The organism is Streptomyces sp. NPDC091387, assembly GCF_044756945.1.
Taxonomy (GTDB): Bacteria; Actinomycetota; Actinomycetes; order Streptomycetales; family Streptomycetaceae; genus Streptomyces.
The window spans coordinates 57,206-170,311 of record NZ_JBIVTZ010000005.1 but is presented as its reverse complement, the minus strand read 5'-3'; the positions used below and the strand labels follow the sequence as shown (position 1 = coordinate 170,311).

103 protein-coding genes, 7 tRNA genes and 2 pseudogenes (1 of these 112 running past the window's edge) are annotated in these 113,106 nt (G+C 71.1%); 81 read left to right on the top strand and 31 right to left on the bottom strand.

The genetic code is table 11. From position 1 onward, the window contains the following. Positions 1-130: 130 nt before the first annotated feature. On the bottom strand, positions 131-628 hold the full coding sequence (locus ACIQM0_RS12400; protein WP_123468564.1) for a peptidylprolyl isomerase: 498 nt from the start codon (positions 626-628) through the stop codon (positions 131-133). 123 nt (positions 629-751) lie between these two features. Further along, on the bottom strand, positions 752-1,555 hold the full coding sequence (locus tag ACIQM0_RS12395; RefSeq protein ID WP_401285924.1) for a LysR family substrate-binding domain-containing protein: 804 nt from the start codon (positions 1,553-1,555) through the stop codon (positions 752-754). A gap of 58 nt (positions 1,556-1,613) precedes the next feature. Between ACIQM0_RS12395 and ACIQM0_RS12390 the strand changes: the two genes are divergently transcribed. Beyond that, positions 1,614-2,018, top strand: coding sequence for a DUF5997 family protein (locus ACIQM0_RS12390; RefSeq protein ID WP_401285923.1), 405 nt, complete (start codon positions 1,614-1,616; stop codon positions 2,016-2,018). A gap of 146 nt (positions 2,019-2,164) precedes the next feature. Here the strand turns inward: ACIQM0_RS12390 and gap are convergent, their stop codons facing one another. Continuing rightward, the gene (gene gap / locus ACIQM0_RS12385) at positions 2,165-3,163 is read right to left on the bottom strand and encodes a type I glyceraldehyde-3-phosphate dehydrogenase (RefSeq protein WP_363031154.1); all 999 of its coding nucleotides are present in this window, start codon (positions 3,161-3,163) and stop codon (positions 2,165-2,167) included. A 102-nt stretch (positions 3,164-3,265) separates the two neighbouring features. Further along, complete coding sequence (locus ACIQM0_RS12380; RefSeq protein ID WP_401285922.1) at positions 3,266-4,222, bottom strand: GlxA family transcriptional regulator; 957 nt, start codon at positions 4,220-4,222, stop codon at positions 3,266-3,268. Between the two features lie 108 nt (positions 4,223-4,330). Between ACIQM0_RS12380 and ACIQM0_RS12375 the strand changes: the two genes are divergently transcribed. Next, positions 4,331-5,248, top strand: a complete 918-nt coding sequence (locus tag ACIQM0_RS12375; RefSeq protein ID WP_401285921.1) for a GNAT family N-acetyltransferase — start codon at positions 4,331-4,333, stop codon at positions 5,246-5,248. A gap of 172 nt (positions 5,249-5,420) precedes the next feature. Next, a complete protein-coding gene (locus ACIQM0_RS12370; protein WP_401285920.1) occupies positions 5,421-5,780 on the top strand; it encodes a hypothetical protein in 360 nt (119 codons plus the stop codon). Between the two features lie 85 nt (positions 5,781-5,865). Here ACIQM0_RS12370 and ACIQM0_RS12365 read toward each other — a convergent pair whose 3' ends face one another. Further along, a complete protein-coding gene (locus ACIQM0_RS12365) occupies positions 5,866-7,032 on the bottom strand; it encodes a HoxN/HupN/NixA family nickel/cobalt transporter (protein WP_401285919.1) in 1,167 nt (388 codons plus the stop codon). Between the two features lie 247 nt (positions 7,033-7,279). Between ACIQM0_RS12365 and argC the strand changes: the two genes are divergently transcribed. The 5 genes from argC to ACIQM0_RS12340 are packed head-to-tail and all read left to right on the top strand — an operon-like array spanning position 7,280 to position 12,107. Further along, a complete protein-coding gene (gene argC / locus ACIQM0_RS12360) occupies positions 7,280-8,308 on the top strand; it encodes an N-acetyl-gamma-glutamyl-phosphate reductase (RefSeq protein ID WP_401285918.1) in 1,029 nt (342 codons plus the stop codon). Continuing rightward, positions 8,305-9,459 (top strand): bifunctional glutamate N-acetyltransferase/amino-acid acetyltransferase ArgJ, encoded by a 1,155-nt coding sequence (gene argJ / locus ACIQM0_RS12355; RefSeq protein ID WP_401285917.1) that lies wholly within the window; start codon positions 8,305-8,307, stop codon positions 9,457-9,459. Before argC ends, argJ begins: the two co-directional genes overlap by 4 nt. Continuing rightward, positions 9,456-10,358: an acetylglutamate kinase gene (gene argB, locus ACIQM0_RS12350; protein ID WP_401285916.1), complete on the top strand. Its 903-nt coding sequence runs from the start codon at positions 9,456-9,458 to the stop codon at positions 10,356-10,358. Before argJ ends, argB begins: the two co-directional genes overlap by 4 nt. Next, a complete protein-coding gene (locus ACIQM0_RS12345; protein ID WP_401285915.1) occupies positions 10,355-11,545 on the top strand; it encodes an acetylornithine transaminase in 1,191 nt (396 codons plus the stop codon). The genes argB and ACIQM0_RS12345 overlap by 4 nt, the downstream gene beginning before the upstream one ends. 25 nt (positions 11,546-11,570) lie before the next feature. Continuing rightward, the gene (locus tag ACIQM0_RS12340; RefSeq protein ID WP_123468525.1) at positions 11,571-12,107 is read left to right on the top strand and encodes an arginine repressor; all 537 of its coding nucleotides are present in this window, start codon (positions 11,571-11,573) and stop codon (positions 12,105-12,107) included. Positions 12,108-12,110: 3 nt separating this feature from the next. Here ACIQM0_RS12340 and ACIQM0_RS12335 read toward each other — a convergent pair whose 3' ends face one another. The 3 genes from ACIQM0_RS12335 to ACIQM0_RS12325 all read right to left on the bottom strand — a co-directional run bounded on the left by ACIQM0_RS12335 (position 12,111) and on the right by ACIQM0_RS12325 (position 14,484). Next, positions 12,111-12,812 (bottom strand): L,D-transpeptidase, encoded by a 702-nt coding sequence (locus ACIQM0_RS12335; RefSeq protein WP_401285914.1) that lies wholly within the window; start codon positions 12,810-12,812, stop codon positions 12,111-12,113. 64 nt (positions 12,813-12,876) lie between these two features. Continuing rightward, positions 12,877-13,470: a pyridoxamine 5'-phosphate oxidase family protein gene (locus tag ACIQM0_RS12330; RefSeq protein ID WP_401285913.1), complete on the bottom strand. Its 594-nt coding sequence runs from the start codon at positions 13,468-13,470 to the stop codon at positions 12,877-12,879. Positions 13,471-13,590: 120 nt separating this feature from the next. Beyond that, positions 13,591-14,484 carry an NADP-dependent oxidoreductase gene (locus ACIQM0_RS12325; protein ID WP_401285912.1) on the bottom strand — a complete coding sequence of 298 codons (894 nt, stop codon included), beginning with the start codon at positions 14,482-14,484 and terminating at the stop codon, positions 13,591-13,593. A gap of 70 nt (positions 14,485-14,554) precedes the next feature. Here ACIQM0_RS12325 and ACIQM0_RS12320 point away from each other — a divergent pair, with 70 nt between their 5' ends. From ACIQM0_RS12320 to ACIQM0_RS12305, 4 genes are all read left to right on the top strand, one after another. Beyond that, positions 14,555-15,142, top strand: a complete 588-nt coding sequence (locus ACIQM0_RS12320; protein WP_401285911.1) for a TetR/AcrR family transcriptional regulator — start codon at positions 14,555-14,557, stop codon at positions 15,140-15,142. Between the two features lie 118 nt (positions 15,143-15,260). Next, positions 15,261-16,454: an argininosuccinate synthase gene (locus tag ACIQM0_RS12315; RefSeq protein ID WP_385032742.1), complete on the top strand. Its 1,194-nt coding sequence runs from the start codon at positions 15,261-15,263 to the stop codon at positions 16,452-16,454. A gap of 85 nt (positions 16,455-16,539) precedes the next feature. Further along, the gene (gene argH, locus ACIQM0_RS12310) at positions 16,540-17,985 is read left to right on the top strand and encodes an argininosuccinate lyase (RefSeq protein WP_401285910.1); all 1,446 of its coding nucleotides are present in this window, start codon (positions 16,540-16,542) and stop codon (positions 17,983-17,985) included. Positions 17,986-18,123: 138 nt separating this feature from the next. Continuing rightward, complete coding sequence (locus ACIQM0_RS12305; protein ID WP_401285909.1) at positions 18,124-19,095, top strand: aldo/keto reductase; 972 nt, start codon at positions 18,124-18,126, stop codon at positions 19,093-19,095. A 51-nt stretch (positions 19,096-19,146) separates the two neighbouring features. Here the strand turns inward: ACIQM0_RS12305 and helR are convergent, their stop codons facing one another. Then, positions 19,147-21,294 carry an RNA polymerase recycling motor ATPase HelR gene (helR, locus tag ACIQM0_RS12300; protein ID WP_401285908.1) on the bottom strand — a complete coding sequence of 716 codons (2,148 nt, stop codon included), beginning with the start codon at positions 21,292-21,294 and terminating at the stop codon, positions 19,147-19,149. Positions 21,295-22,129: 835 nt separating this feature from the next. On the opposite strand from helR, the gene ACIQM0_RS12295 reads away from it, so the two are divergent. After that, a complete protein-coding gene (locus ACIQM0_RS12295; RefSeq protein WP_363031171.1) occupies positions 22,130-22,681 on the top strand; it encodes a TetR/AcrR family transcriptional regulator in 552 nt (183 codons plus the stop codon). Then, entirely contained in the window at positions 22,678-24,222 is a 1,545-nt protein-coding gene (locus ACIQM0_RS12290; protein ID WP_401285907.1) for an MFS transporter, read from the top strand. The genes ACIQM0_RS12295 and ACIQM0_RS12290 overlap by 4 nt, the downstream gene beginning before the upstream one ends. Before the next feature lie 127 nt (positions 24,223-24,349). Here ACIQM0_RS12290 and ACIQM0_RS12285 read toward each other — a convergent pair whose 3' ends face one another. Beyond that, entirely contained in the window at positions 24,350-25,021 is a 672-nt protein-coding gene (locus ACIQM0_RS12285) for a lysophospholipid acyltransferase family protein (protein ID WP_363031173.1), read from the bottom strand. 232 nt (positions 25,022-25,253) lie between these two features. Here ACIQM0_RS12285 and ACIQM0_RS12280 point away from each other — a divergent pair, with 232 nt between their 5' ends. From ACIQM0_RS12280 to ACIQM0_RS12270, 3 genes are all read left to right on the top strand, one after another. Continuing rightward, positions 25,254-26,423 carry a glycerophosphodiester phosphodiesterase gene (locus tag ACIQM0_RS12280; protein WP_401285906.1) on the top strand — a complete coding sequence of 390 codons (1,170 nt, stop codon included), beginning with the start codon at positions 25,254-25,256 and terminating at the stop codon, positions 26,421-26,423. Between the two features lie 127 nt (positions 26,424-26,550). After that, on the top strand, positions 26,551-27,117 hold the full coding sequence (locus ACIQM0_RS12275) for a sigma-70 family RNA polymerase sigma factor (protein WP_401285905.1): 567 nt from the start codon (positions 26,551-26,553) through the stop codon (positions 27,115-27,117). A 37-nt stretch (positions 27,118-27,154) separates the two neighbouring features. Then, positions 27,155-27,658 (top strand): GNAT family N-acetyltransferase, encoded by a 504-nt coding sequence (locus ACIQM0_RS12270; RefSeq protein WP_401286124.1) that lies wholly within the window; start codon positions 27,155-27,157, stop codon positions 27,656-27,658. Positions 27,659-27,673: 15 nt separating this feature from the next. Here the strand turns inward: ACIQM0_RS12270 and ACIQM0_RS12265 are convergent, their stop codons facing one another. Together ACIQM0_RS12265 and ACIQM0_RS12260 are read right to left on the bottom strand one after the other, a co-directional pair. Further along, positions 27,674-28,111, bottom strand: coding sequence for a hypothetical protein (locus ACIQM0_RS12265; RefSeq protein WP_363031177.1), 438 nt, complete (start codon positions 28,109-28,111; stop codon positions 27,674-27,676). Positions 28,112-28,113: 2 nt separating this feature from the next. Then, positions 28,114-28,473: a hypothetical protein gene (locus ACIQM0_RS12260; protein ID WP_145762470.1), complete on the bottom strand. Its 360-nt coding sequence runs from the start codon at positions 28,471-28,473 to the stop codon at positions 28,114-28,116. Positions 28,474-29,092: 619 nt separating this feature from the next. Between ACIQM0_RS12260 and ACIQM0_RS12255 the strand changes: the two genes are divergently transcribed. The 8 genes from ACIQM0_RS12255 (at position 29,093) to ACIQM0_RS12220 (ending at position 40,011) form a co-directional block, all read left to right on the top strand. Further along, entirely contained in the window at positions 29,093-30,166 is a 1,074-nt protein-coding gene (locus ACIQM0_RS12255; RefSeq protein ID WP_401285904.1) for a methionine ABC transporter ATP-binding protein, read from the top strand. Beyond that, positions 30,163-30,834 carry a methionine ABC transporter permease gene (locus tag ACIQM0_RS12250; protein WP_385032772.1) on the top strand — a complete coding sequence of 224 codons (672 nt, stop codon included), beginning with the start codon at positions 30,163-30,165 and terminating at the stop codon, positions 30,832-30,834. Before ACIQM0_RS12255 ends, ACIQM0_RS12250 begins: the two co-directional genes overlap by 4 nt. Before the next feature lie 72 nt (positions 30,835-30,906). Then, the gene (locus tag ACIQM0_RS12245; protein ID WP_401285903.1) at positions 30,907-31,773 is read left to right on the top strand and encodes a MetQ/NlpA family ABC transporter substrate-binding protein; all 867 of its coding nucleotides are present in this window, start codon (positions 30,907-30,909) and stop codon (positions 31,771-31,773) included. Positions 31,774-31,874: 101 nt separating this feature from the next. Beyond that, positions 31,875-32,552: a GNAT family N-acetyltransferase gene (locus ACIQM0_RS12240; RefSeq protein ID WP_401285902.1), complete on the top strand. Its 678-nt coding sequence runs from the start codon at positions 31,875-31,877 to the stop codon at positions 32,550-32,552. 105 nt (positions 32,553-32,657) lie between these two features. Beyond that, on the top strand, positions 32,658-33,896 hold the full coding sequence (cbiE, locus tag ACIQM0_RS12235; protein ID WP_401285901.1) for a precorrin-6y C5,15-methyltransferase (decarboxylating) subunit CbiE: 1,239 nt from the start codon (positions 32,658-32,660) through the stop codon (positions 33,894-33,896). Between the two features lie 334 nt (positions 33,897-34,230). Next, on the top strand, positions 34,231-37,632 hold the full coding sequence (cobT, locus tag ACIQM0_RS12230; RefSeq protein WP_401285900.1) for a nicotinate-nucleotide--dimethylbenzimidazole phosphoribosyltransferase: 3,402 nt from the start codon (positions 34,231-34,233) through the stop codon (positions 37,630-37,632). A 242-nt stretch (positions 37,633-37,874) separates the two neighbouring features. Next, positions 37,875-39,128: a uroporphyrinogen-III C-methyltransferase gene (gene cobA / locus ACIQM0_RS12225; RefSeq protein ID WP_401285899.1), complete on the top strand. Its 1,254-nt coding sequence runs from the start codon at positions 37,875-37,877 to the stop codon at positions 39,126-39,128. A gap of 64 nt (positions 39,129-39,192) precedes the next feature. Continuing rightward, positions 39,193-40,011: a TrmH family RNA methyltransferase gene (locus ACIQM0_RS12220; protein ID WP_401285898.1), complete on the top strand. Its 819-nt coding sequence runs from the start codon at positions 39,193-39,195 to the stop codon at positions 40,009-40,011. A gap of 28 nt (positions 40,012-40,039) precedes the next feature. On the opposite strand, the gene ACIQM0_RS12215 is transcribed toward ACIQM0_RS12220, so the two are convergent. Further along, complete coding sequence (locus tag ACIQM0_RS12215; protein ID WP_401285897.1) at positions 40,040-41,335, bottom strand: protein kinase; 1,296 nt, start codon at positions 41,333-41,335, stop codon at positions 40,040-40,042. A 205-nt stretch (positions 41,336-41,540) separates the two neighbouring features. Between ACIQM0_RS12215 and ACIQM0_RS12210 the strand changes: the two genes are divergently transcribed. The 4 genes from ACIQM0_RS12210 (at position 41,541) to ACIQM0_RS12195 (ending at position 43,875) form a co-directional block, all read left to right on the top strand. Continuing rightward, positions 41,541-41,801 carry a hypothetical protein gene (locus tag ACIQM0_RS12210; protein ID WP_363074323.1) on the top strand — a complete coding sequence of 87 codons (261 nt, stop codon included), beginning with the start codon at positions 41,541-41,543 and terminating at the stop codon, positions 41,799-41,801. Positions 41,802-41,987: 186 nt separating this feature from the next. Continuing rightward, positions 41,988-42,197, top strand: coding sequence for a hypothetical protein (locus ACIQM0_RS12205; RefSeq protein WP_401285896.1), 210 nt, complete (start codon positions 41,988-41,990; stop codon positions 42,195-42,197). A 263-nt stretch (positions 42,198-42,460) separates the two neighbouring features. Beyond that, complete coding sequence (locus ACIQM0_RS12200; RefSeq protein ID WP_401285895.1) at positions 42,461-43,519, top strand: aminoglycoside phosphotransferase family protein; 1,059 nt, start codon at positions 42,461-42,463, stop codon at positions 43,517-43,519. Between the two features lie 68 nt (positions 43,520-43,587). Continuing rightward, positions 43,588-43,875, top strand: a complete 288-nt coding sequence (locus ACIQM0_RS12195; RefSeq protein ID WP_401285894.1) for a zf-TFIIB domain-containing protein — start codon at positions 43,588-43,590, stop codon at positions 43,873-43,875. A 108-nt stretch (positions 43,876-43,983) separates the two neighbouring features. Here ACIQM0_RS12195 and ACIQM0_RS12190 read toward each other — a convergent pair. The 5 genes from ACIQM0_RS12190 to ACIQM0_RS12170 all read right to left on the bottom strand — a co-directional run bounded on the left by ACIQM0_RS12190 (position 43,984) and on the right by ACIQM0_RS12170 (position 44,427). After that, positions 43,984-44,055: transfer RNA gene (locus tag ACIQM0_RS12190), tRNA-Val, on the bottom strand. A 23-nt stretch (positions 44,056-44,078) separates the two neighbouring features. Further along, a tRNA-Val gene (locus tag ACIQM0_RS12185) sits at positions 44,079-44,150 on the bottom strand. Between the two features lie 19 nt (positions 44,151-44,169). Beyond that, positions 44,170-44,241, bottom strand: a tRNA-Val gene (locus ACIQM0_RS12180). A 1-nt stretch (position 44,242) separates the two neighbouring features. Beyond that, positions 44,243-44,316: transfer RNA gene (locus ACIQM0_RS12175), tRNA-Cys, on the bottom strand. Between the two features lie 38 nt (positions 44,317-44,354). After that, positions 44,355-44,427 (bottom strand) — tRNA-Gly (locus ACIQM0_RS12170). 163 nt (positions 44,428-44,590) lie between these two features. On the opposite strand from ACIQM0_RS12170, the gene ACIQM0_RS12165 reads away from it, so the two are divergent. The 3 genes from ACIQM0_RS12165 to ACIQM0_RS12155 all read left to right on the top strand — a co-directional run bounded on the left by ACIQM0_RS12165 (position 44,591) and on the right by ACIQM0_RS12155 (position 47,380). Beyond that, the gene (locus ACIQM0_RS12165) at positions 44,591-45,628 is read left to right on the top strand and encodes a chorismate-binding protein (RefSeq protein WP_401286123.1); all 1,038 of its coding nucleotides are present in this window, start codon (positions 44,591-44,593) and stop codon (positions 45,626-45,628) included. Then, positions 45,625-46,446, top strand: coding sequence for an aminotransferase class IV (locus ACIQM0_RS12160; RefSeq protein WP_401285893.1), 822 nt, complete (start codon positions 45,625-45,627; stop codon positions 46,444-46,446). The genes ACIQM0_RS12165 and ACIQM0_RS12160 overlap by 4 nt, the downstream gene beginning before the upstream one ends. 97 nt (positions 46,447-46,543) lie before the next feature. Beyond that, positions 46,544-47,380, top strand: a complete 837-nt coding sequence (locus ACIQM0_RS12155; RefSeq protein WP_401285892.1) for a GNAT family N-acetyltransferase — start codon at positions 46,544-46,546, stop codon at positions 47,378-47,380. A gap of 21 nt (positions 47,381-47,401) precedes the next feature. Here ACIQM0_RS12155 and ACIQM0_RS12150 read toward each other — a convergent pair whose 3' ends face one another. Further along, positions 47,402-47,917, bottom strand: coding sequence for a DsbA family protein (locus tag ACIQM0_RS12150; RefSeq protein WP_401285891.1), 516 nt, complete (start codon positions 47,915-47,917; stop codon positions 47,402-47,404). A 202-nt stretch (positions 47,918-48,119) separates the two neighbouring features. Between ACIQM0_RS12150 and ACIQM0_RS12145 the strand changes: the two genes are divergently transcribed. The 3 genes from ACIQM0_RS12145 to ACIQM0_RS12135 all read left to right on the top strand — a co-directional run bounded on the left by ACIQM0_RS12145 (position 48,120) and on the right by ACIQM0_RS12135 (position 50,845). Beyond that, positions 48,120-48,581: a hypothetical protein gene (locus tag ACIQM0_RS12145; RefSeq protein ID WP_401285890.1), complete on the top strand. Its 462-nt coding sequence runs from the start codon at positions 48,120-48,122 to the stop codon at positions 48,579-48,581. 199 nt (positions 48,582-48,780) lie between these two features. Continuing rightward, entirely contained in the window at positions 48,781-49,797 is a 1,017-nt protein-coding gene (locus ACIQM0_RS12140; RefSeq protein WP_363027666.1) for a LacI family DNA-binding transcriptional regulator, read from the top strand. Between the two features lie 76 nt (positions 49,798-49,873). Beyond that, complete coding sequence (locus ACIQM0_RS12135) at positions 49,874-50,845, top strand: acetylxylan esterase (protein ID WP_401285889.1); 972 nt, start codon at positions 49,874-49,876, stop codon at positions 50,843-50,845. A gap of 318 nt (positions 50,846-51,163) precedes the next feature. On the opposite strand, the pseudogene ACIQM0_RS12130 reads toward ACIQM0_RS12135, so the two are convergent. Next, a pseudogene (locus ACIQM0_RS12130) lies at positions 51,164-51,736 on the bottom strand (CGNR zinc finger domain-containing protein); the annotation flags it as partial. Between the two features lie 312 nt (positions 51,737-52,048). After that, positions 52,049-52,462 carry an SsgA family sporulation/cell division regulator gene (locus tag ACIQM0_RS12125; RefSeq protein WP_003959770.1) on the bottom strand — a complete coding sequence of 138 codons (414 nt, stop codon included), beginning with the start codon at positions 52,460-52,462 and terminating at the stop codon, positions 52,049-52,051. Positions 52,463-52,652: 190 nt separating this feature from the next. Here ACIQM0_RS12125 and ACIQM0_RS12120 point away from each other — a divergent pair, with 190 nt between their 5' ends. The 3 genes and pseudogenes from ACIQM0_RS12120 to ACIQM0_RS12110 form a co-directional block, all read left to right on the top strand. Continuing rightward, on the top strand, positions 52,653-53,144 hold the full coding sequence (locus ACIQM0_RS12120) for a TIGR02611 family protein (protein ID WP_401285888.1): 492 nt from the start codon (positions 52,653-52,655) through the stop codon (positions 53,142-53,144). Between the two features lie 55 nt (positions 53,145-53,199). Further along, a tRNA-Val gene (locus ACIQM0_RS12115) sits at positions 53,200-53,271 on the top strand. A 70-nt stretch (positions 53,272-53,341) separates the two neighbouring features. Beyond that, positions 53,342-53,866 (top strand): annotated as a pseudogene (locus ACIQM0_RS12110) (Tat pathway signal sequence domain protein); the annotation flags it as partial. A gap of 59 nt (positions 53,867-53,925) precedes the next feature. Here ACIQM0_RS12110 and ACIQM0_RS12105 read toward each other — a convergent pair. Then, a complete protein-coding gene (locus ACIQM0_RS12105) occupies positions 53,926-56,433 on the bottom strand; it encodes an SCO7613 C-terminal domain-containing membrane protein (RefSeq protein ID WP_401285887.1) in 2,508 nt (835 codons plus the stop codon). Between the two features lie 83 nt (positions 56,434-56,516). Between ACIQM0_RS12105 and ACIQM0_RS12100 the strand changes: the two genes are divergently transcribed. Beyond that, a complete protein-coding gene (locus tag ACIQM0_RS12100) occupies positions 56,517-56,963 on the top strand; it encodes an SRPBCC family protein (RefSeq protein ID WP_401285886.1) in 447 nt (148 codons plus the stop codon). Positions 56,964-57,002: 39 nt separating this feature from the next. Continuing rightward, positions 57,003-57,074 (top strand) — tRNA-Val (locus ACIQM0_RS12095). A gap of 97 nt (positions 57,075-57,171) precedes the next feature. On the opposite strand, the gene ACIQM0_RS12090 is transcribed toward ACIQM0_RS12095, so the two are convergent. Continuing rightward, complete coding sequence (locus tag ACIQM0_RS12090; RefSeq protein ID WP_401285885.1) at positions 57,172-57,897, bottom strand: 3'-5' exonuclease; 726 nt, start codon at positions 57,895-57,897, stop codon at positions 57,172-57,174. A gap of 338 nt (positions 57,898-58,235) precedes the next feature. On the opposite strand from ACIQM0_RS12090, the gene thrS reads away from it, so the two are divergent. After that, positions 58,236-60,212: a threonine--tRNA ligase gene (gene thrS, locus ACIQM0_RS12085; protein ID WP_401285884.1), complete on the top strand. Its 1,977-nt coding sequence runs from the start codon at positions 58,236-58,238 to the stop codon at positions 60,210-60,212. Positions 60,213-60,239: 27 nt separating this feature from the next. Here thrS and ACIQM0_RS12080 read toward each other — a convergent pair whose 3' ends face one another. Beyond that, positions 60,240-60,917 carry a potassium channel family protein gene (locus ACIQM0_RS12080; protein WP_401285883.1) on the bottom strand — a complete coding sequence of 226 codons (678 nt, stop codon included), beginning with the start codon at positions 60,915-60,917 and terminating at the stop codon, positions 60,240-60,242. A gap of 66 nt (positions 60,918-60,983) precedes the next feature. Between ACIQM0_RS12080 and ACIQM0_RS12075 the strand changes: the two genes are divergently transcribed. Then, the gene (locus ACIQM0_RS12075) at positions 60,984-61,541 is read left to right on the top strand and encodes an HIT domain-containing protein (RefSeq protein WP_145762438.1); all 558 of its coding nucleotides are present in this window, start codon (positions 60,984-60,986) and stop codon (positions 61,539-61,541) included. 127 nt (positions 61,542-61,668) lie between these two features. Here ACIQM0_RS12075 and ACIQM0_RS12070 read toward each other — a convergent pair whose 3' ends face one another. Both ACIQM0_RS12070 and ACIQM0_RS12065 read right to left on the bottom strand, forming a co-directional pair. Beyond that, positions 61,669-63,339 carry a hypothetical protein gene (locus ACIQM0_RS12070; protein ID WP_401285882.1) on the bottom strand — a complete coding sequence of 557 codons (1,671 nt, stop codon included), beginning with the start codon at positions 63,337-63,339 and terminating at the stop codon, positions 61,669-61,671. Positions 63,340-63,487: 148 nt separating this feature from the next. Next, positions 63,488-65,713: an elongation factor G-like protein EF-G2 gene (locus tag ACIQM0_RS12065; RefSeq protein WP_401285881.1), complete on the bottom strand. Its 2,226-nt coding sequence runs from the start codon at positions 65,711-65,713 to the stop codon at positions 63,488-63,490. A gap of 302 nt (positions 65,714-66,015) precedes the next feature. Between ACIQM0_RS12065 and pgsA the strand changes: the two genes are divergently transcribed. The 15 genes from pgsA (at position 66,016) to ACIQM0_RS11990 (ending at position 81,357) form a co-directional block, all read left to right on the top strand. Continuing rightward, entirely contained in the window at positions 66,016-66,696 is a 681-nt protein-coding gene (gene pgsA, locus ACIQM0_RS12060) for a phosphatidylinositol phosphate synthase (RefSeq protein ID WP_401285880.1), read from the top strand. Then, positions 66,693-67,628 (top strand): phosphatidylinositol mannoside acyltransferase, encoded by a 936-nt coding sequence (locus ACIQM0_RS12055; RefSeq protein WP_363027689.1) that lies wholly within the window; start codon positions 66,693-66,695, stop codon positions 67,626-67,628. The genes pgsA and ACIQM0_RS12055 overlap by 4 nt, the downstream gene beginning before the upstream one ends. Further along, positions 67,625-68,785 (top strand): glycosyltransferase family 4 protein, encoded by a 1,161-nt coding sequence (locus tag ACIQM0_RS12050; RefSeq protein ID WP_363027691.1) that lies wholly within the window; start codon positions 67,625-67,627, stop codon positions 68,783-68,785. Before ACIQM0_RS12055 ends, ACIQM0_RS12050 begins: the two co-directional genes overlap by 4 nt. Before the next feature lie 120 nt (positions 68,786-68,905). After that, on the top strand, positions 68,906-69,451 hold the full coding sequence (locus ACIQM0_RS12045) for a hypothetical protein (protein WP_401285879.1): 546 nt from the start codon (positions 68,906-68,908) through the stop codon (positions 69,449-69,451). Between the two features lie 173 nt (positions 69,452-69,624). Further along, positions 69,625-70,545, top strand: coding sequence for a pyridoxal 5'-phosphate synthase lyase subunit PdxS (gene pdxS / locus ACIQM0_RS12040; RefSeq protein ID WP_401285878.1), 921 nt, complete (start codon positions 69,625-69,627; stop codon positions 70,543-70,545). A gap of 6 nt (positions 70,546-70,551) precedes the next feature. Further along, the gene (gene pdxT / locus ACIQM0_RS12035; RefSeq protein WP_385032418.1) at positions 70,552-71,145 is read left to right on the top strand and encodes a pyridoxal 5'-phosphate synthase glutaminase subunit PdxT; all 594 of its coding nucleotides are present in this window, start codon (positions 70,552-70,554) and stop codon (positions 71,143-71,145) included. A gap of 61 nt (positions 71,146-71,206) precedes the next feature. After that, positions 71,207-71,959 (top strand): YebC/PmpR family DNA-binding transcriptional regulator, encoded by a 753-nt coding sequence (locus ACIQM0_RS12030; protein ID WP_363027697.1) that lies wholly within the window; start codon positions 71,207-71,209, stop codon positions 71,957-71,959. Positions 71,960-72,086: 127 nt separating this feature from the next. After that, on the top strand, positions 72,087-72,659 hold the full coding sequence (gene ruvC / locus ACIQM0_RS12025) for a crossover junction endodeoxyribonuclease RuvC (RefSeq protein WP_401285877.1): 573 nt from the start codon (positions 72,087-72,089) through the stop codon (positions 72,657-72,659). Further along, on the top strand, positions 72,656-73,282 hold the full coding sequence (gene ruvA / locus ACIQM0_RS12020; RefSeq protein WP_401285876.1) for a Holliday junction branch migration protein RuvA: 627 nt from the start codon (positions 72,656-72,658) through the stop codon (positions 73,280-73,282). Before ruvC ends, ruvA begins: the two co-directional genes overlap by 4 nt. A gap of 83 nt (positions 73,283-73,365) precedes the next feature. After that, a complete protein-coding gene (gene ruvB, locus ACIQM0_RS12015) occupies positions 73,366-74,439 on the top strand; it encodes a Holliday junction branch migration DNA helicase RuvB (protein WP_385032428.1) in 1,074 nt (357 codons plus the stop codon). Between the two features lie 164 nt (positions 74,440-74,603). Next, positions 74,604-75,095, top strand: coding sequence for a preprotein translocase subunit YajC (gene yajC / locus ACIQM0_RS12010; RefSeq protein WP_401285875.1), 492 nt, complete (start codon positions 74,604-74,606; stop codon positions 75,093-75,095). A gap of 146 nt (positions 75,096-75,241) precedes the next feature. Continuing rightward, the gene (secD, locus tag ACIQM0_RS12005) at positions 75,242-76,966 is read left to right on the top strand and encodes a protein translocase subunit SecD (RefSeq protein ID WP_401285874.1); all 1,725 of its coding nucleotides are present in this window, start codon (positions 75,242-75,244) and stop codon (positions 76,964-76,966) included. 1 nt (position 76,967) lies between these two features. After that, the gene (gene secF, locus ACIQM0_RS12000; protein ID WP_401285873.1) at positions 76,968-78,071 is read left to right on the top strand and encodes a protein translocase subunit SecF; all 1,104 of its coding nucleotides are present in this window, start codon (positions 76,968-76,970) and stop codon (positions 78,069-78,071) included. After that, the gene (locus tag ACIQM0_RS11995) at positions 78,068-78,622 is read left to right on the top strand and encodes an adenine phosphoribosyltransferase (RefSeq protein WP_401285872.1); all 555 of its coding nucleotides are present in this window, start codon (positions 78,068-78,070) and stop codon (positions 78,620-78,622) included. Before secF ends, ACIQM0_RS11995 begins: the two co-directional genes overlap by 4 nt. 170 nt (positions 78,623-78,792) lie before the next feature. Further along, on the top strand, positions 78,793-81,357 hold the full coding sequence (locus ACIQM0_RS11990; protein ID WP_401285871.1) for a RelA/SpoT family protein: 2,565 nt from the start codon (positions 78,793-78,795) through the stop codon (positions 81,355-81,357). A gap of 121 nt (positions 81,358-81,478) precedes the next feature. Here ACIQM0_RS11990 and ACIQM0_RS11985 read toward each other — a convergent pair whose 3' ends face one another. After that, positions 81,479-82,708 (bottom strand): DUF349 domain-containing protein, encoded by a 1,230-nt coding sequence (locus ACIQM0_RS11985; protein WP_401285870.1) that lies wholly within the window; start codon positions 82,706-82,708, stop codon positions 81,479-81,481. Between the two features lie 198 nt (positions 82,709-82,906). Then, complete coding sequence (locus ACIQM0_RS11980; protein WP_401285869.1) at positions 82,907-83,704, bottom strand: peptidylprolyl isomerase; 798 nt, start codon at positions 83,702-83,704, stop codon at positions 82,907-82,909. A 148-nt stretch (positions 83,705-83,852) separates the two neighbouring features. On the opposite strand from ACIQM0_RS11980, the gene ACIQM0_RS11975 reads away from it, so the two are divergent. The 4 genes from ACIQM0_RS11975 (at position 83,853) to ACIQM0_RS11960 (ending at position 88,235) form a co-directional block, all read left to right on the top strand. Continuing rightward, a complete protein-coding gene (locus ACIQM0_RS11975; protein ID WP_401285868.1) occupies positions 83,853-84,539 on the top strand; it encodes an MBL fold metallo-hydrolase in 687 nt (228 codons plus the stop codon). 13 nt (positions 84,540-84,552) lie between these two features. After that, positions 84,553-85,815: a histidine--tRNA ligase gene (gene hisS, locus ACIQM0_RS11970; RefSeq protein ID WP_363027718.1), complete on the top strand. Its 1,263-nt coding sequence runs from the start codon at positions 84,553-84,555 to the stop codon at positions 85,813-85,815. A 327-nt stretch (positions 85,816-86,142) separates the two neighbouring features. After that, on the top strand, positions 86,143-86,778 hold the full coding sequence (locus ACIQM0_RS11965) for a vitamin K epoxide reductase family protein (protein ID WP_401285867.1): 636 nt from the start codon (positions 86,143-86,145) through the stop codon (positions 86,776-86,778). Positions 86,779-86,852: 74 nt separating this feature from the next. Beyond that, complete coding sequence (locus tag ACIQM0_RS11960) at positions 86,853-88,235, top strand: replication-associated recombination protein A (RefSeq protein WP_401285866.1); 1,383 nt, start codon at positions 86,853-86,855, stop codon at positions 88,233-88,235. Positions 88,236-88,259: 24 nt separating this feature from the next. Here ACIQM0_RS11960 and ACIQM0_RS11955 read toward each other — a convergent pair whose 3' ends face one another. Continuing rightward, positions 88,260-88,961 (bottom strand): DUF2470 domain-containing protein, encoded by a 702-nt coding sequence (locus ACIQM0_RS11955; protein WP_401285865.1) that lies wholly within the window; start codon positions 88,959-88,961, stop codon positions 88,260-88,262. Positions 88,962-89,149: 188 nt separating this feature from the next. Between ACIQM0_RS11955 and rpsD the strand changes: the two genes are divergently transcribed. Beyond that, positions 89,150-89,764, top strand: coding sequence for a 30S ribosomal protein S4 (rpsD, locus tag ACIQM0_RS11950; protein WP_073737536.1), 615 nt, complete (start codon positions 89,150-89,152; stop codon positions 89,762-89,764). 18 nt (positions 89,765-89,782) lie between these two features. Here the strand turns inward: rpsD and ACIQM0_RS11945 are convergent, their stop codons facing one another. Further along, on the bottom strand, positions 89,783-92,023 hold the full coding sequence (locus tag ACIQM0_RS11945) for an ATP-binding protein (RefSeq protein ID WP_401285864.1): 2,241 nt from the start codon (positions 92,021-92,023) through the stop codon (positions 89,783-89,785). Between the two features lie 215 nt (positions 92,024-92,238). Between ACIQM0_RS11945 and ACIQM0_RS11940 the strand changes: the two genes are divergently transcribed. The 13 genes from ACIQM0_RS11940 (at position 92,239) to nusB (ending at position 105,658) form a co-directional block, all read left to right on the top strand. Next, positions 92,239-92,679, top strand: a complete 441-nt coding sequence (locus ACIQM0_RS11940; protein WP_385032496.1) for a DUF948 domain-containing protein — start codon at positions 92,239-92,241, stop codon at positions 92,677-92,679. A 7-nt stretch (positions 92,680-92,686) separates the two neighbouring features. Beyond that, complete coding sequence (locus ACIQM0_RS11935; RefSeq protein ID WP_363027728.1) at positions 92,687-93,040, top strand: DUF6167 family protein; 354 nt, start codon at positions 92,687-92,689, stop codon at positions 93,038-93,040. After that, positions 93,040-95,718, top strand: coding sequence for an alanine--tRNA ligase (gene alaS / locus ACIQM0_RS11930; RefSeq protein ID WP_401285863.1), 2,679 nt, complete (start codon positions 93,040-93,042; stop codon positions 95,716-95,718). Before ACIQM0_RS11935 ends, alaS begins: the two co-directional genes overlap by 1 nt. 8 nt (positions 95,719-95,726) lie before the next feature. After that, positions 95,727-96,200 (top strand): Holliday junction resolvase RuvX, encoded by a 474-nt coding sequence (gene ruvX / locus ACIQM0_RS11925; protein WP_401285862.1) that lies wholly within the window; start codon positions 95,727-95,729, stop codon positions 96,198-96,200. Positions 96,201-96,295: 95 nt separating this feature from the next. After that, a complete protein-coding gene (mltG, locus tag ACIQM0_RS11920; RefSeq protein WP_401285861.1) occupies positions 96,296-98,170 on the top strand; it encodes an endolytic transglycosylase MltG in 1,875 nt (624 codons plus the stop codon). Then, the gene (locus tag ACIQM0_RS11915) at positions 98,167-98,982 is read left to right on the top strand and encodes a shikimate dehydrogenase (protein ID WP_401285860.1); all 816 of its coding nucleotides are present in this window, start codon (positions 98,167-98,169) and stop codon (positions 98,980-98,982) included. Before mltG ends, ACIQM0_RS11915 begins: the two co-directional genes overlap by 4 nt. 144 nt (positions 98,983-99,126) lie before the next feature. Further along, complete coding sequence (gene aroC / locus ACIQM0_RS11910; RefSeq protein ID WP_385353914.1) at positions 99,127-100,311, top strand: chorismate synthase; 1,185 nt, start codon at positions 99,127-99,129, stop codon at positions 100,309-100,311. Further along, on the top strand, positions 100,308-101,942 hold the full coding sequence (gene aroB, locus ACIQM0_RS11905) for a 3-dehydroquinate synthase (RefSeq protein WP_401285859.1): 1,635 nt from the start codon (positions 100,308-100,310) through the stop codon (positions 101,940-101,942). Before aroC ends, aroB begins: the two co-directional genes overlap by 4 nt. Then, positions 101,939-102,379, top strand: a complete 441-nt coding sequence (gene aroQ, locus ACIQM0_RS11900; protein ID WP_401285858.1) for a type II 3-dehydroquinate dehydratase — start codon at positions 101,939-101,941, stop codon at positions 102,377-102,379. Before aroB ends, aroQ begins: the two co-directional genes overlap by 4 nt. 139 nt (positions 102,380-102,518) lie before the next feature. Further along, positions 102,519-103,427 carry a Pro-rich N-terminal domain-containing protein gene (locus ACIQM0_RS11895; protein ID WP_401285857.1) on the top strand — a complete coding sequence of 303 codons (909 nt, stop codon included), beginning with the start codon at positions 102,519-102,521 and terminating at the stop codon, positions 103,425-103,427. Between the two features lie 73 nt (positions 103,428-103,500). Beyond that, positions 103,501-104,607 carry an aminopeptidase P family protein gene (locus tag ACIQM0_RS11890; RefSeq protein ID WP_401285856.1) on the top strand — a complete coding sequence of 369 codons (1,107 nt, stop codon included), beginning with the start codon at positions 103,501-103,503 and terminating at the stop codon, positions 104,605-104,607. A 50-nt stretch (positions 104,608-104,657) separates the two neighbouring features. Further along, entirely contained in the window at positions 104,658-105,224 is a 567-nt protein-coding gene (efp, locus tag ACIQM0_RS11885) for an elongation factor P (RefSeq protein ID WP_024490947.1), read from the top strand. Between the two features lie 2 nt (positions 105,225-105,226). After that, positions 105,227-105,658 carry a transcription antitermination factor NusB gene (gene nusB, locus ACIQM0_RS11880; RefSeq protein WP_207315353.1) on the top strand — a complete coding sequence of 144 codons (432 nt, stop codon included), beginning with the start codon at positions 105,227-105,229 and terminating at the stop codon, positions 105,656-105,658. A gap of 167 nt (positions 105,659-105,825) precedes the next feature. Here nusB and bldD read toward each other — a convergent pair whose 3' ends face one another. Then, positions 105,826-106,326 carry a transcriptional regulator BldD gene (gene bldD / locus ACIQM0_RS11875; protein WP_014157378.1) on the bottom strand — a complete coding sequence of 167 codons (501 nt, stop codon included), beginning with the start codon at positions 106,324-106,326 and terminating at the stop codon, positions 105,826-105,828. A gap of 221 nt (positions 106,327-106,547) precedes the next feature. Here bldD and pyrR point away from each other — a divergent pair, with 221 nt between their 5' ends. From pyrR to carB, 6 genes are all read left to right on the top strand, one after another. Then, positions 106,548-107,132 (top strand): bifunctional pyr operon transcriptional regulator/uracil phosphoribosyltransferase PyrR, encoded by a 585-nt coding sequence (pyrR, locus tag ACIQM0_RS11870; RefSeq protein WP_401285855.1) that lies wholly within the window; start codon positions 106,548-106,550, stop codon positions 107,130-107,132. A gap of 86 nt (positions 107,133-107,218) precedes the next feature. Continuing rightward, the gene (locus ACIQM0_RS11865; protein ID WP_363027748.1) at positions 107,219-108,214 is read left to right on the top strand and encodes an aspartate carbamoyltransferase catalytic subunit; all 996 of its coding nucleotides are present in this window, start codon (positions 107,219-107,221) and stop codon (positions 108,212-108,214) included. 2 nt (positions 108,215-108,216) lie between these two features. Continuing rightward, a complete protein-coding gene (locus ACIQM0_RS11860; RefSeq protein ID WP_401285854.1) occupies positions 108,217-109,503 on the top strand; it encodes a dihydroorotase in 1,287 nt (428 codons plus the stop codon). Then, positions 109,500-110,087, top strand: a complete 588-nt coding sequence (locus tag ACIQM0_RS11855; protein WP_401285853.1) for a hypothetical protein — start codon at positions 109,500-109,502, stop codon at positions 110,085-110,087. The genes ACIQM0_RS11860 and ACIQM0_RS11855 overlap by 4 nt, the downstream gene beginning before the upstream one ends. Further along, positions 110,084-111,226 carry a glutamine-hydrolyzing carbamoyl-phosphate synthase small subunit gene (carA, locus tag ACIQM0_RS11850; RefSeq protein WP_401285852.1) on the top strand — a complete coding sequence of 381 codons (1,143 nt, stop codon included), beginning with the start codon at positions 110,084-110,086 and terminating at the stop codon, positions 111,224-111,226. Before ACIQM0_RS11855 ends, carA begins: the two co-directional genes overlap by 4 nt. Next, positions 111,219-113,106: the 5' portion of a carbamoyl-phosphate synthase large subunit gene (gene carB / locus ACIQM0_RS11845; RefSeq protein ID WP_401285851.1), read on the top strand. Its footprint extends 1,421 nt past the window's final position; the window shows 1,888 of its 3,309 coding nt (coding positions 1-1,888); its start codon is at positions 111,219-111,221; its stop codon lies beyond the right edge, outside the window. Before carA ends, carB begins: the two co-directional genes overlap by 8 nt.

Genomic DNA, 113,106 nt, shown 5'->3' with positions numbered 1-113,106 from the left:
GTTGACAGTGCACTGGAGTGCGGACGGCGGCGGCGGTGCCGGCCGTGGAAGCCCGGAAACGACGAACGCGCCGGCCGACGGTGTTCGTCGGCCGGCGCGTCCGGTCAGCTGTTCAGCCAGCGGGTCGGGATCAGAGCACCCCGGAGTCGGCGATGGTGACCTTCGCCTTGGTCCGGCCGCTCTGCGAGCCGAGGCCCTCGATCTTGGTGACCAGGTCCAGGCTCTCCTGGTCGGCGACCTCGCCGAACACCACGTGCTTGCCGTCCAGCCACGAGGTCACGATGGTCGTGATGAAGAACTGCGAACCGTTGGAGTTCGGGCCGCTGTTCGCCATGGAGAGCAGTCCGGGCTTGGTGTGCGCCAGCTTGAAGTTCTCGTCGTCGAACTTCGCGCCGTAGATGCTCTTGCCGCCGGTGCCGTCACCACGGGTGAAGTCACCGCCCTGGAGCATGAACTCGGGGATGACCCGGTGGAAGGACGAACCCTTGTAGCCGAAGCCGTGCTCGCCGGTCGCCAGCTGGCGGAAGTTCTCCGCCGTCTTGGGAACGACGTCGTCGTACAGATTGAAGACGATCCGCCCTGCGGGCTCGTCATTGATGGTGATGTCGAAGTAAACCTTGCTCGTCATACAACCATCCTGACATCCGGCCGCGCGGCCCCGACGGGCGGGCGCGACGAAGCGCCGCTCACGGGTGACGGGCCCGGCGCATGTGGTCGACACACGGTGCACGCCACCGCGGCCGTCGCACCGCTACGGCCGCCGGCGGGGCTTTCCGCGCTTGGCGCCCGCGGCGCCCTTCGTGCCGCCCCGGGCGCCCTTCGCCCCCTTCGCCCCTCCGGAACCGCTCCGGGCGCCCTTCCCCGCCGCCGCACCGGCCGCGGGCTTGCGCCGGGCGCCGCCGGTCTCCGGGGCTTTGCGCTTCGGCTGCGCGGCCGGCGGCGTACCGCGGCCCCGGGTGCTGTTCACCGTCCGCCCCCGGACGATCCCGATGAAGTCCTCCACCAGATCGGTCGTCCGGTCCTCCGGCCACGACAACGCGATGCGCGACTCGGGTGCGCCCAAGAGCGGCCGGTACGTCAGGTCCTTGCGGTGGTGCAGGCGGGCGAGCGACTGCGGGACGGCGAGGACGCCCACCCCGGCCGCCACCAGCTCGATGGCGTCCGCCGTCGTGGCGGGGCGCTCGATCGCGGGCAGGCCCGGCAGGCTGTCCCAGCCGAGGGTGTCGTCCAGCGGATGCAGCACGATCTCGTCGGCCAGATCCTCGACGGAGACCTCGTCGACCGCCGCCACCACGTGGTCCTTGGAGATCACGACCACGGTCGCCTCGGTGTAGAGGGGGATCGCGCTGAGATCCGTACGGTCGACCGGCAGCCGCACGAAACCCGCGTCTGCGCCGCCGCCGAGCAGCAGGTCGGACGCCTCGGCGGCGGGCACCGAGACCAGGGAGAGGGGGACGTCGGGCAGGCGTTCGTTCCAGATCCGCACCCACTTGGTGGGCGTCACCCCAGGGACGTACGCGAGCCGGAACGAAGGGGTTGCTTCCGAGCCTGTCACCCCGCCAGGTTACCGGTCGTGGTCAGCGGCGTCGCACACGCTCGATACTCTTGACTCCATGACGTCGCACCAGACCACCCAGACAATGAAGCCCGCGACCGCGGCGAAGAAATTGGGTGTGTACCTCGAAGCCACCCCCACCGAGTTCCAGGAGGGTGTCGTCTCGCGCACCGAGCTGGCGGCTCTCCAGTCCGATCCGCCCGAGTGGCTGCAGGAACTGCGACTCAACGGCCCGCACCCCCGGCCGGTGGTCGCCGCCAAGCTCGGCGTCTCCATCTCCGGCCTCGCGCGCGGTGGTGTCGCGGACGCCCTCACCACGGAGCAGATCGACGCGCTGAAGCAGGAGGACCCCGAGTGGCTGCGCAAGGAGCGCGCCACCCAGGCCGAGGTCCGCAAGGAGACGGTGCGCATCAAGGAGCGGAACGCGGAACGCGCCGGCCAGTCGCAGGAGCCCCGTTCCTGACATCGGCCACTGAAACCGCCGTGTGGGTGGTCCTCCTTCCGTTCCACCGGAAAGGGGGGCCACCCACACGGCGTTGCGGCGGCCGGGGGAGCGGCACGCCGCCGGCGGGCGTCGGCGGGGGCAGTGGAGACCGCCCCCGCGACCGCTCAGCGCGTGGCGAGGAGCGTCAGCGTGTCGATCACGCGGTTCGAGAAGCCCCACTCGTTGTCGTACCAGGCGGACACCTTGATGTGGCGCCCGTCGACCCGGGTGAGAGCCGAGTCGAAGATCGACGAGGCGGGGTTGCCCGTGATGTCGGACGACACCAGGGCGTCGTCCGAGTACTCGAGCACCCCGGCCAGCGGCCCCTGCGCCGCTGCCAGGTAGGCCGCCAGCACCTCGTCGCGGGTCACATCGCGGGACACGGTGGTGTTGAGCTCGACGATCGAGCCCACCGGAACCGGCACGCGGATGGAGTCGCCCGACAGCTTGCCGTCGAGGTTCGGCAGCACAAGGCCGATCGCCTTGGCGGCGCCGGTCGTCGTCGGCACGATGTTGACCCCGGCGGCGCGGGCGCGGCGGGGGTCGCGGTGCGGGCCGTCCTGGAGGTTCTGCTCCTGGGTGTAGGCGTGCACCGTCGTCATGAAGGCGTGCTCGATGCCGGCGAGCTCGTCGAGCACCGCGGCCAGCGGCGCGAGCGCGTTGGTCGTGCACGAGGCGTTCGAGACGACCGTGTGCAGGGCCGGGTCGTACGCGTCATTGTTGACCCCGTACGCGAGCGTCACGTCCGCGCCGTCCGACGGTGCGGCGACGAGCACCCTCTTCGCACCCGCGTCGAGGTGGGCGCGGGCGGCCTTGGCGGACGTGAAGCGGCCGGTCGCCTCCAGCGCGATGTCGACGCCGAGCTCGGCCCACGGCAGCTGTCCCGGTTCCCGCTCGGCGAGCACCTTGATGCGGCGGCCGTCGACGACGAGGGTGTCCCCGTCCACACTCACCGGGCGCCCGAGCCGCCCGGCCGTGGTGTCGAACGCGAGCAGCCGCGCGAGAGCGGCGGGCTCCGAGAGGTCGTTGACGGCGACGACCTCGAGGTCGCTGTCGCGTTCGAGCAGCGCGCGCAGCACGTTGCGTCCGATGCGGCCGAATCCGTTGATGGCGATGCGAGTCATGTGAGAGTCCCTTCTCCTCGTCCTCAGCATCGCGCTCGCCGGACCCGCCAGACAGCGGCGTGATCGCCATGGTCCGTAAGGATCCCGCCACCCGGCCGCGGGCTATTCGCCCCGGGCGAAGGTGCGCCGGTACTCGCTCGGTGTGGTGCCGAGGATGCGCTGGAAGTGCAGCCGCAGATTCGCGCCGGTGCCGAGGCCGACATCGGCGGCGATCTGCTCGACGCCCCGCTCCGAACGCTCCAGCAGCTCCCGGGCCACGTCGACCCGGGCGCGCATGACCCACTGCATCGGGGTGTACCCCGTGTCCTCGGCGAAGCGCCGCGAGAACGTGCGGGGCGACACCGCCGCGTGCCGCGCGAGCGCCCCGAGGGTGAGGGGTTCGCCGAGCCGGTGCAGCGCCCACTCGCGGGTGGCGGCGAACCGTTCGCCGAGCGGTTCCGGCACGCTGCGCGGCACGTACTGCGCCTGGCCGCCGCTGCGGTAGGGCGCGGCGACCAGGCGCCGGGCCGCGTAGTTCGACGCGGCCACCCCGAGGTCGCCGCGCAGCACGTGCAGGCACAGGTCGATGCCCGACGCGGCGCCCGCCGACGTCAGCACGCCGCCCTCGTCGACGAACAGGACGTTCTCGTCGACCCGGACCAGCGGGTACTTCGCCGCGAGTGCCCTCGTGTAGTGCCAGTGGGTCGTGGCGCGGCGGCCGTCGAGGAGACCCGTGGCGGCGAGGGCGAAGGCCCCGGTCGAGATGGCGGCGAGGCGCGCGCCCCGGTCGTGGGCGGCGATCAGCGCGTCGAGGACGGGCTGCGGCGGAACGTCACGGTCGGGGAGCCGGTAGCCGGGCACGAAGACGATGTCGGCCCATGCGAGCGCGTCGAGCCCGTGGGTGACGGAGTACGAGAGCCCGTCCCCGCCGGCCACGAGGCCGGGTGCCGCGCCGCACACCCGCACCTCGTACGGCATGCTCGCGCGGGTCGTGAAGACCTGTGCGGGAATGCCGACATCGAGCGGCTTCGCGCCGTCGAGCACGAGGACCGCGACGTGACGCAGGCGGGCGGCTGGCATGGAAAACGAGGGTACGCGGAGGCCAGACTCCCCCGGAGCCCGACCCGCGACGGCCCGGCCCGAAGAAACTCCCGCTCAGGTTCATGACAACGTGGCTAGTGTGATCGGGTGACAGAATTCAACATCCTTGGTGACAGCGCTGAATGGCAGCAGGACTACGAGCAGCGGCTGTTCGCCGCGTACACGGCGGCCGGGCTCGGTGCGGCCGCGACGGAGCGCGTGCTCGGCGATATGCGCGCCGGCATCGGTGACTGGACGGTCGCCGCGATCACCGAGGCGGACGGGACCCCGGTGGGCCATGTCGCCGTGGTCGTGGCCGAGGGCGACGACCCGCCCGCGGGCCGTATCTGCGACCTCCGGGTCGACGCACGCCACGCCGGCCGGGGACACGAGGAGGCCGCCAGGGACTGGGCCGAGCGCTGGTGCGCGGAGCGCGGCGCACGCAGGCTGGACATACGGCTCATGGAGCCGGCGGGCGAGTTGTTCGACGCTTACGGCGTCCGCGGTCAGCTGAGGGCGCGGCACGTCGGCTCCTCGCCGGAACCGGTCGAAGGAGTCACCGCACGGCCGATGACGCAGGCCGAGTACCCCGGGTGGCTCGACTCCGAGAAGCGCGCCTACGCCGGTGACATCGTGCGGGCGGGAGCCAAGAGCCCCGAGGGCGCCGCACGCAAGGCCGACGACGACTTCGCGAAGCTGATTCCCGAGGGCCTTGCGACGCCCGAGACCACGCTCCTTGTGCTTGAGGCGGAGGGCGAGCCGATCGGCACCGGCTGGTTGAAGCACGGGCACCTCCCGGGGGCCACCTACGGATACTCGCTGCACATCGACGAGCGGCACCGCGGCAAGGGGTACGGCCGGGCCGCGATGACGGCCGGTGAACAGGCGACGTCGGCAGCCGGTGACTCGGTGCTGATGTTCACCGTGTGGGGCGGCAACGAGGTGGCGATGAACCTGTACACGAGCGTCGGCTACCGGATCGTCGAGGAGTACCGCTCGCTCGACCTGCCCCGCGCCGCGGTATGACGAGTGGCGGAAGCACGCTGACGGCCCTGCATCTCTTCCTGGGCTGGGCGGCGATGACGGTCACGGTGCCGACGCTCGGTTTCGGACTGCCGGCGTCGGCCCGGCGCAGTCGAAGCAGCGCCGGCACGACGCGGAGGTCGCGCGCTACCGGGAGCACGCGGAACTGCTGTACTTGGGCGCCGCGCCGGACGGCATGGAGGTGACCCGCGCCGAGGCCGGACCCGCCTGCTTCAGTGTCGACTACCGTTCCGTCCGGCGGGACGAGTCGGCGTACGTGGACCTCAACGTGCGCTCGGCGCTCTCTCCGGCACCGCGATGCCCCGAGCCCGCGCAGAAGGATGTCTCCTGCACGGTGGACGCGCACGGCGGGTTACGTATGGTCCGCACCTTCCCCGGTGGCCGCGCCGTCACTCTCTCCCGCCACCTCGGGGACGCGGAGGCCGAGGTCACCAGCCAGACCCTCGCGAACCCGGGCTGCGGCGTCTCCTGGACACGCTGCACCCGCTGTCGGACGCCGAGCTGGCGGAGCTGATGCGGGAAGAGAAGATCGGCCAAAGACGCTGAGACAGGCTCGCCCCGGCCCCGGCTCCTTGCGGTGCGAGGGGCCGGACCTCCCGCTATCGCGGCCCCGGCCCCCCGGGCGGGGGCGGGGAGGGCGGGGAGGGCGGGCCGCTCAGGTGCGCGCTCCATTTCTCCTCGATGCGGCCGAACTTCCACACGGCCAGCGCGGCGATCCAGGTGACGACGAACAGGCCGACGATCAGGTAGCCGAGGATGTTGAGGTCGAGGCCGGTGATCCAGTCCCAGAACGGTCCGTGGAGGCCGGCCTTCTCGCCGACCAGGCCGAGGAGTTCGACGGTGCCGATGATCAGGGCGACGGCGACGGACAGACCGGTGATGGTGAGGTTGTAGTAGACCTTGCGGACCGGCTTGGAGAACGCCCAGCCGTAGGCGAAGTTCATGAAGGTGCCGTCGATGGTGTCCAGCAGGGACATGCCTGCCGCGAACAGCACGGGCAGACAGAGGATGGCGTACCAGGGCAGCCCCGAGGCGGCGCCGGTGCCGGCCAGGACCAGCAGGGCGATCTCGGTGGCGGTGTCGAAGCCGAGGCCGAACAGCAGGCCCAGCGGATACATCTGCCACGGCTTGGTGAGGGACTTCATCAGCCGCCCCAGCAGCCGGTTCATCAGCCCTCGGTTGTTCAGCTGCTCCTCGAGCGCGGCTTCGTCGAAGTGTCCTCGCCGCATTTCGCGGAAGACCTTCCAGATCCCGGTGAGGATCACGAGGTTGATGATCGCGATGAGGTAGAGGAAGGTCCCGGAGACGGTGGTCCCGATCCAGCCGGTGGCGGTGTGGAGGGTGGAGTTGTCGTTCTTCACGGGCCCGGCGAGGGCCTTGACACCCAGCGACAGCAGGACCGCCAGCGCGAAGACGATGCTGGAGTGGCCCAGGGAGAACCAGAAGCCGACCGACAGCGGCCGCCGGCCCTCGTGCATCAGCTTGCGGGTGGTGTTGTCGATGGCCGCGATGTGGTCGGCGTCGAAGGCGTGCCGCATGCCCAGGGTGTACGCGGTGACCCCGATACCGATGCCGAAGGTCTTCTCCCCGAGGGTGTAGTGCTCGGGCGTGACGATCGAGACCAGGGTGAACCAGCCGATCACATGCAGGGCCGCGATGAAGGCCGCCATCCCCGCCATCCGCCGCCACTCGGCCCGGGTCATGGAACCGGCCAGACGGCGCAGGCGGGAACGGGGGGCGACCGGTGGGGCGGGAGAGGCTGCCATGGGGGTCTTCCTTCGCTTCGCCTTCGACACCTGTCGCGTATGGGTTGCTCCTGCAACCTATGTGCAACAGGGGTATTTGCGTGGGAGCGGGGCGGCGGAAGGCCGGGTGTGACCGCGGGTGGAGGTGGAGCGTCACTTCATGGCGTCCGAGATCCCGGACTCCGTCGGGATCACGCCACATCCATCCATTTCTTTGCATAAAAGTGCGATGTTGCGTATAGTCATGCCATCGACGAGGAGGATTTCGATGGTGGTACGTGCAGCGGTGGCAGGGGCGAGCGGATACGCCGGCGGGGAACTGCTCCGTCTTCTGCTGGTCCACCCGGAGGTCGAGATCGGCGCCCTCACCGCGAACTCCAACGCGGGACAGCCGCTCGGGGCGTTGCAGCCGCATCTGCGGCCGCTCGCCGGGCGGGTGCTTCAGCCGACCACGCCCGAGGTGCTCGCCGGGCACGACGTGGTGTTCCTCGCGCTGCCGCACGGGCAGTCCGCCGCCGTGGCGGAGCAGCTCGGTGACGACGTGCTCGTGGTGGACATGGGAGCCGACTTCCGGCTCAAGGACGCCGCGGACTGGGAGAAGTTCTACGCCTCGCCGCATGCGGGAACCTGGCCGTACGGTCTGCCCGAGCTGCCCGGCGGCCGCGCCGGGCTGGCGGGGAGCAAGCGTATCGCGGTGCCCGGCTGCTACCCCACCGCCGTGTCGCTCGCACTCTTCCCGGCGTACGCGGCCCAGCTCGCCGAGCCCGAGGCCGTGATCGTCGCCGCCTCGGGGACCTCCGGCGCGGGCAAGGCCGCCAAGCCGCACCTGCTCGGCTCCGAGGTGATGGGCAACATGTCGCCGTACGGCGTCGGCGGTGTCCACCGGCACACACCCGAGATGATCCAGAACCTCAGCGCCGCGGCCGGTGAGCCGGTGACCGTCTCCTTCACGCCGACCCTCGCGCCGATGCCCCGCGGCATCCTCGCCACGTGCAGCGCGAAGGCGAAGCCGGGCGTGAGTGCCGAGGTGCTCCGTACCGCGTACGAGAAGGCCTTCGCGGACGAGCCGTTCGTCGATCTGCTGCCCGAGGGGCAGTGGCCCGCGACCGCCGCCGTGTACGGCTCCAACGCCGTCCAGATCCAGGTCGCGTACGACGAGGCGGCCGGCCGGATCGTCGTCATCAGCGCCATCGACAACCTCGCCAAGGGCACCGCGGGCGGCGCCCTGCAGAGCATGAACATCGCCCTCGGACTTCCCGAGGACACAGGTCTTTCCACGATCGGAGTCGCACCGTGAGCGTCACGGCAGCACAGGGATTCTCGGCGGCGGGCATCGCCGCCGGAATCAAGGACAGCGGTAACCCGGACCTGGCCCTCGTGGTCAACAACGGTCCGCGTCGCGCCGCCGCGGGCGTCTTCACCTCCAACCGTGTCAAGGCCGCCCCCGTCCGCTGGTCGGAGCAGGTCCTCAAGGGCGGCGAGGTGACCGCCGTCGTCCTCAACTCCGGTGGCGCCAACGCCTGTACGGGACCGCAGGGCTTCCAGGACACCCACGCCACCGCCGAGAAGGCCGCCGAGGTCCTCAAGGGCCACAGCGCCGGTGAGATCGCCGTCGCCTCGACCGGGCTCATCGGCCTCCTGCTCCCGATGGACAAGCTGCTGCCGGGCATCGAGAAGGCCGCGGCCGTCCTGAGCGAGCACGGCGGCGAGAAGGCCGCCATCGCCATCAAGACCACCGACACCGTGCACAAGACAGCCGTCGCCGGCGGTACGGGCTGGACCGTCGGCGGGATGGCGAAGGGCGCGGGCATGCTGGCGCCCGGCCTCGCCACCATGCTCGTCGTGCTCACCACCGACGCCGACGTGGACACCGCCGGGCTCGACACCGCGCTGCGCGACGCGACCCGCACCACCTTCGACCGGATCGACTCCGACGGCTGCATGTCCACCAACGACACCGTGCTGCTGCTGGCCTCGGGGGCCAGCGGAATCACCCCGGAGCAGGGGGAGTTCGCCGAGGCCGTACGGGCTGTCTGCGACGACCTGGCCCGGCAGCTGATCGGTGACGCGGAAGGCGCGTCCAAGGACATCCGGATCGAGGTCGTCAACGCCGCGACCGAGGCCGACGCCGTCGAGGTGGGCCGCTCCATCGCCCGTAACAACCTCCTCAAGTGCGCCATCCACGGCGAGGACCCCAACTGGGGCCGGGTGCTCTCCGCCATCGGCACGACCAAGGCGGCCTTCGAGCCCGACGAGCTGAACGTCGCCATCAACGACGTCTGGGTCTGCAAGAACGGCGGGGTGGGCGAGGACCGCGACCTCGTCGACATGCGCTACCGGGAGGTCAGGATCACCGCCGACCTCGCCGCGGGCACCGAGTCGGCCGTCATCTGGGCCAACGACCTCACCGCGGACTACGTCCACGAGAACAGCGCGTACAGCTCATGAGCACCGCGCGGAAGCACACCGCACTCCCGAAGGCGCAGATCCTCATCGAGGCGCTGCCCTGGCTGACCCGGCACAACGGCAAGACCGTCGTCATCAAGTTCGGCGGCAACGCCATGATCGACGAGGGGCTGAAGGCGGCCTTCGCGCAGGACGTCGTCTTCCTGCGGCACGCCGGCCTCAAGCCCGTCGTCGTGCACGGCGGCGGCCCGCAGATCAGCGCCCAGCTCGACAAGCAGGGACTGGTCAGCGAGTTCAAGGCCGGGCTCCGCGTCACCACGCCCGAGGCGATGGACGTCGTACGGATGGTGCTCGCCGGACAGGTCCAGCGCGAACTGGTGGGCCTGCTCAACCAGCACGGGCCGCTCGCCGTCGGCATGACCGGCGAGGACGCCCACACCATCACCGCCACCCAGCACCGGCCCGTCATCGACGGCGAGGCCGTCGACATCGGCCGGGTCGGCGAGATCACCGCGATCGACACCGGGGCCATCCAGGCGTTGCTGGACGACGGCCGCATCCCGGTCATCTCCTCCATCGCCCGCTCCGCCGACGACAACCACGTCTACAACGTCAACGCCGACACCGCGGCCGCCGCGCTCGCCGCCGCGCTGGACGCCGAGACGCTGATGGTCCTCACCGACGTCGAGGGCCTCTACGAGGACTGGCCCAACAGCGACGACGTGATCAGCCGCCTCACCGCCACCGAGCTGGAGCGGCTCCTGCCGGAGCTCTCCAGCGGAATGGTGCCCAAGATGCAGGGCTGTCTGCACGCCGTGCGCAACGGCGTCGAGACCGCCAGGGTCATCGACGGACGGGTCCAGCACTCGATCCTGCTGGAGATCTTCACCGACGAGGGAATCGGCACGATGGTCGTGCCCGACGCACAGGGGGAAGCATGACCAACGCCGAGCTCTCGCAGCGCTGGAAGACCGCGCTGATGGACAACTACGGCACCCCGAAGCTGTCCCTCGTCAGCGGCTCCGGCGCCTACGTCCGGGACGCCGACGGCACCCGGTACCTCGACTTCGTCGGCGGTATCGCGGTGAACGCGCTGGGCCACGCCCACCCCGCGATCGTCGAGGCGGTCTCCACCCAGATCGCCTCCCTCGGCCACGTCTCCAACCTCTTCGTCGCCGAACCGCCCGTCGCGCTCGCCGAACGGCTGCTCCAGCTCTTCGGCCGCACCGGCAAGGTCTTCTTCTCCAACTCGGGCGCCGAGGCGGTCGAGGCCGCGTTCAAGATCGGCCGGCTGACCGGGCGCGGCCACATGGTCGCCACCGACGGCGGTTTCCACGGCCGCACCATGGGCGCTCTCGCGCTCACCGGCCAGCCGAAGAAGCGCGAGCCCTTCACCCCGCTGCCCGGCGACGTCACCCATGTCCCGTACGGGGACGTCGAGGCGCTGCGGGCCGCGGTGACCACCGACACCGCGCTGCTCGTCATCGAGCCGATCCAGGGCGAGAACGGTGTGGTCGTCCCGCCCAAGGGCTATCTGGAGGCCGCCCGGGAGATCACCCGGGCCACCGGCACCCTGCTCGTGCTCGACGAGGTGCAGACCGGGATCGGCCGGTGCGGCACCTGGTTCGAGCACCAGGCCCACCAAGGCGTCGAGCCCGACCTCGTCACCCTCGCCAAGGGGCTCGGCGGCGGACTGCCGATCGGCGCCACGGTGGCGTTCGGAGCGGCCGCGGACCTGCTGGAGCCCGGCCAGCACGGCACGACGTTCGGCGGCAACCCGGTCGCCTGCGCCGCCGGCCTCGCGGTCCTGGACACCCTGGCCGCCGGCGGCGTGCTCGACAACGTGAAGCGGCTCGGCGAACGGATCAGGGAGGGCGTCGAGGGGCTCGGACACCCCCTGGTCTCCCATGTCCGGGGCTCCGGCCTGCTGCTGGGTATCGTGCTCACCGAGCCCCTCGCACCCCAGGTGCAGCAGGCGGCTCAGGGAGCCGGACTCCTGGTGAACGCACCCGCACCCGATGTCGTACGGCTGATGCCGCCCCTGATCATCGGTGACGCGGAGGTGGACACGTTCCTCCAGGCGCTTCCCGGCATACTCGACGCGGCATACGGACGATCCGGAGAATGACCTTCCGGAGAATGAGGCGACGACGATGACCGAGGCGCAGGAATCCGAGCACGGCGGGCCGTCCGTGCCGCAGACCCGTACGGCGCGCCACCGCCGGATCGTGGACATCCTGAACCGGCTGCCGGTGCGCTCGCAGAGCCAGCTGGCCAAGCTCCTCGCGGACGACGGGCTGAGCGTCACCCAGGCGACGCTCTCCCGGGATCTCGACGAACTGGGTGCGGTGAAGATCCGTAACACCGGCGGCGAGCTGATCTACGCGGTGCCGAGCGAGGGCGGTTTCCGTACCCCGCACGCACCGCTCGGCGGCTCCGCGAAGGAGGAGAGGATGCGGCGCCTCTCCGCCGAACTGCTCATCTCGGCGGAGGCCTCTGCCAACCTCGTGGTGCTGCGGACGCCTCCGGGCGCCGCCCAGTTCCTCGCCTCGTCCATCGACCAGGCGGAACTGCACGACATCCTCGGCACCATCGCCGGTGACGACACGCTGATGCTGATCAGCCGCGACCCGGCGGGCGGTCAGGCGCTCGCCGACCATCTGCTGCGGCTCGCACAGAACGACCGCTGACGGTCAGTAGCGTGTGATCGCGGTCGGGCCCGAGCGGGTCCCGATCGCGATGTGCGGACGGCGGGCCGGATCGGCCCAGGCCAGGATCCGGTCCATCGCGGCCGCCGGTACGGAGACACAACCGGCGGTCGCACCACGCCCGTTGACGTGCAGAAAGATCCCGGCGCCCCGCCCGCGCACCGGACGGTGGTAGTTGAACCCCACGACGAGCGCACGGGCGTACTGCGCCGGATACGTGATCAGCTGCTCGGCCTCCGAGGCCCGGCAGTCGGCCGGCCGTGGCTCCACCCACCGGTTGTACGCCCGCGCCGCGTTGTCCTGACACCACCACGAACCGTTGTGGACCCGGCGGTAGGAGGAGCGGGTGCCGGGCGGGGCCGCCGCCACCCCGAAGGCGTACGGCAGGTCGTACAGACCGGTGGGCGTGGTGTCGGTGCCCTGCTTGCGCGAGGCACCCTCGGTCAGCCCGTTCGCCCCGAACCGGGCGGGCGCGGACCCTGCCGCCACCCAGCGGCCGGAGCGCAGGCTCCACCAGGTGACCGTGCCCGTGGTCGCCCCCGCGGCGGAGGCCTCGGCCGTGATCAGCTGGGAGCCGCCGCCCGTGTCGGCCAGCCGCTGCGGCAGCGGCGGGTCCGCCGGGGGCCGGGCCCCGGTCAGGGCGGCGAGGGCGAGCAGTACCGAACACGTCACCAGACATCTGCGCATGTCCCGGACCGTAGACCGGCCCGTGCCCGGCCACCCGCGCACCTGCTCCGTACGGCCCAACCGCTCACCGCGCGGGCGGCAGGGCGGGCAGCGGGAGGGGCAGCCCCGGCAGCCCGTCGATGCTGGTGGCGATGTGCTCCTTCTTCTCGAAGTAGGCGCTGAGCGAGGCGTCGTCGTCCCGTGCGAAGCGCTTGGCGTGCAGCGGCCGGTCCTCGTCGTACGACATGAAGGGGACCGCGTATCCGCAGGAGTCCCGGATCAGTTCGGCCTCCACCACGATGATCGCCCGGAGTCCGTGCCGGGTGTGGTCCACCCCGTCGAACCGTTCGAGCAGCCCGGCGAAGCGGGGATCGTCGCGGAACACCGGCTCCCCTCGGCCGTGCACCCGCACGATGGTGGGCGGGCCCTGGAAGGCGCACCACATCAGGGTGATCCGGCCGTTCTCGCGAAGGTGCGCCACCGTCTCCGCATTGCTCCCGGCGAAGTCCAGATACGCCATCCGCAGCTCGTCGAGCAGCACGAAGGAACCGCTGACGCCCTTGGGGGAGAGGTTGACCGTGCCGTCGCCGTCCAGCGGTGCGGTCGCCGTGAAAAAGACGTGCTGTTCCTCGATGAAGGTCCGCAGCCGCCCGTCGATGCGTTCGTATGTCTTTCCCATGGGGGCGATTATCCGCTCCGCCTCCCTCGGCAACAGGGGTTTCCAGCCCGTGGGACAGGCGCGGCAGGCCGGGCGGCGGTACGCACGTTCACCACCGCCCGGAAAGCCCCGGGAACCGGCTCAGACGACGATGATCCGGCGCCCGCGCGCGTGACCGGCCCGGCTGTCGATGTGCGCCGCCGCGGCCTCGGTGAGCGGGTACGCCTTCTCGACGGGGATGTGCAGCTCTCCCCGCGCGATGAGGCCGACGGCCTCGGCGAGCGCATCGGGCACGCTCCCGGCCACGCCGGAGAACCGGACGCCGGACTCCGCCGCCGAGAGATCGGCGATGGAGATCACCTTCCCCGGGTCCCCGGTCAGCGCGACCAGCTCGCGGATCACCCCCGAGCCGGCCAGGTCGAGGGCCGCGTCGACCGGGCCGAGCCGCCGCACCCGCTCGACCCAGCCCTCGCCGTACGTCGTGGCGACGGCACCCAGGCCGCGCAGGTAGTCCTGGTTGGCGGCCCCGGCCGTGCCGATCACCCTGATGCCGCGGGCGCGGGCGATCTGCAGCACCGCCGATCCGACTCCTCCGGACGCGCCGCTGGCCAGCAGCGTCTGTCCGGGCCGCACACCGACCTCCCGGATGACGCGCAGCGCGGTCTCCACCACGGAGGGGTACCCGGCCGCCTCGCCGAACGTCAGCCCCTCGGGCATCAGCGCCCAGGCAGACAGCACGGCGAACTCGGCATAGGTGCTCGAACCCTCGCCGAACACGCGGTCGCCGGCCTCGACCCCTTCGACGCCCGCACCGACCTCGTCCACCACCCCGGAGGCGTCCAGCCCGACTCCGGCGGGCAGCTCGACCGGATGGGCCCCCAGGATCTGGCCCTCACGGATTCTCCAGTCGACGGGATTCACGCCCGCCGCCCGCACGGCGATGCGTATCCGGCCGGGGCCCGCGTGGGGCTCCTCGGCATCTATGAGGTGCAGGACCTCCGGGCCGCCGAACTCGGCGAAGCTCACTTTTCTCATGCGGCCGACCGTAGCACTAACCGTTAGTGTTTCAGAACAGTTATTGTTTTGTACCTGATAGTGTCAGGCCATGACCGTGCAGTCCGGACGCCGTGAGCGCAAGAAGGCCGCGACCCGCCAGAAGATCGCAGACACCGCGATGCGGCTCTTCCTGGAGCGGGGGTACGACGCGGTGGGTATCCGCGACGTGGCCGCCGAGGCCGATGTGGCCGTCACCACGCTCTTCTCCCACTTCGCCTCCAAAGAGGCCCTGGTGTTCGAGCGGGACGACGACTTCGAGCAACGCCTCACCGGAGCGGTCACCGACCGTGCGCCGCACGAGCCGCTCATCCCCGCGCTGCGCCGCGAGATCCTGGTCCTGGTCCGGCACTGCCGGGCGAACGGCGCCGCCCCGGTCTGGCGCATGGTCGTCGGATCGGCCGCCCTGCGGGAGTACGAGGAGTCGATGAGGCTGCGCCACGCCGAGTCGCTGGCGGCCGCCCTCGCCGCGGACCCCGGTCTGTCGCTGACCGCGACGGCCTGCCGGGCCATCGCGAGGTTCGTGGTCGACACCTATTCGCTGGCCCGCGAGGAAGCCGATCCGGACGCCGCGGTGGACGAGATCTTCCGGATGATCGAGGCGGCCTGGGAGGTCGCCCGCTCCTCCCCGCGTGCTTGAGGGGCTTCCCGGACGCGGGGATGGGGCTTCCGCGCCCGCCCTCACCTGCATCTTTGACAAACTATACGGAGGAACGCATAGTTATACCTGTCAGTGATTGCACCGTGAGGAGAAACCCGTGACCGAGCGCGTCGTACTCGCCTACTCGGGCGGCCTTGACACCTCCGTCGCCATCGGCTGGATCGCCGAGGAGACCGGCGCAGAGGTCATCGCCGTCGCGGTGGACGTCGGCCAGGGCGGCGAGGACCTGGACGTCATCCGGAAGCGCGCGCTCGCCTGCGGCGCGGTCGAGGCCGAGGTCGCCGACGCGAAGGACGAGTTCGCCGAGGAGTACTGCCTCCCGGCGATCAAGGCCAACGCCCTCTACATGGACCGCTATCCGCTGGTCTCGGCGCTCTCCCGGCCGGCCATCGTCAAGCACCTGGTGGCCGCCGCCGACAAGCACGGCGCGAGCGTCGTCGCCCATGGCTGCACCGGCAAGGGCAACGACCAGGTCCGCTTCGAGGCCGGTATCTCCGCGCTCGGCCCCGACCTGAAGTGCATCGCCCCGGTCCGCGACTACGCGATGACCCGGGACAGGGCGATCGCCTTCTGCGAGGAGAAGAACCTCCCGATCGCGACCACCAAGAAGTCCCCGTACTCCATCGACCAGAACGTCTTCGGGCGCGCGGTCGAGACGGGCTTCCTGGAGGACATCTGGAACGCGCCGATCGAGGACATCTACGAGTACACCGCCGACCCCGCCACCCCGCGCGAGGCCGACGAGGTCGTCATCTCCTTCAAGGAGGGGGTGCCGGTCGCCCTCGACGGCAGGCCCGTCACCGTGCTCCAGGCCATCCAGCAGCTCAACGAGCGGGCCGGCGGCCAGGGCATCGGCCGGATCGACATCGTCGAGGACCGGCTCGTGGGCATCAAGTCCCGTGAGGTGTACGAGGCACCGGGCGCGATCGCACTGATCACCGCCCACCAGGAGCTGGAGAACGTCACCGTCGAGCGCGAACTCGCCCGCTACAAGCGGCAGGTCGAGCAGCGCTGGGGCGAGATGGTCTACGACGGCCTGTGGTTCTCCCCGCTCAAGCGCGCCTTGGACGGCTTCATCAACGAGGCCAACCAGCACGTCACCGGCGACATCCGGATGACCCTGCACGCCGGCCGCGCCGTCGTCACCGGCCGCCGGTCCAGCGAGTCGCTGTACGACTTCAACCTCGCCACGTACGACTCCGGCGACACCTTCGACCAGTCCAAGGCACAGGGCTTCATCGAGATCTTCGGCCTCTCGTCGAAGATCGCCGCCAAGCGTGACCTGGCCTGACCCCTCCCCGTTACGTCACCGCCTCCCGGCCCTCCGTGCGGGGAGGCGGTCGCACATCCAACCCCCTTCTCCCGAGGAGCACGCAGTGAGCAACGGCAACGGCAACGGCAACGGCAACAGCGACGTACGCCTCTGGGGCGCCCGTTTCGCCGACGGTCCGGCCGAGGCGCTGGCCAAGCTGTCCGCGTCCGTCCACTTCGACTGGCGCCTGGCGCCGTACGACATCGCCGGCTCCCGCGCCCACGCGCGCGTCCTCAACAAGGCGGGCCTGCTCACCGAGGACGAGCTGAAGCGGATGGCCGCCGGCCTCGACCAGCTGGAGGCGGACGTCGCGGACGGCTCGTTCACCGGCACCGTCGCCGACGAGGACGTCCACACCGCCCTGGAGCGCGGTCTGCTGGAGCGGCTCGGCCCCGACCTCGGCGGCAAGCTGCGGGCCGGTCGCTCCCGCAACGACCAGATCGCCACACTCTTCCGGATGTACCTGCGCGACCACGCCCGGATCATCGGCGGCCTCGTCGCCGAGCTGCAGGACGCCCTGGTCGGCCTCGCGGAGGCCCACCCGGACGTGGCCATGCCCGGCCGTACGCACCTCCAGCACGCCCAGCCCGTGCTCTTCGCCCACCACATCCTGGCCCATGTGCAGTCCCTGTCCCGGGACGCCGAGCGGCTGCGCCAGTGGGACGAGCGGACCGCCGTCTCGCCGTACGGCTCGGGCGCTCTGGCCGGCTCCTCGCTCGGCCTCGACCCGGAGGCGGTCGCGGCCGACCTGGGCTTCGAGCGCGGTTCGGTGGCCAACTCCATCGACGGCACGGCCTCGCGGGACTTCGTCGCGGAGTTCGCGTTCATCACCGCGATGATCGGCGTCAACCTCTCCCGGATCGCCGAGGAGATCATCATCTGGAACACGAAGGAGTTCTCCTTCGTCACCCTCCACGACGCCTTCTCCACCGGCTCCTCGATCATGCCGCAGAAGAAGAACCCCGACATCGCCGAACTGGCGCGGGGCAAGTCGGGGCGGCTCATCGGCAACCTCACCGGGCTGATGGCCACGCTGAAGGCCCTGCCGCTCGCGTACAACCGCGACCTCCAGGAGGACAAGGAGCCGGTCTTCGACTCCTGTGACCAGCTCGAAGTCCTGCTGCCCGCCTTCACCGGCATGATGGCCACGCTCACCGTCAACCATGAGCGCATGCAGGAGCTGGCCCCGGCCGGCTTCTCGCTCGCCACCGACATCGCGGAGTGGCTGGTCAAGCAGGGCGTGCCCTTCCGCGTCGCCCACGAGGTCGCCGGCAGTTGCGTCAAGGAGTGCGAGCTGCACGGCATCGAGCTCGACGAGCTGACCGACGAGCAGTTCGCGAAGATCTCCGAGCACCTCACCCCCGAGGTCCGCACGGTCCTCGACGTGGCCGGCGCACTGGCCTCCCGCAACGCCCGCGGCGGCACGGCCCCCTCCGCGGTCGCCGTCCAGCTCGCCGAGGTCAAGGCGGACCTCGCGACGCAGCACGCCTGGGCGACGGCGCGCGGGTAGCAGGCCGGCATCGCGGGCTACGTTGGGTCATGGGGCCTGTCCGGATCAGGTCCGGGCAGGTGCACCCCACGACCTGCGCGGCGGACCGGGGCCGGACGGACCCCGGCCGCGTTCCCCACCGACCACGAGGAGCCCGCGATGCCCTTCGCCCGACTGGCCAGCACCACCACCCCGACCGCCCACATCGGGCTCGGCCTGGCAGCGGTCGGCAGGCCCGGCTACATCAATCTCCACCGTGACCGCGACCTGCCCGACGAGCGCACCGCCGACGCGCTGCGCTCCCGTACGCACGAACTGCTCGACGCCGCCTACGCACAGGGCGTCCGCTACTTCGACGCGGCCCGCTCCTACGGCCGCTCCGAGGAGTTCCTCGCCGACTGGCTGAAGGCCCGGCCCGAGGTGCGTGACGTCGTCATCGGGAGCAAGTGGGGCTACACGTACACCGCCGACTGGAGCGTCGACGCCGAGGCGCACGAGGTCAAGGACCACAGCCTCGCCGCCTACGAGCGCCAGCGCGCCGAGACCGCCGCGCTGCTCGGCGACCGGCTCGACCTCTACCAGATCCACTCCGTCACCCCGGACAGCCCGGCCCTGACGGACAAGGAGCTGCACGCCCGCCTCGCCGAGCTCGCCGCCGAAGGGGTCAGCGTCGGCCTCTCCACCAGCGGGCCCGCGCAGGCCGACGCGATCCGGGCGGCCCTCGCCGTCACGGTCGACGGCGAGCCGCTCTTCCGTACCGTCCAGGCCACCTACAACGCGCTGGAGACCTCGGCCGGACCGGCACTGGCCGACGCCCACGCCGCCGGACTCACCGTGATCGTCAAGGAGGCCATGGCCAACGGCCGGCTGGCGGGCACGGAGGGCCCCGCCGCGGTGCGGGAGATCGCCACCGAGGAGGGGCTCGGCAGCGACGCGGTGGCCCTGGCGCTGGTGCTGCACCAGCCGTGGGCCGGGGTCGTGCTCTCCGGCGCCGCGACCGTCGGCCAGCTCGCCGGCAACCTCCACGCGGCCGTCCTCGGCCTCGACGAGGAGCGGCGCGCGCGGCTGGACGCACTGGTGGAGGAGCCGGAGGCGTACTGGAGGCACCGCGCGTCGCTGCCCTGGAGCTGAGCCGCCGTCCGCCCCCGGCCCCGGCCGGGAGCGGACGTACGGTTCGCTCCCTCAGGGGCTGGTGAGCATGACGAGCTGCTGGGTCGCCCGGGTCATCGCGACATAGCGGTCGACCGCTCCTTCGATGCCCTCGCCGAACGTCTCCGGGTCGATGAGGACGACCAGGTCGAACTCGAGCCCCTTGGTCAGCTCCGGGGCCAGCGACCGGACGCGCGGCGTCGACCGGAACGTGGGATCGCCGACGACGCAGGCGATCCCGTCGGTGTGTGCGGCGAGCCAGGTGTCGAGCACCGAGCCCAGGTCCGCGACCGATCCGTGCACGACGGGGAGCCCGCTGCTGCGGACGGAGGCCGGGACGTTGGCGTCCGGCAGCACGGCCCGGATGACCGGCTCGGCCTCCGCCATGATCTCCTCGGGCGTCCGGTAGTTGATGCTGAGGGAGGCCAGGTTGATCCGGTCGAGCCCGATCCGCCTCAGCCGTTCCTGCCACGACTCGGTGAACCCGTGCCGGGCCTGGGCGCGGTCCCCGACGATGGTGAAGCTTCCCGACGGGCACCGGATCAGCAGCATCTGCCACTCCGCGTCGGTCAGTTCCTGAGCCTCGTCCACGACGATGTGCGCGAACGGGCCGGCGAGCAGGTCCGGTTCGGTGCCGGGCGCCCCGCTGTCGTCGACCAGGGCCTCCTGGAGGTCCTTCCCGTGCAGCATCGTCACCGCACCCTCGCCGTCGTCGTCGGCCTGCAACAGGGTGTCGATGACCTTGTCCATGTGCTCGCGGTCCGCGGCGAGCGCGGCCTGGTGCCGACGGCTGCGCCGGGACGCCTCCGGGTCGCCCAGCCGCTGGCGTGCCGCGTCCAGGTACGGCAGGTCGGACACCGTCCACGCCTGGGGGTCCTCCCGCTGGAGCCGCGACACCTCGTCGGGGGTGAGCCAGGGGGCGCATCTGCGCAGGTAGGCGGGGACCGACCAGAGGTCCCCGACGACGTCGGCCGCCTCGAGCAGCGGCCACGCGCGGTCGAAGGTCGTGAGCAGCTCCCGGTTCTTCAGCAGCGACTTGCGGAGCACCTCGTCGGAGACGTCGCCCTCGTGCTTGTCGACCAGGATCGTGAGCAGCTCCTCGCGGACCTGGTCGCGCGCCTCGTTGTGCGGAGTGCCGGGTTCCGCCGCCTCGAACGCCACGGCCCAGTCGCCGGCGGTCAGCTGGATGTCGGACCAGTGGGTCGTGACCGTCATCCCCTTGGCGGGCGGCTCCTCGTAGAACCTGGCGGCCGCGTCGACCGCCGCCACCAGATTCCTGGAGGACTTCAGGCGGGCCACCTCCGGGTCGGCCTCCGCTCCTGCCGCGGCCCCCTCGGCCACGAGGTCCCGCAGGGTGCAGGTCTGCACGCCCTCCTCCCCGAGGCTGGGCAGGACGTCGGCGACGTAGCCCAGGTAGGGCTGGTGCGGGCCGACGAACAGCACACCGCCCCGGCGGTGACCGAGACGGGGGTCGGAGTAGAGGAGGTAGGCGGAACGGTGCAGGGCGACGACGGTCTTGCCCGTACCCGGGCCCCCGTCGACGACGAGTGCGCCGCGGGACCCCGCGCGGATGATGGCGTCCTGGTCGGCCTGGATGGTGCCCAGTACGTCCCGCATCCGGGCCGACCGGTTACTGCCCAGGCTGGCGATGAAGGCGGACTGGTCGTCGAGCGCGGCGTGCCCGGCGAACCCCTCCGCGGTGAACACCTCGTCCCAGTAGTCGCTGATCCGGCCGCGCGTCCAGCGGTACCTGCGGCGGCTCGCCAGCCCCATCGGGTTGGCGTGGGTGGCTCCGAAGAACGGCTCGGCCGCGGGGGAGCGCCAGTCGATGAGCAGCCGGCGGCCCGAGCTGTCGGTGAGCCCGAGCCGTCCGATGTACAGGGGCTCGGGGTCGTCCGCCGCGACCATGTGCCCGAGGCAGAGGTCCAGACCGAAGCGGCGCAGCGCGCGCAGCCGGGCGGTCAGCCGGTGGATCTCCACGTCCCGGTCCATTGCCTGCCGGCCCGCACCGCCGGGCGTCCTGCGCTCGGCGGCCAGCCGCTCGGTCAGCTCGGCGATCGACTCGTCGAGGCATTGTGCGATGGCGGCGAAGTGCTGCTCGTCGCCGGCGATCAGCGCCGGGTCGGCCTTGGGGGAGAGGCGGTCGGGAAGGTCGAACGCGCTGGTGGTCAGGGGATTCACGTCATCAGCTCCGATCTGGGGCCGCTTGCAGTCGATGCGCGCAGCAGGGCGCCTGGACCGGCGCGGCGTACGTGGTGGCCGTGACGGGGCGGAGCTCCGTCCGGGTGTGGACGCCGTGGCTGGGTGCCGGTTCAGTCCGCCAGGGTTTACGGGTTCTCGGGTACCTGGTCCTGGCTCGGTGGTTCCGGGCGGTTCACCGGAACCCGGGCCGGGCGCGCGGCGGCCTCCAGGACCGCCGTCCGAGCAGGCCGGTGGCCGACGCGGCCGCGCGCCGGGGCAGCCGCGGCGGCGGCGCGTTCAGCCGTACCTCCGTGCCGACGGCCCGCAACCGCCCCGCGGGTCCCGGCAGCGGTTCGACGTCCCCGCGCGACCCACCGGCCGACAACAGCACACGCACTTCGTGACTCACCCATCTCCGCAAAATTCTGGCCTCGGCCGATGATTCTGCGCCATCACCCGGGTCTTGCCGCAAGCCCCCCCATGCGCTATAAGTTAAAAGTGGCAAGGAGTGGGTTCGTGCTCACGACCCTCCGGCCGGAGCCCGGCACACCTGGGGCCGACCGCCACGATACGGCCCCGCCGACGGCTCTCCTCCCGCCCGGCGTGACAGCCGGGCCATCGGAACCCGTTCACTTACCGCGCCGGCGGAATCCGCGTTCCCGCCGGGACGCTCCTTCCCCTGAGCCGCTGCTCACCGAAGTGCGGTACATCCACAACCACGTGAACGGCCGCCCCATTCCGGCTGCCCCACTTACGGCGGTATCCCTACCGGGCGGAGATCCCTTCGGCCGACCCGCATGAGACAGTCATGTCTCATGCGGGCTAATCTCGTCTCATGACTCTCGATCGTGAGCAGGTACTGCGCAGCGCCGCCGCCCTGCTGACCCGTAAATCGACCGCCACCATGGACGAGGTCGCCAAGGCCGCGGGTATCGGCCGCGCCACCCTGCACCGGCACTTCGCCGGGCGGGACGCCCTGGTCAGGGCGCTGGAGAACCTGGGAATCCAGGAGTTCGAAGCGGCGCTCGATGCCGCGGAGCTCGACCGGGGCACCTCGCAGGAGGCGCTGCGCCGCTTCGTCGCGGCCCTTGAGCCGAGCGCCGGGCTCCTGTCCTTCCTCGTGTCCGAGAACCAGCTCTTCGAGGGCGACGAGCTGAACGAGGGCTGGGACCGGCTGGACGCCCGGGTCTCGGCCTTCTTCCGGCGCGGCCAGGAGCGCGGCGAATTCCGGATCGACCTGACCCCCGCCTGGCTGACCGAGGCCCTCTACGGGCTCATCGGCACCTGCGCCTGGGCCGTTCAGGCGGGCCGGGTGGCCGCACAGGACTTCCAGTACATGATCGTCGAGTTGCTGCTCGGCGGCGCACGCCGGAGCGTGGAGCAATGAGCAGTATGGAACAGCACCCGGGAGCCCCGACCGAGCTGCGCCGCCCCGGGCGGTGGATCGCGCTGTCCGTGCTCGTGCTCGCGGTGCTGCTGGTGGCCGTCGACGCGACCGTGCTCGGTCTCGCCACCCCCTTCCTCACCGAGGACCTCAAGCCGTCCGGCACCCAGCTGCTCTGGATCGGTGACGTCTACTCCTTCGTCATCGCCGGTCTCCTGGTCTCCATGGGCAGCCTCGGTGACCGCATCGGCCGAAAGAAGCTGCTGCTCTGCGGAGCCACCGCCTTCGGCGCGGTCTCGGTGCTCAACGCCTACGCGTCGACGCCGGAGATGATGATCCTGGCGCGGGCCCTGCTCGGCGTCGCCGGCGCCACTCTGATGCCGTCCACCCTCGCCCTGATCCGCAACCTCTTCCACGACGCACGCGAGCGCAGCCTCGCCGTCGGCATCTGGGGGGCGATGGCCTCGGCCGGTGCGGCGGTCGGCCCCGTCGTCGGCGGTTTCCTCCTGGAGCACTTCTGGTGGGGCTCGGTCTTCCTGATCAACCTGCCGGTCATGGCCGTGCTCGTCGTCGTCGGGATCAAGATGATCCCCGAGTCGAAGAACCCCGCGCCCGGACCGTGGGACGTGGTCAGCGTGCTGCTCTCGCTCGTCGGCATGATCGGCGTCGTGTACGCCATCAAGGAGCTGGCGGCGCACGGCGGGAGCTGGCCGGTCGCGCTCGCGGGCATCGGGGGAGCGGCCGCGCTCGTCTGGTTCGTACGCCGGCAGTTCCGGCTCCCCGCGCCCCTGCTGGACATGCGGCTCTTCCACCACCGGGGCTTCTCCGGCGCCGTGCTCGCCGATCTGCTGACCATCCTCGGCCTGTCCGGCCTGGTCTTCTTCCTCTCCCAGTTCCTGCAACTGGTCCAGGGGCGCGGACCGCTGGAGGCCGGTCTCGCCGAACTGCCGGCAGCGGTCGGCGCGGTCACCGCGGGCCTGCTGGCCGGCGTCACCGCCCGCCGCTTCTCGGTGCGGTCCGTGGTGTCGGGGGGCCTCGCGGCGATCGGCCTGTCGCTGGCCGCGGTCGCCGCGATCCACAAGGACACCGCGTATCCGCTGATCGGCGCCCTCCTCCTGATCGTGGGCGTGGGCGCGGGCTTCGCCTTCACGGTGACCTCCGACGTGATCCTCTCCAGCGTCCCGAAGGAGCACGCGGGCTCCGCGTCCGCGGTCTCCGAGACGGCGTACGAGCTCGGCGCCGCTCTCGGCATCGCCCTGCTCGGCTCCATCGTCACCGGCGTCTACCAGGACTTCGCCACTCCGGCGGGGGTACCGGCACCCACCTCGTCGGCCGCCCACGAATCGCTGGGCGGCGCCGTCGAAGCGGCCAAGACACTCACGGAACAACAGGGGACCGCACTGGTCCACGCCGCCCAGGACGCGTTCGTCGACGGCCTGCGGCTCGCGTCGGTCTTCGGCGCCGCCGTCCTCCTGACGACGGCGGTCGCGGCGTGGTTCCTGCTGCGCGGCCAGAAGCTGGAGGAAGGCATCGTGCACGACTAGGTCAGGCGTGAGGAGCCCGTCCGTCCCGTGCGGTCCGGACGGGTGGAACGGATGTGCGGAAGGGCCCGTACCCCCAACCGGGGTACGGGCCCTTCCGTATGTCCCTGACGCGGTGCTCCGCGTCGGCTCAGGCGGCCTTGGCCTTCGTGGCGTACATGTCGACGTACTCCTGGCCGGACAGCCGCATCACCTCGGCCATCACGGAGTCCGTCACCGCCCGCAGCACGTAGCGGTCGCGGTCCATGCCCTCGTAACGCGAGAACTCCATCGGCTCACCGAAGCGGACCGTGACCTTGCCCGGCCGCGGGACACCGGAGCCTCCCGGCTGGAGCTTGTCCGTACCGATCATCGCGAACGGCACGACCGGCGCACCCGTCATCAGCGTCAGCCGTGCGATGCCCGTACGGCCCCGGTAGAGGCGGCCGTCGGGGGAGCGGGTCCCCTCCGGGTAGATCGCGAAGGCCTTGCCCTCCTCCAGCACCCGGCGGCCCGTCATCAGCGCCGCGACACCGCCGCGGCCGCCGTCCCGGTCCACCGGGACCATGCCGACGCCCGTGAAGAACCAGGCCATCAGGCGGCCCTTGAAGCCCTTGCCCGTGACGTACTCGTCCTTGCCGATGAAGCACACCGGCCGGTCGCAGCAGATCGGCATGATCATCGAGTCGATGAACGTGAGGTGGTTTCCCGCGAGGATCACCGGCCCGGATCCCGGAATGTTCTCGATGCCCTCCACCCGCGGCCGGAACATCAGGCGCAGGATCGGTCCGAGCACTGCCTTGATGAGTGCGAGTCGGGACAACGGTTCCTCCGGTGTAGCGGCCGGGCCGGCCGAGCGACGAATTGAGCGGTACATGCAGGTGAGGACGATACTCGCGGGAACTCCCTGATCGCACATCGGGTTCACGCAGCGGATACGCAGTGTTGACGTGTGTTTGCGCCATGTTGGCCCGGGTGCCGCCGTCCGGACCGCCGAGCTGCCTACGCTCGGGCCTCGCTCGACAGGTGCCGGACATCATATGCGAGGAGCATTCATGACAGAGCGTGCGCAGGCCACCCCCGGACGACGGACCGTCATGGGCGCGGGGGCCGCCGTACTCGGTACCGCGGCCATCGGCCTGACCGGTACGGCACGGGCCGCCGGGAACACCGCGGAACGGTCCGGCCACGGCGGCCCCGGACACCGCCTCGACCTCCCGGTGCCGACCGTCATCGGACACCGGGGCACCAGCGGATACCGCCCCGAGCACACCCTCGGCTCGTACCAGCTGGCCCTCGACATGGGCGCGCACATCATCGAGCAGGACCTGGTGCCGACCAGCGACGGCCACCTCGTCTGCCGTCACGAGAACGACATCACCGCCACCACCGATGTCTCCGCCCACCCCGAGTTCGCGAGCCGCAGGACCACCAAGACGGTCGACGGCATCCCGATCACCGGCTGGTTCACCGAGGACTTCACCCTCGCCGAACTGAAGACGCTGCGCGCCAAGGAGCGCATCCCGGGCAACCGCCAGAAGAACACGCTCTACGACGGCCGCTGGGAGATCCCCACCTTCGAGGAGGTCCTGCGCTGGGCCGACCGCGAGGGCCGCAGGCGCGGCAAGCAGGTCTGGCTGTACGTCGAGACCAAGCACCCCACCTACTTCCGCGGCCTCGGCCTCGGCCTCGAGGAACGGCTCGTCAAGCTGCTGCGCCGCTACGACCGCCACCGCGCCCAGTCGCCGCTGATCCTCCAGTCCTTCGAACCCAGCAGCATCCAGCGGCTGTCGAAGCTCGTCGCCACTCCGCGCGTCGTCCTGCTCTCGGGCACCGGGACCCAGCCCTGGGACTTCACGGCGACCGGCGACCCGCGCACCACCGACGACCTGGTGAAGCCCGCCGGTCTGAAGTGGTTGGCGTCCTTCGCCCAGGGCATCGGCCCCACCCTGGACCTGATCATCCCCAAGGACGGCTCGGGCAAGCTCGCCGAACCCACCACCCTGGTACGCGACGCGCACGCCCAGGGGCTGATCCTGCACCCCTACACGATGCGCAACGAGAACACCTTCCTGCCCGCCGACTTCCGGCGCGGCAGCGACCCCAACGCCTACGGGGACGCGTTCGGGGCCTTCGCCGCGTACTTCGCGACGGGCATCGACGGGATCTTCTCCGACAACCCGGACACGGCGCTGCTCGCGGCGGCGGACTTCACGGGCAAGTAGCGTGCCCGCCCCGGCCGGTGGCCGCCGGACCGCACGGGTCCGTCAGCACCCGGCCGGGAGTGCCCCGGTCGGGTGGTGCTCGTCCGGTTCGGCAACCGGCCGGCGGAGAAGCGCGTCGGGTGGGTGCATGACGCTTCCCGATCTTCATGCGGCGCCGTCCCTCCCGGCCCCCGCAACCGTCGTCCGGACCCTGTATCCGCTGGTCAGCGCCGAGGCCGGAGCCGAGGCAGCGGCCTCGGCGACCGGCGCCGCCGTCGACCCCGCCGATCTCGAACAGACCGTCTGGCTGCGCCTGCTGGAGCGGCTGCCCGAGCAGGGGCCGCCGGCGGACGCCGCGCGCTGGGTGCGGGACACCGTGCGCGGAGAGGCCCGCCGGGCCCGCCGCACCGCCCGGCACGAACGGCCCTACCGTGACGAGACCGCCCCCGATCCGGCCGGCTGCCCCGAGCGGGCGTTCGCCGGCGCCGACGAACGCCGGGTGCTGCGCGCGGCGGTGGACCGGCTCCCCGCCCGCTGCGCACGCCTGCTGAGGGCGATGCTCGCCCCGAGCGATCCCACCTACCGGGAAATCGCAGGGGAGTTGGGTATGTCACAGGGGAGTTTGGGTCCGATCCGTTCCCGATGCCTGGGATGTCTGCGCAGAATGCTGGCGGCGGAGGTTGTAGCTCCTGAACTGCGGGGAAAGGAGCGGTAGACAACCGGCGGATCAGATGAGCGGGAGGCGTGCGCGGATGGGCATGAGCGTGATCATCTCGGCGGCGGGCACACAGGACGCCGAACAGATCTTGAAACTCCAGTACCTCTGTTTTCAGAGCGAGGCGGAGCTGTACGGGAACTACCGGATCGACCCGCTCGTCCAGACCCTCGACTCGTTGCGCGCCGAAATCGCCACGAACCTGGTGTTCGTGGCGCGGCTCGGTGAGGAAGTCGTCGGTTCGGTACGGGGATCGGCGGATCAGGACGGCGTCGGGGAGATAGGGCGGCTCTGCGTCCACCCCCGGCTCCAGGGTCACGGCCTCGGCGCCCGACTGCTGCGGGCGGCGGAGTCCGGACTCGCCGGCCAGCGGTCGGCCACCCGGTTCCGGCTGCACACCGGACACCTCAGCGAGAGCAATCTGCGGCTCTACCGCCGGGCCGGTTACGCCCCCGTGGGCAATGCCACCGGCCGGGACGGCGTCCGGATGATCCTGCTGGAGAAGGAGGCCTCGGCCGCCGCGTACGTGACCAGCGCCTGACCCTTCGACCAGCGCCTAGGCGGCCTTCGCGCGGCGCAGCCAGATCATCCCGGTGACCGGCAGGATCACCGGGATGAACAGGTAGCCCGTCCCGAAGTCCGACCAGACGGTGGCGTCCGCGAACGCCGACGGGTCGGCCAGGGTCCACGTGCCCACGATCAGTACCCCGGCGAGCTCGGCGGCGCAGCACACCAGCGCCATCCGGCGCGCCTTCTCCCCGCCGCGCACCAGCGAATAGGTGATGAAGCCGTAGACGAGCGCGGCGACGGCCGACAGCACGTAGGCGAGCGGCGCCTTCCCGAAGTCCAGGATCATCTGGACGATCGAACGGGACGCCGCCGCCACGGTGAACACGCCGTAGAACCAGACCAGTACCCGGCCCGGACCGGTGCCGAGGTCGAAGGGCTGCTTCTCGCCGGTGGCTGCCGCGGGGGTGCGATCGGTGTCGGTCACGGTCAGTTTCCCCAGATGTCGTAGAGCCGTACTTCGAGAACGGCCAGCACGACCGCGCCCGCCGCCACCGTCACCGAACCCCACCGGGTCCGCTCGCTCAGCGACAGGAAACCCGCCGCCGGAACGGCCAGGAACGCCCCGATCAGATATGCGATGAAGATGGTCATGCCCTGCTCCGGCCGCTCGCCGCGGGCCATCTGCACGATCCCCACCACCAGCTGGGCCAGCGCGAGCACCGAGACCACGGCCATCCCGATGAAGTGCCAGTCCTTGGTCGGCTGGTCCCGGTAGGCGGCGAATCCGCACCAGGCGGCGAGGGCGAGGGCGGCCACGCCGACCGCGATCGTCAGGGCGTCAAGCATGAGCCGAGGGTATTACGGGCCGGGGGACCCGCCGCGTGCACCCCCGCACCCGGGCGCCGACGGGGCCGGTGAACACGGAGCCGCACACCTGAAATCGGAGCCGCGCGCCGCTGCCCTGCCGCACGAGGACCGTGGCCTTGGCCACAGAACCGGACCGGCCCGGACCGGTGATCCCTAGTGCAGCCGAGCGCCCGCATCCCCTGTCGATGCAGGTCACAGCGTTGCGGCCGGAAAACGCGACGGCCGGCGGGGCGGTACCGGAACGCCATCCACGCTCGTCCGCTATACGGACAACCAGTTCGGGCGGAACGTTACGTCTGTTTTACTTGGGACATGACCACGACGAGCAGCCGCATCCTTGCGACCGAGGCGATCACGACGCCCGGTGCTCGTTGTATGTGTCGAATGCGCGCCTTCTGAGGGCCCCCGCCTGAGCCTCGCGCCCCAAAGCGAGGCCGAGTCCGTCCGTGCACGCTGCCCCGCGGTCACCACCGCGCCGGGCCGTGCCGGTACCCCGCTCGAAAACGTCCGATCGAACGTCCGAACAGTCCCACCGGACGAATGCCCCGTGCCCGGCGGACACCGCGCCGCGCACTCGACAGTGACGGAACCCCCCCCTGTGATCACCACTACGGGCCTCACGAAGGTCTACCAGTCGCGCGACCGTGAGGTCACCGCTCTGGACGGCGTCGACCTGCACGTCCGCGAGGGCGAGGTGTACGGCGTCATCGGACAGAGCGGCGCCGGAAAATCATCCCTGATCCGCTGCGTCAACCTGCTGGAGCGCCCCACCTCGGGCACCGTGACCGTGGCCGGCCAGGACCTCACGGCCCTCGCGGGCCGCGGCCGCCGGGCCGGCAAGGAGCTGCGCGAGGCGCGCAGCCGCATCGGTATGGTCTTCCAGCACTTCAACCTGCTGGCCTCCCGCACCGTGCAGGACAACGTCGAACTCCCGCTGGAGATTCTCGGCGTCGCCGGCCGCGAACGGTCCCGCAAGGCCCTCGAACTCCTCGACCTCGTCGGCCTCGCCGACAAGGCCAAGGCGTACCCCGGCCAGCTCTCCGGCGGCCAGAAGCAGCGCGTCGGCATCGCCCGCGCGCTGGCCGGCGACCCCAAGGTGCTGCTCTCCGACGAGGCGACCTCGGCGCTGGACCCCGAAACCACCCGCTCCATCCTCCAGCTGCTGCGCGACCTCAACCAGCAGCTCGGCCTCACCGTCCTGCTCATCACGCACGAGATGGACGTCGTCAAGACGGTCTGCGACTCCGCCGCGCTGATGCGCAGGGGCCGCGTCGTCGAGTCCGGCACCGTCGGCGAACTGCTCGCCACCCCCGGCTCCGAACTCGCCCACGAACTGTTCCCGGTCGGCGGCAGCGCCTCCGGACCCGACCGCACGGTCGTCGACGTCACCTTCCACGGCGAGGCCGCCGCCCGTCCGGTGATCTCGCAGCTCTCCCGCACGTACAACATCGACATCTCGATCCTGGGCGCGGCGATGGACACCGTCGGCGGCCGGCAGATCGGCCGGATGCGCATCGAGCTGCCCGGCCGGTTCGAGGAGAACGTCGTACCCATCGGCTTCCTGCGCGAGCAGGGCCTGCAGGCCGAACTCGTCGAAGACGCCGACAGCACCGACGCCGCTGCCGCCCCCACTGTCATCCCCGCACCGCTCACCAAGGAGGTGGCGAAGTGACCTGGTCCGAAATGCAGCCGCTGCTGACGCAGGGCACCGTCGACACCCTCTACATGGTGCTGTGGTCGGCGGCCGTCACCGTCCTGGTCGGACTGCCGCTCGGTGTTCTGCTCGTCCTCACCGACAAGGGCGGACTGCTGCAGAACACCCCGGTGAACAAGGTCATCGGCGTGATCGTGAACATCGGCCGCTCGCTGCCGTTCATCATCCTGCTGATCGCCCTGATCCCCTTCACCACCTGGGTCGTCGGCACCTTCATCGGCCCGACCGCGATGATCGTCCCGCTTGCCGTCGGCGCCATTCCGTTCTTCGCCCGGCTCGTCGAGACGGCGGTCCGCGAGGTCGACCACGGGCTCGTCGAGGCCGTCCAGTCCATGGGCGGGTCCATCCCGACGATCGTCCGCAAGGTCCTGCTGCCGCAGGCGCTGCCGTCCCTCGTCTCCGGTGTCACCACCACCGTCATCGTGCTCATCGGCTACTCCGCGATGGCCGGCGCGGTCGGCGGCGAAGGGCTCGGCTCCAAGGCCGTCACCTACGGATTCCAGCGCTTCGACAACCAGTTCATGCTCATCACCGTCGTGCTGCTGGTCGTCATCGTCACCGTGATCCAGCTGATCGGCGACGGAGCCGTACGCCTGCTGGCCCGCCGGGGCCGCAGCACCTCCTGAGACTTCTCCTCCCCGCAGCCCGCACTCCTTGTCCGGGCGTACCACCATCACCATCCGAAAGAGGCACTCTTCGTGCGCAAGAACATCAAGATCACCGCAGCTGCCGCCGCCACCGCCGCCCTCGCCTTCGGCCTCACCGCCTGCGGCACGGACTCCGACCCGGCGTCCAAGAGCGAGACCGGCGCCAAGGCCGACACCTCCAAGGCCCTCGTCGTCGCCGCGTCACCGACGCCGCACGCCGACATCCTGGACTTCGTCAAGAAGAACCTGGCGGACAAGGCGGGCCTCAAGCTGGAGGTCAAGGAGTTCACGGACTACGTCCTGCCGAACACCGCGACCGAGACCGGCCAGGTCGACGCCAACTTCTTCCAGCACCAGCCCTACCTCGACGACTTCAACAAGAAGAACAACACCCACCTGGTCTCCGTCGGCACCGTGCACCTGGAGCCCCTCGGCCTCTACTCCAAGAAGGTCAAGGACCTGGGCGACATCAAGTCGGGCCAGACCATCGCCGTACCGAACGACACCACCAACGAGGGCCGCGCGCTCCAGCTGCTCGCGGGCAACGGCCTGATCACCCTCAAGGACGGCGTCGGCACCAGCGCCAAGCTGAGCGACATCACCGACAAGAAGGGCCTCAAGTTCAAGGAGCTGGAGGCCGCGACCGTCCCCCGCGCCCTGAACGACGTCGACGCCGCCGTGATCAACGGCAACTACGCCATCGAGGCCAAGCTCGAGCCCGCCAAGGACGCCCTGGCGCTCGAAGAGGCCGACGGCAACCCGTACGCCAACATCGTCGCCGTGAAGAAGGGCAACGAGAAGGACGCCCGCGTCCAGAAGCTCGTGAAGCTCCTCCACTCCGACGAGGTCAAGAAGTTCATCGAGGACAGCTACCAGGGCTCGGTCATCCCGGCCTTCGGTTCCGCAGCCAAGTCCTGACCCCCGCACGGCACTTGCCCGAGGAGCCCCGCACACCCCGCCCGGGTGCGCGGGGCTCCGTCGTGCGGACCCGCCCATGCACAAGGGCCGCCCGATGCTGCATGCTGTGCCTTTACACGGTCTTCGGCATGGAGCTGCGCATGACTTCCACCTTTCCGGACATCTCCATCAGCACGGATCGGTTGGTGCTGCGCCCCTTCGACATGGCGGACGTTCCCGCGTACATCGAGATGATGAACGACGAGCTCGTCACCGCCTGGACCGAGGCACCCCACCCCTACACCCAGGTCGACGCCGAGCGCTGGGTCCGCAGGATCGCCCCCGCGCAGCGGACCAAGGGTGACGGCATCGTCTTCGCCGTCACCGAGTTCCTCACCCAGCGCCTCGTTGGCTCGGTCCGGCTGCACCACACCGACTGGCGGACCCTGGCCACCGAGGTCGCCTACATCACCGCCCCCTGGGCACGCGGCGAGGGATACGCCACCGAGTCCGTGCTGGCGCTCGCCCAGTGGCTCTTCCGCGACCAGGGCTTCGAGCGGATAGAGCTGCGCACCGCCGCCGACAACACCGCCTCCCAGCAGGTCGCGCAGAAGCTCGGCTGCATCAGTGAGGGCATCCTGCGCAACGCCCGCATAGCCCGCTCACAGACCGAGGACGGAGGATGGGCCGACATCAGAACCGATCTGATCGTCTGGGGCCTGCTCCCCGAGGACCTGGAGGGAGTCGCCGAGCAGCTCGCCGACGCCGGTGGATACGGTACGTACAACGACTGGAACTGACCCCTCCCCGGCCCGGCGCCGCACCGGCACGGACCGGTGGACCCCGCCGTGACCGCCCCGGGGCGACCGGCCCCGCCTGCTACAACTCCTGGAGACTGACAACAGATGGCCGACCGGGTCACAGTGATCGGCTGGGACGGCTCACCACTTAACCGAGCGGCCACCGCCGCGCTCTCCGCCGCCACGCTCGTCGCCGGAGCCGCCCACCACCTCGCACTGCCCGAAGTGCCGCGCAGCGCGGAACGGATCCGGCTCGGCTCGATCGACCTGGCCGCCCGGCGGATCGCCGGCCACCGCGGCAGCGCCGTGGTCCTCGCCGACGGCGACCCGGGATTCTTCGGAGCCGTCCGCAGCCTGCGCGCCCCCGAACACGGCCTCGAAGTCGAAGTGGTGCCCGCCGTCTCCGCCGTCGCCACCGCCTTCGCCCGCGCCGGTATGCCGTGGGAGGACGCCCAGACCGTCGTCGCCCACCCCCGCACCCTGCGCCGCGCGGTGAACGTCTGCCGCGCCCACCACAAGGTCGCCGTCCTCACCTCGCCCGGCGCCGGACCGGCCGAACTCGCCCTGCTGCTCGAAGGCGTCCACCGCACGTTCGTCATCTGCGAGGAACTCGGCACCACGCGCGAACAGGTCACCGTCGTCACCTCGGACAAGGCCGCCGACCACGTCTGGCGCGACCCCAACGTCGTCATCGTCATCGGCGGTGGCCCCGAGCGGCGGGCCGACGGAGCGTGGATCGCGGGCCGCCACCCCGCCTACCCCCAGGGCGTACGGGGCTGGGCGCTGCCCGCCGGCGCCTACCGGGGCGACGGCCCGGCCCCCGCGGGGGAGAGCGGCGAGGGCGAGTCCCCTGGGCTGCGCGCCGCCCAGCTCGCCCACCTCGGGCCCCGGACCGGCGACCTGGTCTGGGACATCGGCTCCGGCAGTGGGGCCCTGGCCGTGGAGGCCGCCCGGTTCGGCGCGGCGGTCCTGGCCGTGGACAGCGACCGGGACGCCTGCGCACGCACCGCTGCGGCGGCACGGGCCTTCGGGGTCCAGCTCCAGGTGGTCGAGGGGCGCGCCCCGCACGTGCTGGAGCGGCTGCCCGAGCCCGATGTCGTGCGGATCGGGGGCGGCGGGGTCCCCGTCGTCACCGCCGTCGCCGACCGCAGGCCGGAGCGGATCGTGACCCATGCCTCCACCCGGGACGAGGCCGAGGCGCTGGGGGCAGCCCTCGCCGAGAACGGATACACGGTCGCCTGCTCGCTCCTGCAGTCCGTCGAACTCGACACGTCCGCATGGTCGGAGCGCGAACGCTCGGTCGTCTTCCTGCTGTCCGCACTCCGGTCGGACCTCGCCCCCTGACCCTGTCGGCACACGGCGGGAGGTAGGCTGGCCGATCGTTGCACCGCGCCCGGATCATTGTCGCTTCGTTGGTCAATGTCCGGAAAAGGGGACCGTTTTGGCCCTCGTTTGTGGTACGGCAGAACCTGGGGACGCGCAACGTGGCGCAGTCCACAGCGAGCCGTGGCGAAATGAGCTGCCGCGGCGGCGAACGACCGCGAGAATGCAGTATGTCCGCGACCGTTTCGTGCCGCGCGGCGCGCCCGCTCGTTCCACTGGACGAGCGCCTGTGTGCCGTGTTCGGGCGTCCCGGGCGAAGGGCCGAAGGAGCACTGACGATGGGCGAGGGGTACGCATGAGTGACACCGGCCAGATCCCGGGCGAGGGACTGCCGGAGAACGCAGGCATGGTGGAGCAGCCGGGCGTCCCCGCCCCGGATGCCTACACCTTCCTCGATCCCTCCGAGCACGCGTCCGAGGACGACGACCTCCTGCTGATGCCGAGCCCCCAGGGCGCCTGGAGCGAGCCGCAGGCCGTCCCGGCACCCGGCCAGTTCCCGGACGCCGCGGCCGCGCAGGCCCCCGTGCCGGAGCAGGGCGGGTACCAGCCCCGGCCCGCCGCGCAGCACGAGTCCCGGCTGCCGGGCGACACCCCGGCACAGAACCAGGGCCCGCTCCAGACGCAGGGCCCGGTGCAGCTCCAGGAGCAGCAGATCCAGGTTCCGGCGTACGCCATGCAGGCTCCGTCCGAGCCGCTTCCGCAGACCGGCCAGGGGACCCATGAGTCCGGTGGCCGCGACTCCGGCGCCGTCGACCTCAGTGGCGTACGCATCCCCTCGCCCGTCCCCGCGCCGGCGCAGGCCCAGGTGCCGGTGGCCCAGGCCCAGGCGCCCGTGCGCCGGCCGCTGCACCGCGGCCCGGCCTCGCCCGAGTCGGGACCGGCCTACGGCGGCACGTCGGGCGGCGGCGTGGTCCGTTCGCTCGCCGACCGGGGCCCGGCGGGCGTGCGGCAGGCCCAGGCGCCCGCTCCGGCGCCCGCGCCCGCACGGCACGCGGGACCGGTCACCGCCGAACCCGAGTACTTCGAGATGACGACCGAGGAATCGGCCGCGCTGCCGGGCCCGCAGCTCGGCGAGATCCCGCCGCAGGGCGTGAACCAGTGGGCGGCCCAGGCACCGCAGCAGGCCGCCGCACCGGTCGCGGTGGAACCGGAACCGGCGACGGTGGAAGCGCCGCCAGCAGAAACGGTCGTCCCGGAGCCGGCCGCCGCCGAGCCCGTGCCGGCGGTGCAGCCCGTCGAGCCCGCGCCGGTCGCGGCCGAGGAGCCCGCCCCCGAACCGGTACCGGCCGAGGCCCCGGCGGAGACGGCACCGGCACCGGTCGAGGCTGTTGCCGACGTGGCGCCCGCTGAAGCGGCGCCGGCCGAGGCGGCATCCGTCGAAGCGGCTCCCGCCGACGTGGCACCGGCCGACGTGGCTCAGGTCGACGCACCGCCGGTGGAGCCCGTGCCGGACGGCGCCTCGCTGGGCGGGTTCGTGCCGCTGGAGGATGCGACGCCCACCGCACCGCACCCGGCCCCGACGCCCGTCGTCGAGCAGCCGGTGGAGCCCGTGGCGGTCGTGGAGCCCGCGCCCGAGGTCCGGGCGATCGTCATGGAGCCCGTGGCGGTCGAGGTGGCGGAGGCGGCGGAAGCGGCGGAGATCACCGAGACGGCCGTTCCCGTTCCCGAGCCCGCGGCCGAGCTGGAGAAGGCGCCCGAGCCGGAGCGTGAAACCGGACCCGAGGTCATCGAGACCCCGGACCTGACGGCCGGCACCGAACCCGCTCCGGCACCGATGCCGGAGGCCGAGCAGGCCACCGAACCGGCTGAACCGGTCGAACCCGCTGAACCGGTCGTACCGCAGAACGCCTCGGAGCCCGTGAGCGACGCGTCGGCTGCGGACGCACCCGAAGCGGCCGAAGCTCCCGAAGCCGCCGTCGTTCCGGAGCCCATGGCGGCGGAGGCCGAAGAGGTGCTCGTCACCTCGCCGCCCGCCCCCGGCTACGACTACGCCGAGCGCGAGGCCGTACTGCGCGTCATGCGGGAACGCCGCGACATCCGCAACGGTTTCCGCAGCGACCCGATCCCGCACGAGGTCCTGCTGCGCGTCCTGGAAGCGGCGCACACCGCGCCCAGTGTCGGGCACTCGCAGCCCTGGGACTTCGTCGTCATCCGTTCCGCGGAGACCCGCCGTTCCATGCACGAACTGGCTCAGCGCCAGCGTGACGCGTATGCCAAGTCGCTCCCCAAGGCGCGGGCGAAGCAGTTCAAGGAACTGAAGATCGAGGCGATCCTCGACACCCCGGTCAACATCGTCGTCACCGCCGATCCCACCCGCGGCGGCCGCCACACCCTCGGCCGGCACACCCAGCCGCAGATGGCCCCGTACTCCTCGGCGCTCGCCGTCGAGAACCTGTGGCTCGCCGCCCGTGCAGAGGGGCTCGGCGTCGGCTGGGTCAGCTTCTTCGACGAGCGCGAGATGGTCCGGTCCCTCGGACTGCCCGAGCACCTCGAAGTCGTCGCGTACCTCTGTGTCGGATACGTGGACGAGTTCCCGGAGGAGCCCGAGCTGATGCAGGCGGGCTGGTCCAAGCGCCGCCCGCTGTCGTGGGTCGTCCACGAGGAGACGTACGGCCGCCGCGCCCTGCCCGGCGAGGAGCCGCACGACCTGTTGCAGGAGACCATCTCCAACATCCGGCCCCTGGACGCCAAGGCGCTCGGCGAGGCCTGGGAGCGCCAGAAGCGGATGACCAAGCCCGCCGGCGCGCTCGGCATGCTGGAGATCATCTCGGCGCAGCTGTCCGGGCTCTCCCGGATCTGCCCGCCGCCGATCCCGGAGCCCGCGGCCGTCGCGATCTTCGCGGGCGACCACGGGGTGCACGCCCAGGGCGTCACGGCCTGGCCGCAGGAGGTGACCGCCCAGATGGTCGCCAACTTCCTCGGCGGCGGCGCGGTCTGCAACGCCTTCGCGGCCCAGGTCGGCGCCGAGGTGTGCGTGGTCGACGTCGGGGTGGCCTCTGAGCTGCCCGCGACGCCCGGCCTGCTGCCCCGCAAGGTGCGCGCAGGAACGGCCGACTTCACGACCGGCCCCGCGCTCACCCGTGAGGAGGTCCTCGCGGCGATCGAGGTCGGTATCGAGACCGCCCGCGATCTGGTCGCGGCGGGCAACAAGGGCCTGCTCACCGGTGAGATGGGCATCGCCAACACCACGGCGTCGGCCGCTCTGATCTGTGTGTACACCGGGATGGACGCGGCAGAGGTGACCGGTCGCGGTACCGGCATCAACGACGAGATGCACGCCCGCAAGGTCGACGTGGTCCGCCGTGCGCTCGACCTGCACCAGCCGGACCCGGCCGATCCGATCGGCGTACTCGCTGCTGTCGGCGGCCTGGAGCACGCCGCGATGGCGGGGTTCCTCCTCGGCGGGGCCTCGCTCCGTACGCCGGTCATCCTCGACGGCGTCAGCGCGGGCGCCGCGGCCCTGGTGGCCCGCGCCATCGCGCCGGAAGCCCTGGCGGCCTGCATCGCGGGCCACCGCAGCGCCGAGCCCGGCCACGTAGCCGCGCTCAACAAGCTGGGCCTGCGCCCGCTGGTCGATCTGGACCTCCGTCTGGGTGAGGGCACCGGCGCACTGCTGGCGCTGCCGATCGTGCAGAGCGCGGCCCGCGCGATGCACGAGGTGGCGACGTTCGACTCGGCGGGTGTCACGGAGAAGTAGCCGCGCGGCAGCGGGGGTGGGGGGGGGCGGGGGGGCGGGCGGGCCGGGGCACTGCCCCCGGACCCCCGCTGTTCAACCGCCGGAGGGGCTCGAAGCCGGCGTTCGAGACGCGGGTTCAGGGGCGCGGACCCGTGGCCCGACCCACCCCGTATCGTGAACCCAGCCCCACAACCCCGCACGTCGCAGCCGCTCCGTCGCCGCAGCGGCCCGCACCCCGCACCGCACGAGGAGCCCGCACAGCCATGGCCGAGCACGCCGTTCACCCCGCGTACCCCGTCGGACTGCGCCTGAGCGGACGCCGCGTCGTCGTCGTCGGTGGCGGCCAGGTCGCGCAGCGCCGCCTCCCCGCCCTCATCGCCGCCGGGGCGGACATCACCCTCGTGTCACCGTCCGCCACCCCCTCCGTCGAGGCGATGGCGGATGCGGGCGAGATCCGCTGGGAGCGCCGGGTGTACGCCGACGGGGACCTGACGGACACCTGGTACACGCTCATCGCGTCCGACGACACCACGGCCAACGACGCCGCCTCCGCCGAGGCCGAGCGCACCCGCACCTGGTGCGTCCGCAGCGACGACGCGGATGCCGCCACCGCCTGGACCCCCGCCACCGGCCGCAGCGAGGGCGTCACCGTCGCCGTGCTCACCACGGACGGGCAGGGCCGCGACCCGCGCCACTCCGCCGCCGTCCGCGACGCCATAGTCGAGGGCCTGCGCGACGGCACCCTCGCCGCACCCCACCACCGCACCCGGACCCCCGGCGTCTCCCTGGTCGGCGGCGGCCCCGGCGACCCCGACCTGATCACCGTCCGAGGCCGCCGCCTCCTCGCCGAGGCCGACGTCGTCATCGCCGACCGGCTCGGCCCGCGTGACCTGCTCGACGAACTCCCCCCGCACGTCGAGGTGATCGACGCAGCCAAGATCCCGTACGGCCGCTTCATGGCGCAGGAGGCGATCAACAACGCGCTGATCGAGCACGCCAGGGCCGGCAAGGCCGTCGTCCGGCTCAAGGGCGGCGACCCGTTCGTCTTCGGGCGCGGCATGGAAGAGGCCCAGGCGCTCGCCGCCGAGGGCATCGCGTGCACCGTCGTCCCCGGCATCTCCAGCTCGATCTCGGTGCCGGGCGCGGCCGGCATCCCGGTGACCCACCGCGGGGTCGCCCACGAGTTCACCGTGGTCAGCGGCCATGTCGCCCCCGACGACGCGCGTTCGCTCGTCGACTGGGCGGCCGTCGCCCAGCTCCGTGGCACCCTGGTCCTCCTGATGGCCGTCGACAAGATCGGCGCCATCGCCGGTGCGCTCATCGCCCACGGCAAGTCCCCCGAGACCCCGGTCGCACTGGTCCAGGAAGGGACCACGGCCGCCCAGCGCCGCGTCGACGCGACGCTCGCGACCGTCGGCGAGCGGGCCGTGGCCGAGCAGGTGCGCCCGCCGGCCGTCATCGTCATCGGCGACGTCGTCGCGGTCGGCCCCGACGCCGCGGCACCCCCCGCCGAGTAACCATCGGTAACGGAACTTTCTCCAGACCGTTGGCACCACACACCGGACAAGGCAGTATCAACCTGTGGCTGATCTCATCACCGTCGACGACCCCGACGACCCCCGCCTGAGCGACTACACCGGCCTGACCGACGTCGAGCTGCGGCGCAGGCGCGAGCCCGCCGAGGGCCTCTTCATCGCCGAGGGCGAGAAGGTGATCAGACGCGCCAGACAAGCCGGGTACGAGATGCGGTCCATGCTGCTGTCGGCGAAGTGGGTCGATCTGATGCGCGACGTCATCGACGAGGTCCCGGCCCCCGTGTACGCGGTCAGCCCGGAGCTCGCCGAGCGTGTCACCGGCTACCACGTGCACCGCGGCGCGCTCGCCTCGATGCAGCGCAAACCGCTGCCGGCCGCCGACGAACTGCTGCGCACCACCCGCCGCGTGGTCGTCATGGAGGCCGTCAACGACCACACCAACATCGGTGCGATCTTCCGCAGCGCCGCCGCCCTCGGCATGGACGCCGTCCTGCTCTCCCCGGACTGCGCCGACCCGCTGTACCGGCGCTCCGTCAAGGTCTCGATGGGCGCGGTCTTCTCCGTCCCCTACGCCCGGCTCGACACCTGGCCCAAGGCGCTGGAGACCGTGCGGGAGGCGGGCTTCAAGCTGCTGGCCCTGACACCCGACGAGAAGGCCAGCAGTATCGAGGAGGCGGCGCCGCACCGGATGGACCAAGTGGCCCTGATGCTCGGGGCCGAGGGCGACGGACTGTCCACCCAGGCCCTCGTCGCCGCCGACGAGTGGGTACGCATCCCGATGGCCCACGGCGTCGACTCGCTGAACGTGGGTGCGGCGGCCGCGGTCGCCTTCTACGCGGTCGCCACGGGCCGCCCGGAGAACTGAGCCGTTTTCCGGAGGTCCCGGCGGAGGGCTACTGCCCGCCCCGGACCTGCCCCTGACCCGCGGTCTGGCCGGGGCCCGCGCCCAGGCCGCGCGCCGGCCCCTGGCAGCCCTGGGCCGCCGCGATGCCCAGCGCCACCAGCAGCGTCACCACGACGAAGACGACGAGCCGCTGCCGCAGCAGCCGCGGGTTGGCGGGACGCCGTCCCGTCGAGGTGGTCCGGGTCCCGGGCCGGGTGCCCGGCCTGCCGTTCGTCCCCTTCGCGCCCTGCGGCCGCCTGCCGGAACCCGTCGTGCCGCGCGGCTGCCGGTCCGGTCGCGAACCCCCGGTCCGGGGCGAGGCGGGACGCGGCGGCGCGGTCTGCCGGTTCTGCGGGCGCGACACCGGGGCGGGCCCGGCCGCGCGGCGGGTCTGCTGCTCGGTGTAGGGGCCGTCGAGACGGCCCGTCGGCCGGTCGGCCTCCTGCGCGGAGCGCTGCGCCGGCGGCCGGCTCTCGTGCAGCCCCTGCGCCTCCCGCGCCGCGATCTCCTTGAGCCGCATGGAGAGTTGAAGGGTGCTCGGCCGCTCCTCCGGGTCCTTCGCCAGACAGGCGCTCAGCAATGGAGCGAGCGCGTCGTGCACGTCGTACAACTGCGGTTCCTCGTGCACCACGCGGTAGAGCATCACCTCGGAACTGCCGTGCCCGAAAGGTGAGTCGGCCATCGCCGCGTACGCCAGCGTGGCGCCGAGCGAGAAGACGTCCGTCGCGGGCGTCACCGCCGCACCCCGCACCTGCTCGGGCGCGAGGAACCCCGGCGAACCCACCGCCGTACCGACGTGCGTGAGGGTGGACGCCCCGGTCGCCCAGGCGATCCCGAAGTCGATGATGCGCGGGCCCTTGGGGGAGAGGAGGATGTTCGACGGCTTCAGGTCACGGTGGACGACACCCGCCTCGTGCACCGCCACCAGGCCCTCCGAGAGCGCCGCCCCGATCGAGGCCACCTCGGCGGCCGACAGCGGACCCTCCTCGGCCACCTTGTCGTGCAGCGAGGGCCCCGGAACGTACTGCGTGGCGAACCACGGGCGCTCCGCCTCCAGATCGGCGGCCACCAGCCGGGCCGTGCAGCCGCCGCGGATCCGCCGGGCGGCGGACACCTCGCGGGCGAACCGCGAGCGGAACTCCTGGTCCTCCGCCAGATCCGGGCGGATCACCTTGAGCGCCACCCGCTGGCCGCGTCGGTCCGAACCGAGGTACACGACACCCATGCCGCCCGCCCCGAGCCGCCGGTGCAGCCTGAACGAACCGACGACACGCGGGTCCTCGCGCCGGAGCCGCATCATCGCCATGTCTGCCCATCCCCGCTGCCTGGTCCGCCTGACGAGGCACAGCTTACGTACCCGCCGCCCGGGGTGCTCAGAGGCCGCGCCCTCGCCGGTGAATCGATTGTCAGTGGCGAGTGGGAAACTTGAGAAGTGGTCAGGGAGCCGCGGATCCAGGCTCCCGGGGCCGTGCGAGATCTCAAAGGTCCGTCGCAGAAGGGGGATTGGATCAGTGAAGGGCGATCGAGTCGAGATAGTCGTGGACGCCGGGGACACGACCCGTACGTACGAAGTGGTGGCCTCCAGGGCAGGCCGCCGGGTCGAGACAGCGGTCCGCCGAGGGGTGGTCGAAGTGAGTGAAGTCACCCGGAGCGGCTCAGTGGTGCGCACCGCCCGCTTCATGGCGACCAGGGTGCTCGCCCTGGTCGAACAACCAGTACCCAGGGAGGACGCCTCCGAGCGTCCCCTCGGGGATGACCCCAAGGTCCGGTAGGCCCGTCTCCACCCAGGGGAGTACGCCGACTACCCACGGCTCATCCTCCGGGAGGCCCGGCATTCGGTACGCGGGCATGACGCCGCCCGTCCGCCGAATCCCTAATGTTGAAGTCATGCGGCGGGCGTCGCACTCGTCCCCCGAGGCCACACGCCCGCCGCTCCACATCAGGTCAGGAGAGGAACCATGGCGGACACGGCAGTGCGGCCCATGAGCCGCACGCAGGGACGCAAGGCCTTCGCCTCGTTCGGCAGCCGTCCGTCGTCCGGCAAGCGCCACCCGTTGGTGGCGACAGCCATGGTTCTTCCTCTGGCGGCCCTGCTCGCAGTCGTCTTCGGCGGCTGGGAAGCGGTGGTCACACAGGCGTCGTCCGTGGGCGTGATGCTGGGGCGCTGAGCGGCGCCCCGGGTCCGGAAGAGCGGTTCGGACCGGGACATCCGGCCAACAACCCCGTGGGGACGGGGGTGCGGCGGACGGCAGCGTTTGTCCGGTCAGCTGGGGAGCTGACCGGACATCGCGCTGTCCGGGGCCTTTGCGGCCCGCCGCGGCCGGGAGTGGATCAGCGACCGCGGGGCCACCGGCTGCGGCTGCCCCGCGTACGCTCCTCGGCGGACCCGGCGCCGGCCGGGACCGCCGATCCTGCGCCACCGGGGGAGACCGTGACCACCGCAGTCGTACGTGCGCTGGGCGCGCTCGCCCACAGAGCGGCCCACGCCCCGGCCCCGGCCGGCTGCGGCTGCCCGCCGCCGGCCGTGCTCGCGGACCGGGCGGACGGCACGGTGGTCCGCAGCGGCCCCGTCGTCGCCAAGGCCCACGCTCCCGGCACGGACATCGCCGCCCTGGCCGTACGCGTGTGGCTGGCGGCCCGCCCCGGCCTGACGGACGTCCTGCTCGCACCCCTGCCCGTGGAGCCCCCGACGGCCCGGGTGGAGGCCGCCGCGCCCCACGTCGCCCCGTCGCCGTACCTCACCGCGCTCCACGGCCGCCCGGTCACCCTGTGGCCCCACGGGGAGCCCGTGGACCCGGGTGACCCGGACGCGGCACCGTGGGAGGAGGCCGCCGTGCTCCTGGCGCGCCTCCACAGCACCGAGCTCCCGATTCTCGCGCCCGCGCACGAGCGGCCTTCCGCGTCCCCGGCCGGGTGGTCGCGCGGGCTCCCGGTGATGCGGGGCCCCGCGAAGGCCGCTCTGGCCGTGGACCGGATGCGCGCGGCACGCCCGGGGCATCCGTCCCTCGCGCCCGTGCTCGCGGCCTGGCAGCGGCTGCCCGCCTGGGCCCGCGACGAGGCCCCCGCCCCCGCGCACCGCTCGCGCTTCCTCTGCCACGGCGATCTCCACCTGGGCCAGCTCGTCCAGTACCCCGCCCCGCGCGGCCGCTGGCTGCTGATAGACGTCGACGACGCGGGCGTCGGCGACGCCACCTGGGATCTGGCCCGGCCAGCGGCCTGGTACGCGGCCGGACTGCTCCCGCCCGACGTCTGGTTCCGCTTCGTGGGCGCCTACCGGGCGGCCGGCGGCCCCGCGCTGTCCGCCGAGGGCGACCCCTGGCCCGAGTTGGACGTCGCCGCCCGCGCCCTGACCGTACAGACCGCGGCACTGGCCCTCGCCAAGTCCGCGGCGGAGGCGAGGGATCCGGATGAGGTGGAACAGATGATGATCGAGTCCTGTGCCCGAATTGCCGCTCTCCCAACCGAGTTGGCCGCCGAGCACGCGTCGTAGGGTGAACCGACCGTCGGCGGGCACGCATTCCGGCGACGGCTAACCGACGGCGAGGAGTGAGCCCGAACATGCAGTGTCCCAAGTGCCACGCACAGATGCACACGTACAACCGCAACGGCATTCAGATCGAGCAGTGCAGCGGCTGCCGGGGGATATTCCTGGACTACGGCGAGCTGGAGTCCCTGACCCGCATGGAAGCGCAGTGGACGCAGCAGGCTCCGCCCCCGCCGCAGGCTCCGCAGGCCTACCCGGCCGCCCCCGCGCCCGCCTGGGGCGCCCCGCAGCAGCAGCACCACGGCGGTCACCACGGCCACTACCGGCAGAAGGGCTTCGGCCGGATGCTCTTCTCGTCCTGAGCCGGTTCGCCCCGTGCCGCGGTCCGGACCACTGCCGTCCGGACCGCGGCACGGGGCGCGCGGCAACGACGAAGCCCCGGTCGTCGAGACGACCGGGGCTTCGGACTGTGCGCGATACTGGGATTGAACCAGTGACCTCTTCCGTGTCAGGGAAGCGCTCTCCCGCTGAGCTAATCGCGCAGGGTGACCCTGCGTGTACTGCGTGCGCGATACTGGGATTGAACCAGTGACCTCTTCCGTGTCAGGGAAGCGCTCTCCCGCTGAGCTAATCGCGCGGGGGTCCTTGCGGACCGGTGGACGATACTGGGATTGAACCAGTGACCCCTTCCGTGTCAGGGAAGTGCTCTCCCGCTGAGCTAATCGTCCTTGGAGGTGGAGACGGGATTTGAACCCGTGTAGACGGCTTTGCAGGCCGTTGCCTCGCCTCTCGGCCACTCCACCAGGGATGGGGGTTCGGGAAGGATCCCCCACCTTCTGCGAGCGGACGACCAGGTTCGAACTGGCGACCTCAACCTTGGCAAGGTTGCGCTCTACCAACTGAGCTACGTCCGCTTGTCGGTTCCGGTTCACTTGCGCGTCCCGGCGACGTGATGAACTCTAGCGGATTCCGGGGCCAGTACAAAAACGCGTTTGTGCAGCGTGCTGAGGTGCACCCGCCCCGGCGCAGGTCACCGAGGGCCGTCCTAGACTCACCGACGTGCACGACCTTGCCCCAATGGCCCGCTTCGGCGGCCTCGTCGCCTCCGATCTGCAGGATGTGACCAGCGATCCCGCGGCTCTCGAGTCGTCCGGCTTCTGGGCCGTGTCCGCCGATTTCGAGGGCCGGCTCGTCTGTGCCCGCTTCGCCACCGTACGTACCGCCGCCGTGCCCGCCCCGGTGCGGGGTGCCTGGCGCGGGCCGGCCGCCGGTGACTGGAGTTCGTCCCTGGACCGCGCCGCCTACCTCGCCGGCGTCCGCCGCATCCGTGCATACATCGCGGCGGGCGAGGTCTACCAGGCCAACCTCTGCCGGGTGATGACGGCCCGGCTGCCCGACCCCGCCGCGGCGGACGTGGACGCCCTCACCTCGCTGCTGGCGCGCGGCAACCCCGCCCCGTACGCGGGAACGATCCGGCTGCCCGCGCACGGCGTGGAGATCGCGACCGCGTCCCCCGAACTGTTCCTCCGCAGGGACGGCCGCACGGTCGAGTCCGGGCCGATCAAGGGCACCGGCCGCACCGAGGGCGATCTGCTGGAGAAGGACCACGCGGAGAACGTGATGATCGTCGATCTGGTCCGCAACGACCTCGGACGGGTCTGCGCCACCGGCTCGGTCGGCGTTCCCGAACTCTGCGCGGTCGAGAAGCACCCGGGCCTCGTCCACCTCGTCTCCACGGTGCGCGGCCTGCTGGCCGAGGGGACCGGCTGGCCGGAGCTCCTCGCCGCCGCCTTCCCGCCCGGCTCGGTCACCGGCGCCCCGAAATCCAGTGCGCTGAGGATCATCGGGGAACTGGAGACCGCCCCGCGCGGCCCGTACTGCGGCGGCATCGGCTGGGTGGACGCCGACCGCGCCACCGCCTCGCTCGCCGTGGGCATCCGCACCTTCTGGACCGACCGCACCGGGGCCGCCCCGGTCCTGCGCTTCGGCACCGGCGCCGGCATCACCTGGGGCTCGGATCCGGAACGCGAATGGGACGAGACCGAACTCAAGGCGTCCAGGCTGCTCGCGGTAGCGTCGGGCGCATACGAAGCAACGGGAAGGACCGCACCATGAAGATCTGGGTCAACGGCGAACTGCGGGCCGCCGATGACGCCCGGGTGTCCGTGCTCGACCACGGACTCACCGTGGGCGACGGCATCTTCGAGACGGTCAGGACCACCGACGGCAGGCCCTTCGCGCTCACCCGGCACCTCGACCGGCTGGCCCGCTCCGCCCGGGGGCTCGGTCTGCCGGCGCCCGACCAGGACGAGGTGCGCCGGGCCTGCGCCGCCGTCATCGAGGCCAACCCGGTCGCCCTGGGCCGGCTGCGGATCACCTACACCGGGGGGATCTCGCCCCTCGGGTCCGACCGCGGCACCGCCGGCCCCGGTCTGGTCGTCGCCCTCGGGGAGGTGAAGCGGCGCCCGGACACCACGGCGGTCATCACCGTCCCCTGGACGCGCAACGAACGCGGCGCGCTCGCCGGGCTCAAGACCACCTCGTACGCGGAGAACGTCGTCGCGCTCGCCCGCGCCCACGAGCGGGGTGCCACAGAGGCGCTGTTCGCCAACACCGTCGGACAGCTCTGCGAGGGCACCGGGTCCAATGTCTTCGTCGTCCTCGACGGGCAGCTGCACACCCCGCCGGTCGCCTCCGGCTGCCTGGCCGGGATCACCCGCGCGCTGGCGGTGGAGTGGACCGGCGCGCAGGAGACGGAGCTGCCGTTCGACGTCCTGGAACGGGCCGAGGAGATCTTCCTGACCTCCACCCTCCGCGACATCCAGTCCGTCCACCGGGTCGACGGCAGGGAACTGCCCGGTGGCCCCGGACCGGTGACCACCAAGGCCATGAGCATCTTCGCCGAGCGGGCCGGCGACGACCTGGACCCGTAGACGCTGCCGGTGTATTCACGGCGGCCCGGCCGTGAAATACGCGGAACGTCCGTAAAAGCGGATGACGCCGGCGCGTGCGGGGGATACAAATCCCCTGATGACCACGACACTCCGGCCTTCCGGGCCGATACAGCAGGGCGCCGACGGCGCACAGGACCGCGCGTACGACGTGTGCGACAACGGGCGCCCCGTCGGCGCCGTCGAGATCGCCGTCGAGGCGGGGTCGGCCGGAGAGGCGGGCGTGCTGCGGTCCCTGCGGATCGACGAACCCGTCCGCAGGCGCGGCCGGGGGACCATCGCCGCCCTGGCGGCCGAAGAGGTGCTGCGCGGCTGGGGCTGCACCCAGGTGCGCACGGAGGTCGCCGCCGCCGACACCGCGGCGCGGCGGCTCACCTCCGCACTCGGCTACACCGAGCGCAGCAGGAACATGATCAAATCGCTGCCGCCGGTCCCCCCGGCACTGCCGGACGGAGTGACCGCACGCCCGATGACACCCGGGGAATACGCGCGGTGGGAGGACGGGGCCGTCGCCGCGTACGCCGAGAGCCTGATCACCCGGGGCACCTCCAAGGAGACCGCCCTCCAGCTCGCCCGCACCTCCCACTCCCGGCACCTCCCGGACGGCCTGGCCACCGAGGGCGCCCATCTGCACTTCCTGGTCCACGAGGGCGAGACCGCCGGGTACGTCTGGGTGTCCCGCTTCGAGATGCACCCCGGCCTGCTCGTCGGCTACGTGTTCGACGTCGAGGTGCACGAGGAGTTCCGGGGCCGGGGACACGGGCGGGCGCTGATGCTCCAGGCGGAGCGGATCGCCCTGGAGGCGGGCGACGAGCGGCTGGGCCTGCACGTGGTCACGGCCAACACACCCGCCCTCCGGCTGTACGAGTCACTGGGCTACGAGCCGACCCGGTACAACCTGACCAAGCAGCTGTAGGCGCTCCGCCGGCCCGGGGTCTCAGCCCTGTCCGGCGAGCAGCCGGTCGGCGATCTCCTCGATCCGCTCGCGCAGCCCCTCCTGGCTCTTGCCGCCGTCCAGCCGCTCTCCGCCGATCACATACGTCGGGGTGCCGGTGACCCCGATCGCCTTGCCCTCGGCCTGGTCGGCGTCGACGATCAGCATGTGCCGGCCGTCGATCAGGGCGGTGTCGAACTCCTCGGCGTCCAGGCCGAGTTCCTCCGCCACCTCGATCAGCAGCGGTTCGCCGGTGCGGCCGAGGTCGGCGGTGCGGGCGAGTACCGCCTCGATGTACGGCCAGTCCTTGCCCTGCGCGGCGGCCTCCTCGACGGCCTGCGCGGCGGCGTAGGCGTGCTTGTGCTTCTCCAGCGGGAAGTGCCGCAGCCGCACCTCGATCCGGTCGCCGTACCGCGCCCGCAGGGCGTGCACATCGGTGAGGGCGTGGTGGCAGTCGGGGCACTGGAGCTCGCACCAGAGGTCGAGGACGACCGGCGCTGCGGGGGTGGAATCACTCATGGGACCAGTCTCCCAGGGCGCGCGGGGGAGCCCCGACCGGCACCGGGACCGGCCCGGCACGTACGGCCCGGATGCCCGCCCGCACGGCACCTGCGGAGGACCCCGGCCCTGATATGTCCCTGATGTGGGCTCCCGGCGTGGCCCCGAGCACGTCCGGAGGTGCAGGATGGAAGGGACGTTTCCCCTGCGCCTGGAGGCACCGATGCTTGCCGAGACCATTTGTTCCGCGGCGTCCGCGGCGGGCCTGGGCATCGCCGCCGTCACCGCGTACCGGAAGCGCTTCCTCGCGGCGACCCGGATCGCGGCCTACTCCCTGGTCCCGATCGGCCTGGTGCTGACCGGCGTCGTCCAGTGGGTCACGGACATCGCGTTCAAGCCGAGCGTCTGGCTGGGCTTCGGCCTGCTGGGAGTGGCCTGGCTGCTGTTCATCACGACCCGCGCGGTCGAACGGCGCGGCGGCGGCACCCGCAAGGAACGCAAGGCGGCCGCCCGTGCCGCGCGGGACGGCGCGGTGGAACCCGCCGCCTCTGCCCCCTCGCTCGGAGCCGGCGTCCCGGCAGTCCGGCCGCAGCAGCGGGAGCAGCCCAAGAAGCAGGCCGCCGCGAGTGGATCGGGCGACGACTTCAGCGACATCGAGGCCATCCTGAAGAAGCACGGCATCTGAAGCACGCGATGGGGCGGGCGCCCGGACGTCGGAACGCGGGAACCCCACCGGTATGAATCGATTCACGCATGATCCTTGACGGTGTTCGGGGATGGGGCTAGCGTCCCGAACGGGTTGAATCAATTCACTCACGCCCGTCCGTACGATGGGGTGACGCCGCTGGACCAGTGCGGCCGAGGGCACCAGTGGGGCAGGACAAGTGGCGCGTGTGGCAGGGATCAAGGATGTGGCCCGGCAGGCCGGGGTCTCCGTGGGCACGGTCTCCAATGTGATCAACCGGCCGGAGGCCGTACTCCCCGAGACGCGTGCGCGGGTGCTGGCGGCCATCGAGGACCTCGGCTACGTCCGCAGCGAATCAGCGCGCCAGCTCAGGGCGGGACGCAGCCGGATCATGGCCCTCCTCGTCCTGGACATGGGCAATCCCTTCTTCGTCGACGTGGCCCGCGGGGCCGAGCGCGCCGCCCGGCAGGCGGGGCTCGGCGTGATGGTCTGCAACAGCGGCCAGAGCCCCGCCGAAGAGGCCGAGTACCTCGGCCTCTTCGCGGAGCAGCGGGTGTGCGGCGTCCTGGTCACCCCCGCCGACGCGACGGGCCGCAACCTCGAATCCTTCAGCCGCCACCGCATTCCCTACGTCCTGGTGGACCGGGTCGCGTCCGGCACCGGGACCTGCGCGGTCTCCGTCGACGACGTGCGGGGCGGCGCCCTGGCCGTCGGACACCTGATCTCGGCCGGGCACCGCTCGGTGGCCTACGTCAGCGGCCCGGGTGACCTGCACCAGATCAGGGACCGCCGCACGGGTGCGCTGTCCGCGCTGGCCGAGGCGGGGCTGGAGCCCGAGGCACTCGTCGAGATCCCCTCCGACCGGCTGGACGTGGCGGCGGGACGCGACGCGGGAGCCCGGCTGCTCGGCCTGGTGCCCCGCCCCACGGCCGTGTTCTGCGCGAACGACCTGCTCGCCCTCGGCGTGCTGCAGGCCCTGTACGCGGCCGGGGTGCGGGTGCCGCAGGACATCGCCATCGTCGGATACGACGACATCGAATTCGCCGCCGCCGCCGCCGTGCCGCTCACCTCGGTCCGCCAGCCGGCGGTCGTGATGGGCCGGATGGCCGCCGAACTCCTGCTGGAGGAGGCGGACGACGACGGCCATCACGAGCACCGCAGCGTGGTGCTCCAGCCGGAACTCGTCGTGCGCGCATCGAGCTCCACCCCCCGCTGAGGCCACCGCCCGGCCCCTCGTTCCTCCCTGCCGTTCCCCCTGCGGTTCCCTTCCGCCTGCCCGAAACGGAGACGCCGTGCCCCTGTTCGACATGCCCCTGGACCAACTCCGCTCCTACCGGCCCGAGTCCGGTGAGCCGGACGACTTCGACGCCTTCTGGCGGCGCACCCTCGAAGAGGCGTCCGCGCACCCGCTGGACGCCGAGTTCACGGTGCACGACGCCGCGTTGAGCAACGTCGTCGCCCATGACGTGTCGTTCGCCGGCTGGGGCGGGCACCGCATACGGGCCTGGCTGAACGTGCCCGCCGGCGCCGAGGGGCCGCTGCCCACGGTCGTCCACTACCTGGGATACGGCGGCGGGCGCGGACTGCCGCACGACCACCTGGTGTGGCCCGCCGCCGGCTGGGCCACCCTGCTCGTGGACACCCGGGGCCAGGGCGCCGTCAACAACAACTCGCCGGGTTCCACCCCTGATCCGCACGGCGGCGGCAATCCGCAGTCGCCCGGCTTCATGACCCGCGGCATCCTCGACCCCGACGCGTACTACTACCGACGGGTGTTCACCGACGCGGTGCGCGCCGTCGAGGCCGCCCGTACCCACCCGGCCGTCGACCCCGACCGGATCGTCGTCCACGGCGGCAGCCAGGGCGGCGGCATCGCGCAGGCGGTGGCGGGCCTCAGCCCCCACGTCAGGGCCGCGCTCATCGACGTACCGTTCCTGACGCATTTCCGGCGCGCCGTGGAGATCACCGACCGGGATCCCTACCAGGAGATCGTCCGCTTCCTGTCCGCCCAGAACGGCGTCTCCGAGCAGGTGTTCCGGACCCTCTCGTACTTCGACGGCATCAGCTTCGCCCTCCGGGCGACGGTGCCCGCGCTCTACTCGGTGGCCCTGATGGACACCATCTGCCCGCCGTCCACCGTCTTCGCCGCCTACAACCACTGGGCAGGCCCCAAGGAGATCGAGGTCTACCCCTGGAACAACCACGAGGGCGGCGGTTCGGCCCACCGCGGGGTACAGCTGCGTATGCTGCGCGACCTGGACTGACCGGCGACGCGGCGGGGGAGCGGGGGAATTCCCGAATACGTGACGGAAGGTCGGACACCGGAGCGATTGCGGGCACCACGTAGGGGTTGAACTCCCGTGACAAAAGGGCATGTTGATCACCAACGGGGACCGGACTGGGTCATGATCGTCCGGAGATGGTGGACACCTCCCGGGGCGATGCCCCCGCACCCCCCGCCGAAGAGCCGCGTGGCTGCCTCTTCGCGCTTTCCCAGCCCCCTCTGATGATCTTCCTCACGGTGATCGGCGGCTTGCTGCTGATGGCCGCGTTGCATGATCTTTTCGTGCTGTGAGCGGCTCGCCGGCCGCTTCCCTGCGGCGCGCCCGGTACGCGGCGACGTGCAAGCGGTTACCGCAGGTGCGGCTGGAGCAGTAGCGGCGGGAGCGGTTGCGGGAGAGGTCGACGAAGGCGTGCCGGCAGTCCGGCGCCTCGCAGCGCCGCAGCCGCTCCGTCTCGCCCGCCACGATGATGAACGCGAGGGCCATCCCGCAGTCGGCCGCCAGGTGGTCGGCGATCGAGGCGTCGGGCGCGAAGTAGTGCACGTGCCAGTCGTAGCCGTCGTGGTTGCTGAGCTGCGGCGTGGTGCCCGCGGCGGCCACCAGGGAGTTGACGAGCGAGGCGGCGACCTGTGCGTCGGAGGCCGCGAAGACGGCCGCGAACCTGGCCCGTACGTCGTGCACGGCCCGCAGGTCCTTCTCGTCGAGCTCGTTCACCCCGCTCAGACGATGGCGCCCGGCGAACGCGTAGAGCGCGGGGATACCGGCGAGCCCGTCGGCCCGCGCCCCGTCCTCCGGCTGTGCGCTCTCGGGCGCGGTGTTCACCAGATCGACCACCGTGTCGAGGGCGATCCGGGTGTCGTGTGGGATCAGCACGCTTTCGCTCCCTGGCCTCCGGCGGGCGGGGCGCCCACCGATGCGGGCTGACTCTACTGGCTCGGCCTCCGCTTCCAGAGGCCCGAGAAGGCCTCTGGCGTCCCTGGGGGGCGCTTACCGACCCCGCCCGGCCGGCGGGGCCGTGGAGGCCGGGAGGGGCGTCCACGGCCGGGACGCGGGAGCCGGCGCACACGGACCGGCGCCGTCACCACGGTGGATTCCGTGGTGACGGCGCCGGTTTCTGCCGTATGAGGTTGTCCGCGCGACGCCGTCTCCCCGAGTCGGACGGCGTCGTGCAGTTCTCGGCCTGGCTCAGCTTTCCGCCAGGATGTGTGAGAGCTCCGTATCGAGATCGAAGTGACGATGCTCGGTACCCGGCGGAACCGCGGCGTCGGTCCTCTTCAGGAACGACTCCAGGGCCCGTGCCGGGGCCTCGAGCAGGGCTTCGCCCTCCGGGGAGCTCAGTGCGATACAGACGACGCCCTGGCCGTGACTACGGGATGGCCAGACGCGGACGTCTCCGGTGCCGGTGGGCCTGTGCAGCCCCTCGGCAAGGAGGTCGCGGGCGAAAACCCACTCGACCGTCTCCTCCGCTCCGGTGTGGAAGGTGGCGTGCACGGCATACGGATCGGCCGTGTCATACCGCAGGCCCGCGGGTACAGGCAGTGAGGACTCGCTCGACACAACGAGGCGCAGGTGCAGCTCGCAGCTGACCGTGGTGTTCATAAGCGCCAGGGCCTTTCGCTCAGTGTGCGCTCGGGGATTCGCACGTCGGCGAAATCGACATGCCACCTACGGTGGCGTTGTAAACCCCTCTGACCGTTTTGTGATCCTTCGGCTAGCTCGTACAGCGGTGTGTAACTTTGGGTCATGCGGCCATTCCAGTGACGAAAGCCGTTCCGGTAGGTTGACCCCCATGAATGCGGAGAGTGACGAGCGGGACGGAGCCGCCGCCTCGGCGGATCGGGAGCCCGCGACGGGGGACGTGGCGGGCGGCGGGACGGGGGACGTCACGCCGGATGTGACGAAAGAGGGCCCGGAGCTCGGCTCCAGGGCGCCCGGGTTCATCAAGGCCTCCAGGGCGCTGCACCTGAGCTGGCAGGTCGGCGTGTTCCTGGTCGGGCTCGCCGTGGTGGTGGCGGGCATCATCATGCTGCCGCTGCCCGGCCCCGGGTGGCTGGTGATCTTCGGCGGCATGGCGATCTGGGCGACCGAGTTCGTCTGGGCGCAGCTGGTGCTGCGCTGGACGCGGCGGAAGGTCACCGAAGCCGCCAAGCGGGCCCTGGATCCCAAGGTCCGGCGGCGCAACATCGCGCTCACCGTGATCGGCCTCGTGATCATCGCGGTGCTCGTGGGGATCTATGTGTGGAAGTTCGGAATCGTCATGCCGTGGAAGATCCACGAGTGACCCGGAGCCGGTCGGGGGGCGCCGCTGACATGGGGTAATGTTTGGCGTGCGCCCGGGGCGATTAGCTCAGTGGGAGAGCGCTTCGTTCACACCGAAGAGGTCACTGGTTCGAACCCAGTATCGCCCACCCCGGACCGACGGCCCGGAAGCTTCTTGAAGCTTCCGGGCCGTCGGCGTTCCCGCGTGCGCTGTGAGAACTGCCGCGCGACCTCTGGGTCCGGTACGCCCACCTGCGCTACGGATTCGTCCAGGGCAGCGGCCGCTACGGCCTGGACACCGGGAAGTTCGCCGTCGCCGCCGAACCCGTCGTCAGCGTCTCCCGCCTGTCCGGCGTCTTCGGTCTCGGTGAACTGTGCGCCGAACTCATCGGCCTGGTCGACCTGCCGGAGTTCAAGGAGGCGTACCTCGACTACTGCCGCTGCTTCAACGCCACCAAGGTGGAACAGAAAGCCCGCTACGGCTCCGACTTCGGCTCCCTGCTCCTCTTCCGGCCCACTCCCGGATGTACGCGTACGCCGCCGTGCAGACGGGCGGAGAGAAGCTCGCCACCCGGGCCTGGGACACGTTCCGCAACAGCGACGGGACACCGGGAGTCCGCCCCCTGGAAGGCCGAGAAGGTGAGCGGCCCGGTCACCACCGTCCCGGGCAGCGAGGCCAACCGGGTCTGCACCAACGACACCCCGCTGTACGGACTCGCCGCCATCGAGAACCTCGCGCTCATCGGCGGCCACCTGCCGGCCCGAGGCCTCCGTGGGCACCCCGGGCCGGCCACACGGTCACGTCACCGCATGCGGCCCAGGGCGTCCCTCAGCCGCCGGGCGTCGCGCAGCCGCTTCTCGTACGTCGCCCCGACCGCCAGCAGCAGCGCCCCGGCCAGCGCCGGAGCCACCCAGCGCGGCATCGCGCCCACCACCTGGACGACATACGGCGCGAGCTCGTGCAACGCGTCCAGCGCCAGCACCGCACCGCCCAGCACCAGAAGGGCCTGCAGCCGCCACCGCGCCCCCAGCAGCGTGATCAGCAGCGCCGCCGCACCGAGCAGCAGCGGCCGCAGCCAGTGCGGATCGGCCCAGGCGGCGAGGAGCGACGGCAGCAGCGTCGCCGCCAGAGCCGCCCCGTACGCCGTCCACGACGACGCGGCGGGATCACGGCGCCGGCGCAGCACGCCGATCACCAGCGCCGCCACGGTCACCGGCAGGGTGTACGCCTCCGGGGACGACACCCCGGACGCCGAGAGCCGGACCCAGGACGCCGTCACGAACAGCGCCGTCGCCAGATATCCGGCCACCGGCCGACGCTCCGGACGCAACGCCGTGCCGGCCGCCAGCACCGCGCACAGGGCCAGCACCAGCGCCAGGAACGGCAGGTCGCCCACTGCCATGCCCACGGCGGGCAGCGCCGCCGCGGCGCCGGTCAGCTCGACCGGCAGCGCCACCGCGTGCGCCTTCAGCCGGGCGCCCAGCAGCACGGTCACCGCCGGCACCGCCAGGAGCAGCGGGGCCGCCCGATGCGCGGCCAGCCCCAGCGAGGCACCGCACGCACCGGCCAGTACGACGGCGCAGAGCACCGCCGCGCACGCCGCCACCGCCTGCACGGCCGCCGGCACCCGGTCCGGCCGCGACGCCGGGACCACGGGAACCTCCAGCGCGACCGCGGCCGCCACGAGCGCCACCAGCAACGTCCCGAACACCGCGTACGTGGCCGCCTCCGTGCTCAGTGACAGCAGCGTCACGTCCACCGCACCCACGGCTCCGCACACCGACGCCGTCAGCGCCACCCCCGTCGTCCCCCGCCGCAGTCCGACCACCGCCACCGCGAACACGGCGGCGGCCAGTACCAGTTGCACCGAGACGGCCACCGCGTACGAGGCGTCCAGAGCGGCCGGCAGGACCGCCAGTCCCGCCCAGCCGAGCACCGGAGCCGTCACCCCGACAGCACCCCGCGCCGAGGGACCGGGGGAGAGCGCCGGCCCGGCCCAGCGCAGCACGCCCTCCCACGACCTGTACGCCAACCCGAGCACCGCGGCCACCACGAGCAGTACGACGGGGGCCGACGCCATCTCCGTCCACGGCAGTCCCGCCGCACCCGTCGCGCCCCGGGCACCGCCGTGCGGCGCGCCCGACCACACCCGGCCGAGCTGCACCACCGGACCCGTCAGCGACACCACGACCGGCGGCAGCGAGAACAGCACCGACCCCGCCGCCACCACGCCCGAAGCCCACACCAGCCCCTGCCCGGCCGGACGCCCCAGCGGCGCCCGTACACCGGCCAGCAGCGCCGCGCCGCACAGCAGGTACACCGGCACCACCCAGCCACCGGGCACCCCCGCGACCACCACTCCGGCGACGCCGGCCACGACCGCCAGACCACCGGCCACCGCGACCGCCGCCGGCGCCCGCCGGGCCCCGCACAGCGCGATCGCCGCGCCCGCCAGCAGCAGCGCACCCGGCGCCACCGCGCCCGCCGGCGCATCGGCCACCAGCGACTTCACCAGTGCCAGCAACAGCCCCGCCCCACCGGTCACCCAGAGGCCGGAGCCGGCCGTCACCCGTACCGCGATCCCCTTGCCCCGCACCGCGATCACACAGTCCAGCGCCGCCGTCGCCAGCAGCGCGCCGGCGAACACCAGGACGTCCGCCCGCTCCGCCCACGCCCACAGCAGCAGCGGCAACTGCGCGCCGAGCACCGCGGCGGGCAGCGGCAGCCGCAGCCCGCCGAGCAGCAGCCCGTACCCCGCCCACAGCACGGCCAGCACCGCCGAGGCGGCCGCCGCGAAGCCCAGGCCGCTCGTCCCCGGAAGCGCCACCTCATGCAGCGCGTAGGCGTCCAGCACCATCAGGGCAGAGGCGAGGGCCGCGAGCGACTCGGCCGTCGAGGACAGCCCCCGGCGCAGCAGCACGGCAGGCGCGGCCAGGGCTGCCGCCGTGACGGTCGCCAGAACCGCCGAGCGGCCGCCGATTCCCAGTTGGCCCCAGCCGACCAGGGTGAACGCGATGGCCGCGATCGTCAGCAGCAGTCCGCCGAGCACGAGCAGTGCATTCTGCGCACCACGGGTGCGGACCGCGGGAACGGGCGGCCGGCCCGGAGCCGCGAACGGCGTCGGGGGGCGGCCCGCAGGCGGCGGGAACGAGGGCGCGGGAGGTGATGCGGCCAGCAGCGGGCCGGGCGTCCGCAGGACGCTCAGCAGCCAGGCGCGACGGTGCAGCAGCTGGGACCGGCGCAGGTCCAGCCCGGCGAGCTCGTGGTCGAGGAGCGCCAATTCCTCGGCAGGCGGCGGCAGATGTTCCATGAACGCGAGTGTGGCGGCGGTCACGCATTCGGACATGCGCACGGATACTCAGTTCCCCCGCTGAGTATGCGCATCCTGGACGCATGGACTGGAGTCACTACCGTTTTGTAAGCATCTGGGACCTCGACGCCTCGCCCGGTGCCGTGTACCGGCTCCTGGAACAGGTGGAGCAGTACCCGCGATGGTGGCCGCAGATCCGCGAGGTCACTCCGGTCGACGGCACCTCCGGCACCACCCGCATCCGCTCCCTGCTCCCGTACGACCTCGTCATCACGGTCAGCGAACGCCGCCGGGACCCGGTCGCCGGGATCCTCGAAGTCGCCGTCAGCGGCGACCTCGAAGGCTGGGCCCGCTGGACCGTCGTCCCGCGCGGGACCGGGAGCCGCGCCACGTACGAACAGGAGGTCGAGGTGCGCAAGAGGCTGATGCGGCTGCTCGCGCTGCCGGGGCGCCCGGTGTTCCGGGCCAATCACGCCCTGATGATGCGGGCCGGACGCCGGGGGTTCGCGGCGCGGCTGGAAGCGGTTTGAACCACACCCGCAGAGCCCTGTATGGTTCAACCCGTTCCCGGGCGATTAGCTCAGTGGGAGAGCGCTTCGTTCACACCGAAGAGGTCACTGGTTCGAAACCAGTATCGCCCACCCCGGGAGAGGCCGGTCCGTCAGCGACACCGACGGACCGGCCTCTGCGTGTCCGGCTCCGCGGCGGTTTCTCGTGGAGCCCCGGGCGCACACCCGCTCACGCGGCGGCGCTCAGCTCCGGACGCAACGGCCACGCCGGGTCCACCGTCTCCGGCGTGCCGCTCCTGGTGAACCAGGCCTGCAGACCACGCGCCTGGGCGGCGTGCCACACCGCCTGGAGCGTGTGCAGCTCCGCCGGGGTCAGCCGCTCCAGCCGGGTGGCGAACCGCCGCCCCACCGCCCGGACCAGCTCCAGCGACGCCGCCGCATCGGCCGCCGCGTCATGCGCCCCGTCCAGCACCACCCCGTACAGCTCGCACAGATCCGTGAGCGTGCGCCGGCCCTTGCGGTAGCGGTCCAGATGCTTGTCGAGCACCCGGGGATCCAGCACGCACAGCGGCGTGGTCCCCAGGTAGCCGGCCAGCGACGACGCCCGGTGCCGCTTCAGCTCCCGGTCCAGCAGCGTCAGGTCGAACGGCGCGTTCATCACCACCAGCGGCCGGCCGGCCGCACTCTGCTCGGCCAGGGCCCTCGCTATCTCCTCCACCACCGGCGCGGGCCACCGCCCGTTGCGCTGGAGGTGGTCATCGGTCAGCCCGTGGATCTCCGTCGCTCCCGCGGGCACCGGCACCCCCGGATTCACCAGCCAGCGGGTGACCCGCGTCCGCCCGCCGGCGCCGTCCTGGAGGACGAGGGCCGCCGAGACGATCCGGTCCCCCTCCACGTCCACCCCCGTCGTCTCTGTGTCAAAAGCGGCCAGTGGCCCCTCGTACCAATGAGTCATCCCCGAACTCCTCGCGCCCGAGCGGCAGATGGCGTGATTTCCCCTGCCCGGTTCGGTGATACCCGCACCCTTTGCCTGGTACGCCGTATGCGGGCCGCCCGCTGCGGTGGCGCCGACGGATCGGTAGCGCCGGGCGTGTGGGGTCAGTCCCGGCCGCGGGCCGTCGAGGGCACCGGTGAGCAGGAGAACGCCGACCATTTCGAGGAGGCCCGCACCGGGGAGCAGCCCGGCGGAGGCCGCCGAATCCGGCGCTTTCGCTAAGAGGGGTGTCGGCTCGGTACGATTCCCCGTGCACGTGCAAGAGGAATGCGGTGCACCCCCTGAGTCAGGAGAGACCGGTGTCAGACGTCCGTGTGATCATCCAGCGCGATTCCGAGCGGGAAGAACGCGTGGTGACGACGGGCACTACGGCAGCCGAGCTCTTCCCCGGCGAGCGCACCGTCGTCGCCGCCCGCATCGCCGGTGAACTGAAGGACCTCGCGTACGTGGTCGCCGACGGCGACACCGTCGAGCCCGTCCTGATCTCCTCCCAGGACGGCCTGGACATCCTCCGGCACTCCACCGCACACGTCATGGCGCAGGCCGTGCAGGAGCTGCACCCCGAGGCCAAGCTCGGCATCGGCCCGCCGGTCAAGGACGGCTTCTACTACGACTTCGACGTCGAGACGCCGTTCACGCCCGAGGACCTCAAGGCCATCGAGAAGAAGATGCAGGAGATCCAGAAGCGGGGCCAGAAGTTCTCCCGCCGGGTCGTGACGGACGAGGCCGCCCGCGAGGAGCTGGCCGACGAGCCGTACAAGCTGGAGCTCATCGGCATCAAGGGCTCCGCCTCCACGGACGACGGCGCGGACGTCGAGGTGGGCGGCAGCGAGCTGACCATCTACGACAACCTCGACCCGAAGACCGGGGACCTCTGCTGGAAGGACCTCTGCCGGGGTCCGCACCTGCCGACCACCCGGTTCATCCCGGCGTTCAAGCTGATGCGCAACGCGGCCGCCTACTGGCGCGGCAGCGAGAAGAACCCCATGCTCCAGCGCATCTACGGCACCGCCTGGCCCACCAAGGACGAGCTGAAGGCGCACCTGGAGTTCCTGGAGGAGGCCGCCAAGCGCGACCACCGCAAGCTCGGCAGCGAGCTGGACCTCTTCTCCTTCCCGGACGAGATCGGCCCCGGCCTCGCGGTCTTCCACCCCAAGGGCGGCGTCATCCGCCGGGCCATGGAGGACTACTCGCGGCGCCGCCACGAGGAGGAGGGCTACGAGTTCGTCTACTCGCCGCACGCCACCAAGGGCAAGCTCTTCGAGAAGTCCGGCCACCTGGACTGGTACGCCGACGGCATGTACCCGCCCATGCAGCTCGACGACGGGGTGGACTACTACCTCAAGCCGATGAACTGCCCGATGCACAACCTGATCTTCGACGCCCGCGGCCGTTCCTACCGTGAACTGCCCCTTCGGCTCTTCGAGTTCGGCACCGTGTACCGGTACGAGAAGTCGGGCGTCGTGCACGGCCTGACCCGCTCGCGCGGCTTCACGCAGGACGACGCGCACATCTACTGCACCAAGGAGCAGATGGCCGAGGAGCTGGACCGGACGCTCACCTTCGTCCTGAACCTGCTCCGCGACTACGGTCTGACCGACTTCTACCTGGAGCTCTCCACCAAGGACACGGAGAAGTTCGTCGGCTCGGACGAGGCCTGGGACGAGGCCACCGAGACGCTGCGCCTGGTCGCGGAGAAGCAGGGGCTGCCGCTGGTCCCGGACCCGGGCGGCGCCGCGTTCTACGGCCCGAAGATCTCGGTGCAGTGCAAGGACGCCATCGGCCGGACCTGGCAGATGTCGACCGTGCAGCTCGACTTCAACCTGCCGGAGCGCTTCGACCTGGAGTACACCGGCCCCGACGGCACCAAGCAGCGCCCGGTCATGATCCACCGCGCCCTGTTCGGTTCCATCGAGCGCTTCTTCGCGGTGCTGCTCGAGCACTACGCGGGTGCGTTCCCGGTGTGGCTGGCCCCGGTCCAGGCCGTCGGCATCCCGATCGGCGACGCGCACATCCCGTACCTCCAGGAATTCGCCGCCAAGGCCCGCAAGCAGGGGCTCCGGGTCGACGTGGACGCCTCGTCGGACCGGATGCAGAAGAAGATCCGCAACCAGCAGCGGGCCAAGGTGCCGTTCATGATCATCGCAGGCGACGAGGACATGGCCAACGGCGCCGTCTCCTTCCGCTACCGCGACGGTTCGCAGGAGAACGGCATCCCCGTCGAGGACGCCCTCGCCAAGATCGCGAAGGCCGTCGAGGACCGCGTCCAGGTCTGACCGGTCACGGACGGGGCCCCCGGCGAGCTATCCGCTCGCCGGGGGCCCCTTCTCGTCCTCCCGGCGGAACGCCTGGATCAGCCACGACGAGAACGAACCCGTCACCGCTCCCAGCAGCGCCAGCCCGCAGGCCATCAGACCCGCTGCCACGACCCGGCCCAGCGGCGTCACCGGCACGGCGTCCCCGTACCCCACCGTCGTGAGCGTCGCGCACGCCCACCAGACCGCGTCGCCGAAGGTCCGGATCGAGGCACCCGGGGCATCGCGCTCCAGGCGGTAGACGGCCAGGGCGGCCGAGACACCCAGCAGCACGGACGTCATGCCGGCGTACGACATCACGCGGGCGTACAGGCTCAGCCGGGGCTCGTCGCGGCGCTTCTGGACGGCCGTGTAGACCTTGACCATCCGCAGGGGCCGCAGCAGCGGCAGGAGGAGCACCACCGTGTCCAGCCAGTGCACCCGGACGAAACGGAGGCCGAGACCGCTGAGCCGGACCCTGACGGCGTAGTCGATGACGAAGAGCAGCCAGGTGGCGCCGACCAGGAGAAGGGAGATGTCGCGCCAGGGTTCGGCGTCGCGCGGGGCGAGGACACGGGTCGCGTAGCCGAGCAGGAACAGCATCGAGGCGACGAAGAGCGGCGCCTCCGCTCGCTGCTCCCATCGGGTCAGAGCGGGAGTGGGCTGGGCCGTGGGGCGGTCGCTCATCGGCCAAGCATCGCGGGGCGGGGGCGGGTCCGGCCCCGGCGACACGCTCCGCACGGGGTAAGCAATATGCTGATCGGCATGACGAGTGAGCCCGAGCAGCAGATCGGAGTGGGGACGCCCGACGCGTTCCAGCGCCTGTGGACGCCCCACCGGATGGCGTACATCCAGGGCGAGAACAAGCCGACCGGTCCGGAGGCCGGCGACGGCTGTCCGTTCTGTGCGATTCCCTCGATGTCGGACGAGGACGGGCTCGTCGTCGCACGCGGCGAGAAGGTCTACGCCGTGCTGAACCTCTACCCGTACAACGGTGGGCATCTGATGGTGGTGCCGTACCGGCACGTCGCGGACTACACCGAGCTGGACGGTCCGGAGACGGTGGAGCTCGCCGATTTCACCAAGCGTGCGATGACCGCGCTGCGTGCGGCGTCGGGCGCGCACGGGTTCAACATCGGTATGAACCAGGGCGCGGTGGCCGGCGCCGGCATCGCCGCGCACCTGCACCAGCATCTGGTGCCCCGCTGGGGCGGCGACACCAACTTCATGCCGGTGGTGGGTCACACCAAGGTGCTGCCGCAGCTGCTGGCCGACACCCGGAAGATGCTGGCCGACGCCTGGCCCGTCTGATCCGTCTGATCCGTCTGATCCGTCCGGTCCGGTCGGCCGTCTGGTCCGTCTGGTCCGGTGTCCCCCTCGGCTTCCGCGCAGGGTGCCCCGGTTGCCCGGGGCGCCCTGCGTGTTCGTGCGGGAGTGTCTACGCGTCGTACAGGTCGGCCTTGCGCGGGGTCGGGTCCTGGACGGCTCCGCTCAGCGTCGACGAGCGGTTGCCGAAGCGTTCGGTGTCGACGCCGTTCTCGTCGAGCACCTTGATGACGGCGTTGTGCACCACGCGCAGGACGGGCGTGGCCGCACGCATCGCGTCGTCCGCCATGAAGCGGTGGCGCCACGGCTTCTCGGCCCAGGCGTGCCGCAGCCCGAAGGGTTCCGGCAGCGCAATCTTGCCGCCGAGGTAGTCGAGCAACGGCGGGTACCAGGTGAACGGGGCGCGCAGGGCGAGGCGGACCACCTCGCTGGACTCGACCAGCGCCAGCGTGATGCTGCGGGTCTCCCAGAACTTGACGGTCTTGTTGACCGTCTTCGTCTTGGCGGCGGGTTTGCTGGTGAAGAGGGAGTGGACCGGGCCGAGGGCGTGTCCGGTGACCTCGATGCGCAAGGTCTCGAAGAGCACGGTGACGGTGATCATCATCGTGATGACCAGCTGGCCGTCCCAGAGGGTGAACTGGACGCCGAGGTAATGGCGGTCGCCGCCGCCGAACTGCTGGTGGTTGCAGATCCGCTGTATCTCGTGCGGCTTCACCTGGAAGGTGGCGACGTCCTCGCCCTCCGGGCGGGAGACCGATCCGGCGTTCTCACCGACGGGCGACACGATCCAGTGCGTGACCGAGGGCTTGGGGAAACCGCCCGTGTTCAGCGGGCCGCGCTCCAGCATCTTGAGCTGGTCGTGGATGACGCGTACCAGGTCCCAGCTGCGGAACTGGTGGAACTCCTTGCCTGGATCCTTGGAGACGAGGTCCTCCGCGAGCTGCCAGCTGCCCCAGCGGGTGCCCATGCCGAGGATGCCCTTGGGGCCGGCGTAGAAGACCGAGTTGGACTGCTGCTCGGCCGAGAGCTTCTCCAGGCCCTGCCGGAGGGCCTCGCGGGCGGTCTCGCTCGGGTTCTTCGGTACGGCTTCGGGGATCTTGGCGACGACACCGCCGCCGGAGAGGAGCCCCTCCCAGCGGACGCGCATGTCCTGGGCGGAGGTCTCGGCGATCCGCTTGGCGATCAGCCAGCCGATGACGGGGGCGACGACCATGGCGCGTACGTAGAGCCCCAGGAAGCCGTTGAGGGGCATTTTGATCAGGAGGAACACCGCGGCGATCCCGATGATCGGCAACAGGGCGTTGCCGACGACGGAGAGCCCCTTGTCCTTGGTGTTGGTGAGACCGTCGCGCAGCCGGAACACGAGGACCCACAGCAGCATTCCGGGCAGGAAGAGGAAGCCGAACAGCGCGGTCACCACGGTGAGCTTGGTGTCGCGCGCCTTGCGGAGCCGGGACGCGGACAGGCAGTGCTCGACGACGGTCTGCGGATCGCTGCCGAAGGACTGGATGAGCGCACCGCGGGCGCCGCCCAGGGTGCGTTCCTGGACGGCGCGGGAGAAGGCCTCGCCGAGGTTGGGCTTGAAGTAGTCCGACTTGAAGAGCTTGGACCGGCCGGCCTTCACCTCGGACTTGTGCCACTCGCTGTTGGCCTTGAGGATCTCGTCCACCGGGCTGTCGCGGTACGCGGCAGAGGCGAGGGCGTTCGTCGCCACCGCCGCTCCCGCCGCCCCCTGGAGCGGAATCTGCGCTCCTGGAGAGAAATCGAATCCGTCGTTGGCCACTGTCGCCCCCACTCGCCCGCCAAGGAACCGCTCGTGCGGCTGATTCCCAACTGCCGTGCCCGGCACACTTTCTGAGCTGGGACCACAGCGTATCGTCCGGATCGACACGGTGTCCGGCCCTGTGGACAACCGTGGTGGACGCGGGGTGCTACATACCGTTCGTCCCGTTGTGCTGTTGTTCGCGCATACGGTCCGAGAGCTGTGCGGGCATGGCTTCGTGGCGGGCGTACGAGCGGTCGAAGCGGCCGGCGCCGTGGGACAGGGAGCGCAGGTCGACCGCGTACCGGCCGATCTCCAGCTCCGGCACCTCGGCCCGTACGAGGGTGCGTCCGGGCCCGGACTGCTCGGTGCCGACCACCCGGCCGCGGCGGCCCGAGAGATCGCTCATCACCGGACCGACGCAGTCGTCGGGGACGAGGACGCGGATCTCGGCGACGGGTTCGAGCAGCTGGATGCGGGTGTCCGCGGCCGCCTCGCGCAGGGCCAGGGCGCCGGCGGTCTGGAAGGCGCCGTCCGAGGAGTCCACGGAGTGGGACTTCCCGTCCCGCAGGGTGACCCGCAGGTCGACGAGCGGGTGTCCGGTGGCGACACCGTGGGCGGCCTGCGCGCGGACGCCCTTCTCGACGGACGGGATGAACTGGCGCGGCACCGATCCGCCGACCACCTTGTCGACGAACTCGATGCCGGAGCCCGGTGGCAGCGGCTCGACGTCGATCTCGCAGATGGCGAACTGACCGTGGCCACCGGACTGTTTGACGTGCCGGCCGCGTCCGGTGGACGGGCCGGAGAACGTCTCGCGCAGGGCGACGCGGTGGGGGACCGCGTCGACCTGGACCGCGTACCGGCTGCGCAGCCGGTCCAGTGCCACGTCCAGATGGGCCTCGCCGAGGCACCACAGGACCACCTGGTGGGTGTCCTGGTTCTGCTCCAGACGCATCGTGGGGTCCTCGGCCACGAGCCGCGCGAGGCCCTCGGAGAGCTTGTCCTCGTCCGCCTTGCCGTGTGCCTCGATGGCGAGTGGCAGCAGCGGGTCGGGCATGGTCCAGGGTTCCATCAGCAGCGGACGGTCCGGGTCGGACAGGGTGTCGCCGGTCTCCGCGGTGCCCAGCCGGGCGACGCAGGCGAGATCCCCGGCGATGCACTCGGTGAGGGGGCGCTGCTGCTTGCCGAACGGGGAGGAGAGCGCGCCGACGCGGATCTCGGCCTCGTGGAAGGGGCGGGCCTCGTGGCCGGGGCCGGTGAGCCCGTGACCGAACACGTGCACGGTGTCCTCGGAGCGCAGGGTGCCGGAGAAGACGCGCACCAGGGAGAGCCTGCCGGCATAGGGGTCGGAGGCCGTCTTGACGACCTCGGCCAGCAGCGGTCCCCGGGCGTCGCGGCCGAGGGCGGGGAGCGGGGCCCCGTGCAGGGTGGTCACGCCGGGCAGCGGGCGTTCGAGCGGGGTCGGGAAGCCGCCGGTGATCAGGTCGAGGAGTTCGACGGTGCCGACGCCCTGCCGGGCGCCCTCGGCGGCGGGGGCGGCGGTGAGGACGGGGTGGAAGGTGCCGCGTGCGACGGCGCGCTCCAGGTCGTCGACGAGTGTCCTGATGTCGATGTCCGCGCCGTCGAGGTAGCGGTCCATCAGGGTCTCGTCCTCGCTCTCGGCGATGATCCCTTCGATGAGCCGGTCGCGGGCGTCGGACAGGGGCGCCCGCTGGGCCTCGGCGGGCGGGTTCTCGCTCCGCTCGCCCCCGGAGTAGTCGAAGATCTGCTGGGAGAGCAGCCCGGTGAGCCCGGTCAGCGGGGCGTGGCCGTCGGAGCCCTCGGGGCCGTGCACGGGCAGGTGGAGCGGGAGCACGGCGTCGGGGTCGTCGCCGCCGAAGATCTCCCCGCAGATCCGCGTCATCGCGTCGAACGGGGTGCGGGCGGTGTCGAGGTGGGTGACGACGATGGCGCGCGGCATACCGACGGCCGCGCACTCCTCCCAGATGGCACGGGTGGCACCGGCCACGGCGTCGGCCTCCTGGGCCGCCGAGACAACGAAGAGGGCCGCGTCCGCCGCCCGCAGACCGGCCCTGAGCTCCCCGACGAAATCCGCGTAGCCGGGGGTGTCCAGCAGATTGATCTTGATCCCGCCCCATTCGACGGGGACCAGGGAGAGCTGTACGGAGCGTTGCTGCCGGTGCTCGATCCCGTCGTGGTCGGAGACCGTACTGCCGTCCTCGACCCGGCCGGCCCGGTTGACCGCGCCCGCGGTCTGTGCGAGGGCCTCGACGAGGGTGGTCTTGCCCGAACCGCTGTGGCCGACCAGCACCACGTTCCGTACGGAGGAGGGGTGGTCGGCCGTCGCCGCTCTTCCGGCGGCCCCGGTGTGCGCGTGTGCCTTGTCGCCCATGGTGCGTTCCTCCCGGATGGTGGCGCGGGGCGGGAGAACCGCCGGGCGCGGGATGGGGAGTGGGGCACGGGCAGAGGGGAGCCGCCGCGGCGGCTTCGGCGACGCCCGCGGTACTTCCGAGCTTTCCACTGTGTCCCGGTTCCGTCCATACGTCGCACGCCGCGACAGGATCCGGGCAGCCACGGGGCAGGAGCCCGATGGTGCCCAGGGGTGCCCGGACGGTGGAATGCGGCAGTCGTGACTACGATGGGCCAGCCGGTGGCCGATGGGGCCATGCGGCCCACCGAACCCTCGGGAAGGCCATGCTGAACAAGTACGCGCGTGCATTCTTCACGCGTGTCCTCACGCCGTTCGCCGCACTGCTGCTCCGTCTCGGAGTGAGTCCTGACGCGGTCACTCTGATCGGCACGGCCGGGGTGATGGCAGGTGCGCTGGTCTTCTTCCCGATGGGGGAGTTCTTCTGGGGCACGATCGTCATCACGATCTTCGTCTTCTCCGACCTCGTCGACGGGAACATGGCGCGGCAGGCCGGCATCTCCAGCCGGTGGGGCGCGTTCCTCGACTCGACGCTCGACCGGGTGGCCGACGGGGCGATCTTCGCCGGCTTCGCCCTCTGGTACGCGGGCAGCGGCGACGACAACGTCCTGTGCGCGGTCGCGATCTTCTGCCTCGCGAGCGGTCAGGTCGTCTCGTACACCAAGGCACGCGGCGAGTCGATCGGTCTGCCGGTCGCCGTCAACGGGCTCGTGGAGCGGGCCGAGCGGCTGGTGATCTCCCTCGTGGCGGCCGGGCTCGCCGGACTGCACACGTTCGGAGTGCCCTGGATCGAGCACCTCCTCCCGATCGCGCTCTGGTTCGTCGCGGCGGGCAGCCTGGTGACGCTCGTGCAGCGAGTCGTGACGGTGCGCCGCGAGTCCGCGGAGGCCGACGCGGCCGCCGCCGAGTCGGCCGCGGTGGACCGGGGGAGCGAGGCCACGCAGTGAGCCGCGCCCCCGGGGACGCGAGGCCCGGCCCCAAGGAACGGATCAGCGACGGGCTGTACGGACTCGGCTGGGCCGCGGTCAAGAAGCTTCCCGAACCGGCCGCGCGGGCGCTCTTCCGTACCATCGCCGACCAGGCGTGGAAGCGGCGCGGCAAGAGCGTGCTGCGGCTGGAGTCGAATCTGGCGCGGGTCGTGCCGGACGCGAGCCCGGCCCGCCTCGCCGAGCTGTCCAGGGCCGGGATGCGCTCGTACATGCGGTACTGGATGGAGTCGTTCCGGCTGCCCACCTGGAGTGCGCGGCGGATCAAGGACTCCATAGAGGTGGCGGACACGCACCGGCTGACCGAGGGCCTCGACGCCGGGCGCGGCGTCGTCCTCGCCCTGCCCCACCTGGGGAACTGGGACCTGGCGGGCGCGTGGGTCACCACGGATCTGAAGGTCCCGTTCACCACGGTCGCCGAGCGGCTGAAGCCGGAGTCGCTGTACGACCGGTTCGTGGCGTACCGCGAGGGACTGGGCATGGAGGTCCTGGCGCACAACGGAGGAACCGCGTTCGGCACGCTGGCGCAGCGGCTGCGGTCGGGCGGACTGGTCTGCCTGGTCGCCGACCGCGATCTGTCCGCCTCCGGCGTCGAGGTGACGTTCTTCGGCGACACGGCCCGGATGCCGGCCGGTCCGGCGCTGCTCGCCCAGCAGACCGGTGCGCTGCTGCTGCCGGTCACGCTCCACTACGACGACACGCCGGTGATGAAGGCGCGGATTCATCCACCCGTCGAGGTCCCCGGCTCAGGTGACCGCGCGCAGCGGACGTCTGTCATGACACAGGCGCTGGCCGACGCCTTCGCCCTGGGAATCGCCGAGCACCCGGAGGACTGGCACATGCTGCAACGGCTCTGGCTCGCCGACCTCGAACCCCTCGGAGACCAGCAGTGAAGATCGGCATCGTCTGCCCGTACTCCTGGGACGTACCGGGCGGGGTCCAGTTCCACATCCGTGATCTGGCCGAGCACCTGATCCGGCTCGGCCACCAGGTGTCCGTGCTGGCCCCGGCCGACGACGAGACGCCGCTCCCGCCGTACGTGGTGTCCGCGGGCCGGGCCGTGCCCGTCCCGTACAACGGTTCCGTGGCCCGGCTGAACTTCGGCTTCCTGTCCGCGGCACGGGTGCGGCGCTGGCTGCACGACGGCACGTTCGACGTGATCCACATCCACGAGCCGACCTCGCCCTCGCTGGGGCTGCTGACCTGCTGGGCCGCGCAGGGGCCGATCGTCGCCACGTTCCACACGTCCAATCCGCGCTCCCGGGCGATGATCGCCGCCTACCCGATCCTCCAGCCGGCACTGGAGAAGATCAGCGCGCGCATCGCGGTCAGCGAGTACGCGCGCCGCACCCTGGTCGAGCATCTCGGCGGAGACGCCGTCGTCATCCCGAACGGCGTCGACGTCGGGTTCTTCGCCGCCGCCGAGCCCAGACCCGAGTGGCAGGGCGGCACGATCGGCTTCATCGGGCGCATCGACGAGCCCCGCAAGGGCCTGCCCGTCCTGATGCGGGCACTGCCCGCGATCCTGGCCGCCCGCCCGGACACCAGGCTGCTGGTGGCCGGCCGGGGCGACGAGGAGGAGGCCGTCGCCTCGCTGCCGAAGGAGATGCGCGAGCGGGTCGAGTTCCTCGGCATGGTGAGCGACGAGGACAAGGCGCGGCTGCTGCGCAGCGTCGACGTGTACGTCGCGCCCAACACCGGCGGCGAGAGCTTCGGCATCATCCTGGTCGAGGCCATGTCGGCGGGCGCGCCGGTCCTGGCCAGCGACCTGGACGCCTTCGCGCAGGTCCTGGACCTGGGGGCGGCGGGCGAACTGTTCGCCAACGAGGACGCGGACGCGCTGGCCGCGGCCGCGGTCCGGCTGCTGGGCGACCCGGAGCGGCGCGCGGAACTGCGCGAGCGCGGCAGCGCACACGTACGGCGCTTCGACTGGTCGACCGTGGGAGCGGACATCCTCGCGGTGTACGAGACGGTGGCGGACGGGGCCGCGTCGGTCGCGGCCGACGAACGCACCGGGCTGCGGGCCAGGTTCGGGCTGGCGCGGGACTGAGCGGCCGCCGGGCCGCCCGGCAGCCCCTGAGCCGTCTCCGGCTTCCCGGCGGATCTCCCGCAGGCTCTGCGGCCGGCCGAGGCGGCCGTACGGTCCCCGGTCACCGGTAGCCTTCGGCCCGTGACCGAAACCCTCATCTGGACCGCCGTCGTCCTCGTCGCGATCGGCCTCTATCTCAGCTGGACCGCCGGCCGGCTCGACCGGCTGCACACCCGTATCGACGCGGCCCGCGCCGCGCTCGACGCACAACTGCTGCGCCGTGCCTCGGTCACCCAGGAACTCGCCACGTCCGGCGTCCTCGACCCGGCCGCCTCCATCGTCCTGTACGAGGCCGCGCACGCCGCCCGTCAGGCCGAGGAGGAGCACCGCGAGGTCGCCGAGAGCGAACTGAGCACCGCCCTGCGCGCGGTGTTCGGCGAACCGGCGCAGGTGGAGGCGGTGCAGGAGATCCCGGGCGGCGAGGAGGCCGCGGCCGAGCTCGCCGCCGCCGTCCGCCGGGTCCCGATGGCACGCCGGTTCCACAACGACGCGGTGCGGGCCGCCCGAGCGCTGCGCCGCCACCGCACGGTGCGCTGGTTCCGGCTGGCCGGTCACGCCCCGTTCCCGCTCGCCTTCGAGATGGACGACGAGCCGCCGGTCGCCCTCGCCGCGCGTCCGGTCAGCTGACGTCCGCGGCGCGAGCGGCAGCAGGGAGGACGGCCCCGGCCCGCTTGCCGCCAGGCCAAAACGATCCACCGGCCTCCTATTGGCCCTTGCTGTGGACCGGTCCCGGAGCGTTTGCTCGGCAGTGCATCACCCCCATGCACGCCCAGCGTCTCTTCTCCCAGTGAGGTCGATCCGTGTCCACGCTTCCCACCACCCCGCAGTCCGCTGACTCCCCGGCGACCGGCACAGCCCGCGTCAAGCGCGGCATGGCCGAGCAGCTCAAGGGCGGCGTGATCATGGACGTCGTCAACGCCGAGCAGGCGAAGATCGCCGAGGACGCGGGCGCCGTGGCCGTCATGGCCCTGGAGCGGGTGCCGGCCGACATCCGCAAGGACGGCGGCGTGGCCCGCATGTCCGACCCGAACATGATCGAGGAGATCATCGAGGCCGTCTCCATCCCGGTCATGGCGAAGTCCCGCATCGGACACTTCGTCGAGGCCCAGATCCTGCAGTCCCTCGGCGTCGACTACATCGACGAGTCCGAGGTGCTCACCCCGGCCGACGAGGTCAACCACAGCGACAAGTTCGCCTTCACCACCCCGTTCGTCTGCGGCGCCACCAACCTCGGCGAGGCCCTGCGCCGCATCGCCGAGGGCGCGGCCATGATCCGCTCCAAGGGCGAGGCCGGCACCGGCAACGTCGTCGAGGCCGTCCGTCACCTGCGCCAGATCAAGAACGAGATCGCCCGGCTGCGCGGCTACGACAACAACGAGCTGTACGCCGCCGCCAAGGACCTCCGTGCCCCGTACGAGCTGGTCAAGGAGGTCGCCGAGCTCGGCAAGCTGCCCGTCGTCCTCTTCTCCGCGGGCGGCGTCGCCACCCCCGCGGACGCCGCGCTGATGCGTCAGCTGGGCGCCGAGGGCGTCTTCGTCGGCTCCGGCATCTTCAAGTCCGGCGACCCGGCCAGGCGCGCCGCCGCCATCGTGAAGGCCACCACGTTCTTCGACGACCCGAAGATCATCGCGGACGCCTCCCGCAACCTGGGCGAGGCTATGGTCGGCATCAACTGCGACACCCTGCCCGAGACCGAGCGCTACGCCAACCGCGGCTGGTAGTCACTGATGAGCGACACCCCTGTGATCGGAGTCCTGGCCCTCCAGGGCGACGTACGGGAACACCTGATCGCCCTGGCCTCGGCGGATGCCCTGGCCAGGCCGGTCCGGCGGCCCGAGGAACTCGCCGAGGTCGACGGCCTGGTCGTCCCCGGCGGCGAGTCCACCACGATGTCCAAGCTGGCCACGCTCTTCGGGATGCTGGAACCGCTGCGCGAACGCGTAGCCGCCGGGATGCCGGTCTACGGCACCTGCGCCGGAATGATCCTGCTCGCCGACAAGATCCTCGACCCGCGCTCGGGCCAGGAGACCATCGGCGGCATCGACATGATCGTGCGCCGTAACGCTTTCGGGCGGCAGAACGAGTCGTTCGAGGCGGCCGTCGAGGTCGCCGGAATCGACGGCGGTCCGGTCGAGGGCGTCTTCATCCGGGCCCCCTGGGTCGAATCCGTGGGCGCGCGGGCCCGGGTCGTCGCCGAGCACGGCGGCCATATCGTGGGGGTACGGCAGGGAAACGCCCTTGCCACGTCATTCCATCCCGAACTGACCGGTGACCACCGGCTTCACGCGTACTTCGTCGACATGGTGCGCGCATCGGGCTGACTCGACCCCGGTAGGATCTCTCGGGTTCGTACGGAATTTGGTGACGCGAAGGAGAAGGCAGATGTCCGGCCACTCTAAATGGGCTACGACGAAGCACAAGAAGGCCGTGATTGACGCCAAGCGCGGCAAGCTCTTCGCGAAGCTGATCAAGAACATCGAGGTCGCGGCCCGCACCGGCGGTGTGGACCCCGAGGGCAACCCGACCCTTGTGGACGCGATCCAGAAGGCGAAGAAGAGCTCGGTCCCGAACAAGAACATCGACTCCGCGGTCAAGCGCGGTGGCGGTCTCGAAGCGGGCGGCGTCGACTACCAGACGATCATGTACGAGGGCTACGGGCCGAACGGTGTCGCGGTGCTCATCGAGTGCCTCACCGACAACCGCAACCGCGCCGCCTCCGACGTACGTGTCGCCATGACGCGCAACGGCGGCTCGATGGCCGACCCGGGCTCGGTCTCGTACCTGTTCCACCGCAAGGGCGTCGTCATCGTCCCCAAGGGCGAGCTGTCCGAGGACGACGTGCTGGGCGCTGTCCTGGACGCGGGCGCGGAGGAGGTCAACGACCTCGGTGAGAGCTACGAGGTCGTCAGCGAGGCCACCGACATGGTCGCGGTCCGCACCGCGCTCCAGGAGGCGGGCATCGACTACGACTCGGCCGAGGCCAACTTCCTGCCCACCATGCAGGTCGACCTCGACGAAGAGGGCGCCCGCAAGATCTTCAAGCTCATCGACGCGCTGGAGGACAGCGACGACGTGCAGAACGTCTTCGCCAACTTCGACGTGTCGGACGAGGTCATGGAGAAGGTCGACGCCTGAGCCGCGCCTCGCGACGCAGCTTCCGTGGACGGGCCGACGGGGACACACCCCGTCGGCCCGTCGCATTGTCACTGCGAGCCGATAGCCTGCGGGAACAGTTGACCGAACGGCAGGGAGGGGGCGACCCATGCGGGTACTCGGTGTGGACCCCGGGCTGACCCGGTGCGGCATCGGCGTCGTCGAGGGCGTCGCGGGCCGTCCCCTGACGATGCTCGGCGTCGGAGTCGTGCGCACCCCGTCCGACGCGGAGCTCGGACACCGGCTGGTGGCCATCGAGCGCGGCATCGAGGAGTGGCTCGACGAGCACCGGCCCGAATACGTCGCCGTCGAGCGGGTGTTCGCCCAGCACAACGTCCGTACGGTGATGGGCACGGCCCAGGCCAGCGCGGTCGCCATGCTCTGCGCGTCCCGCCGCGGCATCCCCGTGGCCCTGCACACGCCCAGCGAGGTCAAGGCCGCCGTCACCGGCAGCGGCCGCGCGGACAAGGCCCAGATCGGCGCGATGGTCACCCGGCTCCTGCGGCTGGACGCCCCGCCGAAACCGGCCGACGCGGCCGACGCCCTCGCCCTCGCCATCTGTCACATCTGGCGCGCCCCGGCGGTCAACCGCCTCCAGCAGGCGCACGCGGCTGCGGCCGCGGCCCGTACCCCGCGCATTCCGCGCTCCGCAACAGCTCCCGTCCGGAAGGTCCCCCGATGATCGCCTTCGTCAGCGGCCCCGTGGCCGCTCTCGCCCCGACCACAGCCGTGATCGAGGTCGGCGGCATCGGCATGGCCGTCCAGTGCGCGCCGAACACCCTCGCCGGTCTCCGCATCGGCAAGGAGGCCAAGCTCGCCACCTCCCTCGTCGTACGGGAGGACTCCCTCACGCTCTACGGCTTCACCGACGACGACGAGCGGCAGACCTTCGAGCTCCTCCAGACCGCGAGCGGGGTCGGCCCCCGCCTCGCCCAGGCCATGCTCGCCACGCACAGCCCGGATGCCCTGCGCATCGCCGTGTCCACCGGGGACGAGAAGGCGCTCACCGCGGTCTCCGGCATCGGCAAGAAGGGCGCGCAGAAGCTCCTGCTCGAACTCAAGGACAGGCTCGGCGAGCCCGTCGGCGCCCACATCGGCCAGCAGGGCATCGGCACCGCGGTCTCCTCCTCCTGGCGGGACCAGCTGCAGGCCGCCCTGATCGGCCTCGGCTACGCGACCCGCGAGGCCGACGAGGCGGTGTCCGCCGTGGCCCCGCAGGCGGAGGCGGCCCTCGCGGAGGGCGCGCAGCCGCCCGTACCGCAGCTGCTGCGCGCCGCCCTGCAGACGCTCAACCGCGCGCGCTGAGCGACCCCGGAGGACACCCTTCTCCACCCCGGACCGGGCACCGCACGGCCCGGCACCGAAACACCCGAGGCGGGACTGACGCGATGAACTGGGACGAGACCCGACCCGACACCGACGAGCTCGTGGACGAGCGCCTCGTCGACGCCGGCGCGGACGGCGAGGACACCGCCGTCGAGGCGGCACTGCGCCCCAAGGACCTCGACGAGTTCGTCGGCCAGGAGACGGTGCGCGAACAGCTCGACCTGGTCCTCAAGGCGGCCCTCGCCCGCGGCGCCACCGCCGACCACGTGCTGCTCTCCGGCGCCCCCGGCCTGGGCAAGACCACCCTCTCCATGATCATCGCAGCAGAGATGAACGCGCCGATCCGGATCACCTCCGGCCCCGCCATCCAGCACGCGGGCGATCTGGCGGCCATCCTCTCCTCGCTCCAGGAGGGCGAGGTCCTCTTCCTCGACGAGATCCACCGGATGTCGCGGCCCGCCGAGGAAATGCTCTACATGGCGATGGAGGACTTCCGGGTCGACGTGATCGTCGGCAAGGGACCGGGCGCCACCGCCATCCCGCTGGAGCTGCCACCCTTCACCCTGGTCGGCGCCACCACCAGGGCAGGGCTCCTGCCGCCCCCGCTGCGCGACCGCTTCGGCTTCACCGGGCACATGGAGTTCTACACCCCCGTCGAACTGGAAAGGGTGATTCACCGCTCGGCCCGGCTCCTCGACGTCGCGATAGACGTGGAGGGCGCCGCGGAGATCGCCGGCCGCTCCCGTGGCACGCCCCGCATCGCCAACCGGCTGCTGCGCCGCGTCCGGGACTACGCCCAGGTCAAGGCCGACGGCAGGATCGACCGGGACATCGCCGCGGCGGCCCTGCGGGTGTACGAGGTCGACGCCCGCGGTCTCGACCGGCTGGACCGGGCGGTGCTCGGCGCCCTGATGAAGCTCTTCGGCGGCGGTCCGGTCGGCCTGTCAACCCTCGCGGTCGCCGTGGGGGAGGAACGCGAGACGGTCGAGGAGGTCGCCGAGCCCTTCCTGGTGCGGGAGGGCCTCCTGGCCAGGACACCGCGCGGCCGGGTCGCCACACCGGCTGCCTGGGCCCACCTCGGGCTGGTTCCGCCGCAGCAAGGCGGAAAGGGACAACAGGGCCTGTTCGGGGCGTGATGCATCACAGGTTGGCCTGCAGAGGAACCCGGGTGCCATGCTGGGCGTTGTTCCATCGATGCGGACTCGCTTAGACTCCGCCGATGCCGCCCTTAAAGGTCGGTGTACCCACCCCCGTAGACCAGGCCGCCTTCCAGCGCGGTCGTGCGAAGGAAACTCGTCCCGTGAATCCCGTGACTCTCCTCCCCTTCATCGTGCTCATCGGGGCCATGTTCCTGATGACGCGGTCCGCCAAGAAGAAGCAGGCGGCGGCTGCGAACATGCGCAATGAAATGCAGCCCGGTACCGGCGTCCGGACGATCGGGGGCATGTACGCCACCGTCAAGGAGCTTCACGACGACTCGGTCCTCCTTGAGATCGCTCCCGGTGTCCATGCCGTCTATGCGAAGAACTCCATCGGTGCCGTCCTCGACGACGCGGAGTACAACCGCATCGTCCACGGTGACGAGGAGGAGGAGCTCGACGTCGACGGTGCCGTCGTGCCCGACGACGCCTCTTCGCTGACCGAGCTCGACGAGGCCAAGGACGACGCCGACGCCGACGACGCGAAGATCGATCTGGGCAAGAAGGCCGAGGCGGACGACACCGAGCCGGCCGACACCCAGGCCGACAAGAAGTCCGATGGCAAGGCCGACGGCGAGGCCGACGCGAAGTAGCACACGACCCGGGGATGCCGTGAGCCCACAGGCATCCGGCAGTCCCCGGACCGTGCGGTCTTCTGCGGGGGCGGGTCCCCACTACACTTCGTGGCCGCTTGGGCGCGTACCCGGCGCGGGGCGGTTGGACAGGGAGAAACGAAAAGGTGGCAGCACCGAAGAAGGGCCGAGCGCCGGCCGGTGGTCAGGGCAGGCCGGGGCGTTCCCTGGCTCTGATCCTGATCGCCATGGTCGCGCTCACCGGCGGGATGTTCCTGGCTGATCAGCCGACGCCGCGACTCGGCATCGACCTGGCGGGTGGCACGTCCATCACGCTGGAGGCGAAGGCCGAGCCCGGCCAGGAGTCGGCGGTCAACAAGACCAACATGGACACGGCGGTCCAGATCATGGAACGCCGCGTCAACGGTCTCGGCGTCTCCGAGGCAGAGGTCCAGACCCAGGGCAAGAGCAACATCATTGTCAACATCCCCAAGGGCACGAACTCCGCCCAGGCCCGGGAGCAGGTCGGTACGACCGCCAAGCTCTACTTCCGGCCGGTGCTGACCGTCGCCCAGGGTGCGCCCACCCCGACACCCAGCGCCTCGTCGTCCGGCAAGGCCAGCCCGTCGGCATCGCCGAGCTCCTCCGCCTCGGACAAGGCGACGAGCCCGTCCGACAAGCCGAGCCCGAGCGCCACCACCCAGGGCCGCGCGGTCACCGGCGCCCTGAAGGCCGACTCCACGCCCACTCCGAAGGCGAGCGGCACGCCCACGGCGTCCGCCGAGGAGCAGGCGGCGGCCGCCAAGCTGCAGAAGCGGTTCGAGGCGCTCGACTGCTCCACCAAGGCCGGCCGTTCCAAGGCGGCCCTGGGCTCCAAGGCCACCGACACGGTGATCGCCTGTGAGCAGGACGGCAGCGCCAAGTACGTGCTCGGCCCGGCCGAGGTCGACGGCACGGACGTGAAGACCGCGAAGGCGGCCATCAACCAGAACAACGGTCAGTGGATCGTTCAGATGGGCTTCACCGGCGGCGGCGCCAAGAAGTTCCAGAAGATCACCGGCACGCTCGCGCAGCAGCAGTCCCCGCAGAACCAGTTCGCCATCGCGCTCGACGGCGAAGTGGTCTCTGCGCCCTCCGTCAGGGAGGCGCTGAGCGCCGACGCCGAGATCTCCGGCAGCTTCACCCAGCAGTCCGCCGAGGACCTGGCCAACGTGCTCTCCTACGGTGCGCTGCCGCTCTCCTTCCAGGAGCAGAGCGTCACCACCGTCACCGCCGCACTCGGCGGGGAGCAGCTCGAGGCGGGCCTGATCGCCGGTGCCATCGGCCTGGTCCTGGTCATCATCTACCTGGTGGCCTACTACCGCGGGCTGGCGCTCATCGCGCTCCTCAGCCTCCTGGTGTCCGGCATCCTGACGTACACGATCATGTCGCTGCTCGGACCGGCCATCGGATTCGCGCTGAACCTGCCCGCTGTGTGCGGCGCCATCGTGGCGATCGGAATCACCGCGGACTCGTTCATCGTGTACTTCGAACGCATCCGTGACGAGATCCGCGAGGGCCGTACGCTCCGGCCCGCCGTCGAACGGGCCTGGCCGCGTGCCCGGCGCACGATCCTGGTCTCCGACTTCGTGTCGTTCCTCGCCGCCGCGGTGCTGTTCGTCGTCACCGTCGGCAAGGTCCAGGGCTTCGCGTTCACGCTGGGTCTCACCACCCTGCTCGACGTGGTCGTGGTGTTCCTCTTCACCAAGCCCGTCATGACGCTGATGGCCCGCAAGAAGTTCTTCTCGAGCGGTCACCCGTGGTCCGGACTGGACCCGAAGCGGCTCGGCGCCAAGCCGCCGCTGCGTCGTTCGCGCCGTGTCAACGCCCCCACCGACCCGAAGGAGGCGTGAGATGTCGCGACTCGGCAATCTCGGCGCCCGTCTCTACCGCGGCGAGGTCGGCTACGACTTCATCGGCAACCGCAAGATCTGGTACGGCATCTCGATCCTGATCACCATCACGGCCATCGTCGGCCTGGCGGTCAGCGGCCTGAACATGGGCATCGAGTTCAAGGGCGGCGCCGTCTTCACCACCCCGAAGACGAGCGTCTCCGTCGCCAAGGCGGAGGAACTGGCGGCGACGTCCTCGGGCCACCAGGCCATCGTCCAGAAGCTGGGCAACGGCGGACTGCGCATCCAGATCACCGAGGTCGACACCTCGAAGTCGGACGCGATCAAGGTCGACCTCTCCAAGGGCCTCGACGTCTCCGAGGAGAAGATCGCCGCCGACCTGGTCGGCCCCAGCTGGGGTGAGCAGATCGCCAACAAGGCCTGGACCGGACTCGGCGTCTTCATGGTCCTGGTCGTGATCTATCTGGCCATCGCCTTCGAATGGCGCATGGCCATCGCGGCCCTGGTCGCGCTGATCCACGACATCACCATCACGGTCGGGGTCTACGCGCTGGTCGGCTTCGAGGTCACCCCGGGCACCGTGATCGGTCTGCTGACGATTCTCGGTTACTCCCTCTACGACACGGTCGTCGTCTTCGACAGCCTCAAGGAGGGCACGAAGGGGATCACCAAGCAGACCCGGTGGACGTACAGCGAGATCGCCAACCGCTCCATCAACGGCACGCTGGTCCGCTCGATCAACACCACGATCGTCGCCCTGCTGCCGGTCGCCGGTCTGCTGTTCATCGGTGGCGGCGTCCTCGGCGCCGGCATGCTGAACGACATCTCCCTGGCACTCTTCGTCGGCCTCGCCGCCGGTGCGTACTCCTCGATCTTCATCGCCACTCCGCTCGTCGCCGACCTCAAGGAACGCGACCCGCAGATGAAGGCCCTGAAGAAGCGGGTGCTCGCCAAGCGCGCGGCAGCGGCCGCCAAGGGCGAGCTCTCCGAGGCGGAGCAGGCGGACGAGGGCGTCCCCGCGGACGTCGAACCCGCCGCAGCGGTCGTCGGCCAGCGCCAGGAGCCCCCCAGGGGCCACGGCCGGACCCCGGGGAAGCGTCGATGACCAGCAGCACCACCGCGAGCACGAGGGACCTCCTGCTCAGCCGGATCCGTGACGTGGCGGACTACCCGAAGCCGGGAGTGGTGTTCAAGGACATCACCCCGCTGCTCGCGGACCCGGTGGCCTTCACCGCCCTCACCGACGCCCTCGCGGAACTGTGCGTACGGCACGGCGCCACGAAGATCGTCGGCCTGGAGGCCCGCGGCTTCATCCTGGCCGCACCGGTCGCGGTCCGGGCCGGGCTCGGCTTCGTCCCCGTCCGCAAGGCCGGAAAGCTGCCGGGCGCCACGCTCAGCCAGTCCTACGAGCTGGAGTACGGCACCGCGGAGATCGAGATCCACGCCGAGGACCTGTCCGCCGACGACCGGATCATGGTCATCGACGACGTCCTGGCCACCGGCGGCACCGCCGGTGCCTCGCTGGAACTGATCCGGCGGGCCGGGGCCCGGGTCGTCGGCGTCGCCGTCCTCATGGAACTGGGGTTCCTGGCCGGCCGGGCCCGCCTGGAGGAGAGCCTGCAGGGCGCTCCGCTGGAGGCCCTGATCACGGTCTGAGCGCCGGCGGACCGCACGCGGCACCGCATCACACGCACGGAAGCGGGCACCCGGGAACAACCGGGTGCCCGCTTCGCGTGGTGCGGGCTCTCACGGTCCCCGGGGGAGGCGCGGCCGCAAGGTCGTTACGATGGTCTTTCCGGGTGTCCGGATCCGCACGAGGAGCGCTCTTGCCAGACGAGGCCCAGCCAGTCGCCGCCCCGCAGCCCGACAAGCCCGCGGCGGCCCCAGCCACGCCCGCGAAGCAGCAGCCCGCGGAGAAGCCGAAGCCTCCCGCGCCGGAGCCCGGCACGGGCCCGGCCCCCGCGGAGGCGAACGGGCCCGCGCCCGCTTCCCCCGCCCAGCCGGCCGCGCCCGTCTCGCCGCCCCCGACGGCACCGAAGCCCCCGGCGAAGCCCGCCGCGTCGGCGCCCGCAGGCCCGGTGGCCCGCACCGGCGGCGGCTCCTCCAACCGGGTCCGGGCCAGGCTGGCCCGCCTCGGCGTCCAGCGCTCCAGCCCGTACAACCCGGTCCTCGAACCGCTGCTGCGTACCGTCCGCAGCAACGACGCCAAGATCGAGACCGCCACGCTCCGCCAGATCGAGCGCGCCTACCAGGTCGCCGAGCGCTGGCACCGCGGCCAGAAGCGCAAGAGCGGCGACCCTTACATCACCCACCCGCTCGCCGTGACCACGATCCTGGCCGAGCTGGGTATGGATCCGGCCACTCTGATGGCGGGGCTGCTGCACGACACGGTCGAGGACACCGAGTACGGCCTGGACACCCTGCGCCGCGACTTCGGGGACCAGGTCGCCCTGCTGGTCGACGGCGTGACCAAGCTGGACAAGGTCAAGTTCGGCGAGGCGGCGCAGGCCGAGACCGTGCGCAAGATGGTCGTCGCGATGGCCAAGGACCCCAGGGTGCTGGTCATCAAGCTCGCCGACCGGCTGCACAACATGCGCACCATGCGCTACCTCAAGCGGGAGAAGCAGGAGAAGAAGGCCCGCGAGACGCTGGAGATCTACGCCCCGCTCGCCCACCGCCTGGGCATGAACACCATCAAGTGGGAGCTGGAGGACCTCGCCTTCGCGATCCTCTACCCGAAGATGTACGACGAGATCGTCCGCCTCGTCGCCGAGCGGGCGCCCAAGCGCGACGAGTACCTCGCCATAGTGACCGACGAGGTCCAGTCCGACCTGCGCGCCGCCCGGATCAAGGCCACCGTCACCGGTCGGCCGAAGCACTACTACAGCGTCTACCAGAAGATGATCGTGCGGGGCCGGGACTTCGCCGAGATCTACGACCTGGTGGGCATCCGTGTCCTCGTCGACACCGTCCGCGACTGCTACGCGGCGCTCGGCACCGTCCACGCGCGGTGGAATCCGGTCCCCGGCCGGTTCAAGGACTACATCGCGATGCCCAAGTTCAACATGTACCAGTCGCTGCACACCACGGTGATCGGTCCCAGCGGCAAGCCCGTCGAGCTGCAGATCCGTACGTTCGACATGCACCGCCGCGCCGAGTACGGCATCGCCGCGCACTGGAAGTACAAGCAGGAGGCCGTCGCGGGCGCCTCCAAGGTGCGCACCGACGTCCCCAAGAACACCGGCCGCGGCCAGGACACCGTCAACGACATGGCGTGGCTGCGCCAGCTCCTGGACTGGCAGAAGGAGACCGAGGACCCCAGCGAGTTCCTGGAGTCCCTGCGGTTCGACCTCTCGCGCAACGAGGTCTTCGTCTTCACACCGAAGGGCGACGTGATAGCGCTCCCGGCAGGGGCGACACCGGTCGACTTCGCGTACGCCGTCCATACGGAGGTCGGCCACCGGACCATAGGAGCCCGGGTCAACGGGCGGCTCGTACCGCTGGAGTCCACGCTCGACAACGGCGATCTGGTGGAGGTCTTCACCTCCAAGGCGGCCGGTGCCGGCCCCTCCCGTGACTGGCTCGGGTTCGTCAAGTCGCCGCGGGCACGCAACAAGATCCGCGCCTGGTTCTCCAAGGAGCGCCGGGACGAGGCGATCGAACAGGGCAAGGACGCCATCGCGCGGGCCATGCGCAAGCAGAACCTGCCGATCCAGCGGATCCTGACCGGCGACTCACTGGTCACCCTCGCCCACGAGATGCGCTACCCCGACATCTCGTCCCTGTACGCCGCGATCGGCGAGGGACATGTCGCGGCGGCCGGCGTCGTGCAGAAGCTGGTCCAGGCGCTCGGCGGCCAGGACGAGGCCAACGAGGACCTCGCGGAGAGCTCGCCGCCCTCGCACGGACGCAACAAGCGCCGGGCGAACGCCGACCCCGGCGTCGTCGTCAAGGGCGTCGAGGACGTCTGGGTCAAGCTGGCCCGCTGCTGTACGCCCGTCCCCGGAGATCCGATCATCGGGTTCGTCACCCGGGGCAGCGGAGTCTCCGTCCACCGGGCGGACTGCGTCAACGTCGACTCGCTCTCGCAGGAGCCGGAGCGGATCCTCGAGGTCGAATGGGCGCCCACCCAGTCCTCGGTCTTCCTCGTCGCCATCCAGGTCGAGGCGCTGGACCGGTCCAGGCTGCTCTCGGACGTCACCCGGATCCTGTCCGACCAGCACGTCAACATCCTGTCCGCCGCCGTGCAGACCTCCCGCGACCGGGTGGCCACCTCGCGGTTCACCTTCGAGATGGGCGACCCGAAGCACCTGGGGCATGTCCTGAAGGCCGTACGTGGCGTCGAGGGCGTCTACGACGTCTACCGGGTGACCTCGGCCCGCCGGCCCTGACCCGGGCCGTCCGACGGGCCGTGCGGCCCCTCGCGTGGCGCACGGCCCCCGCGCCGTATGTGAAGGGTCCCTCCGCCACCGGCGGAGGGACCCTTCACGACAGAAACCGGCGAACCTGGTCTCAGCCGCCGAACTCCTCCAGGCCCTTCAGAGCCTGGTCCAGGAGCGCCTGCCGGCCCTCGAGCTCGCGGGCGAGCTTGTCCGCACGGGCGTTGTTGCCCGAGGTGCGCGCCGTGTCGATCTGGGCACGCAGCTTGTCCACGGCCGACTGGAGCTGTCCGGTCAGACCCGCGGCACGCGCACGTGCCTCCGGGTTGGTCCGGCGCCACTCCGACTCCTCGGCCTCCTGGAGCGCCCGCTCCACCGTGTGCATCCGCGCCTCGATCTTCGGGCGGGCGTCACGCGGCACATGGCCGATGGCCTCCCAGCGCTCGTTGATGGCCCGGAACGCCGCCCTGGAGGCCTTCAGGTCCTTCACGGGCACCAGCTTCTCGGCCTCGACCGCGAGCTCCTCCTTGAGCTTGAGGTTCTCGCCCTGCTCCGCGTCCCGCTCGGCGAACACCTCACCGCGTGCGGCGAAGAAGACGTCCTGGGCACCGCGGAAACGGTTCCACAGATCGTCCTCGGCCTCGCGCTGGGCGCGGCCCGCGGCCTTCCACTCGGTCATCAGGTCGCGGTAGCGGGCAGCCGTCGTGCCCCAGTCAGAGGAGCGGGACAGCGACTCGGCCTCGACGACCAGCTTCTCCTTGGCCTTGCGGGCCTCCTCGCGCTGGGCGTCCAGCGAGGCGAAGTGGGCCTTGCGGCGCTTGGAGAACGCCGAGCGCGCATGGGAGAAGCGGTGCCACAGCTCGTCGTCCGACTTGCGGTCGAGCCGCGGCAGTCCCTTCCACGTGTCGACGAGGGCACGGAGCCGCTCGCCCGCGGAACGCCACTGCTCGCTCTGCGCCAGCTCCTCGGCCTCGACGACCAGCGCCTCCTTGGCGTGCTTCGCCTCGTCGGTCTGCTTCGCCTTCTGGGCCTTGCGCTCCTCGCGCCGCGAGTCGACCGTCGCCACCAGGGCGTCCAGCCGCTTGCGCAGCGCGTCGAGGTCGCCGACGGCATGGTGCTCGTCGACCTGCGCCCGCAGATGCTCGATGGCGGCCGTCGCGTCCTTCGCGGACAGATCGGTGGTCTTCACCCGCCGCTCAAGGAGGCCGATCTCGACCACAATGCCCTCGTACTTGCGCTCGAAGTAGGCCAGGGCCTCCGCCGGAGAACCGGCCTGCCACGATCCGACGACCTGCTCGCCGTCGGCTGTACGCACGTACACGGTGCCCGTCTCATCGACACGGCCCCACGGGTCGCTGCTCACAGCGCCTCCTCCACCTGATGCCCGCGAGAGGGTTCGCCCCCCTGGCATCGTCCACAGTTTCCTGGGGCGGGCAGCGCCCGCCCTGCACAACGCCAATCTAGGCGACGGGCCGCCCGGCTGTCCGCACTCCGCGCGGCCGAAATTATCCGGCCCCGCGCAGGGTGCCTGTGGTGCGGATCACGCCGGGCCCGCCGGGGCTCACGCCTTGTCGACGGCCGCCTTCGAGATGTTCACGGCCTTCTTCGGCGCACCGTCGGCGGCGCCGCCGGTGACACCCGCCTTGCCGACGGCCTCGACGGCCTTCAGCGAAGCCTCGTCCATCGTGCCGAACGGCGTGTAGGTGGGCGGCAGTTTGCTGTCCTTGTAGACGAGGAAGAACTGGCTGCCGCCGGTGTGCGCCTGGCCCGTGTTGGCCATCGCCACCGTCCCCGCCGGGTAGGTCACCGTGCCGTCCTTGCCCGCCTTGCCCAGCGCGGTCAGGTTCTCGTCCGGGATCGTGTAGCCGGGACCGCCGGTGCCGTCGCCCTTCGGGTCGCCGCACTGGAGGACGAAAATGCCGTCCGTGGTCAGCCGGTGACACTTCGTGCCGTCGAAGAACCCCTTGTCGGCGAGCGACTTGAAGGAGTTCGCCGTGTGCGGGGTCTTCGCCGCGTCCATCGTGAACGCGATGTCGCCCTGGCTCGTCTTGAGCGACAGGGTGTACTTCGCCTTCTTGTCGATCTTCATCGCCGGCTCGGGCGCACTCTTCTCGCTCGCCGAGGGGGACGCCGACGCCGACGGGCTCGCGCTCGCGGCCGCGTCGGTCTTGTCCTTCTTGCCGTCGTCGTCGCCGGTGGCGAAGTACGTGACGCCGCCTATGACGGCCACCACGGCCACCGCGGAGGTGATGATGACCGTCAGACGCCGGGTCCGGCGGCGAGCCTCCTCCCGGCGCTGCTGCTGCCGCTCGAACTTCTCCCTGGCGAGCTGCCGCCGCCGCTGATCGCTGCTGACCACCGGGTGATCTCCTTGTACGTCGTGTGATCGGGCCTGAGTTGCCCCGTACCGTATATGGGTTAGCTGTGGAATGAGGAGCGCCGGTAGGCTCTGAACTGCTGCGACCTCGTAGCCGCGACCCCTCGTCGGACGACCATTAAGGACGATCGTGCTCATTGCCGGGTTCCCCGCCGGGGCCTGGGGGACCAACTGTTACCTGGTCGCCCCCGCCGCGGGTGAGGAGTGCGTGATCATCGACCCGGGCCATCAGGCCACGTCCGGGGTCGAGGAAGCGCTGAGGAAGCATCGGCTGAAGCCCGTCGCCGTCGTGCTCACCCACGGCCACATCGACCACGTCGCCTCGGTCGTCCCGGTGTGCGGCGCGCATGACGTCCCTGCCTGGATCCACCCCGAGGACCGTTACATGATGAGCGACCCGGAGAAGGCCCTCGGCCGCTCCATCGGGATGCCGCTCATGGGCGAGCTGACGGTGGGGGAGCCGGACGACGTCAGGGAGCTGACCGACGGTGCCCGGCTGACGCTGGCCGGTCTGGAGTTCGGTGTCTCACATGCGCCCGGCCATACCAAGGGGTCGGTGACGTTCAGGATGCCCGAGGCCGCGGAGGTTCCGCAGGTCCTCTTCTCGGGCGACCTGCTCTTCGCCGGCTCCGTCGGACGCACCGACCTGCCCGGCGGCGACCACGCCGAGCTGCTCGAGTCGCTGGCCCGTGTGTGCCTGCCGCTCGACGACTCGACCGTGGTGCTGTCCGGCCACGGCCCCCAGACGACCATCGGCCGCGAGCGCGCCACCAATCCGTATCTGCACGGTATGGACGCGCCCCGACGAGGAATGTGACGAGAGCGAAATCGTGAGCACCTTCAAGGCCCCCAAGGGCACGTACGACCTGACCCCGCCCGACTCCGCGAAGTACCTCGCGGTGCGCGAGGCGATCTCCGCGCCGCTGAGGAACTCCGGCTACGGCTACATCGAGACCCCCGGCTTCGAGGACGTGGCCCTCTTCTCCCGAGGCGTCGGAGAGTCCACCGACATCGTGAGCAAGGAGATGTACACCCTCACGACCAAGGGCGGCGACGAGCTGGCGCTGCGCCCCGAGGGCACCGCGTCCGTGCTGCGCGCCGCCCTGGAGGCCAACCTCCACAAGCTCGGCAACCTGCCGGTGAAGCTCTGGTACTCCGGTTCGTACTACCGCTACGAGCGTCCGCAGAAGGGCCGTTACCGCCACTTCTCGCAGGTCGGAGCCGAGGCCATCGGCGCGGAGGACCCGGCGCTGGACGCCGAGCTGATCATCCTGGCCGACCAGGCGTACCGCGCGCTGGGACTGCGCGAATTCCGCATCCTGCTGAACTCGCTGGGTGACAAGGAGTGTCGGCCCGTCTACCGCGACGCGCTCCAGGGCTTCCTGCGCGAGCTCGACCTGGACGAGGAGACCCGCCGCCGCATCGAGATCAACCCGCTCCGGGTCCTCGACGACAAGCGCCCCGAGGTCCAGAAGCAGCTGACCGGCGCCCCGGTGCTGCGCGACTACCTCTGCGACGCCTGCAAGGCGTACCACGAGGAGGTCCGCGACCTCCTCAACGCGGCGGGCGTGGTGTACGAGGACGACGAGAAGCTCGTCCGCGGGCTCGACTACTACACCCGCACCACCTTCGAGTTCGTCCACGACGGACTGGGCTCGCAGTCGGCGGTGGGCGGCGGCGGACGGTACGACGGCCTCTCCGAGATGATCGGCGGCCCGGCGCTCCCGTCGGTGGGCTGGGCGCTCGGCGTGGACCGCACCGTGCTCGCCCTGGAGGCGGAGGGCATCGAGCTCGAACTGCCCTCCACCACCAGTGTCTTCGCCGTACCGCTCGGCGAGGAGGCGCGGCGGAAGCTGTTCGCCGTCGTCACGCAGCTGCGCCGCGAGGGCGTGGCCGCGGACTTCGCGTTCGGGGGGCGCGGGCTCAAGGGCGCGATGAAGAGCGCCAACCGGTCGGGCGCGCGGTTCACCGTCGTGGCCGGCGAGCGCGACCTGGCCGAGGGCGTCGTGCAGCTCAAGGACATGGAGTCCGGCGAGCAGACGGCTGTCGCCCTGTCCGAGGTGACCGAGACGATCCGGACGCGCCTCGCGTAGTTTCCCTTGCCCGGTCGCGGGCGGGCGGAGTTCCGCCCGCGACCGGACGGGAGTTCGTGGCCCCCGGCCCGCTCCGCCGCGGCCGCCCGTACCGTCAACCCGGCGGGCGCGGATTCATCCTGCCGGACGATTCCTGCCGAACAGCGCCGAGGGCGGCAGGATCCCGGCCACGCCAGTGACAGCCCTGAGGCCATGTTCTTCCGGCCCCGTCCGGCCCGCGCGCCGCGCATTTTTACGCGCCTCTTTATGTTCATCGAACGGAAGACCGGCGGAACGGTACGGCACAATGACCGTGCCCAGCAGGCTACTCAGTGACGGAATGGCGATATGACGACTGCAGCGGTTGACCATCCCTCATCCGACCAGGACGAGGACGGCGGGAAGAGGACCACCGGCGGCAGTCGTGCGTTCGCACTGCTGCTGGTGATCGCGGGCGCTGCCGGCCTCCTCGCCGCGTGGGTCATCACGATCGACAAGCTCAAGCTGGCGGAGGACCCCAGCTTTGTTCCGGGCTGCAGTCTCAACCCTGTGGTGGCCTGCGGCAACATCATGAAGAGCGACCAGGCGGCGGCCTTCGGCTTCCCCAACCCGATGCTCGGCCTGGCCACCTACCCCGTGATCATCGGCATCGGTCTGGCACTGCTCGCCGGAGCGCGCTTCCGTAACTGGTACTGGCTGGGGATGAACGCGGGCACCCTGTTCGGTGTCGGATTCTGCACCTGGCTCCAGTACCAGTCGCTCTACAACATCAACTCCCTCTGCCTCTGGTGCTGCCTGGCCTGGGTCGCCACGATCCTCATGTTCTGCTACGTCACCACGCACAACATCAAGCACCGGATCGTCCCCGCGCCCAACTGGCTGCGCAACGGGCTGACCGAGTTCCACTGGGTGCCGCCGGTCCTGTGGATCGGCATCATCGGCATGCTGATCCTGACCCGCTGGTGGGACTTCTGGACCAGCTGACCGTCCCGCCCGCCGGCGCCGGGTCGCACCGGGGCCCGGCAGGGATGTCAGTGCGGTGACATAGGCTTCAAAACGTGGAGCCCGACCTCTTTACCGCAGCAGCCGAAGACCGCCAGGAGAAGGACCCGTCCAGCAGCCCCCTCGCTGTCCGGATGCGTCCCCGTACCCTCGACGAGGTCGTCGGCCAGCAGCATCTGCTCAAGCCGGGCTCGCCGCTGCGCCGCCTCGTCGGCGAGGGAAGCGGGGGGCCGGCGGGCCCCTCGTCGGTGATCCTCTGGGGACCGCCCGGCATCGGGAAGACGACGCTGGCCTACGTGGTCAGCAAGGCCACCAACAAGCGCTTCGTCGAGCTCTCCGCGATCACCGCGGGGGTCAAGGAGGTCCGGGCGGTCATCGAGGGCGCCCGCCGCGCCACCGGTGGCTACGGCAAGGAGACCGTCCTCTTCCTGGACGAGATCCACCGCTTCTCCAAGGCGCAGCAGGACTCGCTGCTCCCGGCCGTGGAGAACCGCTGGGTGACGCTGATCGCGGCCACCACCGAGAATCCGTACTTCTCGATCATCTCCCCGCTGCTCTCGCGGTCACTGCTGCTGACCCTTGAGTCGCTGACCGATGACGACCTGCGTGATCTGCTGCACAGGGCCCTGACCGACGAGCGGGGACTCGGCGGCGCGGTGACGCTGCCAAAGGACGCGGAGGAGCATCTGCTGCGCATCGCGGGCGGCGACGCACGCCGCGCGCTGACGGCACTGGAGGCGGCGGCCGGCGCGGCGCTGTCCAAGGGGGACGGGGAGATCACCCTCCTGACCCTGGAGGAGACGGTCGACCGAGCCGCGGTGAAGTACGACCGGGACGGCGACCAGCACTACGACGTGGCGAGTGCGCTGATCAAGTCGATCCGCGGCTCGGACGTCGATGCCGCGCTGCACTATCTGGCCCGGATGATCGAGGCGGGGGAGGACCCCCGGTTCATCGCCCGTCGGCTGATGATCTCGGCCAGCGAGGACATCGGTCTCGCCGACCCCACGGCGCTGCCCATCGCGGTCGCGGCGGCCCAGGCCGTCGCGATGATCGGCTTCCCGGAGGCGGCGCTTACCCTCAGCCACGCCACGATCGCCCTGGCCCTCGCCCCCAAGTCCAACGCGGCGACGATGGCGATCTCCGCCGCCCAAGAGGATGTGCGCAAGGGCCTGGCCGGCCCCGTTCCGGCCCATCTGCGCGACGGGCACTACAAGGGAGCCGCCAAGCTGGGGCACGCGCAGGGCTACGTCTATCCGCATGACGTCCCCGGCGGTATCGCCGCCCAGCAGTACGCCCCGGACGCCGTGCGCGACAAGCGCTACTACCAGCCCACCCGGTACGGAGCCGAGGCGCGGTACGCGGACGTGGCGGACCGGGTCCGCGAGCGGCTCGGCCGTACGGACACCGACGGCGACGCGAGCCCGTCCGGCACATAGCAGGGCCCCCGGGGGCTCCGGCCTTCAGCGCGCGGCCGCTTCGAAGAGCATGTGCATGGCGTGACGCAGCTCGGTCACATCACGCACCGGCTCGGGGAACTCGAAGCGCGCGTCGAAGCACCTGCCGTCCCGCTCGCACAGACGCACCCGCAGTCCGAGGCGGTCCAGCGCGAGCGGCACGACGGCCGGCCGGTGCGCAGGGCAGTCGGCCGGCACCCGCTCGCCGAGCAGCCCGCACAGCGTCTCCAGCTGTTCCCCGTGCGCCGCGTGCAGATGCTGCAGCAGTTCCGCCTCGTGGAGGACGAGCGGGTCGGCGGACGCGTCCCGGAACTCCTCCGGCCCGACGCTCTCCGCACCCCACAGGTCATCGACGTACGCCTCGCCCGTCTCCAGCCGCAGCAGCATCCGGCCGGGGCCCGCCAGGCCCGGTACGGTGGTGAGCCGGCCGAAGACCCGGGCCCGGCCGCGGATGCGGTGGGGTACGGAGACCGGGGCCACGTCGGTGATCTCCAGCACGGCCGTCAGCTCGTCGTCCTCGGCGTGCGTCGCGGCCCGTACCGCCGGGGAGTCCGCGGGGAATTCGAGGAAGAGATCCCCGTCCGGACCCACGTCGCGCGACAGCGGCATCAGCTGGTCCGGGCCCGTCGAGTCGAGGCCGGGGATGAGCAGTGCCGAGGAGCAGGTACTCTGTACGAGAGTTCGTGTGCGCTCGGCTGCTGACGGCATCCGAGTGTTTTCAAGCCCGCTGGGACGCGGCTGACCACGATCAGATCGGCCTTCCGTCGTAGCAGCACCTTCCTGTGTGCTGCCGCTGTCTGTGCTGTCCGTGACGTGTGTGGTGTTCCCAGGGCGAGACATGCGATCTCCTTGAGTAAGGTGAGCCTAACCTAACCTACAACGGAGGTCTGGAGAACGTGCCTAATCAGTCGCGTCCCAAGGTCAAGAAGAGCCGCGCGCTCGGCATTGCGCTGACGCCGAAGGCTGTCAAGTACTTCGAGGCCCGCCCCTACCCGCCGGGCGAGCACGGCCGCGGCCGCAAGCAGAACTCGGACTACAAGGTCCGTCTGCTGGAGAAGCAGCGTCTGCGCGCCCAGTACGACATCAGCGAGCGCCAGATGGCGCGTGCCTACGACCGCGCCAAGAAGGCCGAGGGCAAGACGGGCGAGGCGCTCGTCGTCGAGCTCGAGCGCCGTCTCGACGCGCTGGTGCTGCGTTCGGGCATCGCCAAGACGATCTACCAGGCCCGCCAGATGGTCGTGCACGGTCACATCGAGGTCGACGGCCACAAGGTGGACAAGCCGTCCTTCCGTGTCCGTCCCGACAACATCGTGATGGTCCGCGAGCGCAGCCGCGAGAAGTACCCCTTCCAGGTTGCCCGCGAGGGTGGTTACGACACCGACGGTGAGACCCCGCGCTACCTGCAGGTGAACCTGAAGGCCCTGGCCTTCCGCCTTGACCGGGACCCGAACCGCAAGGAAATCCCCGTGATCTGCGACGAGCAGCTCGTCGTCGAGTACTACGCCCGCTGATTCAGGCGTAGCCGCTCTTCACCAGCGCTCAGGCCCGCCCCTTCCCGAAGCCGGGGAGGCGGCGGGCTTTCGCGTCTTCCCGGCCGCGGGCTGCGGGCCCGCCGTCTCGGGTCCGCCGGTCTCCGCGTCGTTCTGCCGCTGTCCGGGCCGGCCCGCCAGCGCCCTGGCGACCACCGCGTCCGCGCCCAGCACTCCGCCGGCGCGCCGCTGCGACACGTACCGCTCCTCGCCCAGGTCATGAAGGGCCAGCTCCTGGCACCGGGCCCGCGGCGCCCCGTAGTGCGCCGAACCGAACAGGGGCAGTCCCACCGATGGCCAGATCTGTTCGGCGGCCCCCTGGAGCAGCGCCGCCTCGTCCGCGTCGCCCTCGACCACCGTGACGAGCGCCAGTAATTCCAGCGAGAGCACCGTGCCGAGCAGGTCGTGGAAGGCATGGCTGATGGACAGCGACTCCCCGAGGAGCTCCCGCGCGCGGGCCGGGCGGCCCCGCTCCAGCGCGGCGAAGGCCAGTACGAACAACGCGTAACTGAGCGTCCACCGCTCCCCGTGGTCCTCGCAGATGTCCCGGACCTCTTCGCAGATCGTGACCGCACGCTCCAGCTCGCCCTGGAACCCGACCGACATCGCCAGCTCGACCTGAGCCATCAGCACATTGCTGTTCAGCTCCCCGAGCTCCCGGTAGCGGACGAGCGCCTCGTGCAGCAGTTCCTGGGCGCGCGCCGTGTCGTCCGTGACGAGTGCCAGGCAGCCGGTGCGGTGCAGGGCGTACGCCGAGGCCGCGGCGTCACCGGTCAGCTCCGCCTCCTCCCGGCACTCGGTCAGCGCCGCGATCGCCCCCACCGGGTCCCCCTGCAGCACCGCGACATAGCCGAGCACCCACAGCGCCTTCAGCCGCGAGGAGTCGTACGGGGTCTCCTCCTCCAGTACGTGGTCCAGCCAGTGCCGCCCCTCCGAGAGCCGCCCGCAGCCGACCCACAGGAACCAGAGCGTGCCCGCCAGGTACTGGGCGAGATGCGCCTCCTCCGGGCACTCCAGCGAACACTCCATGGCCCGCCGCAGATTGGGCAGTTCGCTCTCCACCCGGGCCGCGACCTCGCTCTGCCGCGGGCTGAACCAGTCCAGCTCGCACCAGGTCGCGAGCCCCAGGAACCAGTCGCGGTGGCGCCGGCGCAGGCGCTCCGTCTCACCCGTCGCCGCCAGCCACTCGGCGCCGTACTCGCGCACCGTGTCCAGCAGCCGGTAGCGGGTGCCGGCGGGCGAGTCCTCGCGCAGCACGACGGACTGCGCCAGCAGCCCGGAGAGCACATCGAGCACCGAGTCGGCCGGCAGATCGGAACCGCTGCAGATGTACTCGACCGCCTCCAGATCGAACGGTCCGGCGAAGACCGAGAGCCGCGACCACAGCAGCCGCTGTTCCGGGGCGCACAGTTCATGGCTCCAGCCGATGGCCGTGCGGAGCGTCTGATGCCGGGCCAGCGCGCTGCGGCTGCCGCCGGTGAGCAGCCGGAAGCGGTCGTCGAGGCGCTCCAGCACCTGCTCGGTCGACAGCGCCCGCAGCCGCCCGGCCGCCAGCTCCAGAGCGAGCGGAATCCCGTCCAGCCGCCGGCAGAGCTCCCGGGCCGCGCCCCGGTTGTGCTCGGTCAGCCGGAACTCGGGCCGCACCGCGGCGGCCCGCTCAGCGAAGAGCCGGAGCGCGTCCTCGTCGGTCATGGTCGCGAGCGGGTAGGTGGCCTCGCCGTCCAGTTCCAGCGGTAGCCGGCCGGCGGCCAGGACCCGGAGCCGGGGGGCCCGGCGCAGCAGGTCCCGTACCAACTCCGCACAGGCGTCCACCAGATGTTCGAATCCGTCGATCACCAGCAGGAGGCGGCGCCCGGCGCAGTGTTCGAGGAGGGTCGTGCGGGGCGGCCTGTTGGTGTGATCGGTGAGGCCCAGCGCGTCGACGAGCGCGTGCTCCAGCAGCTCCGGATCGTGGACGGCGGACAGCTCCACCAGCCAGACCCCGTCGCAGTACCGTTTCTCCAGCAGGCTGGCGGCCCTGGTGACCAGCCGGGTCTTGCCGACCCCGCCCACGCCCACGACCGTGACCAGCCGGGACTCCTCCAGGAGTCCGGCGAGGTCGGCCAACTCGTCGTCACGTCCCACGAACCTGTTCAGTTCCGCCGGGAGATTGCCCGGAAGGCCGCGCACGGGTCCACCGTGGGCGCCGACCGGCGGACCCGGACCGTCGGAGGAGGGGAAGGGGCGCTGAGAGCGTCGCATGAAACACGCAGAGTACTGGCCCGAAAGCGCTCCGTACAATCTTGTAGCAGGAACTCCCGCCGTGCCCAACGGTAATGCGGTACGGGGTGTGAGCCCGGCGCGATAGGCTCGGAGACGGTGACGGGCTGCTACGAAGGCCGTCACCGGGCAAGCAGCGAACAACGCAAAGACAGACGACAAGCCAGAGAGAGCGGTGCACTGTGTCCGGTGGTGAGGTGGCCGGGATCCTGGTGGCCGTCTTCTGGGCGATCCTGGTTTCGTTCCTCGCCGTCGTGCTGGTGAGGCTCGCCCAGACGCTCAGGGCGACCACCAAACTCGTGGCGGACGTGACCGAACAGGCCGTCCCGCTGCTCGCCGACGCCTCCGCGACCGTACGTTCCGCGCAGACCCAGCTCGACAAGGTCGACGCGATCGCGACGGACGTCCAGGAGGTCACCTCCAACGCCTCCGCGCTCTCCACCACCGTCGCCTCGACCTTCGGCGGCCCGCTGGTCAAGGTCGCGGCGTTCGGCTACGGCGTCCGGCAGGCCATCGGCCGCAAGGCCGCTCCCGAACCGGAAGCGCGTTCCCGGCGATCGGTGATCGTCGGCCGGACCGTGCCGTCCGCGCGTGGCAGGAAGCGCAACGGCAGAAATTCCCGCGGATCGAAGGACTGACGCAGCGATGTTCCGCCGTACGTTCTGGTTCACCGCCGGCGCAGCCGCCGGGGTCTGGGCCACCGCCAAGGTCAACCGCAAGATCAAGCAGCTGACCCCCGAGAGCCTTGCGGCGCAGGCCGCCGACAAGGCGGTCGTGGCCGGCCACAAGCTCAAGGACTTCGCCCTCGACGTCCGCGACGGCATGGCCAGACGCGAGGCCGAACTGGGCGAGGCACTGGGCCTCGAAGCCCCGGTCGACCCCGATCTCCCCGTGCGGCCCCACTTCGCCGTCGAGGCGGCGGAGTCCGACGGACGCAAGACGCCCGTCAACTACCGCAAGCTTCCCTACAACTCGTACAACCGGAATGAGGACCACTGATGGAGTCGGCTGAAATTCGCCGCCGCTGGCTGAGCTTCTACGAGGAGCGCGGTCACACCGTCGTCCCTTCGGCGTCGCTCATCGCGGACGACCCGACTCTGCTGCTGGTCCCGGCCGGCATGGTGCCCTTCAAGCCGTACTTCCTCGGCGAGGTCAAGCCGCCCGCCCCGCGCGTCACCAGCGTGCAGAAGTGCGTCCGTACGCCGGACATCGAAGAGGTCGGCAAGACCACCCGGCACGGCACCTTCTTCCAGATGTGCGGGAACTTCTCCTTCGGTGACTACTTCAAGGAAGGCGCCATCGAGTACGCCTGGGAGCTGCTCACCGGCTCCGTGGCGGACGGCGGCTTCGGCCTCGACCCCGAGCGTCTGTGGATCACGGTCTACCTGGACGACGACGAGGCCGAGCAGATCTGGCGCGACAAGATCGGTGTGCCGGCCGAGCGCATCCAGCGCCTGGGCAAGAAGGACAACTTCTGGTCCATGGGCGTCCCCGGTCCCTGCGGCCCCTGCTCCGAGATCAACTACGACCGCGGTCCCGAGTTCGGGGCCGAGGGCGGCCCCGCCGTCAACGACGAGCGGTACGTGGAGATCTGGAACCTGGTCTTCATGCAGTACGAGCGCGGCGCCGGCGACGGCAAGGACGACTTCCCGATCCTCGGCGACCTGCCCTCCAAGAACATCGACACCGGCCTCGGCCTCGAACGCCTCGCGATGATCCTGCAGGGCGTGCAGAACATGTACGAGACCGACACCCTGCGCGTCGTCATGGACAAGGCCACCGAGCTCACCGGTGTGCCTTACGGCGGCTCCGCCGCCAACACGGCCACGGACGTCTCGCTCCGCGTGGTCGCCGACCACATCCGTACGTCGGTCATGCTCATCGGTGACGGCGTCACTCCCGGCAACGAGGGCCGCGGCTACGTGCTGCGCCGCATCATGCGCCGCGCCATCCGCAACATGCGGCTGATGGGCGCCACCGGATCGGTCGTCACCGAGCTGGTCGACGTCGTGATCAACACGATGGGGCTGCAGTACCCCGAGCTGATCACCGACCGCAAGCGCATCGAGACCGTCGCCCTCGCCGAGGAGGCCGCCTTCCTCAAGGCCCTCAAGGGCGGCACCAATATCCTCGAGACCGCGGTCACCGAGACCAAGGCCGCCGGCGGCCGGGTCATCGCCGGCGACAGGGCGTTCCTGCTCCACGACACCTGGGGCTTCCCGATCGACCTGACCCTGGAGATGGCCGCCGAACAGGGCCTGTCCGTGGACGAGGACGGCTTCCGCCGCCTCATGCAGGAGCAGCGGGACAAGGCCAAGGCCGACGCGCGCGCCAAGAAGACCGGTCACGCCGACCTCTCCGCCTACCGCGAGGTCGCCGACAACTCCGGCGCCACCGAGTTCACCGGCTACACGACGACCGAGGGCGAGTCGACGATCGTCGGCCTCCTCGTCGACGGTGTCCCCTCGCCCGCCGCCTCCGAGGGCGACGAGGTCGAGGTCGTCCTGGACCGCACCCCGTTCTACGCCGAGGGCGGCGGCCAGCTCGCCGACACCGGGCGGATCCGGCTCGACACCGGCGCGGTGATCGAGGTCCGCGACGTCCAGAAGCCCGTTCCCGGCGTCCACGTCCACAAGGGCGTCGTCCAGGTCGGTGAGGTGACGGTCGGTGCCGCCGCCCTGGCCTCCATCGACAACACCCGCCGTCGGGCCATCGCCCGCGCCCACAGCGCCACCCACCTGACGCACCAGGCGCTGCGGGACGCCCTGGGCCCGACGGCCGCCCAGGCCGGTTCGGAGAACTCCCCGGGCCGCTTCCGCTTCGACTTCGGCTCGCCCGCCGCCGTACCCGGCACGGTCCTCACCGACGTCGAGCAGAAGATCAACGCCGTGCTCTCCCGCGAGCTCGACGTCCAGGCCGAGGTCATGTCCATCGACGAGGCCAAGAAGCAGGGCGCCATCGCCGAGTTCGGCGAGAAGTACGGCGAGCGGGTCCGGGTCGTCACCATCGGCGACTTCTCCAAGGAGCTGTGCGGCGGTACGCACGTCCACAACACCGCCCAGCTCGGTCTGGTCAAGCTGCTCGGCGAGTCGTCCATCGGCTCCGGCGTACGCCGCATCGAGGCCCTCGTCGGTGTCGACGCGTACAACTTCCTCGCCCGGGAGCACACGGTCGTCGCCCAGCTCCAGGAGCTGGTCAAGGGCCGTCCCGAGGAGCTCCCGGAGAAGATCGCCGGGATGCTCGGCAAGCTGAAGGACGCCGAGAAGGAGATCGAGAAGTTCCGCGCGGAGAAGGTCCTCCAGGCCGCTGCCGGACTCGTCGAATCGGCTCAGGACGTCCGGGGCGTCGCCCTGGTCACCGGGCAGGTACCGGACGGCACCTCGGCCGACGACCTGCGCCGGCTCGTCCTCGACGTGCGCGGGCGCATCCAGGGCGGCCGCCCGGCCGTCGTGGCCCTGTTCACCACGGCCAACGGCCGCCCGCTGACCGTCATCGCCACCAACGAGGCCGCCCGTGAGCGCGGCCTCAAGGCCGGTGACCTGGTCCGCGCCGCCGCCAAGACGCTCGGCGGCGGAGGCGGCGGCAAGCCGGACGTCGCCCAGGGCGGCGGCACGAACCCGGAGGCCATCGGGGATGCCGTCGCCGCTGTCGAACGCCTCGTCACCGAGACGGCGTGACGCCGGACATGACACAGATGCGCCGCGGTCGCCGACTGGCGATCGACGTCGGGGACGCCCGGATCGGGGTCGCCTCGTGCGACCCCGACGGGATCCTCGCCACGCCGGTGGAGACCGTGCCGGGACGCGATGTCCCGGCCGCCCACCGGCGGCTCGGCCAGATCGTCTCGGAGTACGAGCCGATCGAGGTCATCGTCGGCCTGCCCCGGTCCCTGGGCGGGGGAGAGGGCCCGGCCGCGGTCAAGGTCCGCGCCTTCGCCGATGTGTTCGCCCGCGCGGTCGCACCCATTCCGGTGCGCTTGGTGGACGAGAGGATGACCACAGTGACGGCGACTCAGGGCCTGCGCGCATCGGGCGTGAAGTCCAAAAAAGGCCGATCCGTCATCGACCAGGCTGCCGCTGTGGTGATCCTTCAGAACGCTCTGGAGTCCGAACGGGCTTCGGGCAATCCTCCCGGCGAGGGCGTCGAAGTGGTGGTCTGATCGCGATACGGTAACGTTCCGCGCGATGCGGCGGTGTTCGAACAAACACCGCACAGCAAAGAGACGGAACGTCGTCTCGCGGCTCAAGGGGATCGATGACTGAGTATGGCCGGGGCCCCGGCTCCGAACCGTGGCATCCCGAGGACCCCTTGTACGGGGACCAGGGATGGGGAGGCCAGCAGCCTGCCCACGGCCAGAGCCAGTACGGCGGCCAGCAGCAGCCCTACCCGCAGGACCCGTACGCCGCCCAGCAACAGCCGCAGGACCCGTACGCGCAGCAGCAGCACCAGCCGCAAGATCCTTACGCGCAGCAGCAGCAGCAGCAACAGCAGCAGGATTCGTACGCGCAGCAGCAGCAGGACCCGTACGGCCAATCGCAGCAGCAGCACGACCCGTACGCGCAGCAGCAGCAACAGCAGCAGGATTCGTACGCGCAGCAGCACCCGCAGGATCCCTACGCCCAGCAGCAGTACCAGCAGCAGCCGTACGGCGCCCAGCAGGACCCGTACGGCCAGCAGCCTCCTTACAACGGCGGCTGGGACACCGGCCAGCAGCCGGCCGCGATGCCGTACGAGGGCCAGCCCGCCGCCGCGTACGGCTACGGCGAGACGAACGACTACTACGGCACCCCCGAGGCCTACCCGCCTCCGCAGCCCCCGGGCCGCCGCCAGGCCGCGCCCGAACAGGCAGCCGAACCGGCGCCCGCGCAGAACCCCGACCCCGCGCAGAACACCGACTGGGACCCCGAGGTCCAGCCGAAGGAGACCCACCCCTTCTTCACGGGCGTCGACGACAGCGACGGCAAGGACGACGACTACGACGACGACGATGACCCCCGCGATTCCCGCCGAGGAGGCGGGGACGAGCGCCGGGGCAAGGGCAAGAAGAAGAAGGGCCGCAGCGGCTGCGCCTGCCTGGTCATCTCTCTCGTCCTGGTCGGTGGCGTAGGCGGAGTGGGCTACTTCGGCTACTCGTACTACCAGGACAAGTTCGGCCCGGCCGAGGACTACGCGGGCAGCGGCTCGGGGACCATCGAGATCGAGATCCCCAAGGGCTCGTACGGGTACGACATCGCCAACATCCTGAAGAAGCAGGGTGTGGTCAAGAGCGTCGACGCCTTCGTCTCCGCGCAGAGCGAGGACCCCAAGGGGAAGTCGATCCAGGCCGGCGTCTATCTCCTGCACGAGAAGATGTCCGCGTCCGAGGCCCTGAAGATGATGCTCGACCCGAAGAGCCAGAACCTGCTGGTGATTCCCGAGGGCACGCCCAACCGGACCGTCTACGCCTCGATCGATACGAGGCTGGGCGTGAAGAAGGGCACAACGGGTGAAGTCGCCAAGAAGGAGTCGGCCAACCTCGGACTGCCGGACTGGGCCGACGGCCACCGGGACGTCCTCGATCCCCTGGAGGGGTTCCTCTACCCGGCGGCTTACCCGGTCACCAAGGGAATGAAGCCGGAGGCCGTCCTGAAGAAGATGGTCTCGCGCGCCAACGAGGAGTACAAAAAGGCCGACCTGGAAGCCAATGCCAAGAGGCTCAAGCTGCAGAGTCCGTGGCAGCTGATCACGGTCGCCAGCCTCGTCCAGGCTGAGGGCAAGTACAAGCACGACTTCGACAAGGTCTCGCGCGTCGTCTACAACCGCCTGAAGCCCAACAACACCGAGACGAACGGTCTGCTCGACTTCGACTCCACCGTCAACTACGCGAAGAAGCAGAGCACGCTCGACACGGGTGCGGTCTCCGGCCTGCGGGAGTTCAAGCACCCGTACAACACGTACTACATCCACGGTCTGCCGCCCGGCCCGATCAACAACCCCGGTGACGCCGCGCTCCAGTCGGCGATCAAGCCCACCCCAGGACCTTGGTACTACTTCGTGTCGGTGACCGAGGACAAGACCCTGTTCGCGGTGACCAACGCCGAGCACGAGAAGAACCGTGCGGAGTACCAGAAGGGAGGGTCGGGAGAGTGACCGGCCCGCACCGGGCAGCCGTCCTCGGCTCACCCATCGCCCACTCGCTCTCCCCGGTCCTGCACCGGGCCGCGTACGCCGCACTCGGCCTCGACGACTGGTCCTACGACCGCTTCGAGATCGACGAGGCCGCGCTGCCCGGCTTCGTCGAGGGGCTGGACTCCTCCTGGGCCGGGCTCTCGCTGACCATGCCGCTCAAGCGGGCGATCATCCCCCTGCTGGACGAGATCAGCGAGACCGCCTCCTCGGTGGAGGCGGTGAACACGGTCGTGCTCACCGAGGACGGCCGTTGGGTCGGCGACAACACCGATATCCCGGGCATGATCGCCGCCCTGCGTGAGCGCGGCGTGGAGAAGGCCGAGTCCGCCGCCGTTCTCGGCGCCGGAGCCACCGCCTCCTCCGCCCTCGCCGCCCTCTCCGAGATCTGCACGGGACCGGTCACGGCCTACGTCCGCAGCCGGGAACGCGGTGACGAGATGCGCGGCTGGGGCGAACGGCTCGGCGTCGACGTCCGCATCGCCGACTGGGCGGAGGCCGAGCAGGCACTGCGGTCCCCCCTGGTCATCGCGACCACTCCGGCCGGGGCCACCGACGCGCTGACGGAATCGGTACCGAAGGATCCCGGCACGCTCTTCGACGTGCTGTACGAGCCCTGGCCGACCGGACTCGCAGCCGCCTGGGCGGCCCGCGAGGGTGCAGTCGTCGGAGGTCTTGATCTCCTGGTGCACCAGGCGGTCCTCCAGGTCGAGCAGATGACGGGCCGTACGCCGGCGCCCCTCGCCGCCATGCGGCAGGCACTGGCCGCCCGCTGACCCTGCTCCCGGCGGCCGGATCCGTCCGTCTGCTGGACCAGCGGCGAGGCGGCGGCCCCGTCCGTGGGAGGATCGGGGGCGGCGGGCCAGGGCCGCGCACCCGGTCGCGCCGTTGGATTTCAGGCGCGAGCATGAGGAGCACCGTTGAGCAGGTTGCGCTGGCTGACCGCGGGGGAGTCGCACGGCCCCGCACTGGTGGCGACGCTGGAGGGTCTTCCCGCCGGTGTCCCGGTCACCACGGAGATGGTGGCGGACGCGCTCGCCCGGCGGAGGCTCGGTTACGGCCGCGGCGCTCGGATGAAGTTCGAGAAGGACGAGGTCACCTTCCTCGGCGGGGTGCGGCACGGCCTGACCATGGGCTCGCCGGTCGCCGTGATGGTCGGCAACACCGAGTGGCCCAAGTGGGAGCAGGTCATGTCGGCCGACCCGGTCGACCCCGAGGTGCTCGCGGCCCAGGCCCGTAACGCCCCGCTGACCCGGCCCCGGCCCGGTCACGCCGACCTCGCCGGCATGCAGAAGTACGGCTTCGACGAGGCCCGGCCGATCCTGGAGCGCGCCAGCGCCCGGGAGACCGCGGCGCGCGTCGCCCTCGGGGCCGTCGCCCGGTCGTACCTCAAGGAGACGGCCGGCATCGAGATCGTCAGCCATGTCGTCGAGCTGGCCGCCGCCAAGGCGCCCTACGGCGTCTACCCGGTCCCCGCCGACGTCGAGAAGCTCGACGCGGACCCGGTGCGCTGCCTCGACGCCACCGCGAGCAAGCAGATGGTCGCCGAGATCGACCAGGCCCACAAGGACGGCGACACCCTCGGCGGTGTGGTCGAGGTGCTGGCGTACGGAGTGCCGGTCGGCCTGGGTTCGCACGTGCACTGGGACCGCCGCCTCGACGCCCGCCTCGCCGCCGCGCTCATGGGCATCCAGGCCATCAAGGGCGTCGAGGTCGGGGACGGTTTCGATCTGGCCCGGGTGCCGGGATCGCAGGCGCACGACGAGATCCTGGTGACCGAGGACGGCATCAAGCGCGCCTCCGGCCGCGCCGGCGGCACCGAGGGCGGGCTGACCACCGGTGAGCTGCTGCGCGTGCGGGCCGCGATGAAGCCCATCGCGACCGTGCCGCGCGCCCTGGCCACCGTCGACGTGGTGACCGGTGAGCCCGCCAAGGCCCACCACCAGCGCTCCGATGTCTGTGCCGTTCCGGCCGCCGGGATCGTCGCCGAGGCGATGGTCGCGCTGGTGCTCGCGGACGCGGTCGCGGAGAAGTTCGGCGGCGACAGCGTCCCCGAGACCCACCGCAATGTGCAGTCGTACCTCGACCACCTGCAGATCCGATGAGCGCCCCGCTGGTCGTTCTGGTCGGCCCGATGGGCGTCGGCAAGTCCACCGTCGGCGAGCTGCTCGCCGGACGGCTCGGCACCACCTACCGGGACACCGACGCGGACGTCGTCGCCACGGCCGGGAAGCCCATCGCCGAGATCTTCTACGACGAGGGCGAGGAGCGGTTCCGCGAGCTGGAGAGCCGGGCCGTCCGGGACGCGGTTGCCGAGCACACGGGTGTGCTCTCGCTCGGCGGCGGCGCCGTCCTCGACGAGACGACGCGCGCCCTGCTGGCCGGCCACGCCGTCGTCTACCTCTCGATGGACGTCGACGAGGCGGTGAAGCGGGTCGGGCTGAACACCGCGCGACCGCTGCTCGCCGTGAATCCGCGCCGGCAGTGGCGCGAACTCATGGAGGCCCGTCGCCACCTCTACACGGACGTGGCCCGCGCGGTCGTCGCGACCGACGAGCGCACACCCGACGAGGTCGCCCAGGCGGTCCTCGACGCACTGGAACTGCCGGACGCGCCGTCGTCCGGCCGGGAGAACGCAACGATGACGGATCAGGGCCCCACACGCATCCAGGTCGCCGGCAGCGCGGGCACCGACCCCTACGAGGTGGTGATCGGGCGGCAGCTCCTCGGCGAGCTGCCCACGTTCATCGGTGACCGCGTCAAGCGCGTCGCGGTCCTGCACCCCGAGGCACTCGCCGGCACCGGCGAGGCGGTCCGCCAGGACCTCGCCGACCAGGGCTACGAGGCCATCGCCATCCAGCTGCCGAACGCCGAGGAGGCCAAGACCGTCGAGGTCGCGGCGTACTGCTGGAAGGCGCTCGGCCAGACCGGCTTCACCCGCACCGACGTCATCGTCGGCGTGGGCGGCGGCGCGACCACGGACGTCGCCGGGTTCGTCGCGGCGACCTGGCTGCGCGGGGTGCGCTGGATCGCCGTACCCACCACCGTGCTCGCCATGGTGGACGCGGCCGTCGGCGGGAAGACCGGCATCAACACCGCCGAGGGCAAGAACCTCGTCGGTGCCTTCCACCCGCCGGCCGGAGTGCTCTGCGACCTCGCGGCCCTCGACTCGCTGCCGGTCAACGACTACGTCAGCGGCATGGCCGAGATCATCAAGGCCGGCTTCATCTCCGACCCGGTGATCCTCGACCTCGTCGAGGCGGACCCGCAGGGCGCCCGTACGCCCGCCGGACCGCACACCTCCGAGCTGATCGAGCGTGCCATCAGGGTCAAGGCCGAGGTCGTCTCCAGCGACCTCAAGGAGGCCGGGCTGCGCGAGATCCTCAACTACGGTCACACGCTGGCCCACGCGATCGAGAAGAACGAGCGCTACAAGTGGCGGCACGGTGCGGCCGTCTCGGTCGGCATGGTCTTCGCCGCCGAGCTGGGCCGCCTCGCCGGGCGCCTGGACGACGCGACCGCCGACCGGCACCGCGCCGTCCTGGAGTCCGTCGGGCTGCCGCTCACCTACCGCGGCGACCAGTGGCCCAAGCTGCTGGAGAACATGAAGGTCGACAAGAAGTCCCGCGGCGACCTGCTGCGCTTCATCGTCCTGGACGCCCTCGGCAAGCCCACCGTCCTGGAGGGGCCCGACCCGGCCGTTCTGCTCGCCGCCTACGGGGAGGTGTCCGCGTGACCCGCCGGGTCCTCGTGCTCAACGGGCCGAACCTCGGCAGGCTGGGCTCCCGCGAGCCCGATGTCTACGGAGCCACCTCGTACGCCGGACTCGTCGACGCCTGCCGCACCCTCGGCAAGGAGCTCGGCTTCGACGTCGACGTCCGGGAGACCAACGACGAGGGGGAGTTGATCCGCTGGCTCCACGAGGCAGCGGACGGTTCAATTCCGGTCGTTCTCAACCCGGGTGCCTTCACGCACTATTCGTACGGAATGCGGGACGCGGCCGCCCAGCGCACCGCCCCGCTGATCGAGGTGCACATCTCTAACCCGTACGCGCGGGAGGAATTCCGCCACAACTCCGTGGTCGCACCGGTCGCCACCGGGACCGTGGCCGGATTCGGCATCGGCTCCTACCGGCTCGCCCTGCGCGCTCTCGCGGACGAGCCGGCGGACTGACCGACCGTCACACCGGACGGCCGACTTGGCCGACGGGGCACTCCGCACCGCACCCGGCCGTTCCCTCTGTGGCGGCCGGGGACGGTACGGTTGGCCTTCCACCAGCGCCAGTTGCCTGTACGAGACGGAGTGCCACCGGATGCAGCACGCAGTGGGGGCACCGCTGCCGCCGCCCCAGGGACCCGGAATCGGGCCTGTCGGCTGGCCGCACCAGGCCCAGCACCCCGGCCACGCCGGTCCGCCGGTTCCGCCCCCGGCCGGCCCTCCGGGCCCGCCCCCGTCGAGCCCTCCCGTCCCACCGCCCCCGGCCGGCCGCCCCGCCGCGCCGCCCCAGGCCCCGCCAGCCCGGCAGGGGCAGAACCAGGGCTGGAGCGGACCCGCGCCGCACCAGGCGCCGGCGCCGGTCTCCAGGGAGACCACCGGGCACATCCAGCTGCCGCCCGGCGGGCCCGTACCGCTGCCCGCACCGCCCGCCGAGCCCGGGACCGGCACCGCGACCCTCGCCGTGCTCCTGATCGGCCCCGCGGGCGCGGGGAAGACCACCGTGGCCAAGCTCTGGGCCAGCCGCCGCCGGGTCCCCACCGCCCACGTCAGCCTCGACGACGTCCGCGAGTGGGTCTGCTCCGGCTTCGCCGACCCGCAGGCGGGGTGGAACGACCAGTCGGAGGCCCAGTACCGGCTGGCCCGCCGCACCTGCGGCTTCGCCGCCCGCAACTTCCTGGCCAACGGGATCTCCTGCATCCTCGACGACGCGGTCTTCCCCGACCGCCCCGTGGTCGGCCTCGGTGGCTGGAAGCGCCACGTCGGCCCCGGACTGCTGCCCGTCGTCCTGCTGCCGGGCCTGGAGGTCGTCCTGGAGCGCAACGCAGCCCGCAGCGGCAACCGCCGCCTCTCGGACGAGGAGGTCGCCCGGATCCACGGCCGGATGGCCGGCTGGTACGGCTCCGGGCTGCCGATCATCGACAACTCGACGTACGACGTGGAGACCACCGCCCGCGTCCTGGACGACATACTCGCCCGCTCCATAGCCAGCCCCCCGGCCTGGTAGCCGCGCGGCCCGCCGTGCCCCGGTCGGGTGCGCTGACCGAGCGGGCCCGCGTCAGCGCTCGTACGCTCGATGCATGTCAGAGGTGTACGCCGTCCGCCGCGGGCTGCTCCGCGACCGGTGCGCCGCCGTCGGATCCGCGGCCGCCCTGGTCTCCCGCCCCGCCAATGTCCGCTACCTGGCGGGGGGAGCGCCCCCGGGCGCCGTGCTGCTGCTCGGCCCCGACGAGGACGTTCTGCTCTGCTCGCGCCCCCCGACCGGCGATCCGGCCGACGGGCGTACCGATGAACAGCTCCGGGTGGACCTGCTGTCGGTCACCGGCGGCGATCCGGTGGTCGCCGCCGCGGGTCTGGCCACCTCCCGCGGTGCGGAGTCCCTGGCCGTCGAGGAACACGATCTGACGGTGGCCCGGCACCGGGCCATGGGCGCGGTCGCTCCGAAGCTCCGGCTGGCCGACCTCGGGGTCACCGTCGAGCAACTGCGCATCGTCAAGGACGAGGAAGAGATCGGCTGTCTGCGGATCGCCGCCGAGATCACCGACCAGGCGCTCGGTGAACTTCTCGAATCGATCCTGGTCGGCCGCACCGAACGGCACCTCGCGCTGGAACTGGAGCGCCGGCTGGTGGACCACGGCGCCGACGGCCCCGCCTTCGCCACCTCCGTCGCCACCGGTCCCAACTCCGGCCGGGGCCGTCACCGGCCCTCGGACCGGAGGGTGGAGGAAGGAGATTTCCTCTCCGTCTGCCTCGGTGCGAACTACCGCGGCTACCGGTGCGAGATCGGCCGCACCTTCGTCATCGGAACGGCTCCGGCCGATTGGCAGATCGAGCTCTACGACCTGGTTTTCGCCGCTCAGAGGGCTGGACGGGAGGCACTTGTGCCCGGCGCCGCCTACCGCGACGTGGACCGCGCGGCCCGCCACCTCCTGGACTCCGCGGGCCATGGTGAGGGGCTCCCGGTCCGTACCGGGCACGGGGTGGGGCTCGAAATCGACGAGGACCCGCAACTGGCACCTGCGGCCATGGGTAAACTGGACGCTTGTGTGCCGGTCACCGTCGAACCCGGGGTCCACCTCCCGGGCCGGGGCGGGGTCCGGATCGATGACACGCTCGTCGTGCGCCCCGAGGCGGACGGCGGACCCGAGCTACTCACCATTACGACCAAGGAGCTGCTCGCGCTCTAGCGCGCATCCTCGGTCGTTCCACCAGCTTCAGTCCAGGAGATTCCGCAACCGTGGCTTCCACGAACGACCTCAAGAACGGCCTGGTGCTCAAGCTCGACGGAGGCCAGCTCTGGTCCGTCGTCGAGTTCCAGCACGTCAAGCCCGGCAAGGGCCCTGCCTTCGTGCGCACCAAGCTCAAGAACGTGCTCTCCGGCAAGGTCGTCGACAAGACGTTCAACGCCGGTGTGAAGGTCGAAACGGCCACCATTGACCGACGCGACATGCAGTTCTCGTACATGGACGGCGAGTACTTCGTCTTCATGGACATGGACACGTACGACCAGCTGATGGTCGACCGCAAGTCCGTCGGCGACGCCGCCAACTTCCTGATCGAGGGCTTCACCGCCTCTGTCGCGCAGCACGAGGGCGAGGTGCTCTACGTCGAGCTGCCGGCCGCCGTCGAGCTCGTCATCCAGCACACGGACCCGGGCGTCCAGGGCGACCGGTCCACCGGTGGCACCAAGCCCGCCACGCTGGAGACCGGTTACGAGATCGGTGTTCCGCTCTTCATCACGACCGGTGAGAAGATCAAGGTCGACACCCGCTCGGGCGATTACCTCGGCCGGGTGAACAGCTAACCGTGGCTGCCCGGAATACGGCCCGCAAGCGCGCCTTCCAGATCCTCTTCGAGGCCGACCAGCGCGGTGAGTCCGTGCAGACGGTCCTCGCGGACTGGGTGCGGCACTCGCGGTCCGACACCCGTCAGCCGCCGGTCACCGAGTACACGATGGAGCTCGTCGAGGGGTACGCGCAGTACGCGGACCGGATCGACGACCTCATCATCACCTATGCGGTGGACTGGGAGATCGACCGGATGCCGGTCGTCGACCGGAACATCCTGCGGCTCGGTGCCTACGAGCTGATCTGGGTGGACGCGACCCCGGACGCGGTGGTGATCGACGAGGCGGTGCAGATCGCCAAGGAGTTCTCCACCGACGACTCCCCGTCCTTCGTGAACGGCCTGCTGGCCCGTTTCAAGGACCTCAAGCCGAACCTCCGCCGGGAGCAGTAGCCGCCGGAGGCGCTCAGCCGACGAAGGGCCCGCGGTCGACAGACCGGGGGCCCTTCGTCGTACTCCGCCCGCCCGCCGGTGCGGCTCCCGGAAAACAGGAACGCCGGAGCGGCGGGGCATCCGGGAAAGGGCCCCGCCGTTCCGGCGGTACGTTTCTGCTGGGGTGCTCAGCCCTCGTCGTGGGCGACCGCGCGACGCGCGTCCGCGTCGAGCACGCCCCAGCTGATCAGCTGTTCCGTGAGCACGGACGGCGACTGGTCGTAGATCACGGCGAGCGTGCGCAGGTCGTCCTGGCGGATCGAGAGCACCTTGCCGTTGTAGTCGCCGCGCTGGCTCTGGATCGTCGCCGCGTAGCGCTGCAGCGGTCCGGCCTTCTCCGGCGGGACGTGGGCGAGGCGCTCCAGGTCCAGGACGAGCTTCGGCGGCGGCTCGGCGGCTCCGCCGGGCGTCGTGCCGGGCAGGAGCTCCTGCACGGGGACACCGTAGAAGTCGGCCAGCTCGGCGAGGCGCTGTACCGTCACGGCACGGTCGCCGCGCTCGTACGAGCCCACCACGACGGCCTTCCAGCGGCCCTGGGACTTCTCCTCGACGCCATGGAGGGAGAGGCCCTGCTGGGTGCGGATGGCACGGAGCTTGGCCCCGAGCTGCTTTGCGTATTCGCTGGACATAAGGCTCCCGGGACGCTGGAACATTTCGCGGCTCCGCCGCGTGGCTGGTAACTCACTGTGAGGTTACGCAGCGTTACTTGGGTGCGTCAAGCTGAAAGCTGGGGACCGGTACCTCCCGGGGGTGCGACGAGGGCCCTGCACAAGCCCTGGTAACGTGGATGACGCAATTTCGACGTCCTTTAAGATCCGTCCAGTGAGGCGGAGAAGGAGGTCCGTTTCTTATGGACGCACAGCACGACGCCACCGGCAATGCGGCACGCCCCGTCCTCGAGGCTCCCGACATCGCCCGAGTACTGACCCGCATCGCCCACGAGATCGTCGAACGCGCCAAGGGCGCCGACGATGTGGTGCTCCTCGGCATCCCGACCCGGGGCGTCTTCCTCGCCCGCCGGCTCGCCGACAAGCTCGAAGAGATCACCGGCCGCACGATGCCGGTCGGCTCCCTCGACATCACCATGTACCGCGACGACCTGCGGATGCACCCGGCACGGGCCCTGGCCCGCACCGAGATCCCCGGCGAGGGCATCGAGGGCCGCCTGGTCGTCCTCGTCGACGACGTCCTCTTCTCCGGCCGTACGATCCGCGCCGCGCTCGACGCGCTCGGCGACATCGGCCGGCCCCGCGCGGTGCAGCTCGCGGTCCTCGTCGACCGCGGGCACCGCGAACTCCCGATCCGCGCCGACTACGTCGGCAAGAACCTCCCCACGTCGCTGCGGGAGACGGTCAAGGTCCAGCTCGACGAGGAGGACGGCCGCGACGCCGTGCTCCTCGGCGTCAGGCGGACCGCCCCGGCGGTCGAGCAGTAGCTGCGCATCCGCACGGCTCACCTGCCGTACGGCGGCTTCCGCACGCCCGCACGCCTGAACCCTCCAGCCACCCGGAGAACACCCAGATGAAGCGCCACCTCATCTCGGCCGCCGACCTCACCCGCGACGACGCCGTCCTGATCCTCGACACCGCCGAGGAAATGGCCAGGGTCGCGGACCGGCCGATCAAGAAACTCCCCACCCTGCGCGGCCGGACGGTCGTCAACCTCTTCTTCGAGGACTCGACGCGGACCCGCATCTCCTTCGAGGCGGCCGCCAAGCGGCTGTCCGCCGATGTCATCAACTTCTCCGCCAAGGGCTCCTCCGTCTCCAAGGGCGAATCGCTCAAGGACACCGCCCTGACCCTGGAGGCGATGGGCGCGGACGCCGTCGTCATCCGGCACGGCGCCTCCGGCGCCCCCTACCGCCTGGCCACCTCGGGCTGGATCGACGGCGCGGTCGTCAACGCCGGTGACGGCACCCACGAGCACCCCACCCAGGCCCTCCTGGACGCGTTCACGATGCGCCGCAGGCTGGTCGGGGCCGACGCCGGACTCGGCAAGGACCTCGACGGACGCCGGATCACGATCGTCGGCGACATCCTGCACAGCCGGGTCGCCCGCTCCAACGTCCACCTGCTGACCACCCTCGGCGCCCACGTCACCCTCGTGGCGCCGCCCACCCTGGTCCCGGTCGGCGTCGAGCACTGGCCGTGCGACGTCAGCTACAGCCTCGACAAGGTGCTGCCCGCCTCTGACGCGGTGATGATGCTCCGTGTGCAGCGTGAGCGGATGAACGCCGCGTACTTCCCGACCGAGCGGGAGTACTCCCGCCGCTACGGCCTGGGCGGCGAGCGGATGGCCAAGATGCCCGAGCACGCCATCGTCATGCACCCCGGCCCGATGGTCCGCGGCATGGAGATCACCGCAGAGGTGGCCGACTCCGACCGGTGCACGGTCGTCGAGCAGGTCGCCAACGGGGTCTCCATCCGGATGGCCGTGCTCTACCTGCTCCTGGGCGGCTCCGGACCCGCAGCCCCCTCCCACCCGTCGCCCGCCGCCCGTACCGAGGAGAACAAGTAACCATGAGCAAGATCCTTATCCGCGGCGCGAAGATCCTCGGCGGCGAGCCGGGGGACGTCCTGATCGACGGCGAGACCATCGCGGCGGTCGGCACCGGCCTCGACGCCGCCGGCGCCACCGTCGTCGAGGCGGCGGGCCAGGTCCTGCTGCCCGGTCTGGTCGACCTCCACACCCACCTGCGCGAGCCCGGCCGGGAGGACTCCGAGACCGTCCTGACCGGCACCAGGGCCGCGGCGGTCGGCGGCTTCACCGCCGTGCACGCCATGGCCAACACCTTCCCGGTCGCCGACACCGCCGGCGTCGTCGAGCAGGTCTGGCGGCTCGGCAGGGAATCCGGCTACTGCGACGTGCAGCCCATCGGCGCCGTCACCGTCGGCCTGGAGGGCAAGCAGCTCGCCGAACTCGGCGCCATGCACGATTCGGCCGCCGGAGTGAAGGTCTTCTCCGACGACGGCAAGTGCGTCGACGACGCGGTGATCATGCGCCGCGCCCTGGAGTACGTGAAGGCGTTCGACGGAGTCGTCGCCCAGCACGCCCAGGAGCCCCGCCTCACCGAGGGCGCCCAGATGAACGAGGGCGTCGTCTCGGCCGAGCTCGGCCTCGGCGGCTGGCCCGCGGTCGCCGAGGAGTCGATCATCGCCCGCGATGTGCTGCTCGCCGCCCACGTCGGCTCCCGGGTGCACATCTGCCACCTGTCGACCGCCGGATCCGTCGAGATCGTCCGCTGGGCCAAGTCCAAGGGCTGGAACGTCACCGCCGAGGTCACCCCGCACCACCTGCTCCTCACCGACGAGCTCGTACGGTCCTACAACCCGGTCTACAAGGTGAACCCGCCGCTGCGCACCGAGGCCGACGTCCTGGCCCTGCGCGAGGCCCTCGCCGACGGCACCATCGACTGCGTCGCCACCGACCACGCCCCGCACCCGTACGAGGACAAGGACTGCGAGTGGGCCGCGGCCGCCATGGGCATGGTGGGCCTGGAGACCGCACTCTCCGTGGTCCAGCAGACGATGGTCGAGACCGGACTCCTCGACTGGGCCGGCGTCGCCGACCGGATGTCGCTGCGCCCGGCCGCCATCGGCCGGCTGGACGGCCACGGCCGCCCCGTCGCCGCGGGTGAGCCCGCCAACCTCACGCTGGTCGATCCGGCATACCGTGGGGCGGTGGACCCCGCGGGCTTCGCCTCCCGCAGCCGCAACACTCCGTACGAGGGGCGCGAGCTGCCGGGCCGAGTGACCCACACCTTCCTGCGGGGCCGTGCCACGGTCGTCGACGGGAAGCTCGCGTGACAACACTCAGCCCCAAGCATCAGCTGTACCAACTGGCCGCCGAGCAGAAGTCGGCGGAGGTGACCGACTGGTCCGCCCGGATCGCCTGGGTGATCGGACTGGCCGTCCTCGTCGCCTTCGTCTACTGGCTGATGCGCCAGGGATGGAAGTGGCGCGGCAGCCTCCAGTCCGGACTGTCCGACCTCGCGCCCCGCCCGGACGACTTCGCGGACGGCGAGAAGCTGCTCACCCTCACCGGGCGCTACCACGCCTCGACGACGGCCGGGCAGTGGCTCGACCGCATCGTCGCCCACGGCCTCGGCACCCGCAGCCGCGTCGAGCTCACCCTCACCGAGCAGGGCCTCGACGTCGTACGGCCCGGCGCGGCGGACTTCTTCGTCCCCGCCGCCGACCTGCGCGCGGCCCGCACCGACAAGGCACTCGCGGGCAAGGTCCTCCCCGAGGGGGGCCTGCTGATCATCACCTGGGCGCTCGGGGACCAGCTGATCGACTCCGGATTCCGCTCCGACCACGCGGCCGAACACCCTGCGTGGGTCGACGCCGTCAACCACCTCACCAGCTCTACGGAAGGCACCGCACGATGACGATCTCCACCCGGGGAGCCGCCAAAGCTCCCGCCGTACTCGTCCTGGAGGACGGCCGCTCCTTCCGCGGCCGCGCCTACGGGGCTGTGGGGGAGACCTTCGGCGAGGCGGTGTTCTCCACCGGCATGACCGGCTACCAGGAGACGCTGACCGACCCCTCGTACCACCGCCAGGTCGTCGTGATGACCGCCCCGCACGTCGGCAACACCGGTGTGAACGACGAGGACCCCGAGTCGAAGCGGATCTGGGTCGCCGGCTACGTCGTGCGCGACCCCGCCCGGGTGCCCTCCAACTGGCGCTCGCGGCGCTCGCTCGACGAGGAGCTCACGACCCAGGGCGTCGTCGGGATCAGCGGCATCGACACCCGCGCCCTCACCCGCCACCTGCGCGAGCGCGGCGCGATGCGCGTCGGCATCTTCTCCGGCGACGCGCTCGCCGACGAGGGCACCCTCCTCGCCAGGGTGCGCCAGGCCCCCGAGATGACGGGCGCCGACCTCTCCGCCGAGGTCGCCACCAAGGAGGCCTACGTCGTCCCCGCGATCGGCACCAAGAAGTTCACCGTCGCCGCGGTCGACCTCGGCATCAAGGGCATGACCCCGCACCGGATGGCCGAGCGCGGCATCGAGGTGCACGTCCTGCCCGCCACCGCCACCCTGGAGGAGGTGTACGCGGTGAACCCCGACGGCGTCTTCTTCTCCAACGGCCCCGGCGACCCGTCCACCGCCGACCACCCGGTCTCCGTCATGCGGGGCGTCCTGGAGCGGAAGACCCCGCTCTTCGGCATCTGCTTCGGCAACCAGATCCTGGGCCGCGCGCTCGGCTTCGGCACGTACAAGCTGAAGTACGGCCACCGCGGCATCAACCAGCCCGTGCAGGACCGTTCGACCGGCAAGGTCGAGGTCACCGCGCACAACCACGGGTTCGCCGTCGACGCCCCGCTCGACAAGGTCTCCGACACCGCCTACGGGCGGGCCGAGGTCTCCCACGTCTGCCTGAACGACCAGGTCGTCGAGGGCCTCCAGCTCCTCGACCGGCCGGCCTTCAGCGTCCAGTACCACCCCGAGGCGGCCGCCGGCCCGCACGACGCCGCGTACCTCTTCGACCGCTTCGTATCCCTGATGGAGGGCCAGCGTGCCTAAGCGCTCCGATATCCAGTCCGTCCTGGTCATCGGCTCCGGTCCGATCGTCATCGGCCAGGCCGCCGAGTTCGACTACTCCGGCACCCAGGCATGCCGCGTCCTCAAGGCCGAGGGCCTGCGCGTCATCCTGGTGAACTCCAACCCGGCGACGATCATGACCGACCCGGAGATCGCCGACGCCACCTACGTCGAGCCGATCACCCCCGAGTTCGTCGAGAAGATCATCGCCAAGGAGCGCCCCGACACGCTGCTCCCCACCCTGGGCGGCCAGACCGCGCTGAACACCGCGATCTCCATGCACGAGAACGGTGTCCTGGAGAAGTACGGCGTCGAGCTCATCGGCGCCAACGTCGAAGCCATCAACAAGGGCGAGGACCGCGAGCTCTTCAAGGGTGTCGTCGAGGCGGTCAAGGAGAAGATCGGCTACGGCGAGTCCGCCCGCTCCGTCATCTGCCACTCCATGGACGACATCATCAAGGGCGTCGACACGCTCGGGGGCTACCCCGTCGTCGTCCGCCCCTCCTTCACGATGGGCGGCGCCGGCTCCGGCTTCGCCCACGACGAGGAGGAGCTGCGCCGCATCGCCGGACAGGGCCTCACGCTCTCCCCGACCACCGAGGTGCTCCTGGAGGAGTCCATCCTCGGCTGGAAGGAGTACGAGCTGGAGCTGATGCGCGACAAGAACGACAACGTCGTGGTCGTCTGTTCCATCGAGAACTTCGACCCGATGGGCGTCCACACGGGCGACTCCATCACCGTCGCCCCGGCGATGACGCTCACCGACCGCGAGTACCAGCGGCTGCGCGACATCGGCATCGCGATCATCCGCGAGGTCGGCGTCGACACCGGCGGCTGCAACATCCAGTTCGCCATCGACCCGGTCGACGGCCGGGTCATCGTGATCGAGATGAACCCGCGCGTCTCCCGCTCCTCGGCGCTCGCGTCGAAGGCCACCGGCTTCCCGATCGCCAAGATCGCCGCCAAGCTGGCCGTCGGCTACACGCTCGACGAGATCCCCAACGACATCACCGAGAAGACCCCGGCCTCCTTCGAGCCGACCCTCGACTACGTCGTGGTCAAGGCCCCGCGCTTCGCCTTCGAGAAGTTCCCCTCCGCCGACTCCACCCTCACCACCACCATGAAGTCGGTGGGCGAGGCCATGGCGATCGGCCGGAACTTCACCGAGGCGCTGCAGAAGGCACTGCGCTCCCTGGAGAAGAAGGGCTCGCAGTTCACCTTCACCGGCGATCCCGGCGACAAGGCGGAGCTGCTGGCGGAGGCGGTCCGCCCGACCGACGGCCGGATCAACACCGTCATGCAGGCGATCCGGGCCGGCGCCACCCAGGAGGAGGTCTTCGACGCCACGAGGATCGACCCCTGGTTCGTCGACCAGCTCTTCCTGATCAAGGAGATCGCCGACGAGCTGGCCGCCGCCGACAAGCTCCAGCCCGAACTGCTGGCCGACGCCAAGCGGCACGGCTTCTCGGACGCCCAGATCGCCGGGATCCGCGGTCTGCGCGAGGACGTCGTCCGCGAGGTGCGGCACGCGCTCGGCATCCGCCCGGTCTACAAGACGGTCGACACCTGCGCCGCCGAGTTCGCCGCGAAGACCCCGTACTTCTACTCCTCCTACGACGAGGAGAGCGAGGTCGCGCCCCGCACCAAGCCCGCGGTGATCATCCTCGGCTCGGGCCCCAACCGCATCGGCCAGGGCATCGAGTTCGACTACTCCTGCGTCCACGCCTCCTTCGCGCTGAGCGACGCGGGCTACGAGACCGTGATGGTCAACTGCAACCCGGAGACCGTGTCCACGGACTACGACACCTCCGACCGCCTCTACTTCGAGCCGCTCACGCTGGAAGACGTGCTGGAGATCGTGC

What these genes read in the sequence shown, in the direction of transcription:
- ACIQM0_RS12320 (WP_401285911.1), top strand. Translation starts at nt 14,555, where the DNA reads ATGACCGTGCAGTCCGGACGCCGTGAGCGCAAGAAGGCCGCGACCCGC.
- ACIQM0_RS12330 (WP_401285913.1), bottom strand. Translation starts at nt 13,470, where the DNA reads ATGGGAAAGACATACGAACGCATCGACGGGCGGCTGCGGACCTTCATC.
- ruvA (WP_401285876.1), top strand. Translation starts at nt 72,656, where the DNA reads ATGATCGCCTTCGTCAGCGGCCCCGTGGCCGCTCTCGCCCCGACCACA.
- ruvC (WP_401285877.1), top strand. Translation starts at nt 72,087, where the DNA reads ATGCGGGTACTCGGTGTGGACCCCGGGCTGACCCGGTGCGGCATCGGC.
- ACIQM0_RS12215 (WP_401285897.1), bottom strand. Translation starts at nt 41,335, where the DNA reads ATGGCGATGATGCGGCTCCGGCGCGAGGACCCGCGTGTCGTCGGTTCG.
- cobT (WP_401285900.1), top strand. Translation starts at nt 34,231, where the DNA reads ATGAGTGACACCGGCCAGATCCCGGGCGAGGGACTGCCGGAGAACGCA.
- pyrR (WP_401285855.1), top strand. Translation starts at nt 106,548, where the DNA reads ATGGACGCACAGCACGACGCCACCGGCAATGCGGCACGCCCCGTCCTC.
- pdxT (WP_385032418.1), top strand. Translation starts at nt 70,552, where the DNA reads ATGAGCGACACCCCTGTGATCGGAGTCCTGGCCCTCCAGGGCGACGTA.
- mltG (WP_401285861.1), top strand. Translation starts at nt 96,296, where the DNA reads ATGACTGAGTATGGCCGGGGCCCCGGCTCCGAACCGTGGCATCCCGAG.
- argC (WP_401285918.1), top strand. Translation starts at nt 7,280, where the DNA reads ATGGTGGTACGTGCAGCGGTGGCAGGGGCGAGCGGATACGCCGGCGGG.
- pgsA (WP_401285880.1), top strand. Translation starts at nt 66,016, where the DNA reads ATGCTGAACAAGTACGCGCGTGCATTCTTCACGCGTGTCCTCACGCCG.
- ACIQM0_RS12195 (WP_401285894.1), top strand. Translation starts at nt 43,588, where the DNA reads ATGCAGTGTCCCAAGTGCCACGCACAGATGCACACGTACAACCGCAAC.
- ACIQM0_RS12345 (WP_401285915.1), top strand. Translation starts at nt 10,355, where the DNA reads ATGACCAACGCCGAGCTCTCGCAGCGCTGGAAGACCGCGCTGATGGAC.
- ACIQM0_RS12155 (WP_401285892.1), top strand. Translation starts at nt 46,544, where the DNA reads ATGACCACGACACTCCGGCCTTCCGGGCCGATACAGCAGGGCGCCGAC.
- ruvB (WP_385032428.1), top strand. Translation starts at nt 73,366, where the DNA reads ATGAACTGGGACGAGACCCGACCCGACACCGACGAGCTCGTGGACGAG.
- secF (WP_401285873.1), top strand. Translation starts at nt 76,968, where the DNA reads ATGTCGCGACTCGGCAATCTCGGCGCCCGTCTCTACCGCGGCGAGGTC.
- ACIQM0_RS12280 (WP_401285906.1), top strand. Translation starts at nt 25,254, where the DNA reads ATGACAGAGCGTGCGCAGGCCACCCCCGGACGACGGACCGTCATGGGC.
- bldD (WP_014157378.1), bottom strand. Translation starts at nt 106,326, where the DNA reads ATGTCCAGCGAATACGCAAAGCAGCTCGGGGCCAAGCTCCGTGCCATC.
- ruvX (WP_401285862.1), top strand. Translation starts at nt 95,727, where the DNA reads ATGACACAGATGCGCCGCGGTCGCCGACTGGCGATCGACGTCGGGGAC.
- ACIQM0_RS12090 (WP_401285885.1), bottom strand. Translation starts at nt 57,897, where the DNA reads ATGACTCATTGGTACGAGGGGCCACTGGCCGCTTTTGACACAGAGACG.
- ACIQM0_RS11945 (WP_401285864.1), bottom strand. Translation starts at nt 92,023, where the DNA reads ATGCGACGCTCTCAGCGCCCCTTCCCCTCCTCCGACGGTCCGGGTCCG.
- ACIQM0_RS12145 (WP_401285890.1), top strand. Translation starts at nt 48,120, where the DNA reads ATGCTTGCCGAGACCATTTGTTCCGCGGCGTCCGCGGCGGGCCTGGGC.
- ACIQM0_RS12260 (WP_145762470.1), bottom strand. Translation starts at nt 28,473, where the DNA reads ATGCTTGACGCCCTGACGATCGCGGTCGGCGTGGCCGCCCTCGCCCTC.
- ACIQM0_RS12295 (WP_363031171.1), top strand. Translation starts at nt 22,130, where the DNA reads ATGACTCTCGATCGTGAGCAGGTACTGCGCAGCGCCGCCGCCCTGCTG.
- ACIQM0_RS11995 (WP_401285872.1), top strand. Translation starts at nt 78,068, where the DNA reads ATGACCAGCAGCACCACCGCGAGCACGAGGGACCTCCTGCTCAGCCGG.
- ACIQM0_RS12390 (WP_401285923.1), top strand. Translation starts at nt 1,614, where the DNA reads ATGACGTCGCACCAGACCACCCAGACAATGAAGCCCGCGACCGCGGCG.
- ACIQM0_RS12290 (WP_401285907.1), top strand. Translation starts at nt 22,678, where the DNA reads ATGAGCAGTATGGAACAGCACCCGGGAGCCCCGACCGAGCTGCGCCGC.
- ACIQM0_RS12325 (WP_401285912.1), bottom strand. Translation starts at nt 14,484, where the DNA reads ATGAGAAAAGTGAGCTTCGCCGAGTTCGGCGGCCCGGAGGTCCTGCAC.
- ACIQM0_RS11965 (WP_401285867.1), top strand. Translation starts at nt 86,143, where the DNA reads ATGACGACTGCAGCGGTTGACCATCCCTCATCCGACCAGGACGAGGAC.
- ACIQM0_RS12400 (WP_123468564.1), bottom strand. Translation starts at nt 628, where the DNA reads ATGACGAGCAAGGTTTACTTCGACATCACCATCAATGACGAGCCCGCA.
- ACIQM0_RS11860 (WP_401285854.1), top strand. Translation starts at nt 108,217, where the DNA reads ATGAGCAAGATCCTTATCCGCGGCGCGAAGATCCTCGGCGGCGAGCCG.
- ACIQM0_RS12080 (WP_401285883.1), bottom strand. Translation starts at nt 60,917, where the DNA reads ATGAGCGACCGCCCCACGGCCCAGCCCACTCCCGCTCTGACCCGATGG.
- ACIQM0_RS11865 (WP_363027748.1), top strand. Translation starts at nt 107,219, where the DNA reads ATGAAGCGCCACCTCATCTCGGCCGCCGACCTCACCCGCGACGACGCC.
- ACIQM0_RS12030 (WP_363027697.1), top strand. Translation starts at nt 71,207, where the DNA reads ATGTCCGGCCACTCTAAATGGGCTACGACGAAGCACAAGAAGGCCGTG.
- ACIQM0_RS12335 (WP_401285914.1), bottom strand. Translation starts at nt 12,812, where the DNA reads ATGCGCAGATGTCTGGTGACGTGTTCGGTACTGCTCGCCCTCGCCGCC.
- ACIQM0_RS12305 (WP_401285909.1), top strand. Translation starts at nt 18,124, where the DNA reads ATGCCCTTCGCCCGACTGGCCAGCACCACCACCCCGACCGCCCACATC.
- ACIQM0_RS12125 (WP_003959770.1), bottom strand. Translation starts at nt 52,462, where the DNA reads ATGAACACCACGGTCAGCTGCGAGCTGCACCTGCGCCTCGTTGTGTCG.
- ACIQM0_RS12120 (WP_401285888.1), top strand. Translation starts at nt 52,653, where the DNA reads ATGAATGCGGAGAGTGACGAGCGGGACGGAGCCGCCGCCTCGGCGGAT.
- ACIQM0_RS12165 (WP_401286123.1), top strand. Translation starts at nt 44,591, where the DNA reads ATGGCCCGCTTCGGCGGCCTCGTCGCCTCCGATCTGCAGGATGTGACC.
- ACIQM0_RS12075 (WP_145762438.1), top strand. Translation starts at nt 60,984, where the DNA reads ATGCTGATCGGCATGACGAGTGAGCCCGAGCAGCAGATCGGAGTGGGG.
- ACIQM0_RS12205 (WP_401285896.1), top strand. Translation starts at nt 41,988, where the DNA reads ATGGCGGACACGGCAGTGCGGCCCATGAGCCGCACGCAGGGACGCAAG.
- aroB (WP_401285859.1), top strand. Translation starts at nt 100,308, where the DNA reads ATGAGCGCCCCGCTGGTCGTTCTGGTCGGCCCGATGGGCGTCGGCAAG.
- cobA (WP_401285899.1), top strand. Translation starts at nt 37,875, where the DNA reads ATGGCCGAGCACGCCGTTCACCCCGCGTACCCCGTCGGACTGCGCCTG.
- ACIQM0_RS12340 (WP_123468525.1), top strand. Translation starts at nt 11,571, where the DNA reads ATGACCGAGGCGCAGGAATCCGAGCACGGCGGGCCGTCCGTGCCGCAG.
- ACIQM0_RS12275 (WP_401285905.1), top strand. Translation starts at nt 26,551, where the DNA reads ATGACGCTTCCCGATCTTCATGCGGCGCCGTCCCTCCCGGCCCCCGCA.
- ACIQM0_RS12065 (WP_401285881.1), bottom strand. Translation starts at nt 65,713, where the DNA reads ATGGGCGACAAGGCACACGCGCACACCGGGGCCGCCGGAAGAGCGGCG.
- argB (WP_401285916.1), top strand. Translation starts at nt 9,456, where the DNA reads ATGAGCACCGCGCGGAAGCACACCGCACTCCCGAAGGCGCAGATCCTC.
- ACIQM0_RS12105 (WP_401285887.1), bottom strand. Translation starts at nt 56,433, where the DNA reads ATGGAACATCTGCCGCCGCCTGCCGAGGAATTGGCGCTCCTCGACCAC.
- ACIQM0_RS11895 (WP_401285857.1), top strand. Translation starts at nt 102,519, where the DNA reads ATGCAGCACGCAGTGGGGGCACCGCTGCCGCCGCCCCAGGGACCCGGA.
- ACIQM0_RS12380 (WP_401285922.1), bottom strand. Translation starts at nt 4,222, where the DNA reads ATGCCAGCCGCCCGCCTGCGTCACGTCGCGGTCCTCGTGCTCGACGGC.
- cbiE (WP_401285901.1), top strand. Translation starts at nt 32,658, where the DNA reads ATGGCCGACCGGGTCACAGTGATCGGCTGGGACGGCTCACCACTTAAC.
- ACIQM0_RS12100 (WP_401285886.1), top strand. Translation starts at nt 56,517, where the DNA reads ATGGACTGGAGTCACTACCGTTTTGTAAGCATCTGGGACCTCGACGCC.
- alaS (WP_401285863.1), top strand. Translation starts at nt 93,040, where the DNA reads ATGGAGTCGGCTGAAATTCGCCGCCGCTGGCTGAGCTTCTACGAGGAG.
- ACIQM0_RS11955 (WP_401285865.1), bottom strand. Translation starts at nt 88,961, where the DNA reads ATGCCGTCAGCAGCCGAGCGCACACGAACTCTCGTACAGAGTACCTGC.
- carA (WP_401285852.1), top strand. Translation starts at nt 110,084, where the DNA reads ATGACGATCTCCACCCGGGGAGCCGCCAAAGCTCCCGCCGTACTCGTC.
- ACIQM0_RS12240 (WP_401285902.1), top strand. Translation starts at nt 31,875, where the DNA reads ATGCTGTGCCTTTACACGGTCTTCGGCATGGAGCTGCGCATGACTTCC.
- ACIQM0_RS11890 (WP_401285856.1), top strand. Translation starts at nt 103,501, where the DNA reads ATGTCAGAGGTGTACGCCGTCCGCCGCGGGCTGCTCCGCGACCGGTGC.
- ACIQM0_RS12365 (WP_401285919.1), bottom strand. Translation starts at nt 7,032, where the DNA reads ATGGCAGCCTCTCCCGCCCCACCGGTCGCCCCCCGTTCCCGCCTGCGC.
- ACIQM0_RS12150 (WP_401285891.1), bottom strand. Translation starts at nt 47,917, where the DNA reads ATGAGTGATTCCACCCCCGCAGCGCCGGTCGTCCTCGACCTCTGGTGC.
- gap (WP_363031154.1), bottom strand. Translation starts at nt 3,163, where the DNA reads ATGACTCGCATCGCCATCAACGGATTCGGCCGCATCGGACGCAACGTG.
- ACIQM0_RS11935 (WP_363027728.1), top strand. Translation starts at nt 92,687, where the DNA reads ATGTTCCGCCGTACGTTCTGGTTCACCGCCGGCGCAGCCGCCGGGGTC.
- ACIQM0_RS12160 (WP_401285893.1), top strand. Translation starts at nt 45,625, where the DNA reads ATGAAGATCTGGGTCAACGGCGAACTGCGGGCCGCCGATGACGCCCGG.
- ACIQM0_RS12270 (WP_401286124.1), top strand. Translation starts at nt 27,155, where the DNA reads ATGGGCATGAGCGTGATCATCTCGGCGGCGGGCACACAGGACGCCGAA.